Annotated in this window: 99 protein-coding genes and 1 tRNA gene (2 of these 100 cut by a window edge); 65 read left to right on the plus strand and 35 right to left on the minus strand. The window is 63.5% G+C overall.

Features of this window, described 5'->3' with window-relative positions:
• A protein-coding gene (gene ileS, locus J4E08_RS15760) for an isoleucine--tRNA ligase (RefSeq protein WP_349539317.1) crosses the window boundary here: on the plus strand, window positions 1-2664 show its 3' portion. It extends 321 nt beyond the left edge of the window; the window shows 2664 of its 2985 coding nt (coding positions 322-2985); its start codon lies beyond the left edge, outside the window; it ends in the stop codon at window positions 2662-2664.
• Between the two features lie 319 nt (window positions 2665-2983).
• Here the strand turns inward: ileS and J4E08_RS15765 are convergent, their stop codons facing one another.
• Window positions 2984-3586, minus strand: coding sequence for a response regulator (locus tag J4E08_RS15765; RefSeq protein ID WP_349539318.1), 603 nt, complete (start codon window positions 3584-3586; stop codon window positions 2984-2986).
• Between the two features lie 351 nt (window positions 3587-3937).
• Here J4E08_RS15765 and J4E08_RS15770 point away from each other — a divergent pair, with 351 nt between their 5' ends.
• A complete protein-coding gene (locus tag J4E08_RS15770) occupies window positions 3938-4453 on the plus strand; it encodes a putative pterin-binding protein (RefSeq protein WP_343055959.1) in 516 nt (171 codons plus the stop codon).
• Between the two features lie 83 nt (window positions 4454-4536).
• Window positions 4537-7170, plus strand: a complete 2634-nt coding sequence (locus tag J4E08_RS15775; protein WP_349539319.1) for a hybrid sensor histidine kinase/response regulator — start codon at window positions 4537-4539, stop codon at window positions 7168-7170.
• A 389-nt stretch (window positions 7171-7559) separates the two neighbouring features.
• On the opposite strand, the gene J4E08_RS15780 is transcribed toward J4E08_RS15775, so the two are convergent.
• Window positions 7560-8414 carry an SMP-30/gluconolactonase/LRE family protein gene (locus tag J4E08_RS15780; RefSeq protein WP_349539320.1) on the minus strand — a complete coding sequence of 285 codons (855 nt, stop codon included), beginning with the start codon at window positions 8412-8414 and terminating at the stop codon, window positions 7560-7562.
• 237 nt (window positions 8415-8651) lie between these two features.
• Between J4E08_RS15780 and J4E08_RS15785 the strand changes: the two genes are divergently transcribed.
• The 3 genes from J4E08_RS15785 to preA all read left to right on the plus strand — a co-directional run bounded on the left by J4E08_RS15785 (window position 8652) and on the right by preA (window position 11691).
• Entirely contained in the window at window positions 8652-8798 is a 147-nt protein-coding gene (locus J4E08_RS15785) for a hypothetical protein (RefSeq protein ID WP_349539321.1), read from the plus strand.
• Between the two features lie 181 nt (window positions 8799-8979).
• Complete coding sequence (locus J4E08_RS15790) at window positions 8980-10314, plus strand: NAD(P)-dependent oxidoreductase (RefSeq protein ID WP_349539322.1); 1335 nt, start codon at window positions 8980-8982, stop codon at window positions 10312-10314.
• Between the two features lie 72 nt (window positions 10315-10386).
• Entirely contained in the window at window positions 10387-11691 is a 1305-nt protein-coding gene (preA, locus tag J4E08_RS15795) for an NAD-dependent dihydropyrimidine dehydrogenase subunit PreA (RefSeq protein WP_349539323.1), read from the plus strand.
• 129 nt (window positions 11692-11820) lie between these two features.
• Here preA and J4E08_RS15800 read toward each other — a convergent pair whose 3' ends face one another.
• A complete protein-coding gene (locus tag J4E08_RS15800) occupies window positions 11821-12456 on the minus strand; it encodes a TetR family transcriptional regulator C-terminal domain-containing protein (protein ID WP_349539324.1) in 636 nt (211 codons plus the stop codon).
• Window positions 12457-12605: 149 nt separating this feature from the next.
• Between J4E08_RS15800 and J4E08_RS15805 the strand changes: the two genes are divergently transcribed.
• The gene (locus J4E08_RS15805; protein WP_349539325.1) at window positions 12606-13868 is read left to right on the plus strand and encodes a Zn-dependent hydrolase; all 1263 of its coding nucleotides are present in this window, start codon (window positions 12606-12608) and stop codon (window positions 13866-13868) included.
• 59 nt (window positions 13869-13927) lie between these two features.
• Here J4E08_RS15805 and J4E08_RS15810 read toward each other — a convergent pair whose 3' ends face one another.
• A complete protein-coding gene (locus tag J4E08_RS15810) occupies window positions 13928-14167 on the minus strand; it encodes a hypothetical protein (RefSeq protein WP_349539326.1) in 240 nt (79 codons plus the stop codon).
• A 211-nt stretch (window positions 14168-14378) separates the two neighbouring features.
• On the opposite strand from J4E08_RS15810, the gene J4E08_RS15815 reads away from it, so the two are divergent.
• From J4E08_RS15815 to J4E08_RS15855, 9 genes are all read left to right on the plus strand, one after another.
• On the plus strand, window positions 14379-14723 hold the full coding sequence (locus J4E08_RS15815) for a hypothetical protein (RefSeq protein ID WP_349539327.1): 345 nt from the start codon (window positions 14379-14381) through the stop codon (window positions 14721-14723).
• On the plus strand, window positions 14720-16174 hold the full coding sequence (gene hydA, locus J4E08_RS15820; protein WP_349539328.1) for a dihydropyrimidinase: 1455 nt from the start codon (window positions 14720-14722) through the stop codon (window positions 16172-16174). Before J4E08_RS15815 ends, hydA begins: the two co-directional genes overlap by 4 nt.
• A 354-nt stretch (window positions 16175-16528) precedes the next feature.
• Window positions 16529-16915 carry a hypothetical protein gene (locus J4E08_RS15825; protein ID WP_349539329.1) on the plus strand — a complete coding sequence of 129 codons (387 nt, stop codon included), beginning with the start codon at window positions 16529-16531 and terminating at the stop codon, window positions 16913-16915.
• Window positions 16916-17045: 130 nt separating this feature from the next.
• Window positions 17046-17828 carry an ABC transporter ATP-binding protein gene (locus tag J4E08_RS15830; RefSeq protein WP_183967816.1) on the plus strand — a complete coding sequence of 261 codons (783 nt, stop codon included), beginning with the start codon at window positions 17046-17048 and terminating at the stop codon, window positions 17826-17828.
• Window positions 17829-17918: 90 nt separating this feature from the next.
• On the plus strand, window positions 17919-18407 hold the full coding sequence (locus tag J4E08_RS15835; protein ID WP_349539330.1) for a GNAT family N-acetyltransferase: 489 nt from the start codon (window positions 17919-17921) through the stop codon (window positions 18405-18407).
• Window positions 18404-19354 (plus strand): ABC transporter permease, encoded by a 951-nt coding sequence (locus J4E08_RS15840; RefSeq protein ID WP_349539331.1) that lies wholly within the window; start codon window positions 18404-18406, stop codon window positions 19352-19354. The genes J4E08_RS15835 and J4E08_RS15840 overlap by 4 nt, the downstream gene beginning before the upstream one ends.
• A gap of 106 nt (window positions 19355-19460) precedes the next feature.
• Window positions 19461-20309, plus strand: a complete 849-nt coding sequence (locus tag J4E08_RS15845) for an ABC transporter permease (RefSeq protein WP_349539333.1) — start codon at window positions 19461-19463, stop codon at window positions 20307-20309.
• A gap of 54 nt (window positions 20310-20363) precedes the next feature.
• Window positions 20364-21353 carry an ABC transporter substrate-binding protein gene (locus tag J4E08_RS15850; protein ID WP_349539334.1) on the plus strand — a complete coding sequence of 330 codons (990 nt, stop codon included), beginning with the start codon at window positions 20364-20366 and terminating at the stop codon, window positions 21351-21353.
• A gap of 189 nt (window positions 21354-21542) precedes the next feature.
• Window positions 21543-23300 carry an alpha-amylase family glycosyl hydrolase gene (locus J4E08_RS15855; protein ID WP_349539335.1) on the plus strand — a complete coding sequence of 586 codons (1758 nt, stop codon included), beginning with the start codon at window positions 21543-21545 and terminating at the stop codon, window positions 23298-23300.
• Between the two features lie 233 nt (window positions 23301-23533).
• Here J4E08_RS15855 and J4E08_RS15860 read toward each other — a convergent pair whose 3' ends face one another.
• The 4 genes from J4E08_RS15860 to dnaE all read right to left on the minus strand — a co-directional run bounded on the left by J4E08_RS15860 (window position 23534) and on the right by dnaE (window position 30203).
• Window positions 23534-24766 carry a glycosyltransferase family protein gene (locus J4E08_RS15860; RefSeq protein ID WP_349539336.1) on the minus strand — a complete coding sequence of 411 codons (1233 nt, stop codon included), beginning with the start codon at window positions 24764-24766 and terminating at the stop codon, window positions 23534-23536.
• Window positions 24759-25541, minus strand: coding sequence for an HAD-IIB family hydrolase (locus J4E08_RS15865; protein ID WP_349539337.1), 783 nt, complete (start codon window positions 25539-25541; stop codon window positions 24759-24761). Before J4E08_RS15865 ends, J4E08_RS15860 begins: the two co-directional genes overlap by 8 nt.
• A gap of 112 nt (window positions 25542-25653) precedes the next feature.
• A complete protein-coding gene (locus J4E08_RS15870; RefSeq protein ID WP_349539338.1) occupies window positions 25654-26580 on the minus strand; it encodes a hypothetical protein in 927 nt (308 codons plus the stop codon).
• Window positions 26581-26702: 122 nt separating this feature from the next.
• The gene (gene dnaE / locus J4E08_RS15875) at window positions 26703-30203 is read right to left on the minus strand and encodes a DNA polymerase III subunit alpha (RefSeq protein WP_349539339.1); all 3501 of its coding nucleotides are present in this window, start codon (window positions 30201-30203) and stop codon (window positions 26703-26705) included.
• A gap of 159 nt (window positions 30204-30362) precedes the next feature.
• On the opposite strand from dnaE, the gene J4E08_RS15880 reads away from it, so the two are divergent.
• Window positions 30363-31268, plus strand: coding sequence for an alpha/beta fold hydrolase (locus tag J4E08_RS15880; protein ID WP_349539340.1), 906 nt, complete (start codon window positions 30363-30365; stop codon window positions 31266-31268).
• A gap of 89 nt (window positions 31269-31357) precedes the next feature.
• On the opposite strand, the gene J4E08_RS15885 is transcribed toward J4E08_RS15880, so the two are convergent.
• Window positions 31358-32875, minus strand: coding sequence for an MDR family MFS transporter (locus tag J4E08_RS15885; RefSeq protein ID WP_349539341.1), 1518 nt, complete (start codon window positions 32873-32875; stop codon window positions 31358-31360).
• A gap of 197 nt (window positions 32876-33072) precedes the next feature.
• Here J4E08_RS15885 and J4E08_RS15890 point away from each other — a divergent pair, with 197 nt between their 5' ends.
• From J4E08_RS15890 to J4E08_RS15930, 9 genes are all read left to right on the plus strand, one after another.
• Complete coding sequence (locus J4E08_RS15890; protein ID WP_349539342.1) at window positions 33073-33690, plus strand: MarR family winged helix-turn-helix transcriptional regulator; 618 nt, start codon at window positions 33073-33075, stop codon at window positions 33688-33690.
• 198 nt (window positions 33691-33888) lie between these two features.
• Entirely contained in the window at window positions 33889-35250 is a 1362-nt protein-coding gene (gene xdhA, locus J4E08_RS15895; protein WP_349539343.1) for a xanthine dehydrogenase small subunit, read from the plus strand.
• Window positions 35251-35290: 40 nt separating this feature from the next.
• Entirely contained in the window at window positions 35291-37705 is a 2415-nt protein-coding gene (gene xdhB, locus J4E08_RS15900; protein ID WP_349539344.1) for a xanthine dehydrogenase molybdopterin binding subunit, read from the plus strand.
• Window positions 37702-38655: a xanthine dehydrogenase accessory protein XdhC gene (gene xdhC, locus J4E08_RS15905; protein WP_349539345.1), complete on the plus strand. Its 954-nt coding sequence runs from the start codon at window positions 37702-37704 to the stop codon at window positions 38653-38655. The genes xdhB and xdhC overlap by 4 nt, the downstream gene beginning before the upstream one ends.
• Window positions 38622-40139 carry an ABC transporter ATP-binding protein gene (locus J4E08_RS15910; protein ID WP_349539346.1) on the plus strand — a complete coding sequence of 506 codons (1518 nt, stop codon included), beginning with the start codon at window positions 38622-38624 and terminating at the stop codon, window positions 40137-40139. The genes xdhC and J4E08_RS15910 overlap by 34 nt, the downstream gene beginning before the upstream one ends.
• A 126-nt stretch (window positions 40140-40265) precedes the next feature.
• Window positions 40266-41351 carry an ABC transporter permease gene (locus tag J4E08_RS15915; RefSeq protein ID WP_349539347.1) on the plus strand — a complete coding sequence of 362 codons (1086 nt, stop codon included), beginning with the start codon at window positions 40266-40268 and terminating at the stop codon, window positions 41349-41351.
• A 79-nt stretch (window positions 41352-41430) separates the two neighbouring features.
• Complete coding sequence (locus tag J4E08_RS15920) at window positions 41431-42354, plus strand: ABC transporter permease (protein WP_349539348.1); 924 nt, start codon at window positions 41431-41433, stop codon at window positions 42352-42354.
• 99 nt (window positions 42355-42453) lie between these two features.
• A complete protein-coding gene (locus tag J4E08_RS15925) occupies window positions 42454-43536 on the plus strand; it encodes a BMP family ABC transporter substrate-binding protein (RefSeq protein WP_349539349.1) in 1083 nt (360 codons plus the stop codon).
• A 404-nt stretch (window positions 43537-43940) separates the two neighbouring features.
• Window positions 43941-46385: a ligase-associated DNA damage response DEXH box helicase gene (locus J4E08_RS15930; protein WP_349539350.1), complete on the plus strand. Its 2445-nt coding sequence runs from the start codon at window positions 43941-43943 to the stop codon at window positions 46383-46385.
• Here the strand turns inward: J4E08_RS15930 and J4E08_RS15935 are convergent.
• Entirely contained in the window at window positions 46374-46790 is a 417-nt protein-coding gene (locus J4E08_RS15935) for a response regulator (protein ID WP_349539351.1), read from the minus strand. The two genes, J4E08_RS15930 and J4E08_RS15935, sit on opposite strands and share 12 nt — an antisense overlap.
• The gene (locus J4E08_RS15940; protein ID WP_349539352.1) at window positions 46787-48238 is read right to left on the minus strand and encodes a sensor histidine kinase; all 1452 of its coding nucleotides are present in this window, start codon (window positions 48236-48238) and stop codon (window positions 46787-46789) included. Before J4E08_RS15940 ends, J4E08_RS15935 begins: the two co-directional genes overlap by 4 nt.
• A gap of 267 nt (window positions 48239-48505) precedes the next feature.
• On the opposite strand from J4E08_RS15940, the gene pdeM reads away from it, so the two are divergent.
• The gene (gene pdeM, locus J4E08_RS15945; protein ID WP_349539353.1) at window positions 48506-49186 is read left to right on the plus strand and encodes a ligase-associated DNA damage response endonuclease PdeM; all 681 of its coding nucleotides are present in this window, start codon (window positions 48506-48508) and stop codon (window positions 49184-49186) included.
• A gap of 31 nt (window positions 49187-49217) precedes the next feature.
• Here the strand turns inward: pdeM and J4E08_RS15950 are convergent, their stop codons facing one another.
• Window positions 49218-50264 carry an aldo/keto reductase gene (locus J4E08_RS15950; RefSeq protein ID WP_349539354.1) on the minus strand — a complete coding sequence of 349 codons (1047 nt, stop codon included), beginning with the start codon at window positions 50262-50264 and terminating at the stop codon, window positions 49218-49220.
• Window positions 50265-50583: 319 nt separating this feature from the next.
• Here J4E08_RS15950 and J4E08_RS15955 point away from each other — a divergent pair, with 319 nt between their 5' ends.
• The 6 genes from J4E08_RS15955 (at window position 50584) to truB (ending at window position 57271) form a co-directional block, all read left to right on the plus strand.
• Entirely contained in the window at window positions 50584-51243 is a 660-nt protein-coding gene (locus tag J4E08_RS15955; RefSeq protein ID WP_349539355.1) for an ImuA family protein, read from the plus strand.
• Between the two features lie 210 nt (window positions 51244-51453).
• Window positions 51454-53166, plus strand: a complete 1713-nt coding sequence (metG, locus tag J4E08_RS15960) for a methionine--tRNA ligase (RefSeq protein ID WP_349539356.1) — start codon at window positions 51454-51456, stop codon at window positions 53164-53166.
• A 30-nt stretch (window positions 53167-53196) separates the two neighbouring features.
• Entirely contained in the window at window positions 53197-53796 is a 600-nt protein-coding gene (locus tag J4E08_RS15965) for a hypothetical protein (protein ID WP_349539357.1), read from the plus strand.
• A 232-nt stretch (window positions 53797-54028) separates the two neighbouring features.
• Entirely contained in the window at window positions 54029-54859 is an 831-nt protein-coding gene (locus J4E08_RS15970) for a LysR family transcriptional regulator (protein ID WP_349539358.1), read from the plus strand.
• A 54-nt stretch (window positions 54860-54913) separates the two neighbouring features.
• Entirely contained in the window at window positions 54914-56308 is a 1395-nt protein-coding gene (locus J4E08_RS15975) for an MATE family efflux transporter (RefSeq protein WP_349539359.1), read from the plus strand.
• Window positions 56309-56362: 54 nt separating this feature from the next.
• Window positions 56363-57271, plus strand: a complete 909-nt coding sequence (gene truB, locus J4E08_RS15980) for a tRNA pseudouridine(55) synthase TruB (RefSeq protein WP_349539360.1) — start codon at window positions 56363-56365, stop codon at window positions 57269-57271.
• Window positions 57272-57820: 549 nt separating this feature from the next.
• On the opposite strand, the gene J4E08_RS15985 is transcribed toward truB, so the two are convergent.
• Together J4E08_RS15985 and J4E08_RS15990 are read right to left on the minus strand one after the other, a co-directional pair.
• Window positions 57821-58642 carry an alpha/beta fold hydrolase gene (locus J4E08_RS15985; protein ID WP_349539361.1) on the minus strand — a complete coding sequence of 274 codons (822 nt, stop codon included), beginning with the start codon at window positions 58640-58642 and terminating at the stop codon, window positions 57821-57823.
• Window positions 58642-59316, minus strand: coding sequence for a haloacid dehalogenase type II (locus J4E08_RS15990; RefSeq protein ID WP_349539362.1), 675 nt, complete (start codon window positions 59314-59316; stop codon window positions 58642-58644). Before J4E08_RS15990 ends, J4E08_RS15985 begins: the two co-directional genes overlap by 1 nt.
• A 175-nt stretch (window positions 59317-59491) precedes the next feature.
• Between J4E08_RS15990 and J4E08_RS15995 the strand changes: the two genes are divergently transcribed.
• From J4E08_RS15995 to ade, 8 genes are all read left to right on the plus strand, one after another.
• Window positions 59492-59920, plus strand: coding sequence for an FKBP-type peptidyl-prolyl cis-trans isomerase (locus J4E08_RS15995; RefSeq protein WP_349539363.1), 429 nt, complete (start codon window positions 59492-59494; stop codon window positions 59918-59920).
• 456 nt (window positions 59921-60376) lie between these two features.
• Complete coding sequence (gene pcaD / locus J4E08_RS16000; RefSeq protein ID WP_349539364.1) at window positions 60377-61162, plus strand: 3-oxoadipate enol-lactonase; 786 nt, start codon at window positions 60377-60379, stop codon at window positions 61160-61162.
• A complete protein-coding gene (locus J4E08_RS16005; protein ID WP_349539365.1) occupies window positions 61162-61893 on the plus strand; it encodes an alpha/beta fold hydrolase in 732 nt (243 codons plus the stop codon). The genes pcaD and J4E08_RS16005 overlap by 1 nt, the downstream gene beginning before the upstream one ends.
• Before the next feature lie 3 nt (window positions 61894-61896).
• Window positions 61897-63222, plus strand: a complete 1326-nt coding sequence (locus tag J4E08_RS16010; RefSeq protein ID WP_349539366.1) for a lyase family protein — start codon at window positions 61897-61899, stop codon at window positions 63220-63222.
• A gap of 3 nt (window positions 63223-63225) precedes the next feature.
• On the plus strand, window positions 63226-64443 hold the full coding sequence (locus J4E08_RS16015; protein WP_349539367.1) for a TCR/Tet family MFS transporter: 1218 nt from the start codon (window positions 63226-63228) through the stop codon (window positions 64441-64443).
• 198 nt (window positions 64444-64641) lie between these two features.
• Complete coding sequence (locus tag J4E08_RS16020) at window positions 64642-64974, plus strand: metalloregulator ArsR/SmtB family transcription factor (protein ID WP_349539368.1); 333 nt, start codon at window positions 64642-64644, stop codon at window positions 64972-64974.
• Window positions 64961-66379: an amidase gene (locus J4E08_RS16025; protein ID WP_349539369.1), complete on the plus strand. Its 1419-nt coding sequence runs from the start codon at window positions 64961-64963 to the stop codon at window positions 66377-66379. Before J4E08_RS16020 ends, J4E08_RS16025 begins: the two co-directional genes overlap by 14 nt.
• A gap of 126 nt (window positions 66380-66505) precedes the next feature.
• The gene (gene ade, locus J4E08_RS16030; protein WP_349539370.1) at window positions 66506-68200 is read left to right on the plus strand and encodes an adenine deaminase; all 1695 of its coding nucleotides are present in this window, start codon (window positions 66506-66508) and stop codon (window positions 68198-68200) included.
• A 122-nt stretch (window positions 68201-68322) separates the two neighbouring features.
• Here the strand turns inward: ade and J4E08_RS16035 are convergent, their stop codons facing one another.
• Window positions 68323-69510 carry a lytic murein transglycosylase gene (locus J4E08_RS16035; RefSeq protein WP_349539371.1) on the minus strand — a complete coding sequence of 396 codons (1188 nt, stop codon included), beginning with the start codon at window positions 69508-69510 and terminating at the stop codon, window positions 68323-68325.
• A gap of 252 nt (window positions 69511-69762) precedes the next feature.
• Here J4E08_RS16035 and J4E08_RS16040 point away from each other — a divergent pair, with 252 nt between their 5' ends.
• Window positions 69763-70122 carry a response regulator gene (locus J4E08_RS16040; RefSeq protein ID WP_183967753.1) on the plus strand — a complete coding sequence of 120 codons (360 nt, stop codon included), beginning with the start codon at window positions 69763-69765 and terminating at the stop codon, window positions 70120-70122.
• 19 nt (window positions 70123-70141) lie between these two features.
• On the opposite strand, the gene J4E08_RS16045 is transcribed toward J4E08_RS16040, so the two are convergent.
• From J4E08_RS16045 to J4E08_RS16065, 5 genes are all read right to left on the minus strand, one after another.
• Window positions 70142-71125 carry a glutathione S-transferase family protein gene (locus J4E08_RS16045; RefSeq protein WP_349539372.1) on the minus strand — a complete coding sequence of 328 codons (984 nt, stop codon included), beginning with the start codon at window positions 71123-71125 and terminating at the stop codon, window positions 70142-70144.
• Between the two features lie 100 nt (window positions 71126-71225).
• Entirely contained in the window at window positions 71226-71462 is a 237-nt protein-coding gene (locus tag J4E08_RS16050) for a GlsB/YeaQ/YmgE family stress response membrane protein (RefSeq protein WP_183967749.1), read from the minus strand.
• Window positions 71463-71466: 4 nt separating this feature from the next.
• Entirely contained in the window at window positions 71467-71730 is a 264-nt protein-coding gene (locus J4E08_RS16055) for a hypothetical protein (protein ID WP_349539373.1), read from the minus strand.
• 52 nt (window positions 71731-71782) lie between these two features.
• Complete coding sequence (gene fmt, locus J4E08_RS16060) at window positions 71783-72694, minus strand: methionyl-tRNA formyltransferase (RefSeq protein WP_349539374.1); 912 nt, start codon at window positions 72692-72694, stop codon at window positions 71783-71785.
• A 171-nt stretch (window positions 72695-72865) separates the two neighbouring features.
• On the minus strand, window positions 72866-73801 hold the full coding sequence (locus J4E08_RS16065) for an L-threonylcarbamoyladenylate synthase (protein ID WP_349539375.1): 936 nt from the start codon (window positions 73799-73801) through the stop codon (window positions 72866-72868).
• A 132-nt stretch (window positions 73802-73933) separates the two neighbouring features.
• Between J4E08_RS16065 and J4E08_RS16070 the strand changes: the two genes are divergently transcribed.
• Window positions 73934-75622, plus strand: a complete 1689-nt coding sequence (locus J4E08_RS16070) for an acyl-CoA dehydrogenase family protein (protein ID WP_349539376.1) — start codon at window positions 73934-73936, stop codon at window positions 75620-75622.
• On the plus strand, window positions 75622-76662 hold the full coding sequence (locus tag J4E08_RS16075) for an MBL fold metallo-hydrolase (protein ID WP_349539377.1): 1041 nt from the start codon (window positions 75622-75624) through the stop codon (window positions 76660-76662). The genes J4E08_RS16070 and J4E08_RS16075 overlap by 1 nt, the downstream gene beginning before the upstream one ends.
• Before the next feature lie 101 nt (window positions 76663-76763).
• Here J4E08_RS16075 and J4E08_RS16080 read toward each other — a convergent pair whose 3' ends face one another.
• Window positions 76764-78659 (minus strand): acyl-CoA synthetase, encoded by a 1896-nt coding sequence (locus tag J4E08_RS16080; RefSeq protein WP_349539378.1) that lies wholly within the window; start codon window positions 78657-78659, stop codon window positions 76764-76766.
• A 15-nt stretch (window positions 78660-78674) separates the two neighbouring features.
• Between J4E08_RS16080 and J4E08_RS16085 the strand changes: the two genes are divergently transcribed.
• From J4E08_RS16085 to J4E08_RS16095, 3 genes are all read left to right on the plus strand, one after another.
• Window positions 78675-79106 (plus strand): DnaJ family domain-containing protein, encoded by a 432-nt coding sequence (locus J4E08_RS16085; protein WP_349539379.1) that lies wholly within the window; start codon window positions 78675-78677, stop codon window positions 79104-79106.
• 172 nt (window positions 79107-79278) lie between these two features.
• Window positions 79279-80475: a class I SAM-dependent methyltransferase gene (locus tag J4E08_RS16090; protein ID WP_349539380.1), complete on the plus strand. Its 1197-nt coding sequence runs from the start codon at window positions 79279-79281 to the stop codon at window positions 80473-80475.
• A gap of 234 nt (window positions 80476-80709) precedes the next feature.
• On the plus strand, window positions 80710-81378 hold the full coding sequence (locus J4E08_RS16095) for an SOS response-associated peptidase (protein ID WP_349539381.1): 669 nt from the start codon (window positions 80710-80712) through the stop codon (window positions 81376-81378).
• A gap of 7 nt (window positions 81379-81385) precedes the next feature.
• Here J4E08_RS16095 and J4E08_RS16100 read toward each other — a convergent pair whose 3' ends face one another.
• The 4 genes from J4E08_RS16100 to J4E08_RS16115 form a co-directional block, all read right to left on the minus strand.
• Entirely contained in the window at window positions 81386-83110 is a 1725-nt protein-coding gene (locus tag J4E08_RS16100) for a hypothetical protein (RefSeq protein ID WP_349539382.1), read from the minus strand.
• 159 nt (window positions 83111-83269) lie between these two features.
• Window positions 83270-84511 carry an NAD(P)/FAD-dependent oxidoreductase gene (locus J4E08_RS16105; protein ID WP_349539383.1) on the minus strand — a complete coding sequence of 414 codons (1242 nt, stop codon included), beginning with the start codon at window positions 84509-84511 and terminating at the stop codon, window positions 83270-83272.
• A gap of 74 nt (window positions 84512-84585) precedes the next feature.
• Window positions 84586-85653 carry a methylglyoxal synthase gene (locus J4E08_RS16110; protein ID WP_349539384.1) on the minus strand — a complete coding sequence of 356 codons (1068 nt, stop codon included), beginning with the start codon at window positions 85651-85653 and terminating at the stop codon, window positions 84586-84588.
• The gene (locus tag J4E08_RS16115; protein ID WP_349539385.1) at window positions 85643-86407 is read right to left on the minus strand and encodes a bifunctional hydroxymethylpyrimidine kinase/phosphomethylpyrimidine kinase; all 765 of its coding nucleotides are present in this window, start codon (window positions 86405-86407) and stop codon (window positions 85643-85645) included. Before J4E08_RS16115 ends, J4E08_RS16110 begins: the two co-directional genes overlap by 11 nt.
• 76 nt (window positions 86408-86483) lie before the next feature.
• On the opposite strand from J4E08_RS16115, the gene J4E08_RS16120 reads away from it, so the two are divergent.
• Together J4E08_RS16120 and J4E08_RS16125 are read left to right on the plus strand one after the other, a co-directional pair.
• A tRNA-Gly gene (locus tag J4E08_RS16120) sits at window positions 86484-86557 on the plus strand.
• 112 nt (window positions 86558-86669) lie between these two features.
• Window positions 86670-88466 carry an ABC transporter transmembrane domain-containing protein gene (locus tag J4E08_RS16125; RefSeq protein WP_349539386.1) on the plus strand — a complete coding sequence of 599 codons (1797 nt, stop codon included), beginning with the start codon at window positions 86670-86672 and terminating at the stop codon, window positions 88464-88466.
• Between the two features lie 408 nt (window positions 88467-88874).
• On the opposite strand, the gene J4E08_RS16130 is transcribed toward J4E08_RS16125, so the two are convergent.
• The gene (locus J4E08_RS16130; protein ID WP_349539387.1) at window positions 88875-90437 is read right to left on the minus strand and encodes a bifunctional metallophosphatase/5'-nucleotidase; all 1563 of its coding nucleotides are present in this window, start codon (window positions 90435-90437) and stop codon (window positions 88875-88877) included.
• Between the two features lie 202 nt (window positions 90438-90639).
• On the opposite strand from J4E08_RS16130, the gene J4E08_RS16135 reads away from it, so the two are divergent.
• Genes J4E08_RS16135 through arsC form a run of 4 tightly spaced genes read left to right on the plus strand, consistent with a single transcriptional unit; the run spans window position 90640 to window position 92790 of the window.
• Window positions 90640-90978 (plus strand): DUF952 domain-containing protein, encoded by a 339-nt coding sequence (locus J4E08_RS16135; RefSeq protein WP_183967729.1) that lies wholly within the window; start codon window positions 90640-90642, stop codon window positions 90976-90978.
• On the plus strand, window positions 90975-91400 hold the full coding sequence (locus tag J4E08_RS16140) for a DUF1330 domain-containing protein (RefSeq protein ID WP_502949286.1): 426 nt from the start codon (window positions 90975-90977) through the stop codon (window positions 91398-91400). The genes J4E08_RS16135 and J4E08_RS16140 overlap by 4 nt, the downstream gene beginning before the upstream one ends.
• A complete protein-coding gene (locus J4E08_RS16145; protein ID WP_349539389.1) occupies window positions 91397-92455 on the plus strand; it encodes a quinone-dependent dihydroorotate dehydrogenase in 1059 nt (352 codons plus the stop codon). Before J4E08_RS16140 ends, J4E08_RS16145 begins: the two co-directional genes overlap by 4 nt.
• Window positions 92452-92790, plus strand: a complete 339-nt coding sequence (arsC, locus tag J4E08_RS16150) for an arsenate reductase (glutaredoxin) (protein ID WP_349539421.1) — start codon at window positions 92452-92454, stop codon at window positions 92788-92790. The genes J4E08_RS16145 and arsC overlap by 4 nt, the downstream gene beginning before the upstream one ends.
• A gap of 8 nt (window positions 92791-92798) precedes the next feature.
• On the opposite strand, the gene J4E08_RS16155 is transcribed toward arsC, so the two are convergent.
• The 8 genes from J4E08_RS16155 to J4E08_RS16190 all read right to left on the minus strand — a co-directional run bounded on the left by J4E08_RS16155 (window position 92799) and on the right by J4E08_RS16190 (window position 99919).
• Window positions 92799-93458: a phosphoribosylanthranilate isomerase gene (locus J4E08_RS16155; RefSeq protein WP_183967726.1), complete on the minus strand. Its 660-nt coding sequence runs from the start codon at window positions 93456-93458 to the stop codon at window positions 92799-92801.
• Between the two features lie 68 nt (window positions 93459-93526).
• The gene (locus tag J4E08_RS16160; protein ID WP_183967725.1) at window positions 93527-93889 is read right to left on the minus strand and encodes a LapA family protein; all 363 of its coding nucleotides are present in this window, start codon (window positions 93887-93889) and stop codon (window positions 93527-93529) included.
• 3 nt (window positions 93890-93892) lie between these two features.
• Complete coding sequence (gene ihfB / locus J4E08_RS16165; RefSeq protein ID WP_183967724.1) at window positions 93893-94174, minus strand: integration host factor subunit beta; 282 nt, start codon at window positions 94172-94174, stop codon at window positions 93893-93895.
• A gap of 262 nt (window positions 94175-94436) precedes the next feature.
• Entirely contained in the window at window positions 94437-94769 is a 333-nt protein-coding gene (locus tag J4E08_RS16170; protein WP_349539390.1) for a hypothetical protein, read from the minus strand.
• A 122-nt stretch (window positions 94770-94891) separates the two neighbouring features.
• Window positions 94892-95566, minus strand: coding sequence for a Crp/Fnr family transcriptional regulator (locus tag J4E08_RS16175; RefSeq protein ID WP_349539391.1), 675 nt, complete (start codon window positions 95564-95566; stop codon window positions 94892-94894).
• Window positions 95563-96570 carry a hypothetical protein gene (locus tag J4E08_RS16180; RefSeq protein WP_349539392.1) on the minus strand — a complete coding sequence of 336 codons (1008 nt, stop codon included), beginning with the start codon at window positions 96568-96570 and terminating at the stop codon, window positions 95563-95565. The genes J4E08_RS16175 and J4E08_RS16180 overlap by 4 nt, the downstream gene beginning before the upstream one ends.
• Window positions 96567-97088 carry a (2Fe-2S)-binding protein gene (locus tag J4E08_RS16185; protein ID WP_183967716.1) on the minus strand — a complete coding sequence of 174 codons (522 nt, stop codon included), beginning with the start codon at window positions 97086-97088 and terminating at the stop codon, window positions 96567-96569. The genes J4E08_RS16180 and J4E08_RS16185 overlap by 4 nt, the downstream gene beginning before the upstream one ends.
• Window positions 97085-99919 (minus strand): xanthine dehydrogenase family protein molybdopterin-binding subunit, encoded by a 2835-nt coding sequence (locus tag J4E08_RS16190; protein WP_349539393.1) that lies wholly within the window; start codon window positions 99917-99919, stop codon window positions 97085-97087. The genes J4E08_RS16185 and J4E08_RS16190 overlap by 4 nt, the downstream gene beginning before the upstream one ends.
• A gap of 770 nt (window positions 99920-100689) precedes the next feature.
• Between J4E08_RS16190 and betI the strand changes: the two genes are divergently transcribed.
• The 12 genes from betI to J4E08_RS16250 all read left to right on the plus strand — a co-directional run bounded on the left by betI (window position 100690) and on the right by J4E08_RS16250 (window position 114890).
• A complete protein-coding gene (betI, locus tag J4E08_RS16195) occupies window positions 100690-101262 on the plus strand; it encodes a choline-binding transcriptional repressor BetI (protein ID WP_349539394.1) in 573 nt (190 codons plus the stop codon).
• Window positions 101259-102767 (plus strand): choline-sulfatase, encoded by a 1509-nt coding sequence (gene betC / locus J4E08_RS16200; protein WP_349539395.1) that lies wholly within the window; start codon window positions 101259-101261, stop codon window positions 102765-102767. The genes betI and betC overlap by 4 nt, the downstream gene beginning before the upstream one ends.
• Window position 102768: 1 nt before the next feature.
• A complete protein-coding gene (gene betB, locus J4E08_RS16205) occupies window positions 102769-104220 on the plus strand; it encodes a betaine-aldehyde dehydrogenase (RefSeq protein ID WP_349539396.1) in 1452 nt (483 codons plus the stop codon).
• Between the two features lie 110 nt (window positions 104221-104330).
• Window positions 104331-106049 carry a choline dehydrogenase gene (gene betA, locus J4E08_RS16210; RefSeq protein WP_349539397.1) on the plus strand — a complete coding sequence of 573 codons (1719 nt, stop codon included), beginning with the start codon at window positions 104331-104333 and terminating at the stop codon, window positions 106047-106049.
• Between the two features lie 203 nt (window positions 106050-106252).
• Window positions 106253-107218, plus strand: coding sequence for an ABC transporter substrate-binding protein (locus J4E08_RS16215; RefSeq protein ID WP_183967708.1), 966 nt, complete (start codon window positions 106253-106255; stop codon window positions 107216-107218).
• A 117-nt stretch (window positions 107219-107335) separates the two neighbouring features.
• Window positions 107336-108370 carry an ABC transporter permease gene (locus J4E08_RS16220; protein WP_183967707.1) on the plus strand — a complete coding sequence of 345 codons (1035 nt, stop codon included), beginning with the start codon at window positions 107336-107338 and terminating at the stop codon, window positions 108368-108370.
• Entirely contained in the window at window positions 108367-109446 is a 1080-nt protein-coding gene (locus J4E08_RS16225) for a quaternary amine ABC transporter ATP-binding protein (RefSeq protein WP_349539398.1), read from the plus strand. Before J4E08_RS16220 ends, J4E08_RS16225 begins: the two co-directional genes overlap by 4 nt.
• A gap of 402 nt (window positions 109447-109848) precedes the next feature.
• Window positions 109849-110775, plus strand: a complete 927-nt coding sequence (locus J4E08_RS16230; RefSeq protein WP_349539399.1) for a choline ABC transporter substrate-binding protein — start codon at window positions 109849-109851, stop codon at window positions 110773-110775.
• A gap of 253 nt (window positions 110776-111028) precedes the next feature.
• Entirely contained in the window at window positions 111029-111859 is an 831-nt protein-coding gene (gene choW / locus J4E08_RS16235) for a choline ABC transporter permease subunit (RefSeq protein ID WP_349539400.1), read from the plus strand.
• A 1-nt stretch (window position 111860) separates the two neighbouring features.
• A complete protein-coding gene (choV, locus tag J4E08_RS16240; protein WP_349539401.1) occupies window positions 111861-112904 on the plus strand; it encodes a choline ABC transporter ATP-binding protein in 1044 nt (347 codons plus the stop codon).
• Between the two features lie 58 nt (window positions 112905-112962).
• Window positions 112963-113391, plus strand: coding sequence for a hypothetical protein (locus tag J4E08_RS16245; RefSeq protein WP_349539402.1), 429 nt, complete (start codon window positions 112963-112965; stop codon window positions 113389-113391).
• 233 nt (window positions 113392-113624) lie between these two features.
• Window positions 113625-114890, plus strand: a complete 1266-nt coding sequence (locus J4E08_RS16250; protein ID WP_349539403.1) for an MFS transporter — start codon at window positions 113625-113627, stop codon at window positions 114888-114890.
• Window positions 114891-114984: 94 nt separating this feature from the next.
• Here the strand turns inward: J4E08_RS16250 and J4E08_RS16255 are convergent, their stop codons facing one another.
• Window positions 114985-115343 carry the end of a YihY/virulence factor BrkB family protein gene (locus J4E08_RS16255; RefSeq protein ID WP_349539404.1) on the minus strand. The gene runs 619 nt beyond the window's last position, so the window shows 359 of its 978 coding nt (coding positions 620-978); its start codon lies beyond the right edge, outside the window — the gene reads right to left on this strand; the stop codon is at window positions 114985-114987.

The raw sequence follows: 115343 nt of genomic DNA on the forward strand, positions 1-115343 counted from the left end.
TGCCACGGCCTGCCCATCGAATGGAAGATCGAGGAGCAGTACCGCAAGAAGGGCCGCAACAAGGACGAGGTGGACGTCGTCGATTTCCGCCAGGAATGCCGCAAGTTCGCCGAAGGCTGGATCGACGTCCAGCGCAAGGAGTTCAAACGTCTGGGCATCACCGGCAACTGGGACGATCCCTACCTGACGATGAACTTCCACGCGGAGCGCGTCATCGCCGAGGAATTCCAGAAGTTCCTGATGAACGGCACGCTGTACCAAGGCTCCAAGCCCGTGATGTGGTCTCCGGTGGAAAAAACCGCGCTGGCAGAGGCGGAGATCGAGTACCACGACCACAAGTCGCACACGATCTGGGTGCCGTTTAAGGTTGTCGATTACAAGCCCGGAGAAGCGTTCGGTTGGACTGAAGGCCGACAGCCGGCTGAAATGATTGAAGCGATCAACAAGATCAAAGACGCCCGCGTTGTCATCTGGACGACGACCCCCTGGACGATTCCGTCGAACAAGGCCGTCGCCTACGGTCCGGGCATCGCCTACGGCCTCTACGAGGTCACCGGCACACCTGAGGAAAGCTGGGTCTCGGTCGGTGACACCTACATCCTTGCCGACAAGCTGGCGGGCGACGTTCTGACCAAAGCGCGCCTCGAAGACGGGCAGTTCACACGTGTCCGCGATGTGACGGCGGATGAGTTGGCAGGCCTGACCCTCGCCCACCCCTTCCGGGGCATCGAAGACGGCAACGGCTACTGGGATTACGACGTGCCGATGATCGACGGCGATCACGTCACGGACGACGCAGGAACGGGTTTCGTGCACACCGCGCCAAGCCACGGTCAGGAAGACTACGAGTGCTTCCTTTCGCGCAACTGGCTGGACCGGATGACGCATAACGTCGGCGAGGACTCCGAATTCCTGCCGCATGTGCCACTGTTTGCCGGGCTGCGCGTCTTTGACCACAAGGGCAAGGAAGGCAAGGCCAACACCGCCGTGATCGACAAGCTGGTCAGCGTCGGCGGCCTGATCGCCCGTGGCCGCATGTCGCACAGCTACCCGCATTCGTGGCGCTCCAAGGCGCCGGTGATCTTCCGCAACACGCCGCAGTGGTTCGCGTCCATCGACCGCGCCGTGGGTGACGGCCAGGACGACAACGGCACCACGATCCGTGAACGCGCCCTCACCTGCATCGACCAGGTGAAGTGGACGCCACAGGCAGGCCGCAACCGCCTGTATTCCATGATGGAAGCGCGCCCCGACTGGGTGCTGTCGCGCCAGCGGGCCTGGGGTGTGCCGCTTACCGTGTTCACCAAGAAGGACACGCTGCCCACCGATCCGGACTTCCTGCTGCGCAACGAAGAGGTCAATGCCCGCATCTGCGAAGCCTTCGAGGCCGAAGGCGCGGACGCCTGGTATGCCGAAGGAGCCAAGCAGCGCTTCCTCGGCAATCTCGTGAACGCCAACGACTACGATCAGGTGTTCGACGTACTGGACGTGTGGTTCGATTCCGGCTCCACCCATGCCTTTGTGCTGCGCGACCGCGAGGATGGATCCGAGGACGGCATCGCCGACCTTTACCTCGAAGGCACCGACCAGCACCGGGGCTGGTTCCACTCCTCGATGCTGCAATCGGTCGGCACCACGGGCCATGCGCCCTATCGTGGCGTGCTGACCCACGGCTTCACCCTGGATGCCAAGGGCAACAAGATGTCCAAATCCGTGGGCAACACCATCGCCCCGGAAGACGTGACCAAGCAGTACGGCGCCGACATCCTGCGGCTTTGGGTGGCGCAGTCGGACTACACCGCCGACCTGCGCATCGGGCCGGAGATCCTCAAGGGTGTGGCCGACAGCTACCGACGCCTGCGCAACACCATGCGCTACCTTCTGGGGGCCGTCAGCCACTTCACCGAGGATCAGCGCGTCGCACCGTCCGACATGCCGGAGCTGGAACAGTACGTTCTGCACCGCCTGTCAGAGCTCGATGACGTGGTGCGCAAAGGCTACGACGCCTATGATTTCCAAGGCGTTTTCCAGCAGGTGTTCAACTTCTGCACGCTGGAGCTGTCGGCCTTCTACTTCGACATCCGCAAAGACGCGCTGTATTGCGATGGTGACACACTGCGCCGCCGCGCCGCGCGCACGGTGATGGATGCTCTGTTCCACCGCCTGACCACGTGGCTTGCGCCGATCCTGACGTTTACGATGGAAGAAGTCTGGCTGGAGCGTTTCCCCGGCGACGACAGCTCGGTCCATCTGCAGGATATCCCGGCCTCACCCGCCGACTGGCAAAACGCCGATCTGTCGGCCAAATGGCATGCCGTGCGCCGCGCCCGCCGCGCCGTCACCGCGGCGCTGGAGGTGCAGCGTACCAACAAGGTCATCGGTGCGTCGCTGGAGGCCGCGCCGACGGTCTACGTCTCTGACCCGGCCATGCTGGCCAACCTGCAATCTGTCGCCTTCGAGGACATCTGCATCACCTCCGACATCACGCTGGTCGAGGGGACAGGCCCCGAAGACGCCGCACGCATGGCAGAGGTGCCGGAAATCGCGGTGGACTTCCACAAGGCCGAGGGCGAGAAATGCCAGCGCTGCTGGAAGATCCTCCCCGATGTGGGCACGCACGACCACCCGGCCACCTGCGCGCGCTGCGATGCCGCGCTGGACTGACCGGACCTTACAATCACACCGAAAGCCCCGCCCCTCCGGCGGGGCTTTTTTGATCCGGCCGCGCTGCTTCGCCCTGTCGCATTCGGCCTGAATCCGGGTCACGCCCCCCCCCCAAAGTGCTCTGCCCTCGGCCATGCGTTGACACACGTATTGCCCAGCGGCGGGCAATCGTCATTCCGTCGACCGCGATAGGATCAGGCCGCGACATCAAATGCCCATGGCCAAAGCGCCCAAAAAGCACACGCCCCTTGAGACGCTTCTGAAAAAGGTATGAACTTCATCATCTTGATCCGCGCGACAACGACGGCCCGCGCGTCGTTCAGGCCAGTCCGCGGTCTCGGGCGATCATGGCCGCGTGGGTGCGGTTGCGCGCCTCCAGCTTTCGGGAGAGGGTTTTGACATGCAGCTTTACCGTGACCTCTTGCAGTTGCAGGTCCCGGGCAATTTCCTTGTTCGACTTCCCCTCGCAAATGCCGCGCAGAACCTCCAGTTCGCGTCGCGTCAGCGAAGCAGTTCCGCCGTCGCCGGATGTTTGCATGAAGTCAATGGGAGCATAGATTTCGCCCGCCGCCATAAACCGAGCCGCTGTCAGCAAGGATCGCGCGCTCAGAGTTTTGGGGATAAATCCCTGCGCACCGGATTTCAGCGCCGCATCAGCCACTTCGCGCGAGGCGCTGCCGGAGAGAATGGCAACTGGCCGCCCTTCGTTGGCCTCCTTCATACGGCCAAGCCCTTCCAGACCGTTCATGCCAGGCATGTTGTAATCAAGCAAAACAAGATCAAAAGTGCCCGAAGACTGAGCAGCAGCGACCGCCTCATCCAGCGTTGCGACTGTCTGCACCTCGTCTATGTCAGAGCCGTCGAGAAAGGCAGCTATGGTCTCTCGGACCAGATCGTGATCGTCCGCCACAAGAATCCGCATCGCGATCTTCCCTCCAAATAACAGGTCAATAGGCACTGGCGGCCCACATACTGACATGTTCCCCAACCTCGCGGTCCCGGACCTCCTTTATGCAGGAGGAACATTAAGACAGCTTTTACATACACACCCAAAAGTACTTCTCTACAGAAAGTACAACACCCCGTACCAAGGTTGCAGAAACTTAACTCTTTCAGGATATAGGTGAAAGCTCATCACATTTGGGACCGACATCGGCACGATCTATACGGATGCGCGACCCCAATAACAACAAATACGGTAGCGGACTCGCGTCGGGTGCGATACTTTCCGATGGGACTTTTGATGCCAAACTCATTATCGGAGGATAGCCCCGTGCGAAAGACCTTTGTCAGTCTTATCAAAACTTTCCTCCTCATTGCGGCTTTGAACGCGCCCGCATCTGCGGAGGAACTTCCGAAGCCCACGGGCCCTGTGCTCCTGACAGTGCGCGGCGACATCAGTGTCACGAATAACGGCGAAACCGCGGAATTTGATCGCGACATGTTGTTTGCGCTTGGCGCGACAGAGCTCACGACGTCGACCATTTGGACGGAGGGGCCGCAGACTTTTACGGGTGTGACGCTGAAGGCGCTGGCCGAAAGGCTCGACATTCGCGGCAATCAGTTACAAGCCGTCGCAGTGAACGATTACGCGGTGGATATCCCCTTTTCCGATGCGGAGGACGACGCTGCCCTGCTGGCGATTGATCGCAACGGACAACCTATGAAGGTCCGCGACAAGGGTCCGATCTGGCTGATTTTCCCCTTCGATCAGGATCGCAAGTACCGGTCAGAGGTCTATCATTCGCGCAGCGTGTGGCAGCTGGTGGCCATCAACGTGCTCCCCTGAGCGCGTCTTTTGGGAAATGCACGGCATATCCGGATGCGCATTCCACCCCTTGGTAGGCCCTTGCTGTGACCAGGCATCGCCGCATGTTCTTTTCCCGTAACACGCTGTTCAGACGTGGTCTGGCAGCTTGTGTCGTGGCGCTGCTGATCACAGTGATACTGAGCCTCGCGCTTGACGTGCGCAGCCAGCTGGACCAACTGGATTCTGCGGCCTCAGAGAATGTTCAATGGACGCTGGGTCAGGCCGAAACAGAGGTCATGAGCCTGCAAATCGCGATCCTGCGAGCGCAAAACAGGCCGGGTGACGCCGATGCGTTGCAAGATGTCCGCCTGAATTTCGACATTGTTTACAGCCGGATCGACACGTTGCAGCGGGCAAAAGTGCTGGCCGATTTACGAGGTCTGCCCACCGTACCGCCCATGCTCGGTCAAGCACTCGACTATCGTGAAGAGTGGGTGCCTCTGGTGGATGGGCCCGACGATCGGCTGGCAGAGGCCCTGCCGGCCTTCTACGCCGAAACGGAGGCCATTCGCGGTGCACTTCGGCGGTTTGCCCTCGACGGTGTTGCGTTTTTTGCGTCGGCGGGCGACCTGCGCAGTGCGGAGATTTCGCGCATCCTCAGTTCTATCGGCGCGGTCACCGTGGCGCTGGTCGGCGTGCTGCTGATCCTTATGCTGGCTCTGTTGCGCTTGGCCCGTCAACGCGAGCTGGAGGCGCGAAGCAACCGCGAAACCCGCGAGCGGATGGAAACGATCATTGCCACGTCGCTTGATGCCGTGGTCGCCGTCGGCAGCGACGATCGCATCGTCGAATGGAATGGTGCGGCAGAGCGGGTCTTTGGCTACACCAACGGCGAAGCCATCGGCGCGGACATGGCCGACCTCATCGTGCCGCAGCAGTTCGAGCAGATGCACCGCAGGGCCATGCGTCGCTTCATCAGAACCGGCGAAGCCCGCATCGTTGGCCGCGGCATCATCCAGCTTGAGGCACGGCGCAAGGATGGCACGATCTTCCCCGTCGATTTGTCGCTGGCCGAGGCGCAATCGCCCGACGGCGCAATCTTTGTGGCCTTCATCCGCGATATCTCGGACCGGGTGCGGGGGGAGCAGGCGCTCAAAACCGCCCGCGACCGCGCCATCGCCGGGGAAAAGCAAAAGGCCGAGTTGCTTGCGGTCATGAGCCACGAGATGCGCACCCCGCTGAACGGCATTCTTGGCACGCTTGACCTGTTCCACGCCGACGGGCTGGAGGCCGAGAACCGCCGCTATTTGCGCATCATCCGTCAGTCGGGTGAGCTGCTGTTGGCACATGTCAATGACGTGCTGGACATCTCTCGCCTCGATGCCGACAAGATGAGCCTCAACACAACGCGGTTCGACCTTGTGGCGCTGCTCGAACAGGTGGTCGAAAGCCAGACGGAACTGGCCCGCGCACAGGGCAACCACCTTGTGCTCTCTCCGCCCAGCCCGGAACTGCATCACGTCTATTCTGACCCGGATCGTCTGCGTCAGATCCTGCTCAACCTTGTGTCCAACGCCATCAAATTTACCCGCGATGGCCAAGTGACGATCGAGGCGGACTGTTCCGAAGGCCTCAGCCAAGTGGAACTGCGCGTGATCGATTCCGGCGTCGGGATTTCGGCGACCGATCTGGAACGCATCTTCGATGATTTCGTCACCATCGATTCCAGCTATTCGCGTCGTCATGCGGGCACCGGGCTCGGGCTTGGAATTTCGCAAAGGTTGGCCACCGCGCTTGGCGGCGAATTGGGCGCCGAAAGCGAGCCCGGAGACGGGTCGGTCTTTTGGCTGCGCCTGCCGATGAAGCCTCCCGACGACGCCATCACCCTGCCTCCCGTTCCGCGCAAAAGCACGCAAACCGCCCCAATGCTGCCGCCACTGGATGTCTTGTTGGTCGAAGACAACGCCATCAACCGCGAAGTGGCAGGCCAGATGCTGCGGCGGGATGGCCATGTCGTCGTCATCGCACAGGATGGTGCAAGCGGCGTGGCCCTCGCCGCCACGCAGAAATTCGACGTGGTTTTGATGGATATTTCCATGCCCGGCATGGATGGTATCACCGCCGCTCGCGCCATTCGCAGTGGCGGCGGGCCAAATGCCAAGACGTCCATCGTGGCCACCACCGCCCATGCGCTGCCCGACGAGGTCACCAGCTTCTTTGACGCCGGGATGAATTCCGTTCTGACCAAGCCGCTCACCACCGCGACTTTGCGTCACGCGCTGGCGGAGGCGCTGTCGCTTGGGGCGGAAACCCTGTCGTTCACCGGGAATGAAAACTCTCCGGCGGCGGGCAAATCCGCAATGTCGGAGGCAGGTCTTTCCATCCCGGTGCCGCCGAATTCGTCCCCCCCTTTCATCGACAACGAGCATTTCGACGAGCTGAGCGAGGACCTCCCCAAGGCCAGATTGCAGCAGGTCCTGGAGGATTTTGCCACCGAAATTGACGCCTTCCTGACAGACCTGCCCGAGGCTTTGGCCGCGGACAGCCCGCCCCTGCCGAGCCTTTCGGAAGAGGCGCATCGCCTGGCCGGATCTGCCGGTGTGTTTGGCGCCATGCCGCTGGCTGAGCAGCTCCGTCAATGTCAGGTGGACGCACACCACGAAGACATTCCGGCCCTGCGCAAACTATCGCATGAGATGGCGGCGACATGGACCGGCACCAAAGGCACATTCAAGCAGATGGGCTTTGGCCTCTAACCTATGCCTTCACCGCAGGTGACCGGTTTGACGTTCAACAGCGCCCTCCCGCCGGGCAAGACCTGCACAGAGACGTCAATCGGCTTGGGCCGAAGCGGCAAGGTCAGGGTAAGGCAAGGCAACCCAGTGCCACCCGACCCTACCAACAAGCGCTCCGCGCCGTTTTCAGCTGCAGATGGCTGCGCCCTTCCATCCGGGTCAGCGCCGCGCGATGGATCGGATCGAGCCCGCCGATGAAGTCCGGCCCGCATTCATGCTCGCGATGGCGCGGGCAGGCCTCGCAGGTGAAAAGGGCCGGCGCAGCCACCCGACATTTCGCAGCCCCGCGTCCGTTGCGCACCGCGATCTCACTCGGGCGCCAGGCATCGCTGCTGGGTAAGACTGATCGTCTAAAGGAGCACCCGGTGCTCTTTTTGCCCCTGCACCCCGTCCAGATCGACGTAGTATGTCTGGCCCCCGGCCTGCCCTTCCGGCAAACCTTCGAAGGCTGAGGTTACGAACAGCCGGCGCCGATCCGGCCCGCCAAAGCTGGGGCAGCTCACCTGCTCCGCCGGCATCGGCACCACATGATCCAGCGTCCCGTCCGTGCCGTAGCAGGCCACACGCGACATGCCCCACTGGGCCGTCCACAAGCGGCCCGCCGTATCGATCACCGCACCGTCGGGCTGAACGCCGGGCTCCGCGCTCATGTCGACGAACACCTCACGGTCCCCCACGGGCCAGCCCTCATCATCCAAAGCGACGCGCCAGATGGTCTGTTTCGGCGTATCGCCGAAATAGGCGCTGCGTCCGTCCGGCGCAAAGCAGATCGCGTTGGTGATCGTGATGTCGGGCACGATTTTGCGCAACTCACCGCGATAATAGCGGTAGATCGCCCCCGCGCCCTGCTCACAGGCGTAGCCCATTGTGCCGATCCAGAAGCCGCCAAAGGGATCGGCCCGACCGTCATTGGATCGGTTCGCCGGTTGATCCGCTTCCAGCGGAACGATGTGTTCTGCTGCGCCGGTGTCGAGATCAAAGACAAACAGATCCACTTCGGAGGCCACCAGCAGTTTGCCGCCATCAATCCAACCCGCAGCAGATACCGCACGGTCAAAGGACCACTCCCGCTGCGCCGACCCGTCATGCTCGAACAGCTTGTGCCCGAGGATATCGAACCAGAAGAAAGAGCCGCGCTCAGGATGCCAGAGCGCCCCTTCACCAAGAATACACCGCGTCTGTGATAACGTCTGAACTGCGCTCATACCTGTCTTTCCCATCAAGTGTTTGCGTGATCCTGCCACTGTCGCCCACAGAGGTCCACCGCTCCGCGGACCTGGTCAGGCGGTGCATCGCCGCGCTGCGCCATAAGGATTCAAGCGTTCCGGAGGATGCGGTTGCAATCCGTAGCGCGCAGATGCCCGGGGCGGGTCCGATTACCGAAGCGGTCGCCGGGGCCATGTCACAAGTGGTTTGCTGGCATCTATGCGCAGGCGGTGGACATGGACGTGATGGGCGGGCTGGTGAACGGCAACGACTTCGACGGCCATGTGATCAACGCCACGAACCTGACGGGCGGGATGAGCATCGGACGGCAAGGAGGGCTTCAAGGGGTTCAAGCCCCCCTGCCAAAAACCGCGTTGCTGTAAAAGTTTCTGTGACGGACTGTAAAAAACTCTGCGACGCGACAGCGACAAGCACGCCTGCCCGATAAATAAGCAAACTCCACGGAAACCGCCCTCATTCCATTTTTTACCAATTGATAAAATTTCAACCTGTGGCACTGTGTTTGCAACAACAACAGCAAATCACCACAGGGAGACGCCAGCCATGAACAGCCCCCGCACACCGGGACTGGCCGCAAGCCGCCTCGATACCACGACGCTCGTCGACAACTTCTCGGATCTGCACGCGCCGCTTGATCCGCACGAGGCTGCCGTCGCGGCCGACCGGTGCTACTTCTGCCATGATGCACCATGCGTGACCGCCTGTCCGACGGACATCGACATCCCGCTGTTCATCCGCCAGATCAGCACCGGACAGCCGGAGGCCTCGGCCCGCACCATTCTCGAACAGAACATCCTTGGCGGCATGTGCGCCCGCGTCTGCCCCACAGAGACGCTCTGCGAAGAGGCCTGCGTGCGGATGACCGCAGAGCACAAACCGGTGGAGATCGGGCGCCTGCAACGCTACGCGACTGACGCCGTGATGCGCGCCAACAGGCATCCGTTCACCCGCGCGGCTGAAACCGGCAAGACCGTCGCTGTCGTCGGGGCCGGGCCTGCGGGCCTCGCCTGTGCGCACCGTCTGGCGATGCATGGCCACACGGTCAGCCTGTTCGACGCCAAGCCAAAGCCCGGCGGCCTGAACGAATACGGCATCGCCGCCTATAAATCGACCGAGGACTTTGCCGCGCGCGAGGTCGACTGGCTGATGCAGATCGGCGGAATCACCCTGCACACCGGCCGCAAACTGGGCGAAGATTTCACGCTCAACGAGCTGCAAACCGACTTCGACGCGGTCTTTCTCGGGATCGGCCTCGGCGCGGTCAACGCCCTTACCTGCGACGGCAACGACAAGGGCGGCGTGGCCGACGCCGTTTCCTTCATCGAGGACCTCCGTCAGGCCGCCGACCTGTCGAAACTGACCATTGGCCGCGACGTCGTTGTCATCGGTGGCGGCATGACCGCCGTAGACGCCGCCGTTCAGGCAAAGCTGCTGGGCGCGGAAAACGTCACCATCTCCTACCGTCGGACGCAGGCCGAAATGCCTGCCAGCCGCTACGAACAGGACCTCGCCACCGCCAAGGGCGTGCGCATCCTGGCTGAGACCATGCCAAAGGCCATCCACGGCAATGGCACCGCCACGGAGATCGAACTGGAATACACCACCTCCGAGAACGGCAAGCTCAAGGGCACCGGCGAAACCCTCCGCCTGCGCGCCGACCAGGTGTTCCGCGCCATCGGCCAGACCTTCGCGGCCTTCGACGGCCCCGATCTGGACCACGGCAAGATCGCCGTCACCGGCGCGGGTCGCACCTCGGCCGAGGGCGTCTGGGCCGGCGGCGATTGCACCAAGGGCGAAGACCTCACAGTGGTCGCCGTCGCCGATGGCCGCGATGCCGCCGAGGACATTCACGCGACCCTCATGGGCACAGCGCAATGATCCCGGTTTCCCTGCTTTCCGAACACTCAGACGACACGCGTGCCAAAGGCGCGGCCCTCAAGGAGCACACCCATGGCTGACCTTACCACTGATTTCATCGGCATCAAATCTCCCAACCCGTTCTGGCTGGCCTCGGCGCCGCCCACGGACAAGGAATACAACGTTCGCCGCGCGTTCGAGGCCGGCTGGGGCGGCGTGGTCTGGAAGACCCTCGGCGCCGAAGGTCCGCCCGTGGTCAACGTCAATGGCCCGCGCTACGGCGCGATCTACGGCGCAGACCGTCGCCTGATGGGGCTCAACAACATCGAGCTGATCACCGACCGCCCGCTGGAAACCAACCTCGAGGAAATGGCGCGCGTCAAAGCCGACTATCCCGATCGCGCGCTGATCGCCTCCATCATGGTGCCCTGTGACGAGGCGTCGTGGAAGGCCATCCTGCCCCGCGTCATGGAAACCGGCGCCGACGGGATCGAGCTGAACTTCGGTTGCCCGCACGGCATGGCGGAACGCGGCATGGGGTCCGCCGTGGGTCAGGTGCCGGAATACATCGAGATGGTCACCCGCTGGTGCAAGCAGTATTACGACCGCCCCGTCATCGTGAAACTGACACCCAACATCACCGACATTCGCGGCCCGGCACAGGCGGCCAAGAATGGCGGCGCGGATGCGGTTTCGCTGATCAACACGATCAACTCCATCACCTCCGTGGACCTCGACCTGTTTGCGCCTGAACCGACCATCGACGGCAAGGGCACCCACGGCGGCTATTGCGGCCCCGCGGTCAAACCCATTGCCCTGAACATGGTCGCCGAAATCGCCCGCGATCCGAACACCCACGGCCTGCCGATTTCCGGCATCGGCGGCGTGACCACGTGGCGCGATGCCGCCGAATTCATGGTCATGGGCGCGGGCAACGTGCAGGTCTGCACCGCCGCCATGACCTACGGCTTCAAGATCGTCGAAGAGATGAAGCGCGGCCTGTCGCAGTGGATGGATGAAAAGGGCTACACCAGCACGTCTGACTTCATCGGCAAGGGCGTCCCGAACGTCACAGACTGGCAGTATCTGAACCTCAACTACGTGACAAAGGCACGGATCAGCCAGGACGATTGCATCAAATGCGGCCGCTGCTTTGCCGCCTGCGAGGACACCTCCCACCAGGCAATCTGGATGCACGAGGACCGCACGTTCGAGGTCAACGACGCGGAATGCGTGGCCTGCAACCTCTGCGTCGATGTCTGTCCGGTGGAAAACTGCATCACGATGGAAGAGCTCGCCCCCGGCGTCGTCGATCCCCGCACGGGCCGCGAAGTCTCTGCCGAACCGGGCAACTGGACACAGCACCCCAACAACCCGTCGGCGCAGGCCGCCGAATAACCGCTTTGGTGTGACTTGACCATTGGCGCGCGCAGGATCGGCATCTTGCGCGCGCCGCGCTGTTTTCGAGCCAAAGCCGACGGGCAAACACTGTCTCCGCTGGCACGCGCGTCATGTCTTCAGCGGTCCTCAGACTTCCAAGATCCGGCGAAACATCAAGTCCAGATGCCGCGCTGCGCCGTCGAAATCCGGCCCACCCAGCACCGCGCGCACCTGCACATCGAAATCCGCATAATGCTGCGTCTGCGCCCAGATCGAAAACAGCAGGTGCCGCGGGTCGACCGGGGCAAGTCGCCCGTCCGCCACCCAACCGTCGATCACCAGCGCAGTCTTTTCGACCAATTCGCGCAACTCCCCCTCGAGAACCGGCAGGATCTCCGGCGCGCCCGAGAGGATCTCGTTGGCGAACAGCCTGCTTTCTCTCGGAAAATCGCGACTCATCTCCAGCTTGCGGCGGACATAGGCCAAAAGTTCCGTCACCGGCTCGCCCTCAGGGTCCAGACACTTGAGCGGATTGAGCCAGTTCGCCAGCAAATCGCGCAAGAGCGCGTCGTAGATGGCCTCTTTCGACGGGTAATAATACAGCAGGTTCGGCTTCGAGAGACCCGCCTCTCCTGCGATGCGGTCCAGCGTGGCGCCGCGAAATCCGGCCTCGGCAAAGACCGTCAGACCAGCCTCCAGAATGGCGGCGCGCTTTTCTTTCTGGATGCGTGTTCCCGTCCGTTTCGGTTCACCCGGTCGTGGTGTCGCCAATTTCCCGTCCATATCTCGGCCTCTTATGCTTAATCTTTATGCAAACGCCGTTACTGGCAGCGGAACGCTTGACTGAAACTCGACCTTTGGTAGCGTTGTTTTGACCACTTGGTCAAATTGCAAGGACCCCAAAAAGGGGCAACCAACCGGGAGTGTATAAAATGGCATCAGCTTCGGCAAACCTCGCGGCGAACATGACCATCAACGGGGACCGTCTTTGGGACAGCCTGATGGACATGGCCAAAATCGGACCCGGCATTGCAGGCGGCAACAACCGCCAGACCCTGACGGACGCGGACGCCGAGGGCCGCGCCCTGTATCAAAAGTGGTGCGAGGCCGCGGGATGCACCATGGGCGTCGACGAGATGGGCAACATGTTCGCCCGGCGCGAAGGCACTGATCCCGACGCGCTGCCGGTCTACATGGGCAGCCACCTCGACACCCAGCCCACCGGCGGCAAATACGATGGCGTGCTGGGGGTTCTTGGCGGTCTCGAAGTGCTGCGCACGCTGAACGACCTGAACATCCAGACGAAACACCCCATCGTGCTGACCAACTGGACCAACGAGGAGGGCACGCGCTTTGCCCCGGCCATGATGGCCTCCGGCGTGTTCGCGGGCAAGCACACCCTTGAGTGGGCCTACGACCGCGAAGATGCGGACGGCAAGACATTCGGCGCGGAGCTGGAGCGCATCGGCTGGAAGGGGGACGAAAAGGTCGGCGACCGCAAGATGCACGCCATGTTCGAGCTGCACATCGAACAGGGCCCGATTCTCGAAGCCGAAGGCAAGGACATCGGCGTCGTGACCCATGGCCAAGGCCTGTGGTGGCTGGAATGCACCGTCACCGGCAAGGACGCGCACACCGGATCAACACCGATGAACATGCGCGTGAACGCCGGACTGGGCATGGCGCGCATGACCGAGGCGGCCCACCAGATCGCGATGGCCCATCAGCCCCACGCGGTGGGTGCCGTCGGCCACTGCGATGTCTATCCCAACTCGCGCAACGTGATCCCCGGCAAGGTCGTCTTCACCGTGGATTTCCGGTCCCCGGACCTGGAAAAGCTGACCTCCATGCGCTCGCAATTCGAGGTGAAAGCCAAGGAGATCGCCGATGAGCTGGGCCTTGGCCTGTCCATCGAACCCTCCGGCCATTTCGACCCCGTCACCTTTGACGAGGGCTGCGTGAGTGCCGTGCGCAACGCAGTGGAACGTCTCGGCCTGAGCCACATGAAAATTGTCTCTGGCGCGGGCCACGACGCCTGCTGGATCAATGACGTGGCTCCGACCGCGATGATCATGTGCCCCTGCGTCGACGGGTTGTCGCACAACGAGGCCGAAGACATCTCGAAGGACTGGGCCAAGGCGGGCACCGACGTGCTGTTGCACGCGGTGCTGGAAACAGCGGAGGTTGTGGCTTGATCCACATCGCATGGATCAAGGCGACGGGGCGCAGGGGCACATCGTTGCCCCCGACGGCATCAGCGTGGCAGCGAGAACTTGATCGTCGTGCCGTTGATCTCGTCGCTGTCCCGCGCTTCGGCATGCAGGACATGCTGCGCGGTTTCCAGTGGTTCGGGATGGGTCTTGCCTTCGACCTCGGTGGCCTGTTTCAACTCCGCTGGCGTCACCTCAAGGCTGTCCTTGCCATTGTTGGTGGCGGTCTCGAACATGTTGTCGAGCGCCTCGCGCATCAGGGTCTTTGTGTCGGCGTCGGCCATGACGTGTCCTTTTCTGGGTCGGTTCGTCGCAATTCGTCCCTCAACGCACGAGCCCCCGCATGCGTTGCACCAAAGGTCACGGCATGAGCGGCCTGCCACTGATCCAGCTTGGCGCGTCGGCGCTGTTGCCAACGGGAGGCCCGATGGCCACCCTGACGCGCGCTGCCTCCCTTTCCCGTGCGGCGCGGCTCGCCTCAAGAGGAGGGAACTGATGCGCCACAGTCAGGCAGTCACACGAACATGCGCCACAATTGGCGACAGCTTCCGTATGCCTGTTGCGCAGACCCGTCCGATCACCCACGCCGCTCCGGAGGGGGCAAAGGCGCCCGTCCGCCCGATCCATCAGGCCGATGTGGTCTCGCGGACGCCATCCCAGCGGGAAGACATCCTTCCCCGTCTGAACATCGCGGTGCGCATCTGTGCCCCCATGGGCGCAGGGACCGCGCGCCACGCAACACCGCGCCACCACACCCCGGCGGATTTCATTCAAAAATGGCTGCCAAAGCGCAGCGAAACCACCGACACACCGAACTCACCACAGGGAGTAACCACATGAGCACCGTCATCAAGAACGGCACAGTCGTCACCGCGGACCTCAGCTACAAGGCGGACGTCCTCGTCGACGGCGACAAGATCATCGAGATCGGCGAAGGGCTGTCCGGCGATACAGAGCTGGACGCCACAGGCTGCTACGTCATGCCCGGCGGCATCGACCCGCACACCCACCTCGAAATGCCGTTCATGGGCACCTATTCCACCGACAACTTTGACACAGGGACACAGGCGGCGCTGATGGGCGGCACCACGATGGTGATCGACTTTGCCCTGCCCTCCCCCGGTCAGGGTCTGCTGGACGCGCTGCAAATGTGGGACAACAAGGCGGGTCGCGCGCATTGCGACTACTCCTACCACATGGCCGTCACGTGGTGGAGCGAGCAGGTGTTCGACGAGATGAAAACCGTGGTCGAGGATCGCGGCATCACCACCTTCAAGCACTTCATGGCCTACAAGGGCGCGCTGATGGTGAACGACGACGAGATGTATGCCTCGTTCCAGCGCCTCGGTCAGCTTGGTGCGATCGCCATGGTCCATGCCGAAAACGGCGACGTTGTGGCCGAACTCTCCGCCAAGCTGCTGGCCGAAGGCAACACAGGGCCGGAGGCGCACGCCTATTCCCGCCCGCCGCAGGTCGAGGGCGAAGCCGCCAACCGCGCCATCATGATCGCCGACATGGCCGGTGTGCCGCTCTACGTGGTGCACGTCTCCTGCGAGGAAGCGCACGAAGCCATCCGCCGCGCCCGCCAGCAGGGCAAGCGCGTCTGGGGCGAGCCGCTGATCCAGCACCTTACCTTGGATGAGTCGGAATACTTCAACACCGATTGGGACCACGCCGCACGCCGCGTAATGTCGCCCCCTTTCCGCAACAAGCAGCATCAGGACAGCCTCTGGGCCGGCCTCATGTCCGGGTCGCTGTCGGTCGTCGCGACGGATCACTGCGCGTTCTCCACGGAACAAAAGCGCTACGGCGTCGGCGATTTCACCAAGATCCCCAACGGCACCGGCGGGCTGGAGGATCGCATCCCCATGCTCTGGACCGAAGGCGTCGGCACAGGCCGCCTGACGCCGGAGGAGTTCGTTGCCGTCACCTCCACCAACATCGCCAAGATCCTGAACTGCTACCCGCGCAAGGGCGCGATCCGCGTCGGATCGGACGCCGATATCCTCGTGCTCGACCCGAACAAGGAAAAGACGATCTCGGCTGCAACCCAGACCAGCGCCATCGACTACAACGTCTTCGAGGGCAAGAAGGTCAAAGGCCTGCCCCGCTTCGTGCTCTCCCGTGGCCACGTCTCCGTCACCGACGGCACGCTGACCTCGCGCGAGGGCCACGGCGAATTCATCAAGCGCCCGGCGAACACCCCCACCAACACGGCGCTGTCGAAGTGGAAAGACCTCACAGCACCGCGCCCGGTGGAGCGCACAGGCATCCCCGCCACGGGCGTCTGATGGGCCGGGTGACGGCGCGTCATGCGGTGTCCGCCAAGGACACCGCGCACCCTGCCACCATGCGCAGCTGGCTCGACGCCAAGGCGTCGGCACCTCTGCGACGCACAGAGCAGGGGGCGTGGGACGCCGTGCCGCGCCCTTCAGGCTCTGGCACAAGATCCGCCACACGCCACAGCCAACCAAGGTCGAAGGTGACCTTGCGTGGGCGGCTCCAGTACACAGGCGACGTGACGGATCATGCGCGTGATCCGTCACACGTCCGTGGGCGCGGGCGTCCTTTGCCGCAGGGATGCGCCAGCCCCCCGCCCGCCTTTTCCACCGCCACCTGATCTCAGGGCCAGCCGAAAGCCAGCCATGCCGCACATGTTTCCCTGCCTTTACCTGCTCCCGGTCGTCGCGCTGACGCTTGCCGGCTGCACCGGCGCACGCACGGACCTGCCGCTGACCATCGGGCCGGTGGGGGCCAGCGGATCGCTGCAATCCGGTCCGGGGCGCATGATCCTGCGCCTGGCGGACACACGCTGCACCGCCAATCCGCGGCCTGCGCCCTCGGGCACCGCCAACGCGCCGCTTCATATCGGCGCCGTCACCTGCCGCGACGGGCGCCTCGGCAGCGTGTCGATCACGCGACGCGCCACGCCGGCAGAAACCTACGACGGGCTGCTTGAACTGGATGGAACGCCCACGGGCCTGTCCACGCGTCTGGTCTTTGGCCCCGCCATCAACGAGGGTCCGACATGAGCCAACGCCCCTGCCACGCGGTACTCGCCTCAACGCGCGGCAACCGCGTCGATACCCTTTTGACTTTCCCTCTTCATGACACGGCCCCGCGTGACACGCGCGCCCGCCGCAAGACCCGGAGCAACCGAGCATGACAGCCACCCCAGTCATTCAGGCCAAACACCTCGACCTGACCTTCCAGACCGCTGACGGCCCCGTCCACGCCCTCAAAGACGTCTCACTGGACATCCCCAAAGGGGCATTCGTCTCGTTCATCGGCCCGTCGGGCTGTGGCAAGACGACGTTTCTGCGCTGCATGGCCGCGCTGGAACATCCCACCGGCGGCACGCTGACGGTCAACGGCATGACGCCCGACGATGCCCGTCAGGCCCGCGCCTACGGCTACGTCTTTCAGGCCGCGGGTCTGTATCCGTGGCGCACGATCGGGCGCAACATCGCCCTCCCGCTGGAAATCATGGGCTACTCGAAGGCCGAACAGAACAAGCGCATCGCCAAGGTTCTCGATCTGGTGGAACTCTCCGGCTTCGAGAAGAAATTCCCCTGGCAGCTGTCCGGCGGGATGCAGCAGCGCGCCTCCATCGCGCGGGCGCTGGCCTTCGACGCGGACCTGCTTTTGATGGACGAACCCTTTGGCGCACTTGACGAAATCGTCCGGGATCGCCTGAACGAGGAACTTCTCAGCCTTTGGGCCAAGACGCAAAAGACCATCGCCTTCGTCACCCACTCCATCCCCGAAGCGGTCTACCTCTCGACCCATATCGTCGTAATGTCCCCGCGACCCGGCCGCATCACCGACGTGATCGAAAGCCCCCTGCCACACGAACGTCCCCTCGACATCCGTGACACGCCGGAGTTCATCGAGATCGCCCACCGCGTCCGCGAAGGGCTGCGCGCGGGGTACGAAGATGCCTGACACCCAGATCCGCCCCGCCCCGCGCGAGCACATCCCCGCCATGGCGCGCAGTGTCCCGGACATGATCCGCATGAATTGGACGGCACATCCATGACCGCCACTTTGCCCCTCTCCCCCGCCCCCGTGACGTGCCCGAACGCAAGCCGTCCGGCCTGCACCAACGACATTCCGGACTGCATCGCGCTGGTCGAAGACTGGATGGCCCGCTGCCAGTGGATACCGCGCAGCGTGACGCGCCCCTTCGTCAAACGGCGCGTCACCTTTTCGATTCTTGCCGGACATATGCGTGTCTTGACCGACCCTGAACCAAATGGCGCGGTTGCTGCATTCCTGTCGCTGGACGCCGAAAATGCCCAGGTGCGCGCCGTCTTTTCGCGCACGCGCGGATCGGCTCTCGGGCAAAAACTGCTGAACGAAGCCAAACAGGACCGCGATTTTCTGTGGTTCAAGACCCCCTTCATGGATCCCCTGATCCAGAGCTTTTTCCGGCGCGAAGGTTTTGTCCCGATCGGCGGCAAATCCCCCATGTCCGACTACCCCGTCGCAGGTTTGCGCATGGAATGGTGGAGACCCCAATGACCCGTTTCATCCCCCCCCTCGTGGGCGTCCTGCTGGCGCTCTTTGCCCTGTGGTACATCGCTGTCGTGCCGATGAACGTGCAGGACACGCTGACCCGCGCCGAACGCGCTGGCGTCACCGTCACCCCCCCTTCGGCTGTGGAGCGTCGCGACACGGGCGCGCTCGCGCTGGTGTTCGGCAATACCCACGCATTGGGCGAAAGCTGGTCGCTGGACCGCCCCCGCCTGCCCGCCCCGCATCAGGTGGTGGCCGAGCTTTACAAATCCACCGTCGACGAAGAGCTCAACGGCCGACGTGGCCTGGCCCGCTCCGGCTCGCTCTCGACCCGTGGGCTGCTGCACCATGCACTGATTACGCTGAACGCCACGGCGCTCGGGTTTCTCATCGGCACCGGCCTTGGCATTCTGCTGGCTGTCGGCATCGTCCATAGCCGTGTGATGGAAATGTCGGTCATGCCCTGGGCCATCGTCAGCCAGACCATCCCCATCGTGGCGCTCGCCCCGATGATCATCGTCGTGCTCTACTCTGTCGGCGTTCAGGGTCTTCTGCCAAAGGCCGTGATCTCCGCCTATCTCAGTTTCTTTCCGGTGGTGGTCGGCATGGTCAAAGGACTGCGCAGCCCCGACTCAATGCAGATGGACCTGATGACCACCTACTCTACCTCAACCCGCGACAGGTTGATGAAACTGCGCCTGCCCGCCTCGACGCCCTACCTCTTTGCCTCGCTCAAGATCGCCATCGCCGCAAGCCTCGTCGGCGCCATCGTCGGCGAACTGCCGGTGCAAAAAGGCGGCCTCGGCGCGCGTATGCTGGCGGGCAGCTACTACGGCCAGACCGCCCAGATCTGGGCCGCCCTCATCATGGCCGCCGCCCTCGCCGCGGTGCTGGTCTGGGCCATCGGCGCGGCAGAGCGCGCAACCCTCAAACGCATGGGAATGGCCCAATGATGCAGCATTCCCACCGCGCCGCGCGCCCCGGCGTCTTTGCTTCGAAAACACTCATTCTTTTCACCCCCGCCACGCCTCCCGCACGGCCCCGGTCAGGAGCCCGCCGATGACCCTCATCCTTCTCGCCCTGCTGCTCTGGGCCGCGGGCTGGACGCTGAACGCCACGCTGGCCAACGGCCCCGCCCGCCAAAGCCGCGCCGTGCATCTCGCCGTGCCGCTGATCTTTGGCATCACGCTCATCGCCATGTGGGAGCTCATCACCCGTGGCGCCGATGTGCCGACCGTCATCCTCCCGCCGCCGTCGGACATCGCGACAACCTTTGGCAACAACCTCCCGATGCTCTGGGCGGACTTCGTGCAGACCATCCTCAAGGGCGCGCTGTCCGGCTACATCATCGGCAATGGCGCGGCCTTTCTGACGGCGCTGCTGATCGACCGCTCTGATTATCTGCGCCGTGGCCTGCTGCCGCTGGGCAACTTCATGGCGGCGCTGCCCATCGTTGGCACCGCGCCGATCCTGGTGATGTGGTTCGGCTTTGGCTGGCAGTCAAAGGCCGCCGTCGTGGTCCTGATGGTCTACTTCCCCATGCTGGTGAACACTGTCGCGGGCCTGTCGGAAACCACCGGCATGCAGCGCGACCTGATGAAGACCTACGCCGCCAGCTGGTCGCAAACCCTGACCGCGCTGCGCCTGCCTGCCGCGCTGCCCTTCATCTTCAACGGGCTGAAGATCACCACCACCCTCGCGCTTGTCGGCGCCATCGTGGCAGAGTTCTTTGGCTCCCCGACCCAAGGGCTGGGGTTCCGCATTTCCACATCCATCGGCCAGCTTGATCTGGCCCTGGTCTGGGCCGCCATCGTCACTGCCGCTTTGGCGGGCACCGCGTTTTACGGGCTTGTCTCATTGCTCGAAAAGCGTGCAACGTTCTGGCACGCAAGCCAGCGAAAACATTAAACCAAACCTAATCCCCCGGCAAAGAATCGGGGGAGCAACCAACTGGAGGTCACCATGAAATTCACTCTCACCACCGCATCCGCCCTCGCGCTGATGGCCAGCCAGGCGTTCGCCGCCGATGATGTCACGCTACAGCTCAAATGGGTCACGCAGGCACAGTTCGCGGGCTACTACGTCGCGCTTGAAAACGGCTACTATGACGAGGCCGATCTGAACGTCACCATCATGCCCGGCGGCCCGGACATCGCCCCCACGCAGGTCATTGCCGGCGGCGGCGCGGACGTCATCGTCGAATGGATGCCCGCCGCGCTGGCCGCCCGTGAAAACGGCCTGCCGCTGGTCAACATCGCCCAGCCCTACAAGGACTCCGGCATGATGCTGACCTGCTGGGGCGACGTGGGCATCGACGGTCCCGACAGTCTGGCCAACCGTACGCTGGGCGTCTGGTTCTTCGGCAACGAATACCCGTTCCTGTCGTGGATGTCCGCGCTCGGCATCGCCACCGATGGCAAGGCCGAAGGCTCCGTCGAAGTGCTGAAGCAGGGTTTCAACGTCGATCCGCTGCTGCAACGTCAGGCCGACTGCATCTCCACCATGACCTACAACGAATACGGTCAGGTGCTGGACGCGGGCGTTTCCGAGGATGAGCTCATCACCTTCAAGTACCAGGACCAGGGCGTCGCCACCATGGAAGACGGCCTCTACGTGCTCGAAGAAAACCTCGAAGACGAAGCCTTCGTCGACAAGATGGCGCGCTTTGTGGATGCCTCCATGCAGGGCTGGAAATGGGCCGAGGAAAACCCCGAAGAAGCGGCCATGATCGTGCTCGACTATGACGAGACCGGCGCCCAGTCCGAGGCGCACCAGATCCGCATGATGGGCGAAGTGGCCAAGCTGACCGCAGGCTCCGACGGGTCGCTGGACGAGGCCGATTACCAGCGCACGGTCGAAACCCTGCTGGCCGGCGGCTCCGATCCGGTCATCACCAAGCAGCCCGAAGGCGCATGGACCAGCGTCGTCACCGACAAGGCATTGGCCGACTAAACCCCGCCACGCCTGAGCATCCAGCGCCCCGCCATCTCGGCGGGGCGTTTTCGTTTCCACGAAGATGACGCTCGCCTGCCCAAATAGCGGGCATTTCCCGCCCTGAATGCGCGCAATCTGCCGGTTCCCCTGTTCCCTGTTCAGCGTCACGCCGATAGCCTTGATCCATCAAGACCAGAGGTCATCCAGATGCCCGACACACAGCCCCCCACACCCACCGCGCTGCTGAATCGTCTGCACGCGCTTCTGATGCGGCTCTACCCGGAGCATGACACCGACGCGTTGTCGCAAAAGGTGGCCGATGCCTTCTGGCCCGAGGGCACCCGCCCCCGTGGCCGCACACGCAAGCCCGGCAACACCCTCTGGACCCAGAAGGACGCCCTGCTGATCACCTATGGCGACAGCCTGATCGACGGCGTCTACAAACCGCTCGACCTGATGCGCGACTTCCTCGACCAGAACCTCAAGGGCGTTGTCAACGGCGTGCACATCCTGCCGTTCTTTCCCTGGACCTCCGACGATGGCTTTGCCGTCACCGATTACACCAAGGTCAATCCCGCGCTTGGCGACTGGCCCGACATCTCTCGCATTGCCGACGATTGGGATCTGATGTCCGATCTGGTGATGAACCACGTCTCCTCTCAGGGCACATGGTTCAACGCCTACCGGCAGGGGCAAAAGCCCTACGACACATTCTTCTTTGAGGCGTCGCCGGACGACGATCTTTCCATGGTCGTCCGCCCCCGCACCACCCCGCTGCTGCAGGAGGTCGAAACGTCGAACGGCCTCAAGCACGTCTGGTGCACGTTCAGCCACGATCAGGTGGACCTGAACTTCAAGAACCCCGACGTGCTGCTGGAAATGGTCCGCATCATCCGCCTGCATGTGGAGATGGGGGTCAAGATCATCCGCCTCGACGCCGTGGCCTTCGTCTGGAAACAGCCCGGAACACCTTCGATCCATTTGCCGCAAACCCACGCCATCGTGCAACTGCTGCGCGTGCTGTGTGATTTCGCGCAGGAGCCGGTGATCCTGCTGACCGAAACCAACGTCCCCAAGGCCGAAAACCTCTCCTACTTTGGCCAGCTGAACGAGGCGCATTGGATCTACAACTTCCCCCTGCCGCCGCTGATCCTGCACGCGGTTCTGTCGGGCGACGCACATTACCTGTCCAACTGGATGCGTGCCATGCCGCCCGCGCCGCAAGGCTGCGCCTATCTCAACTTCACCTCCAGCCACGACGGCATCGGGATGCGCCCCGCCGAGGGTCTGCTGCCCGACGAAGAGATCGCCAAGATGATTTCCACCGTCATGGACTCCGGCGGCCGCGCCTCCATGCGTGCCCTGCCCGATGGCGGCACCGCCGTCTACGAGCTGAACGCCACCTTCTTCTCCGCCGTGGCGCGCACCTACACAGGCGACACCGCGCACCACCTCGACCGGTTCCTGTGTTCGCAAACCGTGGTCATGTCCCTCGAAGGGGTGCCGGCCTTCTACATCCACGCCATGCTGGCGACCGAGAATGACATCGACGGCGTGGCCCGGCGCGGCATGAACCGGGCCATCAACCGCCACCGCTGGGACTACCCCGAACTGCGCAAACTGCTCGACGATCCCGACAGCACGCAGTCCAAGGCGCTCGGCGCGCTGTCGCAGCGGCTGAAGATCCGCGCCAAGCAAGCGGCGTTTCACCCCAACGCGACAAACTTCACGCTGAACCTTGATCCGCGCGTCTTTGCCGTCTGGCGTCAGGCGCCGGATCGGTCGCAGTCGATCTTTGCCCTGCACAACGTCAGCGCCGAAACCGTCGATCTGCCGCCGAAAGCCATGAACCTGATCGCCGATGAGCATTGGATCGACCTGCTGACCGGAGAGACCCTGCATCCCGAAGAAGACGGCGTCTCCCTCGCCCCCTATCAGTGCCGCTGGATCACGAACAAAACGTAAATCCCGCTGCGGCAGAAGCGCCCGTTTACCACATTCTGCGGTGCGGCATCGGGAGAGGTTAACATCCGACCGGTTTTTCCCGCCAAACCGGTCGGTTCAGCGGTTAACACCGCTTCAGAAGTATGAAGGACCCCTTCCCGCCTTGTGGTTTGAGGGGTCATGATACCCAACATGCAGCCAGCGCGCGCTGGATTAACCCCGGCGCGCGCTGCGTTTACAATGATGACGGTTCATCAAAACGGCTTCGCCGCGAACTCCGTGTTGTCGGCGGCCACGATCCCGTGCAATTCCGCCACCAACCCGGGTTCCGCGGCGTTCACGCGGCTCCAGTTCGGGATAAACGGTGCCTCGTTCGGCTTGGCGAGGAAGAAATGCCCGGCGGCCATGATGTTTTCCGCAAACAGCTCGATGGTTTTTTCCTCGCGGTGCCGGTCGATGGTCAGCCCGTTCATGCGCGCGTCATTGTCGTAAAACTCCAACAAATCCAAAGCGATACGGTAATAGGTCGCTTTCAGAGCGCGGAACGTGTTGGCGGTAAAGACGGTCCCATCCGCCGCAAGTTTGCGAAAGATCGCCTTGCAGATGTCCGTGGACATGCGGTTCAACCCGCCCTGCGCATCGGATTCGGATTCATCCTGATGCTTGTGATCATAGGCATCGGCGATTTCCACCTGACAGACCGAATGCCGGCCGGAATTCCGCCAAACCTCTGATAATACGCCGATTTCCAGGCCCCAGTCCGACGGAATCCGCAGGTCAGGCACCAACCCGGTGCGCAACGCAAACTCCCCCGACAGCGGGTAGCGAAAGGCCCGCAGGTAGTCGATGTAATCGCGATCCCCGATCACCTTTTTCAGCGCGATCAGCAGCGGCGACACAAGCAGTCGCGTCACCCGACCATTCAGCTTGCCGTCGCCGATCCGTGGATAATAGCCCTTGGACAGCTGATACCGAAAGTTCGGATTGACCACCGGATAGACCAGTCGCGCCAGCATATCCTTTTGATATGTCACGATATCACAGTCATGCAGCGCCATGACCGACGTGTCCGCGCAGCCGATCATGTAACCCATGCAGGTCCACATGTTCTTGCCCTTGCCCGGCTCTTGGGGGGCGAGGCCATGGCCTTGCAGCTTCTCCATATAGGCCGTCATGCGCGGGCTGTCGTTCCACAGCACCACATGGTCCTGCGGCAGCACCGAAAAGAAATCCTTTGCCCGCCGAAACTGGTCCTCATCGGCACGATCAAGGCCGATGATAATACGGTGCAAATAACTGACTTCGCTCAACTCTTTGAGGATATTGGCCAGCGCCGGTCCTTCGAGTTCGGAAAACAGCGAGGGCAAAACGAGGCTGATCTTGCGCGTTTGCGCGTAGCTTTCGATCTCATAGACCATCTCCTCGATCGGGCGCTGACGCAGGTTGTGAAACTGGGCAATGTTACCGTTCTGATGAAAGTCAGCCATGGCTCGCGTCCTTGTCGAGTTCGTCCAGAAGGGCCAGCACCGCCTCGGCCCAGCCTGTTGGTCCCGGCGCCTTGGTGCGCCGGATGCGTCCTGTGTCTTCGCCCGCCAAATGCGGCAGGCCGGTGCCGTGGTCATTGCGCACGATCACCGCGTGATCCGCCGTCTCCAGCATCTCGATATCGTTCGGAGCGTCGCCCAGCGCGATGGTGGTGGTGCCGCCAAGGTCTGCTTTCACCTCGGCCATGGCATCCGCCTTTGTGCGACCAAAGGACAAGGTCAGAAACCGACCACCGTGGCGCGCCTCAATCCCGCTGACCGCCAACATCTCCTTGAAATTACTCAGGTCCGCAGCGGTCCCGGTCCAGCGTCCCGGTTCAGAAAACAGCCGTTTCTGCGCCAGCGCTGCGGCGTCCTCAGACAGCCCCGTCATCTCCACGATGCGCGCGGCATCCACATCGCCGAACCCCTCAAAGCTGGCGCGCAGAGAAGGCGTCACATTGGCCAATGCCTGCCTGATACGGGCGTAATCGTCGCCGCCCTGAGCCTTCGCACCGGGGCGGAACAGCCCTGCGCCGTTTTCGACAATGGCGGGGGAGTCGCCCAGCTTCAGTTCCGCGTGCAAGCTGGCCACCTCGGCAGAGGTCTTGGAGGTCGCCAGCACCAAAGGCACACCGCGTGCCCTCAACGCATCCAGAGCGGGGGCGGCGGGCGCCCATGCATAGCTGCCATGGTCCAGCAACGTTCCATCCAGATCGGAAAACACGATAAGCCCCAAGACAGCCCTCCGGAATTTCACACTTCCAGAAGACTATGCCGAAGCCGCGCGCCGACAACCAGCCCCAGATGCTGCGCCGCGGCACAATTCCTTGCAAAGGCTCGGCGTCTGCCTAGCCTTTAACGTCGATGGCCACCACTTCGCCGTCATGCAGCAGGATGTTCTTCCATCGGGTGTTGTCCTCGAAACGCTCGTAAACGCTGACAAAAACTGTGTGTTTTTCCAAGGCCGGGAGGCGCTTGCCGCACGGCTCGCCCCGCTTGACCCGGCAAAAGCCCGACTTCACGTCCTCATAGGCGCTGTCTGTCGCGGAGACAGGCAAAGAGGCGCCCGCTGGGCCGTAGTGGATCTGTTCCCAGGTCTCCGGCGAGCCGAACATCACCAAAGCGGCGGTGAATGTACGCGCGCAATCGTCGCCAAAGCCGGTCATGTAAAAGATATGCGCCCCGGTGTTGCCGGGCGCACTATCGTACAACGTGTAGCTGTTGCCACCCTCAGGCCAGCTTTGCGTCGCTTGACCCAGCTCGGAATTGGACACACCACAGACGCGCGCGATCTCGCCATATGGCAAGCGTGTGCCAAGCGGCACCTGCTCGTAATCCGGGGCACCGGGTTTGGGCCCCCCCCGTCCCCCGCCGCTGCTGCCACCGCTGGCCCCGAACAACCGCGCCAGACCGCTTTTGCGCGGGGTGGGCTTTGGGGCGACCATGACCACTTGCTCCGGCTCAGGCGCGACGTCCGTGGAGGTATCGTCAAGCGCGGCTTCGGCAGCGTCCGTCACATCCGGCGTCCGCGACTTGGCCGCGTCGGCCTGACGTTTCAGCATTCCCAGCAGACCACGACGCGGAGCAGCACTTTCCGAGGTGGCTGCTTGGGGCAGCGTATCCTCGGCAGTTTCGCCATCGGGGGCCATGACGCCCGCCTGACCGTCAGCCTCGGCGACCTCGACATCGGCCAGACGCGGCACATCGCGCAAGGGGTCCCCCGCGCAGGCCGTCAGCACGAGAGACGTTCCAAGTGCAAGAAAGAGCTTATGCATTATATTCCCTCGGCTTCTTGCCCCCTCCTACCGCAGAGCACCGCGCAAGGTCCACTGCGCCATGGCATAGACGGGATTTGCCCCGGCAATAAGTCGCGCGGCGCCGATCCAATCGGCGGACATCAGAAGTCTTCGACCGCCATCACACCTTCTAGTGATTTTACAGCGCCCTTGATTTCGGGGGTCACGGGGTACTGCTGCTCCAGATCCATCTCCACCTCGCCGGGCAGACCGGGCGCGGCAAGGCGCAGATGCACCGGACCACGTGCGGCCTTTGGCATCTTTTCTGCGGCATCGCCCAGAACGCCCGCGATCAACGAGAACGCCATCGGCGTGTCCACATAGATCCGCAGCCCCATTGGCCCGCTCTGAGCCGCGATCATATCGACCGGCGTCACGCCCCGCGCGAGCAGCTTGAGCTGGTCGGATTCCATCGTCGCCTCGACCGTGACCACCACCTTGGACCCTGTTTCCAAATACTCGCGGCATTTTTCCAACGTGTCGGAGAAGATCGTGACCTCGTAGGCGCCTGTCGGATCGGACAACTGCGCAAAGGCAAAGCGATTGCCGCGCGCCGATTTACGCTCCTGCCGTCCCGCGACCACGCCGGCCAGCTTGGCCACCAGCGGGCCGCGCTCTGCCTTGGCGGTCACCTCGTCCAGTGTCACAACGTCCTGGCGTTTCAGCGCGGGCATGTAGTCGTCCATCGGGTGGCCGGAGAGGTAGAACCCCACGGCCTTGAATTCTTCGGCCAGTCGCTCGGCAGGCAACCAGTCGGAGACCGGAGACAGACGCGGCTCCGGCAGGTCATCGCCGGTCTCGCCAAACAGCGACACCTGCGCAGAGGCTTTTTGCTCGTGGATCGCCGCAGAGTAGGCCACCAGCGCATCAAGCGAATCAAAGATCCGGCGACGGTTCGGGTCCAGCACGTCAAAGCATCCCGCCCGGGCCATCATCTCCAGCGGGCGCTTGCCGACCTTCTTCAGCTCCACCCGGCGGGCAAAGTCAAAGATGGTCGAGAACGGCTTATCCCCCCGCGCATTCACCACGAGGTTCATCGCCTCAAGGCCCACGTTCTTGAGCGCGCCCAAGGCGTAGACCAGCTCTTGGTCGACGACATCGAAGGACGCCAGAGAGCGGTTCACGCAAGGCGGCACCCAAGGCAGCTTCAGCCCCTTGCGAACCTCTTCGAAGTAAATCGACAGCTTGTCTGTGAGGTGGATATCGCAGTTCATGACACCTGCCATGAATTCCACCGCATGGTTCGCCTTCAGCCACGCGGTGTAATAGGATACCACCGCATAGGCCGCCGCGTGCGACTTGTTGAAGCCGTAGTTGGCGAACTTTTCCAGCAGGTCAAAGACCTCCATCGCCTTCTTCTCGTCGACGCCATTTTCCTGTGCGCCTTTGACGAATTTCGGGCGTTCGGCGTCCATCGCCTCCTTGATCTTCTTACCCATGGCGCGGCGCAGCAGATCGGCGCCGCCGAGCGTGTATTTCGCCATGACCTGCGCGATCTGCATCACCTGTTCCTGATAGACGATGATACCTTGGGTTTCCTCAAGGATGTGGTCGATCAGCGGATGCACCGAAGTGATCGGCTTCAACCCGTTCTTCACCTCGCAATAGGTCGGGATGTTCTCCATCGGGCCGGGACGATAGAGCGCCACAAGCGCGACGATGTCCTCGATGCAGGTGGGCTTCATCCGCTTGAGCGCGTCCATCATGCCCGTGGATTCCACCTGGAACACGGCCACGGTCTTGGCGGAAGCGTAAAGCTTATACGTGATCTCGTCATCCAGCGGGATGAGGTTGATCTGGTTTTCGCCGCCCTCCGCCGGTTCGTACAGCTCGGTGCCATCGGCGGCGATGTGCAGATCACGCCCCGACTTGTAGATCAGGTCACAGGCGTTCTGCACCACGGTCAGGGTCTTCAGGCCGAGGAAGTCGAACTTCACCAGACCGGCCTGTTCCACCCATTTCATGTTGAACTGGGTCGCGGGCATGTCGGAACGCGGATCGCGATAGAGCGGCACCAGCTCATCCGTCGGGCGGTCGGCGATGACAACACCGGCGGCGTGCGTCCCCGCAGAGCGCAGCAGCCCCTCGACCTGCATACCGTATTTCAACAGCCGGTCGACCACGGCCTCGTTGCGGGCCTCTTCGGCCAGACGCGGCTCGTCGCGCAGCGCCTGTTCGATGGACACGGGTTTGACCCCCTCCACCGGGATCATCTTGGACAGGCGGTCGACCTGCCCGTAGGACATTTGCAACACGCGCCCCATGTCCCGCACCGCAGCCTTCGACAGCAGCGCGCCAAAGGTGATGATCTGCCCCACGCGGTCGTGGCCATATTTGTCCTGAACGTAGCGGATCACCTCTTCACGGCGATCCATGCAAAAGTCGATGTCGAAGTCGGGCATCGACACACGTTCCGGGTTCAAAAAGCGCTCGAACAGCAACGAATAGCGCAGCGGGTCAAGGTCGGTGACGGTCAGCGCGTAGGCCACAAGACTGCCCGCACCAGAGCCACGGCCCGGACCCACGGGAATGTTGTTGTCCTTCGCCCATTGGATGAAATCCGCAACGATCAGGAAGTAGCCGGGGAAGCCCATACCCTCGATAATGCCCAGCTCGAAATCCAGCCGTTCCTGATATTTTTCCACGGTCACAGCATGCGGGATCACCGCAAGCCGCGCCTGAAGCCCCTCGTTCGCCATGCGCCGCAGCTCCGCGACCTCGTCATCGGCAAAGCGCGGCAGAATCGGATCGCGGCGATAGGCCATGAAGGCGCAGCGCTTTGCGATTTCAACGGTATTTTCCAGCGCCTCGGGCAGATCGGCGAACAGCACGGCCATCTCTTGAGGCGTCTTGAGGTAATGCCGCGCGGTCAGGCGGCGGCGCGGCTCGTTCTGGTCCACATACGCCCCTTCGGCGATGCAGATCATCGCGTCGTGGGCTTCGTACATCTCGGTTTTCGGGAAATAGACGTCGTTGGTCGCCACCAGCGGGATCGACAGCTCGTAGGCCATCTCGATCAGACCACGCTCCGTCAGCTTTTCCGCCTCTGGCAACTGGCCGTCTTCTTCGGGGTGGCGTTGCAGCTCCACATAAAGCCGGTCGCCAAAGATATCGCCGAGCCGCCGCAGCAGCACCTCTGCCGCACCGCGCCCGTTGACCCGCAGCAGGCGGCCAAGCGGCCCGTCCGGGCCACCGGTCAGACAAATGATATCCTCGGAATGCTCTGCCAGTTCATCGACCGTGATGTGGCCAAGCTCGTTGTCGCGCCGCATATATAGGCAGGAGTTGAGCTTCATCAAATGTTCGTAACCGCGTTCCGTCTGGGCCAACAGGACGATGGGAGCGGGATCTTTGACACGCTCACCCGGCTGCGGATCGACGTAGCGCAGATCCATCTGGCAGCCGATGATGGGCTGCACGCCCGCACCCGCCGCACCGACTGAAAATTCCAACGCGGCAAAGAGGTTATTGGTGTCCGTCACGGCCACGGCGGGCATGCCCATCCCGGCAATGGTGCCGGGCAGCTTCTTCAGGCGCAACGCGCCTTCGAGCAGGGAATATTCGGTGTGGGTGCGGAGGTGAATGAATCGAGGATCTGACATGCGCGCACCCTAAAGCGCGGCCACCGCGCCGAAAAGCCTGTTCGTCGCGGCAGGAACGATTACATAAATCGGAAACAGTACCGCCCAACTCACGCCATTTTCATGGTAAACGATTAAGCTTAATACGCAGGCCTGCCGACCGTTCACCAAGGACGACACATGAGTGATGTCACAAAGCACGACCAATCGTTGGTCAGCCAGATACCGGCCGGCGGCATCCCCACGCCGACCACCCCCAAAGCCAAGCTGCGGCGCGCGGCCCTCCTGACGCTTGCGCGGCTGGCGCCCGGGCCCACGGCGCGGTTGCTCGCGCGACGCTCCCTTTACGCCTCGCATGGGTTTCTGGACGGACTGACAGACCGTGGCGACAAGCGTTTCAAGGTGGTGCAGCTCGCGCCAGACCTTGCAGTGCTGCGCCATGCCCCCGCTGGCGCAACAGGGCCGCGCGTCTTGTTGGTGCCCGGCCACAACGGCCACTACCGGCAATTCGCCCGCCTGCTACGCAGCCTCGACAAGGCGCAGGCCAGGGTCGATGTGATTGTGTTGCCTGGACATATGAAGGCGGACCACACTGTCTGCTCCATGCGCCATACGACCCACGCGATCTTGCGCACTGTCGCCGCCGAAGGCCCCTATGACAGCATGGTAACCCATTGCGTCGCCGGAAATTCGGCCCTTGCCGCGTTGGAAGAGGGGCTGAAAATACCACGCATCGCGATGATTTCCACGCCGCTGGACCTCGTGCGTCTGGCGCGTTTGAGCGGCATGCACTACGGGCTGTCCGGCTCCCGGCTGGACCGTTTCGTTGCCGAACTGGATGCCCTGTGTGCGCCCTATCACCTCGACACACCCTGGCAGCCGATCGCCGAATCCCGCACCGAAGAGATCCTGATCGCTCATTCAAAGGAAGATTACGCCGCCCCGGTCCAGGACGTGAAGCGCTTCGCCGAACTGTCCGACAGCGCGCGCATCGCCCTGTTCGACCGCGCCGGGCACAACACCATCCTGTCCAACAAACACGCCGCAGCGGAGGTTACGGCTTTCCTGATGGCCCCCAAGGTCTGAGCGGACACAAAAAAGCCGGCTCTCCTTTTGGTTCAGAGAGCCGGCAGGTGCGAACGCTGTGCGTTCGGGGGAGACACCTTTGAATTCTGTCAGTTGGCCAGTGGCAATTCCCGCAACCGCGTCGACAACAGGCAGGCCAGCAGGGCGGCTGTCGCGGCGATCCAGAACACCGGGTGCAAGGCCGCGCTGAACCCTTCCATCACGCGCGATTGCATCTCTGGCGGCATGGCGCGCACGGTCTCTGCCCCTAGTGACCGCAGGCCGCCCTCCATCGCGCCTGGCACATGCCCGGCAAGGTTGCGCGCCAGACCGGCGCTGAACACCGCCCCAAAGAACGCTGTGCCCAGCGCACCGCCGATCAGGCGGAACATGTTCGCGCTTGCCGTTCCGACGCCCATCAGGCTCTGCGGGATGGCGTTCTGGATCGCGGCGACACCAACAGAGAACACCGGCCCAAGGCCAAGACCAACCAGCACCATCGTGCCCGCGATCATCCACAGCGGCGTGTCCTGCGACAGCGTCGTCAGCGCCACCATCGCCATGGCGAGCAAGCCGGTCGACAGCGTTGGCATCAGTTTGTACCGGCCTGTCTTCGACATGATCCGCCCCGCGCCGGTAGAGGCAAAGATCAGCCCGCCCATCATCGGCACAAGGAACAGACCGGACGTGGTGGGGGAGACGTCTTTGACCACCTGCAAGAAGAGCGGCAGGAAGGTAATCGTGCCGAACATGCCCATGCCGACAAGAAAGCCGACCGTATTGATGACGATGAAAGTGTTGTTGCGAAACAGGCTCATGGGCAGGATCGGCTCTTCGGCGCGGGTCTCCGTCAGCACGAAACCGGCCACGGCCGCGACGCCCAGCACCGCCAGCGCGGCGACCACCGGACTGGCCCATCCACCACCGGCTGCCGCTGCGTTGGGCAACAGAACCACCGTGGACAACAGCGTCGCCAGCAGCGCCGCGCCAACATAATCGACCTTTCGCGTATTGCGGTCCGTGCGCGTCGGCAGGGCCATACCAAGAATGACAAAGGCCAACACACCCACCGGCAGGTTCACGAAAAAGATCCAATGCCAGTTCCACGTCTGGACGATAAAGCCCCCCAGCAGCGGCCCCACCACGGTCGACACGCCAAAGGCCGCGCCCAGAATGCCCTGCGCCATGCCCCGCTGGCGCGGCGGCAGCAGATCACCCACCGTTGCCATGGAGGTCACGATCAATGTGCCCGCGCCGAACCCCTGGACCGCGCGTCCGGCGATCACCGTATTCATCGACGACGCAAGCCCGCACAGAACCGCCCCCACCATAAAGACAGCGATGCCGGACTGCAGTACCAGCTTGCGCCCGTACATGTCACCCAACTTGCCTGCGAGCGGCGCCGCCACGGTGGACGCCAGCAGATAGGCCGTGATGACCCAGGTGATATGATCCATCCCGCCGAGGTCGGCGACCATGGTGGGCAGCGCGGTGGACACGATGGTCTGTCCCAGCGAGGCAAACAGCAAAGTCGCCGCCACCGCCCCGAGGATCAACCGGATCATCGCCGGATCCGCCTCGGTTTGTGGCCTCGGCTGTTCCAGGTTGGCGGTATCAGTGAGTGACATTTGATCAAGTCCTTGGGTATATTCGTTCAAATTCGGCGACACGAATGGACCTTTCAGATGGGGTGCATCAAAAAAGCCGTCATTGAAAAGGGCCGGTGTTGGCAGTAAATATGTGCTCAGGGCAGATGCATGTCAACGTCATGCAAAACCGGAACTGAGACAAATGATGCGCACAAGCGCAGACAGGGTGTGTAAGAATGACCGATCGCGACGAGATCCTGAAGCAGAAGCTGGCCCACGCTGGCGTCGATGCAGAGCACGCGCAATCGGCGCTCGACATCGACGCCATCCTGCAGGCCTGGCGCCGCAAGGTGTTCAAGCGCGAACTGGGCTATCGGGCGCTGTCTGAACTGGATCTGCCGCTGGATCTGCCGCAACTGGACGTCTTGATGGCAGTCTGGGCCCCGGCCAATGAATTCGGCGGCGAGGATGGATCAGAAACCATGGTGTCGACCGTGGCGCAGCGGTTGCATATCGACCCCTCGCGCGCCTCCCGCATGACGTCCGAGCTGATCACGCGTGGCTTTCTGAAACGCGCGGTCAGCCAGGCCGACGCCCGCCGCACCGTGCTGGAGCTGACCGACCAGGGCGCCCGCATTGTCGACGCGGTGCGGACATATAAATTCCTCGTGCTCGGCAGCTACCTGCAAGACTGGAGCGCGGAGGAAATCGCCACCTTCCTGCCGCTGCTTGAACGGTTCAGCCAATGGTCCGAAAGCGCCGCCTGCCCCGGTGGCCTTGTGACCGAGGAAATCAACAAGTTGCGCGGCTCGTTGTCCGATCTGTCCCCCGATGAGGCTGTCAAAGAGGGCTGAGTGCGCCCATTTTTGCAGCATCTGGCGCAAGAGCGCATCTGAGACGGGCAATTTCCTCTTGCCAACCTTTATACGCCCCGCCTAGCCTGTCGGGAACGGGACATTCGCGCGCCTTCTACGCCGCATCGAGGGCGCGCACGACAGTATCAACTGTCGGAACGGCACAAACCGTTCACGGTACTGCGGCGGATTTGCACGATGAACATCACCTTTCTTCTGAACGGAAGAGAAGTGTCTCTTGCGGACGTTCCTCCCACCCTGACCTTGCTGGATTGGCTGCGTGATGTACGCGGCCTGACCGGTACGAAAGAGGGGTGCAACGAGGGCGACTGCGGGGCCTGCACCGTCATGGTCACCGATCACAACGGCGCCCGCACGCTGAACGCCTGCATTCTTTTCATGCCGCAGCTTGATGGCAAGGCGATTCGCACGGTCGAGGGGCTGGCCGATCCTGAGAATGGCGCTCTGCATCCGGTGCAGCAGGCGATGGTGGATCTGCACGGCTCGCAATGTGGTTTCTGCACGCCCGGCTTTGTCGTCTCCATGGCGACGGCGCATCTGAACGGCAACACGGGCCATGATGATGCGCTGGCGGGCAATTTGTGTCGCTGCACGGGCTATGCGCCGATCATCCGCGCCGCCGAGGCCGCGACCTCGGCACCCATCCCGGCGCACATGACCGACACGCCGCCCGCCCCTGCCACCAACAGCTTTGCGCCCGAAAGTGCCGACGCGCTGGCGCGGCTTTATGCCGAACATCCGGACGCGACGCTGGTCGCCGGGGCCACGGATGTGGGCCTTTGGGTGACAAAGCAGATGCGCGACCTCGGACCGACAATTTTCCTGAACCGCTGCACCGACCTGCAACAGATCGACATTACCGACGAAACGATCACAATCGGCGCGGGCGTCACCATGGACCGCGTTCATGCGCTCATGCAGGACCATCACCCAAGCTACGCCGAGATGATCCGCCGCTACGGCTCCACCCAGGTGCGCAATGCCGCCACCATCGGGGGCAACATCGCCAATGGATCGCCCATCGGGGACAACCCGCCCGCGCTGATCGCGCTTGGGGCTTCGGTGCACTTGCGTCATGGCGAGACCCGCCGCACCCAGCTGCTCGAAGATTTCTTCATTGATTACGGTAAGCAGGACCGCGCCCCCGGCGAGTTCGTCGAAGCGCTTTCGATCCCTCGCCAACCTGACCGCCTGAAGGTCTACAAGCTTTCCAAACGCTTCGATCAAGACATCTCGGCTGTCTGCGGGGCCTTTAACATCACCGTCACAGACGGCATCGTGGCCCACGCCTGCATCGCCTTTGGCGGCATGGCGGGTATCCCGAAACGCGCCCGCGCGGTGGAGAGCACGATCACAGGCATGCCCTGGACCAAGGAAACCCTGATCGCCGCGCTCGACGCGTGGGACAGGGACTTCCAACCCCTGTCCGACATGCGCGCCTCCGCCGACTATCGCATCAGCGCCGCCGCCAATATGCTGTCGCGCGCCCTGCTCGAAGACCTCGGAGCGACCACCAATGTGTTGGAGGTGACGCCATGATCGCACGCCGCGCCAACGCCCGCCTCACAGGAGCGCCCGCATGAGCATTCGCAAACCGCTTCCCCATGACGCCGCCAAACTGCATGTGACCGGCGCTGCCCGCTATGTCGATGACATCCCGTTGCCCGCCAACGCGCTGCACCTTGCCTTCGGCCTCTCGCCCATCGCCCGGGGCCGTTTGACCGCCATGGATCTCGACCCGGTGCGCGCCGCGCCCGGTGTCGTGCAGGTCTGGGCCTATGGCGACCTGCCCTCTGATTGCGATTGTTCGCCCTCGGCGCATGACGAACCGCTGCTCAGCGACGGCACAGTACATTATCTCGGCCAGCCGTTGTTTCTGGTGGCCGCCACCAGCCACCATGCCGCCCGCCGCGCCGCGCAACGCGCCCGCGTGGAGATCGACGAAGACACGCCGATCCTGACGATCGAGGACGCCCTCGCCGCCGACAGTCGGTTCGAAGACGGCCCGGTGATCTGGTCCAAGGGCGATAGGGGCAGCGCCATCGCCGCCGCGCCGCACAAGATCGACGGCCAGATCGACATGGGCGGACAAGAGCACTTTTACCTCGAAGGTCAGGCCGCCGCCGCGCTGCCGATGGACGACGGCGGGCTGCATGTGCACAGCTCCACCCAGCACCCCTCGGAGATCCAGCACAAGGTCGCCCACGCCCTCGGCCTGTCCATGCATGATGTGCGCGTGGAAACCCGCCGGATGGGCGGCGGGTTTGGCGGCAAGGAAAGCCAGGGCAACGCGCTGGCCATCGCCTGTGCCGTGGTCGCAAACGCCACCGGTCGTCCGGCAAAGATGCGCTACGACCGTGACGACGATTTCACGATCACCGGAAAGCGGCACGATTTCCGCATCGCCTACACCGCCGGGTTCGACGAGGACGGCCGGCTGCGCGGCGTGGACTTCACCCACTACACCCGCTGCGGCTGGGCGATGGATCTGTCCCTGCCCGTGGCCGACCGCGCCATGCTGCACGCGGACAACGCCTACCACCTCGAACATGCGCGTATCGAAAGCCACCGGCTCAAGACCAACACCCAATCCGCCACCGCCTATCGCGGCTTTGGCGGGCCGCAGGGCGTGCTGGGGATCGAACGTGTGATGGATCACATCGCGCATCACCTTGGGCTGGACCCGCTGCAGGTACGCCAACGCAACTACTACGCGGACCACATCGCCCACACCAAACCGCCCACTCCGCAGGAGGCGCCGCCGGCCCCTGACCCCAACGAGGATATGACCTCGCGCGGGGCGCAGTCCCACACGCCGCCGGGCAAGGCTCCGCCGGAAACGCCTTCGGTGCAGACCACCCCCTATGGTCAGCCGGTCGAGGGCTTCATCCTCAATGAGCTGACAGAACAACTTGTCCGCAGCGCCGACTACACCGCCCGCCGCGCGGCGGTCGCAGAGTGGAACGCGCAGAACCCGATCCTGAAACGCGGGCTTGCGCTGACCCCGGTGAAATTCGGCATCTCCTTCACGCTCACCCACCTCAACCAGGCCGGTGCCTTGGTCCACGTCTACCACGACGGATCTGTCGCCATGAACCACGGCGGCACGGAAATGGGTCAGGGCCTTTTCCAGAAGGTCGCCCAAGTGGCCGCGCATGGCTTCGGCGTGCCATTGGAGACCATCCGCATCACCGCCACCGACACCGCCAAGGTGCCGAACACCTCCGCCACGGCGGCCTCCTCCGGGGCGGATCTGAACGGTGCGGCTGTGGCCATCGCCTGCGAGACCATCCGCGCCCGCATGGCCGCCCATGTCGCCGAGACATACGGTGGCGACGCCAGCGATGTGAGTTTTGCCGACGGTCATGTCACAACCGCCGACACGCGCCTCACCTTTGCCGAAGCCGCCGCGCTTTGCCATCAGGGGCGCGTCAGCCTCTCCGCCACCGGCTTTTACAAAACACCGGACATTTCGTGGGACCGCGTTGCCGGACAGGGCCGGCCTTTCTATTACTTCGCCCACGGCGCGGCCTGTACCGAGGTAGTGCTCGACACGCTTACCGGCGAAAACCGCATCCTGCGCACCGACATCCTGCACGACTGCGGCGAGAGCCTGAACCCCGCGCTCGACCGTGGTCAGATCGAAGGCGGCTATGTGCAAGGCGCGGGCTGGCTCACCACCGAGGAACTGGTCTGGGACGGCAAGGGCCGCCTGCGCACCCATGCCCCCTCCACCTACAAGATCCCCGCCTGCTCTGACCGGCCGGACATCTTCAACGTCGCGCTTTGGGACGGGGCAAACCATGTGCCCACGGTTTACCGGTCCAAAGCGGTGGGAGAGCCGCCCTTCATGCTGGGCATTTCCGCTTTCCTTGCCCTGTCCGACGCCTTGGCGGCCGCTGGAAAGGCCTACCCAGCCCTCGACGCCCCGGCCACGCCAGAACGCCTACTGACGGCGCTGCAAGATTTGCGCGCCACAGGCACTGCTGCATGAGCTTTGATCTGCACAGTCTGCGTGCCGCCGTGGACGCCCATGGCGAAGTTGCCCGCGTCGTTGTCGCCGAAACCGCCGGGTCCACCCCGCGGGAGGTCGGCGCAGCGCTTCTCGTCTGGCGCGACGGCGGCGGTTGGGGCCAGAGCGGCACCATCGGCGGCGGCGCACTGGAATTGGACGCCGCGCAACAGGCGTTCGCCCGCGACGGGTTCACCAGGCACCCCCTCGGCCCCAATCTTGGCCAATGCTGCGGCGGGGCCGTCACCCTGCTGACGGAACATTTCACCGCTGCGACCCTGCCGCCCGAAGCGCCCTTCGCTCGTGGTCCCGGCGACATGCCCCTTGCCGTGCGCCGCCTGCTGGACCGCGCCCGCGCCCAAGGGTCAGCGCCCGCGCCGCAACGCATTGGCGATTGGATGGTGGAGCCGATCAGCACGCCCTCTCGTCCGCTGTGGATCTGGGGCGCGGGTCATGTGGGCCGCGCATTGGTCGACGTGCTCAGCCCTGTGCCGCAGCTCGCGCTGACATGGATCGACACCGCGCCGGACCGCTTCCCCGATGCGATTCCCCAAGGTGTCACGCCCATCCCAACCGCCGACCCGGCGCGGCTCATGGCACATGCGCCTGCACATGCGGAGCACCTGATCCTGACCTATAGCCACGCGCTTGACCTGGCCCTCTGCGACGCGGCGCTTTCACGGGGGTTCGCCTTCTGCGGTTTGATCGGGTCGGACACCAAAAAGGCGAGGTTCATCCGACGCTTGCGCGCTTTGGGCCACACTGATGCTCAAATAAACCGCATCTGCTGCCCGATTGGGCAAAAACATCTGGGCAAACACCCTCAAGCCATTGCCATCGGCGTTGCAGGCCAGATACTCAGCGCCTCATTCAGCCGCGACAGACAGAAGGATGAGACGTGGACAGCCCCCTCCTCCGCATCGATGGCCTGACCAAGGCCTACCCCGGCGTGATCGCCAACGACCAGGTGTCCTTCGACATCGGGCGCGGCGAAATCCACGCGCTTCTTGGTGAAAACGGCGCGGGTAAATCCACGCTGGTCAAGATGATCTACGGGCTGGTAAAGCCCGACACCGGCACCATGACGCTGGACGATCGGCCCTTCGCGCCAACCAAACCCTCGGAGGCGCGCAGCAATGGCGTCGCCATGGTGTTCCAGCACTTCTCGCTGTTCGACGCACTTTCGGTCGCGGAAAATGTGGCGCTGGGCATGGAAACACCCCCCGCCCTGCGCGACCTCGCCCGCCAGATCCGTGACGTGTCCGAGGCTTACGGCCTGCCGCTTGATCCCTCGCGCACCGTTGGAACGCTGTCTGCCGGTGAACGTCAGCGGGTGGAGATCATCCGCTGCCTGCTTCAGGATCCCCGCCTGCTTATCATGGATGAGCCGACCTCTGTCCTGACCCCGCAAGAGGTCGATATCCTCTTCGAAACGTTGCACAAATTACAGGCCGAGGGCACCTCGATCCTCTATATCTCGCACAAGCTCGAAGAGATACGGACCCTCTGTGACCACGCCACCATCCTGCGTCTGGGCAAGAACGTGGGCACCTGCACCCCCAGGGAGACCACCGCCCGCGCCATGGCCGAACTGATGGTCGGCAGCAGTTTTGCCTCCCCCGTGGCGCGTGATACTGAAAAAGGCGCCGTGCTGCTGGAGGCGCGCGCCCTCTCCCTGCCCGCGCCCGGTGCCTTCGGCACGCCGCTGCGCGACATCACCTTTTCCGTGCAAGCGGGCGAAGTGCTCGGCCTCGGCGGCGTCGCGGGCAATGGGCAGGACGAGTTGCTCGATACACTCACCGGGGAACGCAGCGCGCCGAAGGGCACGTTGTTCCTCAAAGGACAGGACATCAGCCAGACCGGCCCGGTGTACCGCCGCAACGAAGGCTTGCTGACCGGTCCCGAAGAACGTCTTGGCCACGCTGCCGCGCCAAACATGAGCCTGACAGAGAACGCCGTGCTTACCGCGGCCCAGCGCAAAGGGCTGATGGCGAACGGCTTTATCTCTTGGCCAAAGGCCCGCAGCTTTGCCGAAGAGGTCATTGCCCAATTCGACGTGCGCACGCCGGGGGCCAGCACTGCCGCCCGCGCGTTGTCAGGCGGCAACTTGCAGAAGTTCGTCGTGGGCCGCGAGATCGCGCAGGCGCCAGATGTGCTGGTGCTGAACCAACCCACCTGGGGCGTTGACGCCGCCGCCGCCGCTTTTATCCGACAAGCCATTCTGGACGTGGCCGCCCGCGGCGGAGCAGTGGTCGTCATAAGTCAGGATCTGGACGAACTCATGGAAGTCTCTGATCGCTTTGGCGCCCTGAACGAGGGCCGGTTGTCCAAAATCCGCCCCGTGGCCGAGCTGAACATCGAACAGATCGGCCTGATGATGGGTGGTGCCGAAGATATGGAAGACGCTCATGCGTGACCCGGACCTCAGCACCCGTGGCAGCGTCGCTTTGAGTATTTGTGGAACAGAAGAACCAGCGGCCCAAGGCCAAGCGTGTCTGCTTTCCAAATACTCACCTTTGCCCTCCTCCATCGGAGCCACCGCATGATCCGTCTTGAGAAACGACCGCAACCGTCGCGGCTGATATCCGCGCTAACGCCGGTTATTGCTGTTCTGCTCACCATGATCGTCGGCGGCATTCTGTTTGCAGCTCTCGGCGCAAACCCGTTCGAGGCCATCCGCACCCTGTTCTGGGACCCGCTGTTCCACCCGCAGTTCGCCGCCTATTCGCGACCACAACTTCTGGTCAAGGCGGGCCCGCTGATCCTGATCGCCATTGGCCTCAGTATAGGGTTTCGCGCCGGCATCTGGAACATCGGTGCCGAAGGTCAGTACATCATGGGCGCCATATGCGGCGCAGGGGCCGGACTGGCGTTTTACCCGTCAGAGAGCCCACTGATCTTTCCGCTAATGATCCTTGCAGGCGCACTCGGCGGCTGGGCCTGGGGCATGATCCCGGCCATTCTGAAAACGCGGCTGGGCACCAACGAAATCCTCGTATCCCTGATGTTGGTCTATGTTGCGGAAACGCTTCTGGGCTCGGTCTCGACCGGTCTCCTGCGCAACCCCGAGGGCATGGGCTTTCCCGGATCGCGCAACTTCAAACAGTGGGACGCCGCCCACAATGCCGAAATTGTATCCAACACGGGCGCGCATTGGGGCGTCATCGCCGCCTTCATCGCCGTGATCTTTGCCTATGTCCTGCTGAGCCGCCACATTCTTGGGTACCAGGTCCGCCTCACCGGCGAGGCACCGCGCGCCGCGCGCTTTTCCGGGGTGAAGCCCGCCCGCATGGTGCTTTTCTGCCTCGGTCTGTCCGGGGCGCTGGCCGGTACGGCCGGCATGTTCGAAGTCACAGGCCCCGCGGGTCAAATCAGCATCGACTTCAATTCCGGCTACGGCTTTACCGCGATCATCGTGGCCTTCCTTGGTCGCCTGAACCCGATTGGCATCCTTCTGGCCGGGCTGCTCATGGCGCTGACCTATATCGGAGGCGAGCTTGCGCAACTGATGCTCGGCCTGCCCGCCGCCGCGATCCAACTGTTCCAGGGCATGTTGCTGTTCTTTCTGCTCGCGATGGATGTCTTTACCAATTTCCGCATCCGCATCGGACAGGGGACAAAGGCATGAACCCATATCTCTCTGATCCTTCAACAGTCGCGCGCCTGCCCGACGGGACGGCTCTTCCCTACCATCAAAAGGCACCCTCATGGACCTGAGCTCGATCAACCCGATCCTCCTTGTGGCCTCCATCATGGTGTCTGCCACGCCCATCCTTCTTGCCGCGCTTGGCGAGCTGGTGGTGGAAAAATCCGGCGTGCTGAACCTCGGGGTCGAGGGCATGATGATCACCGGCGCCGTGGTGGGGTTTGCCATCGCGGTGAACACCGGCTCGCCGCTGGTGGGCTTCGTCGCCGCCGCCGTGGCAGGCGCGGCGCTGAGCCTCGCCTTCGGCCTGCTGACGCAATTCCTGCTGTCGAACCAAGTGGCCACCGGCCTTGGCCTGACTCTGGTCGGCCTTGGATTGTCCAGCCTGATCGGCAAACCCTATGAGGGCATCAAATCCCCGACCCTGCCAAAGCTCGACCTTGGGCCGCTTTCGGATCTGCCCATCGTTGGGCGCATGCTGTTCAGCCATGACATCATGGTCTACGTCTCGCTCGCGCTGGTCGTCGCAACATGGGCCTTTCTGAAGTTCACGCGCGCCGGGCTGATCCTGCGCGCCGTGGGTGAAAGCCACGACAGCGCCCATGCGCTCGGCTACAAGGTCGTGCGCATTCGCCTGCTGGCGATCCTCTTCGGGGGCGCCTGTGCGGGGCTTGGCGGGGCCTACCTGTCCCTCGTGCGCGTGCCGCAATGGACAGAAGGCATGACCGCCGGCGCGGGATGGATCGCGCTGGCACTGGTGGTCTTTGCCTCCTGGCGTGCCGGCCGCGTGCTGATCGGCGCGTATCTCTTTGGCGGCGTCACCGTGCTACAGCTCAACCTTCAAGCCGCCGGGGCCGACGTCCCTGTGGCGCTGCTGTCCGCCTCGCCATACCTTGTCACCATCCTCGTTCTGGTGGTGATCTCGGCAGTGGGCAAACACGGGGCACCTGCCTCGCTTGGGCGCCCATTCCACGCAGCCTCATGACCCGGGGCCTCGCCCGTTCCACGGCCAGGCGCCCCGTCGCCTTGCAAAGTCATCCGAACATCGCAATCATCAAAAAGACCACCCATGGGAGCTAACCAAATGCAAAGACGCACTCTTCTGACCACCGCCGCCCTCGCCCTGACATTGGGCACCACAGCCTTCGCCGAAAGCCACGGCGATCCCGTGACCGCAGGCTTCATCTACGTCGGCCCGGTGGGTGACGGCGGTTGGACCTATGAGCACGATCAGGCCCGCCAGAAAGTCGAAGCCGAATTTGGCGACAAGGTGAAGACCATCTATCAGGAAAGCGTTCCAGAAGGCGCAGATGCCGAACGCGCCATCACCCAGATGGCCCTGTCCGGCGCGGACATTATCTTTACCACATCCTTTGGCTACATGGACCCGACTGTCGCCGTGGCCGAGAAATTCCCGGACGTGAAGTTCGAGCACGCCACCGGTTACAAGACCGCTGACAACGTGTCCGTTTACTCCGCGCGCTTTTACGAAGGCCGCGCCATTCAGGGCCACATTGCCGGCTCCATGACCAAAACCAACAAGATCGGCTACATCGCGTCCTTCCCGATCCCCGAGGTCATCCGCGGCATCAACTCCGCCTATATCCACGCCAAGAAAGTGAACCCGGATGTCGAATTCTCGATCATCTGGGCCTACACGTGGTTTGACCCCGCCAAGGAAGCCGACGCTGCCAAGGCGCTGATCGAAAACGGTGCCGACGTGATCTTGCAGCACACCGACTCCACCGCGCCGCAGGCCGCCGCGCAGGAAGCCGGTGACGTCATCACCTTCGGCCAGGCCTCCGATATGTTCGACTACGCGCCAAGCCCGCGCGTCTCCTCGATCATCGACGACTGGGCGCCCTACTACATCGAGCGTGTGCAGGCGGTCATGGATGGCACGTGGGAAAGCTCCAGCACCTGGGCCGGCATCGGCGCTGGCATGGTGGGCATCGGCGAAATCACCGACGCCGTGCCTGCGGACATCAAGGAAGAGGCGCTGGCGCTCAAAGAGTCCATCGCATCGGGCGAGTATCATCCTTTCACCGGCCCCCTGAACAAGGCGGACGGCTCGGTCTGGCTGGCCGAGGGCGAGACCGCGTCTGACGCTGATCTGGCGGGCCTGAACTTCTACGTCGAAGGGCTCAACGCGGAAATCCCGCAGTAAGCGAGCTCGATCAAGACAAAGGGGCCCTCGCGTGAAAACGCGGGGGCCTTTGCGTTGCGCCCCCCCTGACAGGGCCCCGCCCACGCCAGATGAACCGTTTAACCCGCGCTGCGCATTCACGCTGCCAAATGCAATCCTCGCCGCGACCTGCAACAGTCGGTTGGCACGCTGGCAAGGGCTGCCGCCGCAGGTATAAGTCCCATCGGTCACCAGCACCACATTGCCGCGACCTCCTACGCCCTCCAAAACGGCGGCGGCCCAGCACACCGCGTCGCTCAAGTCCGCCTGACCCGCCGGCTTGAGGCGATCCCCTTCCGTCAGGATCGACCCGTCGGCTTTCCGCTGTGGGCGCATGACGCGAAACCAGCTGTCGCTTTTCCTGCGCACGCGCCTATCTATCCGCCATGACAGAATTACCCAAAGCCTTGCAGGAGTGGTTCGACGGGCGCGGCTGGTCCGTGCACCCGCACCAACGCGACATGCTCGACCGGTCCCGCGCGGCCCAATTGCTGCTGATCGCACCAACTGGCGGCGGCAAGACGCTGGCCGGTTTTCTCCCCACGCTGGCCGAATTGACAGAGGCTCCGCGCCAAGGACTTCACACGCTTTATATTTCGCCGCTCAAGGCGTTGGCGGCGGACATCCGGCGCAATCTGCTGATTCCCATCGAGGAGGCAGGCCTGCCGATCCGCGTCGAAGACCGCACCGGTGACACCCCCTCCTCGCGCAAACGCCGCCAGCGCGCCGACCCGCCGAACATCCTGCTGACCACACCGGAATCGCTCGCCCTGCTCACCAGTTACGAGGATGCGGCCCGCACCTTTCACGGTGTCGAGCGCGTCATCATCGACGAGATTCATGCCCTGTCCGAAAGCAAACGCGGCGATCAGCTGATGCTGGCACTTGCCCGGTTGCAAACGCTCGCGCCCGATCTGCGCCGCGTCGGCCTGTCCGCCACGGTCGAAGACCCCCAAGCCATCGCACGGCTCATGTCCCACGGCGAGACCCCGACCGAAATCCTGATGGCCGACCCCGGCCCTGATCCCGACATCTCCATGCTGCAAACGGATGTTGCCCCGCCGTGGTCAGGCGGCGGCGCGGCCTATGCCATCCCGGCGGTGCTGGAGCAGGTGAAACAGCACAGGACGACGCTGATCTTCCACAACACGCGCGCACAGGCCGAGATCTTCTTTCACAACCTCTGGCTGGCAAATGAGGACAGCCTTCCCATCGGCATCCACCACGGCTCGCTCGATCGTGGCCAGCGTGAAAAGGTCGAGGCTGCCATGGTCGCCGGGCAATTGCGCGCCATCGTCTGCACCGGCTCGCTCGATCTGGGGATCGATTGGGGTGACGTGGACCTGGTGATCCAGGTGGGTGCCCCGAAGAACGTCAAACGGCTGGTGCAGCGGATCGGGCGCGCCAACCACCGCTACAACGCGCCGTCCAAGGCGCTGCTGGTGCCCGCCAACCGCTTTGAAATCGTCGAATGCGTGGCCGCGCTGGAGGCGGTGAAGGCGCATGATCTGGATGGTGAGCCACGTGGCCCCGGCCCGCGTGACGTGCTGTGTCAGCATATCCTGATCGCGGCTGCCTCCGGTCCCTTCGACGCGGACGATCTGTATGCGGAGATGGCCGCCGCCGGCCCCTATCACGGGCTGACGCGCGATGCCTTTGACGCCTGCCTGAATTTCTGCGCGACCGGCGGCTACGCCCTGCGGGCCTATGACCAATGGCAGCGCCTGAAGCAGCGCGAGGACGGGATGTGGCAGCTGCGTGACCCGCGCTCCGCCGTCCGCATCCGGCAAAACGTCGGCACGATCCAGGACACCGACACGTTGAAGGTCCGTTGGCGCGGTCGTGGCGGTGCCCCCTTGGGCGAGATCGAAGAAGGCTTTGCCGCCTCGCTGACCAAGGGCGACACCTTCCTGATCGGCGGTCAGATCGTGCGCTACGAAGGATTGCGCGAACTCACCGTCGAAGTCAGCCGCGACGCGCATAAAAAGCCCAAGATCGCCACCTTCATGGGCACGAAATTCGCCACATCGACGCAACTGTCCGACCGTATCCTGCATCTGTTTCAGCAAGAGGACTGGCCGCAGCTGCCGCGCCACACCGCCGACTGGCTGCGCCTGCAACGCGACCGCTCCCGACTACCCCAACCGGGGCGGCTGTTGGTGGAAAGCTTCCCCCATGACGGGCGCGAGCAATTTGTGGCCTATGGCTTTGCCGGGCGCAACGCGATGCAGACGCTCGGCCTGCTCCTGACCAAACGGATGGAGGAGATGGGCCTTGCCCCCATGGGCTTTGTGGCCACCGATTACGCCGTCCTGATCTGGGGGCTGGACGCCGTTGTCGACCCCCGCCCCCTGTTTGACGCCGAAGCGCTGGAGGATGGGCTGGACGGGTGGCTGGCGGGGAATGCCGTGATGAAACGCACCTTTCGCGCCTCTGCCACCATCTCCGGGCTGATCGAGCGCCAGCTGGGCGGCCAGCGCAAGACTGGGCGGCAGGCGACCATGTCGTCGGACATCCTGTACGACACGCTGCTGCGCTATGACCCTGACCACCTGCTGATGCAGATCACCCGCGAAGAGGCCATGCGCGGGCTGGTCGACTTTTCCCGCATCCGAGACATGTGTGAACGCGTCGGCGACCGCATCGACCATGTCCGGCTGGACCGCGTGACCCCGCTGGCGGCACCGCTGTTCCTCGAACCCGGTCGCGTGCCGGTCAAAGGCACCGCCGAGGAACGCTTGCTCGAAGAAGAAGTCACGCGCCTGCTGAACGAAAGCGGCCTGGCCGCCGTGGATCTCACCGCGCGGCCCACGCCTGCTTCAACCGGGTAAAGGGCAGCCATCCATCAACCGCAGCATCTGGTCCACATCGCCACTGCGGATCGGTTTCTCAAAGTAGCCCTGAACCAATGGCATATCAGCCGCCCGCGCCTTGTCATTGGCTGCACTCGAAGACGAAACCATGACCACCACAACGTTGTCGGGCCACCCCAGCTTGATCATGCGCGCCCGCAACGCGTCAACCGTCTCGAACCCGTCCATGTAAGGCATGGAAATATCCATCAGGACCAGCGGCCCCTTTTCACCCACCGGGTAGACGTCCTTGAACAGCTTCTCCAGAAAGGCTCGCCCATCTTCAGCCTCGTGCACAGCGGAAAATCGACCGCACTTGGACAGGCGACGCCGCGCTGTGTAGCGATCCACCTCGCGGTCATCGACAATATACGCCTGCATCATGTTGCTTGCTCTCTTACGACGGGGAGGCGGACCTTGAACGTCGCGCCTTCGCCCAACACGCTGGTCACAGTGATCTCACCGCCCAGTCGCTCTACATTGCGTTGCACCAGGTTCAGCCCGATGCCGGATCCTCCCTGATCGCCCAGTCGTTTAAACAATCCGAAGACCTCGGGAAGGAAATCCTCCGGAATACCAAGGCCATTGTCGGTCACGAGGAAATCTACAAATGTGTTGTCCTGCCATGCACTTACCTCAACCTGCAAGGCAGGCTTGCTGGGATCGCGATAGCGTAGGGCGTTGGACAAAAGGTTGCGCAGGATGCTGCGGAATGTGGCGACCTCGGTGTCGAAAGGGACCGTATGCGCCAGCGTCAGCGTCAATTCCTCCGGCCTGCCGCCCAGATCCTCCCAAAGCTGCGTCACCAGCGCCGCGACCTCCACCTGAGCGCTCTGGATGCCCCGCTCTGCGGTCAGGGCCACGCGCAACAGTTCTTCGATATCGCCTATGCTGCGTTCTGCAATGGCCTGCGCGCGGGTCAGCGTGCTGTCCAGATCATCGAAACTGCCATCCACCAGATCCTCGCGGCACAGGCTGAGCAGTCCGGCGATCGACGACAGCGGCGCCTTCAGGTCGTGACTGACGCAGCGATTGAACTGCTCCAGATCGGCATTCAGCCGCTCCAGCTCCCGCGCCCGTTCTGCCATCAACTTTTCGGTGGCAATGCGTTCGGACAGATCGACCAGCGTGACCACAACGCTGCGCGCGCCATCGACCTCGATCTGGTTCAGGCTCCCCTCCACCGGCACCTCGTAGCCATCGCGATGCCAACCGCAAACAGTCCGCCCGGGCGCCATGGCGCGCTGATCGGCAAGGCTGGCGAAACTTCGGCGGTACACCTGATGCGCAGAATGCAGATGTGGCGGCACCAGCATCTCGACCGTTTCCCCCAGCAGTTCCTGCGGTGTGTACCCCAACAATTCCGTGACCGCGCGGTTGACGAACTCGATGCGCCCCTCGCCGTTCACAACCAACATCGCGCAGGACGCCGCGTCCAGAATAGCGCCAATGCGCGCCTTGCCCGCCATGCGCGCCCGCAAATCCAGCGCCGTGACGATCACCATGGCCTCATCTTCGAGGCAAACCGGCTCCAACCCCAATTCAATGGGCAAGACGGTCTTTGTGGCAGTCAGCCCGTTTATGACACGGTCCACACCCATGCGGCGTTTGGCAGGCAACACGGCAAATGCATCGCGCAGCACAACATGCTCTTCACGCATCCCCTCGGGAATCAGCGTCTCTATGAGCCGACCGATCAATGCGCCATCATCGTAGCCGAACAGCTTGTCCAATTCGCGATTTGTCAGGCAGATTTTCCCATTTGAGTTGACCAGAAGCATCGCAACTGGACTAAGCTCAAAGGCAAGCTCCACCGTGTCAAAAGTTGTCACCGGCCCACCTTGTAGCCGAGCATGTTCTCCCCTTTCGTTGATCATGTCAGGCCACGCCATTTTTTCAGGCGCTTGAGTGAATTGATGCATTTGAGACTGGACTGAAAACATGAAGATTCCCTTGTCGCCTGCGCGACACATCGAATGTCCGGCCGTATCTACGGCAACTTGAACAGCCCATCGAACGGTTAGTCGCTCGCATTTGCCTCACATTTTCCAGAGGCCTCCGGGCTTGCTCTTTCCCAGCGAGGCTGTCAAAAACAAAGCATGAACACCCACGAATTCACCTTCTCCGGGGAAGCCTTGACGGCCCTGCCCTCCGGCGGCCTGTACTGGGCTGACGCGGATTTGTTGATTGTCTCCGACCTGCATCTGGGGAAGTCCGCACGGCTGTCCGCGGTGGGCGGCGCGCAACTCCCCCCCTATGAGACCCGCGCCACCCTCGACCGGTTGAACGCCGATCTGGTGTGGACCGGTGCGACAGAGGTGCTGTGTCTTGGTGACAGTTTCGATGCTCCGGGCCTGGACCAGTGCCTGCCCGAGGACGACCTGCTCTGGCTCACACGCCTGCAAGCCGGCCGGCGCTGGACATGGATCGAAGGCAACCACGATCCCGGCCCCGTGGCTCTGGGCGGCGCGCATCTTGCAGATCTGACGCGCGGCCCGTTGACCTTCCGCCACATTGCGGCAGCCGCACCGCGGGGTGAAGTCTCCGGCCACTACCATCCCAAAGCGCGCGTGCGCCTGCGCGGAACCGCTCTGTCTCGGCCCTGCTTCCTGATGGATGCACAGCGACTGATCCTGCCTGCATACGGCACCTACACCGGCGGGCTTTTCAGCCACGATGCCGCGCTTTGCGCGTTGATGGGGCCTGAGGCGCAGGCCATCCTGACCGGGCCACGCCCAATCGCCATGCCGATGCCCCGCGCCGGTCGCGCCTCGGCCTGAGGGCGGGGCCGAAGACCCGCCCTCAGCCGCATCAATACGGCATGGGATACGCCTTGTGCGCCTCGTCCAACGCCGTCAGCACCTCCTCCGACAATGCCAAATCGGCAGCGGGCAGCAAGTGTTCCAGCTGCGCGACTGTCGTTGCGCCAAAGATCGAGGACGCCACGAAAGGCCGCTGTGCCGACCATGCCAATGCCATTTGCACCGGATCGAGCCCGAAATCTGCGGCCACCTTCAGATAAGCCTCCGCCGCTTCGAAGGCGCGCGGCGTCTTGCGACCGCCCATGGTGTCGTTCAGTGACATCCGCGACCCTTCCGGCACTGCGCCACCCTGATACTTGCCGGTCAGGAAGCCCGCGGCCAGCGGCGAAAACGGCAGCAGCGCCACGTCTTCATAAACCATCAGCTCCGCCAGATCGGTGTCCGCGAGGCGGCACATCAGCGAATATTCGTTCTGGATCGAGGCCACCCGCGGCCCGTTCACGCGCTTTGCCGCATCGAGCCACATCTGTGTGCCCCAGGCGCTTTCGTTCGACAGGCCAAACGCACGGATCGTGCCACGCTCCACCTCGGCCTGCAGCGCGCCAAGGCAATCTTCCATATCCTCGATGACCTGCTGTTTGGTCCAGCCGGATTGGGATGGATCGTAGGACCAGTTCTTGCGGAACATATAACTGCCACGGTTTGGCCAATGAAACTGATACAAGTCGATGTAGTCGGTTTTCAGTCGCTTCAGGCTTTCCTCTACCGTCTGGCGAATGGTCTTCGACGAGATCGGCGCACCGTCACGCGCATGGCTGCCTTCGCCGGAATGCTTCGTGGCCAGGATCCAATCCTTGCGCCGCCCGGTCTTTTCGAACCAATCGCCAATGACCTTTTCGGTGTTGCCCATGGTCTCTGCCGCCACGGGGTTCACCGGGTACATCTCGGCGGTGTCCATGAAGTTGATCCCAGCGTCGAAGCTGCGTTCTATCTGGGCAAAGGCGTCCTCCGCCGGGGTTTGGTTGCTCCAGGTCATCGTGCCAAGGCACAGTTCCGAGACCATCAGACCTGTGCGGCCCAGCGGATTCATTTTCATATCGAATGTCCTGCGGTTTGCATGCGTTTGGCACACAATGACCCGAGGGCTCGGCAAGTTCAAGGAAGCGACTGCCCGCCAAAGGCATCAGCCCCACGGTCGCCGTCATGTCAGCATCCATCTTAACCCTGTCAAAAGCAGACAGACCAAGTTGCACGACATGCCACAGGACGTGCAGCATTGCTTGCGTCCACACCCCTCCGGCCAACACGTCAAACAGGACGCCCATCGTCACCTCCCCGCAACCACCACAGCTTTCGTGCCTCCGACCCCTACAGCGCAATTGAGAACACTTCGTGAACATGCTAGGCTGAATCGCATGAAAACCAGCGCCCTCCTCACCCGTGGATCTCATCGCTCCCCGCCCAGTCTGTCCTTGGTGGAGGGGATCGACTTTGTCCTTTCCCGCGTGCATGAAATCTGCGGCGCGGCGCGGCGTACACTGGCGTTGCAAGTCGCCGCACGGGCCTTGCAAGGGCGCGACGGGCCGTTGATCTGGATCACCGCCGACCGTGACCGGACGATGCTCTGCGCCCCTGCCGTTGCGGCCTTCCTGCCACCGGGCCGGGTGCTGTTCGTAACGCCAGAGCAGCGGCGCGACGGGTTGTGGGCCATGGAAGAGGCCTTGAAAGATGGCGGCGCGCCGGTTGTCGTCACAGAAGTGGCGGAGCCTCCGGGCATGACACCGGTCCGCCGTCTGCATCTGGCTGCCGAAACAGGGGCGACCAGCGGCCCACACATCCCGTTGGGATTGCTTTTGACGCCGGGCGACGGCGGCGCACCGGGGATCGAAACCCGCTGGCGCTGCGATCCGGCCCACATGGAGACACGCCCCGGATGGCGCCTGGAACGGTTGCGCGCCCGCATGTTGCCGCCCAGCACATGGCACTGGACCGGCACAAAGGCAACCGCGTGGACGCCGACCCCCCAGCAGGCGCCGCCGGGGCAACCCGCGCCCGTACGGCTCGGCAAGGCCTAGAACAAGGCACGCCGCATGCCCTCCCCGCGGTCGGGCAAGGCACGCAGTGTCACAGCCTGCGACCACCTCGTAGATGGGGTATCCACCGCGCCAAAAGGTCAAGTGCCCGCGCAGCTCGGGATTAATCCCGAGCTACCCACTGGCAACGCCGCGCCGCCTCGGCTATTCCCTGCACCAAACCTGCGCCCGAATTTCTGCCGAGGACATCCCATGGCCCGCCACCTGATCACATCCGCGATTCCCTACATCAACGGCATCAAGCACTTGGGCAACCTCGTCGGCTCCCAACTGCCCGCCGACCTGTACGCCCGCTATCTGCGCGCCCGCGGGCACGAAGTTCTGTACCTCTGCGCCACCGACGAACACGGCACGCCCGCCGAACTCGCCGCCACCAAGGCAGGCAAACCCGTCGCCGACTACTGCGCCGAGATGCACGAGGTGCAGTCCAAGATCGCCGAAGGCTTCCGCCTGTCATTCGACCACTTCGGCCGGTCCTCGTCAGAGGCCAACAAGACCCTGACCCAGCACTTCGCAAAGGTGCTCGACGAACAGGGCCTGATCCACGAAGTCTCTGAAACACAGATGTATTCCAAGACCGACGGGCGCTACCTGCCCGACCGCTACATCGAGGGCACCTGCCCCAACTGCGGCTTTGACAGCGCGCGCGGCGATCAGTGTGACAACTGCACCAAGCAGCTTGACCCGGTGGATCTGATCAACCCGCACTCCACCATCTCCGGCTCCACCGATCTGGAAATGCGCGAGACAAAGCACCTCTACCTCGCCCAAAGCCAGATGAAGGACCAGATCGAAGAGTGGATCGACACCCGCGTCGACTGGCCCGTTCTGACCACCTCAATTGCCAAGAAATGGCTCAATGACGGCGACGGCCTGCAGGACCGGGGCATCACCCGCGACCTCGACTGGGGCGTGCCGGTGCAAAAGGGCGACGCACCCTGGCCCGGCATGGAAGGCAAGGTGTTCTACGTCTGGTTCGACGCCCCCATCGAGTACATCGCCTGTGGTCAGGAATGGGTCGACGCCGGAAAAGGCACCGACTGGGAACGCTGGTGGCGCACGGACAAAGGCGCCGACGACGTCCGCTACACCCAGTTCATGGGCAAGGACAACGTCCCCTTCCACACCCTGTCCTTCCCGGTCACGATCCTTGGCTCGGGCGAACCGTGGAAGCTGGTGGATTACATCAAATCCTTCAACTACCTGAACTATGACGGCGGTCAGTTCTCCACCTCGCGCGGGCGCGGCGTCTTCATGGATCAGGCGCTGGAGATCCTTCCCGCCGACTACTGGCGCTGGTGGCTGCTGTCCCATGTGCCCGAAACCTCGGACGCGGAATTCACATGGGAAAGCTTCCAGTCTGGCGTGAACAAGGATCTGGCCGACGTGCTGGGCAACTTTGCCTCCCGCGTGACGAAATTCTGCCGTTCCAAGTTCTCCGAAGCGGTGCCCGAGGGCGGCACCCCCGGCGCGGCCGAAGCCACGCTGATCGCAGACATGACCGCCAAGATCCGCGAATACGAACACCACATGGAGGCGATCGAGATCCGCAAGGCCGCCGCTGCGTTGCGCGGTGCCTGGGTGCTGGGCAACGAATACCTGCAGGAGGTCGCGCCCTGGACCACCTTCAAGACCGACCCGGAACAGGCCGCGATGCAGATCCGCCTCGCCCTGAACCTGATCCGTCTCTACTCGGTGATTTCCGCGCCCTTTATCCCCGACGCCTGCGCCGATCTGCTCAAGGCGATGCAGACCGATGACGACAGCTGGCCCACGGATGTGCCCGCCGCGCTGGAACTGTTGCCCGCCGGACACGCTTTCACGGTGCCGGACGTGACCTTCCGTAAGATAACGGATGACGAACGCGCGGATTGGCAGCAACGTTTCGCCGGGACGCGAGGCTGACTCGCGCCCCATAGCCTGGGAGAGTTCGGCGTGTTGGTGAAAAGCATCGAGGATGCGCTGCGACTGGTCCTGACCTGGGCGGGACGGGCTGATCTTCCAGTGCCGCCCCGACTTGATCCTCCCGGCCTGCCTGCGGGCCTCGCGTCGGTGGTTTCAGTCTCCGACGCGCTTGGCGTCGGGGCCTTTACGCCCAACGCCTCCCCCCTTCTTACCACCCAGGACCGCATCCTGCGCCCGGATGTCATGCGCACGGACAAAGGCGGCTACACCACCTTCATCGTGGAAAATCAGGGCGCGTTCAGCCTTGGCTTTCGACGGGACGATCCAGGCAGACTTTTTCTTTCCGGCGACTGGTACACCGTTCCCGATTGTCCCGTCCCGACGGGGTGGCGCAGCCTGCCCATGTTGCCCGAAGAGGCGCTGATCCTTACGGTTCTCACCAATGGCTTCATGGGGCTGACAGGGCGCCTGAAAACCCGTGACGAGCCGGATTTCGACAGCGTGCCCGCCGACTGCGGCATTCAGGTCTGGCGTCACGATGCCATGGGCGCGCTCTGGCCGGGCTTCTGGACGGACGCGGACCGCTCGCGGCTGTATTACGGCGGCATGGGCATGACCCTTTTGCTCTGACCCGTCAAGCGACACAACCGCTTCGCCCCTGCCAAAACCTGCAATCGCCGCCGCCGCCGCGCCCATTTGCGACGGCTTGCGACCCGCCGCGCGAAGTGCGCAGCCTCCGGTCCGGCGGGTTGATCGGAAACGGTTTTGAGGATGGGGAACGGATGCATTGTTTTCACCTATGAAAGCCAAAGGGCCATATTCCACAGGCTGACACCCGACATCTGTTGAAAATAGCCGCGCTTTGCGCAACGCTACTTTCATGAATGAAACCCCGAGCCTTGACGATCTGGCGCTGTTCCAACGCGTGGCAGAGCACGGCAACCTCACCGCCGCCGCGCGGGAGGCCGGTGTTCCGCTGCCCACCGCCTCGCGGCGCATGACCCGGCTCGAGGCACAGACAGGCCGCAGCCTGTTCCTGCGCGGCAAGGCGGGGTACGCCCTCTCCGCCGAGGGCCGCGCCCTCGCCACCGAAACCGCCGGGCTGACCACTTTGCAACGTAGGCTCTGCCGCCATCTCGACAGCACACCGGGACCGCGCCGGGTGCGTATAACCGCCGGGGTCTGGACGGCGCGCTGTCTCGCGCAACGCCTCCCCCCGCAGCCAACCCCGACCTGGCTGCCCGAGTTCATCCCCTCCAACACCCGCCTTGACCTCGCCCGCCGCGAGGCCGACATCGGCATCCGCAACCGCCCGCCGGATCACCCCTGGCTCGCTCGACAGCGCACCCGCCGCGTGAGCTACGCGGTCTACGGCCTGCCCGACGCGCCAAGCGGCTTCGTGACGCTCCCCGGCGAGCCCTTGCCGCCCTCACAGGCATGGGTGCATGCACACCACGGTGACGCCATCGCGACCACCGCCACCGACCCGCGCCTCTGCCTCGATCTGACCCTCGCGGGGCTTGGCCGCATGGTGCTGCCGGACTTCACCGCCGCGACAGAGCCGCGCCTCATCCGCCTGTCTCCGGTCATCGACGCGCTGACCCATGACGAGTGGCTCGTGTCCCACCACGAGGCACGCCACGACCCGCCGATTCGCCTCGCGCTCGACGCTTTGATGCAGGTGCTGACCTAGACTGCGTGCAGGGGCGCACAGCTCCCCTTCGGAAACAGCCTTGCCTTCGCGTCCATGCGCTACATTTCCGGCCTCATGGCAGATCGCAACCTGAACAAGGGCCCCGTGGCCCGCGCGCTCTGGCGCGTCTCCGCGCCGATGAGCATCGGCATCCTTGGCACCCTTTCCGTGGGGCTTGCCGACGCGGCGTTTCTCGCCCGCGCGGGGCAGGCCGACCTGACCGCCGTGGGCTTCATCTACCCCGTGACGGTGGCGTTGACCTCGCTCAGCATCGGCCTTAGCGCGGGCACCTCCGCAGTGGTCAGTCAAGCGCTTGGCCGTGACGGCGACGACGATGCCACCGCCGCGCGCCTCGGCCTGCACGCGCTGATCTTTGCCACCGCTCTCGGGCTGCTGGTGGCCTTGGCCTTCTGGCTCACCGCGCCGTTGATCTACGGCCTCATGGGCGCCACCGGAGAGGTCGAGGACAAGGTTCTGGCCTACATCCCGTGGTGGTGCGCCAGCTTCCCCTTCCTTGTGGCAGGCATGGGGCTGAATGCCGTGTTCCGCGCGGGCGGTGAAAGCCATATCTCCGCCACCGTCATGGTGCTGCAAGCCATCATCAACATCGCCGTTACCCCGGTGTTCATCTTCGGCTGGTGGCTGGTGCCTGCCCTCGACACCGAAGGCGCGGCCATCGGCACCTTCATCGCCCGCGCGCTGGGGTTCGTTGGGCTGATGCTGTTTTCCCTGCGCAGCGGACGTTTGTCCCTGACGCCAGGCTGCCTGACGGGCCTGCGCGCCAGCCTGACCAAGATCGCGCGCATCGGCGGCCCCGCCGCCGCCTCCAACGCCATCAACCCGCTGGGCCTCTCGCTTGTAACCTCCGCTGCCGCAACGCTGGGCGATGCGCAGGTCGCGGGCTTTGGCGCAGCCACACGCGTGCAATCGCTGCTGATGGTGCCGATGCTGGCGCTGTCCGCCGGAATTGGCCCCGTGGTGGGTCAGGCCTGGGGCGCAGACCGCATCGACCGCGCCCAAGGCGCGGTCAGGCTGACCTTCCTCACCTGCCTGACCTACGGCGCGGTCCTTGCCGCTGCCCTCTTCTTCGGCGCGCCGTGGCTTGCCAAGGTGATGACCGACGGCAGCGCCGCGGCGGACCACGCCACCACCTACCTGCGATGGGGCGGGCTGAGCTTCTTTGGCTACGGCATTCTCGTCACGGCCAACGCGGCGATGAATGCACGCGACAAGGCGCTCTGGTCCATGGGGCTCTCCGCGTCCCGCATCGCCGTGGTCTACGTTCCGCTGGCATGGCTCGGCGCAACCATCGCGGGCTTCCCCGGCATTGTCGCCGCCTTCGTGGCCGCGAACCTCTGGGCCGTGGCGGGCGCGCTCTTCCTCACGCGACGGGCCGACATTCTGCGCTTCGATCCGCCCGAAACAACCAAGGCCGCCGCCGCCGATTGACAGCCCAGCGCGCCCTTGCTACCTCCCGCGCCTCCATCACCCGAGAGGCAAGACATGGCACGCAAGCGCAAGGGCCGCGATATTTCCGGCTGGTTGATCGTCGACAAACCCGCAGGCATGACCTCGACTGCCGTGGTGAACAAAGTCCGCTGGTCGCTTGAGGCGAAGAAAGCTGGCCACGCAGGCACCCTCGATCCGGAAGCCACCGGCCTGCTTGCCGTGGCTTTGGGCGAGGCGACAAAGACCGTGCCCTACATCACCGACGCGCTCAAAGCCTACAGCTTTGTGGTACGCTGGGGGCAAGCCACCAACACCGACGACACAGAGGGCGAGATCATCGCGGAGAGCGACAAGCGTCCCTCCGATGACGAGATCAAGGAAGCGCTGCATGGCTTCGTCGGCGACATCCAACAGGTGCCGCCGCAGTTCTCGGCGGTCAAGATCGACGGCGAACGCGCCTACAAGCGTGCCCGCGATGGCGAGGCAATGGATATCGCCGCCCGTCCGCTCTATGTGGACGAACTCCTGCTCATTGATCGCCCCAATGCGGACACCGCGGTGCTGGAAATGACCTGTGGCAAGGGCGGCTATGTTCGCTCCATCGCGCGCGACCTTGGCAACACGCTGGGCTGTCATGGCCACGTTCTGACCCTGCGCCGCCTGTGGTCCGGCCCCTTCACGCTCGACGATGCCATCACCATCGAACAGGTCGACGCGCTCGCCCGCACCCCGGACCTAGACGCCTTCATCAAGCCCCTCGAACTGGGTCTCACCGATCTGCCGGAACTGCGCGCCACGCATGAGGGCGCCACACGTCTGAAAAACGGCAATCCCGGCATGGTCATCGCGTCGAACGTCGAATACGGCGACGAATGCTGGGCCAGCCTGGATGGCAAGCCGCTCGCAGTCGGCCGCTACAAAGCGGGTGAACTGCACCCCAGCCGGGTGTTCAATCTCGACTGACGGCATGGGGGCGCTGCCCCGTCCCTTCGGCACTCGCCCCGGAGTATCTGGACAGCAAAGAAGCCGAAGCACGCTGCGGCGTCTGGCTGACTGCCGTCCCTCACCACCCGGCAGCGCATTGCCGGTTTGAGACCGTTTGATCCGCCTCAATCACCGCAACCCCAACGCGGAAATGGACTTCGGGGCAAGAGACGTCGGACCGGGACCCACGTCTTGGCGACCGCCCCCGAAGCCAAGCTTTACGACAAAGCGCCCGACGCTGGCGCGATGCGGTTTTTCAAAGGGCCTTCTCTGATGGAAGACCGGCACAGGTGGGTATTCAAGGCGTCCTGACGACACAAGCCGACGGACACGCAGAACGACAAAACCGCGCAGCACATGGTGAATCGCCATCTCCCCCGGATCGCCCCGCCCCTGTCTCAGGCGGGGCAGCGCCCTGTCGGCGTCAGCCCGAAGCACGACAAGGGGCTGCCTGAAAAAACGGTCTGCACCTGCGTTCGCACGCCTCAAAGCAAAAACTCCTCGCCCCTCGACGCTTTCGACAGGCCGCTAAACCATCTCAAGCCAGCGGCGCAGCGCGGCGAGGCTCTCCGCCTCATCGAGGAACGGGATATGCCCGCGCCCCGGCACCTCGGTTGTCACCGCGTCGGGCCTGCGTCGCAGCATCTCGGCGTAGGTCTCCGGTGACAGAAGGTCGGAATTCGCCCCCCGGATCACGCACAACGGCAAATCCACCAAGGCGTCGTAGAATGGCCAAAGATCCGGCACCGGCTGCGCCCCGCCGCCCAAGACCGCATCGCGCAGCTTGGGATCATAGGTCAGCGCCAGACCGTCCTCGGTTTCCACAAACAGCCGCTCTGCCTCCGCGCGCCAACGCGCGTCCGGCAGATCAAAGCCCGTCATCACTTGTTTGCGCCGCGCCGCCACCTCGTCCAGCGTCTTCATCGCAGGCACCTTGCCCAGATATCCCTTGATCACGTCCAGACCTGCGTCCGCAATCACCGGGCCCACGTCGTTCAGCGCCACACCCATCAGGCGGTCCTTTGCGCCGAACGCCAGGCCCATGGCGATCAGCCCACCCCGCGATGTGCCCAGAACCGCCGCCTTCTCCAACCCCAGATGATCGAGCAACTCCACCGCATCGCGCCCCTCCACCGGGATCTGATAGGTTTCCCAAGGCGCCCAGCCGGATCGCCCGCGTCCACGATAATCCATACGGATCAGGCGCACGCCCATATCCAGAAGATGCGGCGCGACGAAATCGAAATCCCGCCCGTCGCGCGTCAGCCCGGCAAGACACAGCACCGGCACCCCTTCGCCCTCATCCGTGTAATACAGGTCCACCCCGTCCGAAGTCTTGAAAGTCACCATCACACCAGGTCCTCTATCGTGTTCAGATCGCTCAAAATATGCGCAGGCTCCGCCATCAGCCTGTCCACCGGCGCGCCCGCGCGGTTCACCCAAGCTGTCTCGAACCCATAGGCCGCCGCGCCCGCCACATCCCAGCCATTGGACGACACGAACAGCACATCGCTCACCGCACAGCCCATGCGCGCGCCGACAAGGTCATAGACCGCTCGCGCCGGCTTGAAGATGCCCGCACTCTCGACCGAGATCACCTCTTCGAGAAAGCTCCCAAGGCCCGAGGAGTCCACCGCGCCCTCCAGCATGTCCTTGTTGCCATTCGACAGGATCGCGGACCGCACCCCAGCCGCCTGCAACCGCGCCAGCACAAAAGGCGCTTCCTTGAACGCGGGCAGTTCCCAATAAAGTGCCAGCAGGCGCTCACGCAGTTCAAGGTCGTCCAGACCCGCGCGTGCCATCGCCCAGTCCAGACCATCCTGCGTCACCTGCCAAAAGGTCACATAATCCCCGGTGATCGCGCGCAGCCACGAATACTCCAGTTGCTTTGCCCGCCAATCCGCCGCGATCTGCGGCCAGACCTCTGCCAGCGCCCCGCGCCCCGGCTCCTCCGCCGCAACCCGGGCCGCTGCTGCCACGTCGAACAACGTCCCGTAGGCGTCGAAAATGCAAACCTTGGCCACCGCACAACTCCCCTGTTGCTGCAAAAAATTCACCGAAACCCTAAGCTGATCCGCTTGGAAATGGCCACCCGGTTTGCAATTTGGCACAGCAAGCCCTATCTTTGTGGGGATCGACAGAGCACCCGGGCGATGCACCGGCCTCTCAAACCCTTCCCCAAAGACTACAGGATACCCCATGACGCAGGTAAAATCCGGCGACACCGTGCGCCTTCATTACACCGGCACCCTTCAGGACGGCTCCGAGTTCGACAGCTCGCGCGGGCGCGATCCGCTGGAATTCGAAGTCGGCTCCGGCCAGATCATTCCCGGCCTCGACAAGGCGCTGACCGGCATGACCGTCGGCGACCAGAAAAAGGTCGAGATCCCGGCGGACGAAGCCTACGGCCAGCCTGATCCGCAGGCGCTTCAGGCCGTGCCGCGCGCCGACATTCCCGACGACATCCCGCTCGAAGTCGGCCTGCAACTGCAGGTTCAGACCCAGACCGGTGAGGTGATGCCCGTCACCGTGCAAGAGGTCTCCGAGGAAACCGTCACGCTCGACGCCAACCACCCGCTGGCCGGCAAGGACCTGACCTTCGACATCGAGCTGGTCGCGATCGCGTAAGCGAACCGCCCGCAACACAAAGGCCCCGCCACCCCGGCGGGGCCTTTTGGTTTCAGGGGCTCTCGGTTCGGTCTCGCCGCCGCCCCGTCGCGGAATGTGTCTTCCCGATGGTCGTCCCGGTCACACTCGGCGCGAATGATGGCTTCCACGAGTTGAACGAGCCTCTTGCCCGCCGCGAAGAGGCAAACGGCTTCCTGGCCTGCCGACGTGGGTCAAAAGGCAACAGGCGCGCGCCTTGCCAAATCTCCCCCTCGGCCAAACGGACCGAACCACCTTTCTCAGCTTCTTTGCTTCGCAACACCTCCGGGGGAGGCCGCAGGCCAGCGCCACGCCCCACTGCCAGCGCCACCCGCTTCCTCCGCCCCTGACAGCGCCCGACCGACAGCCACCCCAAACCATCCTCTTCCTTCCAGCGGGCACAGCCGCTACACAGCACGCAAACCCGGAGGACCATACATGCAGATGGCACAGATCGGCGATATTCGCCTGCATTACGCGCTGACCGGCCCCGAGGACGGGATGCCCGTCGTCTTCGCCAATTCCCTCGGGACGGATTTCCGGCTCTGGGACAAGATCCTGCCCCTGCTGCCCGAGGGTCTGCGCATCCTGCGTTTTGACAAGCGCGGCCACGGTCTGTCCGAAGTGCCCGACGCCCCCTACTCCATGGGTGCGCTCATCACCGACACCGAACGGCTGATGGACCATGTGGGAATGAAAAACGCGGTCTTCGTCGGCCTGTCCATTGGCGGCATGATCGCCCAGGGTCTGGCAGCCAAGCGGCTCGACCTTGTGCGCGCCATGGTTCTGTCCAACACCGGGGCAAAGATCGGCACCCGCGATATGTGGGCCGACCGCATTGCGGCCGTGAATGAAAACGGGCTGGGCTTTATCCTCGACCCCACGATGGACCGCTGGTTCTCTCAGCCCTTCCAGCAGACCGAAGAATTCCCCGGCTGGCAGCAGATGTTCCTGCGCACCCCCGTCGCGGGCTGGACCGGCTGTGCCGCAGCCATCGCCGGCACGGATTTCATGAGCTCTACCAGTGGCTTGCGCCTGCCGACGCTGGCCATCGCAGGATCTGAGGACGGCTCCACCCCGCCCGATCTGGTGTTCGAGACCGCCGACCTGATCCCCGGCGTGCAAAAGCACCTGATCCGTGGCGCAGGACATCTGCCCTGCGTCGAAAACCCAGAGGAATACGGCCGCGTTCTCAGCGACTTCCTCAAGGCACAAGGCGCGTAATGGCCCGTTTCCTACTGGTCCACGGCGCATCGCACGGCGCATGGTGCTGGCGCGATGTGATCCCGGCCCTGCAGGCTTTGGGGCACGAAGCGGTTGCCATCGATATGCCAGGTCACGGCGACGATCCCGCCGACATCGAACAGGTCAGCCTGCGCGATTACGGCCAGCGCATCGTCGAGCATCTGGACCAGCCCACGATCCTCGTCGGCCATTCCATGGGCGGCTATTCCATCACGCAGGCCGCAGAATTGTCAGCTGACAATATTCGCCGCCTCGTGTATCTGTGCGCCTACACGCCCTGGCCCGATCACAGCCTGTCCCAGATGCGGATGCAGGCGGACGAACAGCCGCTCGTGCCACTGATCCGCCCCTCGGGGACCAAGCGCAGCTTCACCTTCGACACCTCCGGGGGCACCCATGCCTTTTACCACGATTGCCCGGCAGAGACGGTTCTGTTCGCCGTGGCGAACCTGTGTCCCGAAAGCACCGCCGCCTCCAACACTGCCATCGCGCTGACCGAGCAATCGCAAAGCCTGCCAAAGAGTTACATCATCTGCACCGAGGACGGGGCCATTCCGCCCGCCTTTCAACGTGTGATGGCAGACCGCTTTGATCCACAGGATGTGAGCGACCTGCACAGCTCGCATTCGCCCTTCTTTTCCATGCCTGATCGGCTGGCCGCGCGTCTTGATGAGATCGCGCGCCAGACCCACGACCTAGACGGACTTTGACATATGCCCGCAACGCCCTTTGACAGCATCCACCTCAGCGGCCTGTTTCCCACCGGGGACACCGCCCGCCTGTTCTCAGACAGCGCCGAGGTGCGCGCCATGATGCTGGTCGAAGGCACGCTGGCACAAGTTCAGGGCGCGCATGGCGTCATCCCCGAAACCGCCGCCGCCGCGATCCACCGCGCCAGTCTCGAATGTCAGATCGATCCGGTTGGGCTGGCCAAAGCCACGGCGCAGAACGGCGTGACCACGCCCGCGCTGGTCGCCGCCTTCCGCGAAGCGATGCAAGCGCCGGAGCACGCCGCCTACCTGCACTGGGGCGCGACCTCGCAGGACATTCAGGACACCGCGCTGATGCTGCGGCTGCGTCAGGCGCTGACACAACAGGCCGCGCGTCTGACCGCCACGGTCACGGCGCTTGGCAAACTGGCAGTGGCCCACGCCGAAACCCCCATGGCTGCGCGCACCTACGGGCAGCACGCGACGCCCACATCCTTCGGGGCGCAGGTGGCGCAATGGGGCTGGCCGCTGCTGTCGCTGGCCAAGGGGGCAGACGCCGTGCGCGGAAACCTCTATGTCTCGCTGTCCGGCGCGGCCGGAACCGGTTCTGCGCTGGGGGACAATCCGGCTCAACTGCGCGCCGATCTGGCGGAGAAACTCAACCTGACCGATCCTGGCCACAGCTGGCATGCGGACCGCTCCCCTGTGCTGAACATCGCGGCATGGTTCACCCGGTGCGCGCTGGCGGCGGGCAAAATGGGCGAGGATCTGATCCTCGCCACGCAATCGGGGATCTCAGAGGTCACACTGGGTGGCTCCGGCGGCTCCTCCACCATGCCGCAAAAGCAAAACCCGGTTCAGCCTTCGGCCTGCGTGGCCCTCGCCCGCCATGCCCAGGGCCTGCACAGCACGCTCGAAGGCGCCAGCCTGCACCGCCAACAGCGCGACGGGGCGGCGTGGTTCACCGAATGGCTGGTGCTGCCGCAGCTGATCCTTGCCTGCTCCGCCGCCATGACTCACGCGCAAGATCTGGCCGAAACGCTGTCGCCGAACCAGCAAGCCATGCAGGACACGCTGGACAGCACCGGCGGCCTGTTGCTGGCAGAGGCGCTGACCTTTGCGCTGACCGACCAGATGTCCCGCCCCAAGGCTCAGGCCGCAGTCAAAGAACTTTGCACGCAGGCGCGCACCACCGGAAAGCCGCTGGCGGAGCTGGCTCTGACCGCCTACCCGGAGCTGCCCGGCAGCTTGTTCGATGCCAGAAACACGCTTGGCACCGCGCCGGACGAGGCGCGCGCCTTCGCCAAAGCGTCCACGGACCTCGGCTGACATATGGCCCTGCCGAAACTGCAATTGCCGGTCGTCTTCCTGCTTGTGACCGTGGCCATCGACGCCATGGGGATCGGGCTGATCCTGCCGGTGATGCCGGACCTGATCTCGGAGGTGTCCCATCGCGGCCTGTCGGGCGCGGCGGTCTGGGGCGGCGTGCTGGCCACGGCCTATGCCATGATGCAGTTTCTGTTCGCCCCCTTCCTGGGCGCCCTGTCGGACGCGGTGGGGCGCAGACGCATCCTGCTGGCGACGCTGGGACTGATGGTGGTGGACTATGTGGTCATGGCGATGACCAACGACCTGACGGTGCTGCTGATCGCGCGCATCATCGGGGGCTTTGCCGCTGCCACCCATTCCACGGCCTTCGCGGCCATGGCGGACCTGTCGCCGCCTGACAAACGCACGCAAAGCTTCGGGCTGATCGGCGCGGCCTTTGGTCTTGGCTTTGTCCTTGGTCCCACCATCGGGGGCCTGCTGGGCGAATTCGGCACCCGCGCGCCGTTCTGGCTGGCCGGGGCCTTGGCCGCCGCAAACACGCTGCTGGGGCTGGCCGCCTTCCCCGAGACCCACAAGCAGGAGAACCGCCGCCCCTTCAACTTGCGCGAAGCCAACCCCTTTGGCGCGTTCAAGGCCCTGTCCAGAATGCCCGGTATCACACGCGGCATGTCGATCATGTTCCTCTACCATGTGGCCTTTGCCGTCTATCCGGCGGTCTGGTCGTTCTTCGGTCACGCTCGTTTCGGCTGGAGCGCGAGCATCATCGGCATTTCCCTGGGCATTTTCGGCCTGTCCTACGCGGCGGTACAGGCGGGCATCATCCGCCTGCTGCTGCGCTGGTTCGGCGAAGGTGGCACAGCCGTGTTCGGGCTGCTGTGTGCCGGGACGGCCTTTGCGCTGATCCCCTTCATCGACAACGGCATGACCGTGCTGGCGCTGACGCCCGTGGCCGCCATGGGCGGCACCCTCGGCCCCGCGATGCAAGGCATGATGAGCCGCTCGCTGACCCCCGACCGCCAAGGCGCGTTGCAAGGGGTCTTGTCCTCGACCGCGGCGCTGGCCTCTGTGGTGTCGCCGTTGATCATGACATCGGTCTTCGCCGCCTACACCGCGCCGGGCCGCGATCCCTTCCCCGGTGCGCCGTTTCTGGTGTCTCTGGCGCTGATTTTCGTGGCGCTTGGGCTGTTTCTGACCCGTGAAAAGCAAATCCTTTCCTCGTAAAAGATCGCCCCGCTTTCTGTGCGCCTGCAAAAATCATCCCGAACGAGGGGTGACACGCCGAAACCAGCCACCTACATGACCACGTGTTCGCGACCGCGTTCCAAGTTCCACCCTCATGGCACTGACCTCAGCCGTTCTCGCCTTCCGTGATGACAAGCTGTATAATATGACAATTGCGTGAGGCAGCGAGATCGAGACATGGACACCAAAGCGCCCCCGGCCCCGCCGGAAGAAATGGAAACCAATGCCCAAAATGCCGCCGCGTTCCTGAAGACGCTGGCCCACGAAGGGCGGCTGATGATTCTCTGCCATCTCGGCAGCAGCGAGAAATCCGTGGGCGAGCTGGAAACCCTGCTGGGCATCCGACAGGCCGCCGTCAGCCAGATGTTGGCACGCCTGCGCGAGGAAGGTCTGGTCAAGACCCGCCGCGAGGGCAAGACCATCTTCTACAGCCTCGCAAACGAGAACACCTCTCGCGTGATCGGCCTTTTGTATGAAATGTTCTGCGCAGGTCCGAATGACGCGCGCTAAGCCTGCCTTCACCGGCCCCGACCTTTGTGGCCTGAGCGCCTGCGACGCGGTCAAGGCGCTGCGCGCCGGGGAAGTCTCCGCCAGTGAACTGGTCGCTGCCAGTCTGACGCGGATAAAAGAGACCTCGCCTGCGATCAACGCCATGGTCACCCCCTGCCCGGAGCGCGCCAACACAGCTGCGCAACGGCTGGATGAAACCAGCCCGCTCGCCGGTCTGCCCATCGGGATAAAGGACCTGACGCCCGTCGCCGGGGTCCGCACCACCTGGGGCAGCACCGCCTTTGCCGATCATGTCCCGGAACGCTCCGATTCCCTCGTCACCCGTCTGGAAGCACGTGGCGCCATCGTCATGGGCAAGACCAACACGCCGGAAATGGGCGCAGGCGCCAACACGTTCAACGCCGTCTTTGGCGCGACCCGCAACCCGTGGGACACCCGGATGAACGCGGGCGGGTCCTCCGGTGGGTCGGCGGCCGGGCTGGCGGTGGGAGAAGTCTGGCTCAGCCATGGCTCTGACTTTGGCGGCTCGCTGCGCACGCCTGCCAGCTACTGCGGTGTCGTGGGCCTGCGCCCGACACCGGGCCGCGTGGCCTCTGGCGGGGGTGCGGACAGCTTTGATCCCTTCGGGGTGGAGGGGCCGATGGCGCGCAGCGTGTCCGACGTGGCCCTGTTTCTCGACGCCATGACGGGCTTTGACCCGCTGGACCCGCTGTCCTACCCCGGCGGCGGGTTCCTCGACGCCTGCCAGAAAGACGCAGGCCCTGTGCGCGTTGCGTTCTCTGAAGACCTCGGCCAGCTGCCGGTCACCGCAGAAATCCGCGATGTTCTCAGCGGGGCACTGACCCGTGTGCAGGCCTCCGATCTCACCGTGACGAAGCATCGGCCAAAGCTCCCCGGTCTTGAACATGCCTTTAGGACGCTGCGGGGCGTGAGCATGTGGACCAAGGCGCAGGTCACGCCAAAGCGGGTCTCTGACCACTTCAAACCGACGCTTGCCGCCAATATCGCCCAAGGTGGCACGCTGACGGTGGACGACATTGCGCAGGCCAATATCACCCGCGCCCGCTGCTACGCCTCGATGATGGATCTCTTTGCCACGCATGACGTGCTGGCCTGCCCGGTCACCGGCCTTGCGCCTTTGCCAGTCGAGATCGAGTATCCCACCGAGATCGCGGGCCACCCGGCCAGGGATTACCTCGACTGGCTGGGCTTTGCCTTTCTGGCCACGCTCACCGGCCTGCCCGCGCTGAGCCTGCCTGTGGGCTTCACCCCAAGTGGCCTGCCCGTCGGCCTGCAACTGATCGGCCCCCCGCGCGGCGAAGCACGCCTGTTGCAGATCGCACGCCGCATCGAACAGGCGCTGGCGCTTTCGACCGCGCCCATCGACCCGAACATCACACATTGACAGGCCGCCACCACGCGGGTCGGGACGCCCTGCGTCGGTCGCATTGAATACAGAAACCCCGCGCTGAGGTCTTTTCCCTGCGCGGCCATCCTGTAGGTTCTTGGCAAAACCATCGGAGCGGACCTCATGAGCACATTGGAAACACGCATCGCACAAGGCAAGGGCGACGCCCCGGCGGACAAGGTGCTGCGCGGTGGCAAGATCTTTGACCTGATGACCGGCGAGCTGCTGGACGGCGACATTGCCATCTGCGGCGACACCATCGTCGGCATCATGGACACCTACGACGCCGCCGAAGTGATCGACGTCACCGGCCTGATCCTTGTGCCCGGCTTTATCGACACGCATCTGCATATCGAATCCTCGCTGGTCACACCCTTCGAGTTCGACCGCTGCGTCGGTCCGCGCGGCGTCACCACGGCCATTTGCGACCCGCATGAGATCGCCAATGTGATCGGCTCCGACGGCATTCGCTATTTCCAGCAGGCCAGCGAACACACTCTGATGGATATCAAGGTCCAGCTGTCTTCCTGCGTGCCCTCTACCCACATGGAAACCGCCGGGGCGGAGCTGCACGCGCCTGAAATCGCTGCGCTCAAGGGGCATGCCTCCGGCCTTGGACTGGCGGAGTTCATGAATTACCCCGGCGTGATCTTTCGCGACACCGGCTGCATGGAAAAGCTGGCCTTGTTCGAGGGCGGGCACATTGACGGCCATTGCCCGCTGCTGACGGGCAAGGATCTGAACGCCTATATCTCCGCCGGTATCCGCACGGAGCACGAGGCGACCAGCGCCGAAGAGGCGTTGGAAAAGCTGCGCAAGGGGATGCGTGTGCTGATCCGCGAAGGGTCGGTGTCCAAGGACTTGCACGCCTTGCAACCGCTGCTGAGCGAGCGCACAGCGCCCTACATGTGCCTGTGCACCGATGACCGCAACCCGCTGGACATCGGCGAACACGGGCATCTCGACTACATGATCCGGGAGCTGATCCGGCTGGGCACGCCGCCCCTGGCCGCCTATCGCGCCGCGTCGCTGTCCGCCGCCGAGGCCTTTGGCCTGAAGGATCGCGGCCAGATCGCACCGGGAAAGCGGGCCGATATCGTGGCCCTGCGCAGTCTTGAGGCCTGCGATGCGCAGATGGTCATGGCAGGCGGCGTGGTGGTGACGGACGCGGCCTTTGCCGCGCGCCAGATTGTTCCGCCCGTGGGCCGCCAGTCGGTGAAGGCCCCGACCGTCAGCGCCACGGATTTTGGCCATCGCGGCAACAAGGTCGAAACCGATGTGATTGGCATCCGCGAGGGGCAGATCCTGACCGATCATCTGCACGAGGACATCGAGATCGCGGATGGCGACAAGCGACCCGATCCGGCGCGAGACCTGATCCGCATTGCCGTGGTCGAACGGCATGGAAAGAACGGCAACATCGCCACGGGGTTCGTGAAGGGGTTTGGCCTGAAGGCGGGGGCCATTGCCTCCACCGTCTGCCACGACCATCACAACATCGCCTGCGTCGGTGCGTCCTACGATGATATGGCCGTCGCCGCCAACCGGCTGTCGGATATCGAAGGCGGCTTTGTCGTGGTCAAGGACGGCGCAGTGCTGGCAGAGCTGGCGCTGCCTGTGGCGGGCCTTATGTCATTGGAACCGTTCGAGGCGGTTCGGGATGCGCTGGAACAGCTGCGGGCCGCGGCAACCTCTCTGGGCGTTACGCTGGAGGAGCCGTTCTTGCAGTTGGCGTTCCTCGCCCTGCCTGTGATTCCCGCGCTGAAGATCACCGATCGCGGCATGGTCGACGTGGTGAAGTTCGAGATCATTTCCTGACCGCCCCACCGCCCGCCAGATCAAAGGCGGGCGGTGCCAGGACGGCGCCGCGTCAAGCAGCGCGCAGGGCATTCCTGAATGGCAATTGCCTGAGGAACGCCCTGCTGGATTGGCAAGCGTCCTTAGAGACGGTTCAGCAGATCTGCCGTTGGCCACGCATCTGCGGGCAGACCCAGTTCGCGCTGCACTTCGCGCACCGCATCGCGCGTGCCGGAGCCAAGGATACCGTCCACTTCCCCCACATCGTAACCGCGCGCCTGAAGCTTGGTTTGCAGCGACTTCATCTGTGCCCCGGAAAGGCCCGGTTCGGGGTTGCCCGCGTCGTAGACCGGCGCGCCCTCCAGCCGAGTGCCAAAGTAGGCGGCGGTCAGAACGTAGGTAAAGCTTTGATTCCATTCGAAATATACCCGAAAGTTCGGATAGGCGATGAAGGCCGGGCCACCGCTTCCCTGCGGAATGATGATCGACGCATCAAGCCGCGCGTCGTCCAGCGGGCCGTTGCGCCCGCGCACGCCAAGCTGCTCCCACTCGGCCACGGTTTTGGTGTCATGCAGGCCGGTGTCGTACCAGTTCAGGTCATCGGGCAGCTCGATCTCTTGCAGCCACGGCTCATTCGGACGCCACCCCAGATGCGACAGCATCTTGGCCCCGGACAGCAGCGCATCGGCGGCGGAGGTTTTAAGCGTCACATGTCCGTCGCCGTCGCCGTCCACACCGTTTTCAAGGATATCCTTGGGCAGCATCTGCACCTGCCCGATTTCGCCCGCCCATGCGCCCGTGGTGGTCGACGGGTTGAAGTCACCGTTCTCGAAAAGCTGCAGCGCGGCAAAAATCTGCGGCCGGAACAGTTCTGGTCGGCGGCAATCGTGTGACAGGGTCACCAGCGCGTTGAGTGTGTTGAAATCCCCCTGGAACGCGCCGTAATCGGTTTCGAACGCCCAAAAGGCCAGCAGCACGCCCGGTGCGATGCCATAGTCCTGCTGGATCCGGGCAAACACATCAGAGTAGCGGCCTGCCAGTTGCCGCCCCTTGTCGAGACGGCTTTGCGAGATCAGCTTGCGGGAAAAGGTGATGAAAGGATCCTGAAAGATCCCTTGCCTTTGATCGGCTTTCAGCACCGACGGGCTTTGCTGCACACCGGAGAAGAAACGCGTCACGGTGGCCGAATCAAATCCCATGGAGATGGCTTCGTCCTCCAGCCCGTTCACAAAGCCCGAAAAACTGCCACCGCAGGGCACATCCTGCGCTCTGACCGGGGCACCAAGGGCCACTGCCATGAGGGCAGACCCGATAAAGGTCGAAAAACGCATGATATCCTCCCGCGCGATGTTTGCGCGCAACCTAGCAGAGGGGTACCAGCGGGCAAGCAGATCGCGCCTTGAGTGGCGGCAAAAAACCGGCATCGGCATCGGCGGGTTGTCGCCAGGTTTACGCATAAGGTGTCTAGCCGACGCCACGGAAGGTGAGGTTAACCCTTTGTTCATATCTGTAAAATAAATTTATAAAAGTACTAAGGACCTTGAGTTCGACCAAGCAACATTCCCTTTTCGATTGGACGCATCGTGCGCATTCTCATCGTTCAGAGCAACCTGAAGTTGGCCGAATTGTGGCAGACGAGCCTCGTGGCGAGCGGCGCCGATGTCACAATCGCCGCAACGGAATTCGACGCGTTTGGCGCTCTCGAAGAGGCCAGCTTTGATGTGATTATTCTCGATATCGTCATCCAGGACCGTGCGGCGCTGGGGATCAGCGATCTAGCCTGCGTGTTGCAGCCAGATGCGCGCCTGCTGTTCGTGACCGCGTCGAACTTTTTCTCCGACGGGTCCATTTTCCTCATGTATCCAAATGCTTGTGCGCATCTGCACTGCGACACCAAACCAGATGATCTGACGGCGGTCGCAGAACACTACGCCGCCGCCTGACTGATACATCGCCCTGCCGTCACTTCATGTGGTCGCGCCCGTGAGGCTCGGCGAGATTCAGCAACGGACCGATGGGTATGATACGGTTCGGATTCACCGTTTCGTGGCTGTAGTGGTAATGGCGGACGATGTGACCCATGAAAACGGTTTCTGCCACACCCGGCCACTGATACAACTCGCGCGTGTACGCCCAAAGGTTCGGGTAATCCACGATTCGCGCGCGATTGCATTTGAAATGACCGTGATAAACCATGTCGAAACGGATCAACGTGGTAAACAAACGCCAGTCCGCTTCGGTCAGTCTGTCTCCCATCAGATAGCGGTTCTCGGCCAGAATGCCTTCGATCCCGTCGAGGCTGTCGAACAAGGGATGCACGGCGGCGTCATAGGCGCGTTGCGACGTGGCAAAGCCTGACTTGTAAACACCGTTGTTCACTGTGTCGTAAATGCGGTCATTGATCGGCTCGATCGCGTCACGCATGGCTTCGGGCCAGTAATCGTCGGTGTTGCCGGTGATCCCGTCAAAGGCCGAATTGAACATGCGGATGATCTCGGAGGATTCGTTGGAGACGATGGTCTCGCGCTGCTTGTCCCACAGGATCGGCACCGTCACCTTGCCCGAGGCCTGCGGGTCAGCCTTGGTGTAAATGTCACGCAGGAATTCCTTGCCGTAAAGCGTGTCGCCTGTCGCCCCGGAAAAGGTCGCGTGCAGTGTCCAGCCATCTTCCAGCATATCGGGGTGCACCACATCGACGGTGATCAGGTCGCGCAACCCCTTGAGGGCGCGAAAGATCAGCGCACGGTGCGCCCACGGGCACGCGTAAGACACGTAAAGGTGGTAGCGCCCGGCCTCTGCCTTGAAGCCGCCCTCGCCGGACGGTCCTGCGCTGCCGTCTGCGGTGATCCAGTTGCGAAACCCGGTGGTGGTGCGCTGAAACTCGCCCCCCGTGGATTTCGTGTCATACCAGCCGCTGTGCCATTCGCCGTTTTGCAATTCGCCCATAGGGTCCTCCCTTTCGTTGAAAGAGAACCTAGGGCTGCGCGCGACACCGGCCAATCCCGGTCACCGCATAGGATCAGTGCGTGCCCGCACAGGGCCGGGATCAGCGCCGCGTGCCCCAGCGCCAGAGCGCGAGCAGCAGAATGGCCCCCAGCACAGCCCCCACCAGTCCGGCAGCAGCGCCCGTCAGCACCAAAAGGAAGCGCAACACCAGCCCGCCCAGAAGCGCGCCGCAGATGCCAATGGAGATGGTCGGGATGATGCCCGCCTCGATCCCCATCAACCGCGTTGCGATAAACCCCGCCGCCGCCCCGATGATCACAAGAAAAAGGATCGACATGGCTCTAACGTCCCCGGCGCTTGCGTCTTGAGGCTGGGCGATAGGACGCATGCACCAGCAACAGCGCCCCGACAGAGGCCGCGATCGCGTTCCAGGCCGGCGTGCGAAAGCCGATGCCGAACATGATCTTCATGAAATAGAACAGGAAGGCGCCGCCGACGCAGATGATGATGGAGGCCAAGACGCCGTTGCGCGTGTAGCCCGTCTTTTCAGACAGGTAACCGACGATACCCGCAATCACCACGGTGCCGGTCAGGACCGGGAACATGGGCGTCTCCTTTGACCCTGAGTATGAGGGCACAGGCGCAGTCTGCCAAGGTTTAACCGCCAAAGACCGTGCCTGCCGGAACGGTCTGGCCATGCAGGAATATCGCTGCATCCTGAACGGATTTACCCGCGCGCTGCGCTGACAGCACCCGAAGCGCACCTTCGCCGCAGGCGATCATCAAGGCGTCGTCCAACGCGACGCCCGCATCACCAGTGCCCGGTGCCTCTGCCGCTGCCAGCAGTTTCACCCGCGCCCCGTCCAGCATCGTCCAAGCCCCGGGAAAGGGAGACAAGCCATTGATCTGGCGCACGATATCGGAGGCCGGTCGGGTCCAGTCAATGGCGGCCTCTGCCTTGTCGATCTTGCTGGCATAGGTCACGCCTGCGTCCGGCTGCGGCACGGGACACAGGTCGGGCAGCTTGTCCAAAGCTTCGACGATGGCCGCCGCGCCGATCTGGCTGAGCCGGTCATGCAGCTGGCCCGTTGTCTCGCCCGACCCGATGGGCGTGGCGTGGCGCAGCAGCACCGGGCCGGTGTCCAGCCCGGCCTCCATCTGCATGATGCAAATGCCCGTCATGTCATCGCCCGCCATGATGGCGCGATGGATGGGGGCGGCCCCGCGCCAGCGCGGCAGCAGCGAGGCGTGGATGTTCAGGCAGCCATGTGTCGGAGCATCAAGGATCGCCTGAGGCAAGATCAGGCCATAGGCCACAACGACAGCGGCATCGGCGTTGAGTGCGGCAAACTCCTGTTGCGCCTCTGCCCCCTTGAGAGAGACGGGATGGCGCACCTCCAGCCCCAGGGCCTCGGCACGGGCGTGCACCGGCGTGGGTCTTTCCTTCTTGCCCCGTCCAGCGGGTCGCGGCGGCTGACAATAGACGGCGGCCACGTCATGGCCCGCTTCGACCAGAGCGTCCAGAACCGGAACCGAGAAGTCTGGAGTGCCCATGAAAATCAACCGCATTCGCCTGCTCCTTATCGTGGAAAAGCGGGTTGCCTCCCGCCATGCATATCGCCGCCCTGCTTGCCGTATCGCGCGACAAGGAACAAGGTGCGGACTTTGACGGGCGCATTCGGAATTGATTGTGTGCGCCGCGCCTCCCGACGGAGGCAAACGCCCATGTCGGCCGCTCTTTTACCGATCCGCCGCCGCGCGACTGAGGCGGTCGTTGATAGCAACGCCCAAGCCCAGATGCGGGATCGGAGAAACGGCAATGCGCTCTGCTCCGGTGGCGTCCAGACGGTGAAGGTATTCAAACAGGTTCGCCGCCGCTTCGGTCAGGTTTTCGGCCTCTGACAGGTTCAGATCGCAGTCTGTTGCCCCAAAGCCCAGCCGGGCTTCGCCCTCCACGAAATCCACCGCGTTCAGGCGGACCTTGGCATTCGGCGCGTAATGCGACCGGATCTGGCCGGGGGCGGTGATGCCTTCGGTGGCGTGACGCTCTGCCACACCGCCACCCAGCACGTGGGCCAGCGCTTCGCGCGTGATGCCGCCGGGCCGCAGCAGGGTTGGCCGCCCCGTCAGACCAAGGATCGTCGATTCCAGCCCGACATCGCAGGCCCCGCCCATCACAAGGCCGTCAATGCGCCCGTCGAGGCTGTCGAGCACATGCGTTGCGCGGGTCGGGCTGATCTGTCCAGACCGGTTGGCCGAGGGCGCGGCCACGGGAATCGCCGCCTGCGACAGCAGGTCGCGCGCAATCGGCGCGGCGGGCATCCGCACCGCCAGCGTGTCCAGCCCGGCCGTTACCAAGCGCGACACGCCAGCCCCTTCACGCAAAGGCAGCACAAGCGTCAGCGGACCGGGCCAATAGGCCTCTGCCAGCGCGTCAGCCTGTTCCGACCAGACCACCAGCTCCTTTGCCGCATCGACGCTGGAGACGTGTACAATCAAGGGGTTGAACGACGGTCGTTGCTTGGCCCCAAAGATCGCGGCCACCGCCTGATCGTTGCGCGCATCGGCGCCAAGGCCGTAGACTGTCTCTGTCGGGAAGGCGACCAATTTGCCCGCACGCAGCATTTCTGCGGCACGGGCCAGTCCGTCGGAAGTTGGCGAAAACTGCTGTGTCATGCGTCGATCCCGTGGGTGTCTGCCCGTGACGTGGCGTTCCTGTGGACGCGCCCCGCTGCGTGCATACGCTTGTTCTAACGGGCCGCTTGCTACTAGGTCGTGGTGGGCTTGCCAAGCCGGAGGAGTATTTTGATGACTTATCGCGCACCATTGGGTGATTTTTCCCGCATTCTGAAACATGTGGTCGGTTACGACCGGGTCGCCGAGACGACGCTTTTCGAAGAAGCCTCGCTCGAGACCGTAGAAGCTGTTCTGGGCGAGGCCGCGAAGATGTGTGAGGAGGTCATGGCACCTCTGCAACGCAACGGCGACACCGATCCAGCGGTGCTCGAAAACGGTGTGGTGCGGACCTCCAAGGGGTTTGCAGAGGGGTACAAGGCCATCGCCGAGGGCGGATGGATCGCGTCTTCGGCGGACCCGGCGCATGGCGGCATGGGCCTGCCGATGGTGGTCACCACCTGCGTCAACGACATGATGTCGGGGGCCTGTCTTGCGCTGCAACTGAACCCGCTGATGAGCCAGGGCCAGATCGAAGCGCTGGAGCACCACGCCTCTGACGCGCTGAAGGAGATGTACCTGCCCAAGCTGGTCACCGGCGAATGGCAGGGCACCATGAACCTGACCGAACCGCAGGCGGGATCCGACGTGGGCGCGCTGACCACCAAGGCGGAGCCGCTCGACGATGGCAGCTACGCCATCACCGGCCAGAAGATCTACATCTCGTGGGGCGACAACGATTTCACCGGCAACGTCTGCCATCTGGTGTTGGCGCGCCTGCCCGATGCAGTGCCGGGCACGAAAGGTATCTCGCTGTTTATCGTGCCAAAGTTCATCCCGGACGAGACAGGCGAGCCGGGCCAGCGCAACGATCTGCGCGTGGTGTCGCTGGAGCACAAGATGGGGCTGCACGGCTCCCCCACCTGCGTCATGAGCTACGAGGGCGCAAAGGGCTGGATCGTGGGCGAACCCAACGACGGGATGCGCGCCATGTTCACCATGATGAACAACGCGCGTCTGGGCGTCGGCGTGCAAGGCGTCGGAGTGGCCGAAGGCGCGTATCAGCACGCGCTGGCCTATGCCAATGACCGCAAGCAGGGGCGCTCTGACACCGGGACAATCCTTGGCCATGCCGATGTGCGCCGGATGCTGGCAGAGATGAAGGCCGACACTTTCGCCGCGCGGGCCATTGCCCTGGCGCTGGCCGTGGCGCTGGACATGGGACGTGCCACAGGCGACGCCGCATGGAAAGCGCGGGCCGGGGTGTTGACCCCCATCGCCAAGGCGTTCGGCACCGACACCGGCATCGACGTGGCCTCCAAGGGGGTGCAGGTGCATGGCGGCATGGGCTACGTGGAGGAAACCGGCGCCGCTCAATACATGCGCGATGTGCGGGTGACGTCGATCTACGAGGGCACCAACGGCATTCAGGCGATGGATCTGGTGGGCCGCAAGCTGATGGACGGCGGCGAGGCGGTCTTTTCCCTGCTCGACGAAATCGAAACCCACGCCGAAGCGGGCAAAGAGCACATGCCCGATCTGGCCGAGGCCGTCTGGCAAGCGACGGAAACCCTGCGCGAAACCACCGAGGACCTCTTGGCCCGCGACATGGCGGACCGCTTTGGCGGGGCGGTGCCCTACTTGCGCGCCTTTGCCCGCGTGCTGGGGGCGGACGCGCACCTGCGCGTGGCCTGCGCCGAAGGCGGCGGTGCCGTGGAACGGCTGGCCCGGTTCTACATCACGCGCCTGCTGCCGGAACATTCCGGCCTGTGCGCGCAGGCCCGCGCGAGTGATTTGCCTGCAGCCGAAGACTTCGCCGCGTGATGGACGGCAGCCTCCACCCGATCCGCACGCCCTTCGACACGCCCCCCGAACACGGTGCGGCGGTCGAAGTGGCGGACGGCGTGCTTTGGATGCGGCTGCCGCTGCCGATGAAGCTCGACCATGTGAATGTCTACGCGCTGGATGACGGCGACGGCTGGACCGTGGTCGACACCGGCATGGCGTCAGATCACTCTCGCGCGATCTGGGAGACCCTGCGTGCCGGCCCGCTGGGCGGCAAGCCGATCAACCGCGTGCTGGTCACGCATCACCATCCCGACCATGTGGGCCTCGCCGGGTGGTTTTACGAGAACGGCGCGCAGGTTGTGGCCTCGCGCACCGCATGGCTGCTGGCACGGATGTTGCAGCAGGACCCGCATGACGCGCCCACCCCTGAAATTATCGCCTATTGGCGCGCCGCAGGCATGGCGGAGGACGTGATCGCCGAGCGCATGACCGAGCCGCCTTACATGTTCCGTGCCACGGTTCACCCCATGCCCTACGGCCACAAGCGGTTGGCGCAGGGGGATACATTTGTGGCTGGCGGTCGGACATGGGACGTGCACAGCGGCGGAGGCCACGCGCCGGAACATCTGACGCTGTGGTCACGCGACGACATGCTGATCGTTGCAGGGGATCAGGTGCTGCCCTCGATCTCTCCCAATCTTGGGGTTTATGCCACGGAGCCGGAGGCCGATCCGGTCGCCGACTGGCTGGAAACCTGCACGCGCTTTCAACCCATGGCAAATGAGGATCACCTTGTGCTTGGCGGTCACAAATTGCCGTTTACCGGATTGCCGGCACGCCTGAAGCAGATGATCGACAATCACCACACCGCACTGAGCCGGCTCGAAGCGCATCTGACCACGCCTGCCACTGCCGCCGAGTGCTTTCATGCGCTGTTCAAGCGCCGTATCCGCCCCGACGAATATGGCCTCGCACTGGTCGAAGCAATGGCGCACTGCCTGCACCTTTGGCACGAAGGCCGCGCCACGCGTGAGATCTGTGCCGATGGCGCCTGGCGTTTCCGCTGCCCTGACTGACCCCTGCCCGCGTGGCTTGCAAACGCCTTGAAGGCGTGGCGTAACCTTGCGTCTGCCAGCGATGCCCCTAGCGGGTCGCTGGCAGACGCAGGCGAATGTTCTCAGGCGGTCGCCGTCTCCTCAGCCCACTCCCATGGACGGGTGAAGTCGCCCAGCACGCGCCCGACATCGTGTTCAGACGCGCCATTCGGCTGCAATTGCGCCACCAGCCCACGAGATTTGTCGTCTACAACCGAGACCACCCGCGCGGGGCAGTCCGCCGCCTGCAACGCCGCATTGTAAACCCGCGTGATCGCGTGCTTGCGCAGGTCGGGCTTGAACACCTTGCCCACAGCGGTCTTTGGCAGTTCGTCGAGGATCGTCATGTGCTTTGGCTGCGCCGCGCGTTCGTGAACATGGACCTTGGCGTATTCCAGAAGCTCCGCCTCGGTCACGGTCGCACCGTCCACCAGCTCGACAAAGGCACAGGGCAGCTCCCCGGAATGCGCGTCCGGTTGACCGATCGCACCGGCAAAGCAGACCGCCGGATGGGTCAGCAACGCCTCTTCGATCTCGGCAGGGTCGATGTTGTGGCCGCCGCGAATGATCAGGTCCTTGGCGCGTCCGGTGATCCAGAGGTAGCCATCCGCATCCAGACGCCCCAGATCCCCGGTCCGCAGATGCGTGCCGAAATGAAACAGATCCTTGTTCTTGTCGACCTCGGTATAGGTCTTGCCCGCGTAGACGCCGGGGTTGGACACACAGATCTCGCCGATCTCATCAGGGCCACAGTTGACCGGCCGGCCGTCCTTGACCTTCAGGATTTTCACGTCCGTGTACGGGAACGGAATGCCGACCGAGCCGACCTTCTTCTCGCCATCTGGCGGGTTCACCGACACGAGGCAAGTCGCCTCTGTCAGCCCGTAGCCTTCGCAGATGGTCACACCACAGGCGGTTTCGAAGCGTTTGAACAGCTCCATCGGCATGGGCGCAGACCCGGAAAACGCCGTCTTCACCGTCGAGATATCCGCATCCACGGTGCGCTGCATCAGCGCCGACACTGCCGTCGGCACGGTGATCACAAATGTCGTCTTCCACCGTTCGCACAGCTTCCAGAAGTTGTCGAACACCCCCTCCCCGCGGTATCCCGCAGGCGTGGGGAACACCACATGTGCGCCGGACCGTACCATCGCCATCAAGATCACATGGCAGGCAAACACGTGGAACAGCGGCAGCGGACACATCACGCTGTCTTCCTCGGTGAACAACAGCTTTGAGCCGAGCCAGCCGTTGTACAGCATCCCCGAATACAGGTGCTGTGCCACCTTGGGCATTCCGGTGGTGCCGCCGGTATGGAAATAAGCCGCCACGCGGTCGCCTTTGGAATCGGCAAAGGTGAGTGTCTTTGGCTGCTTTGCCACTTCTTTGCGGAAGCACTTGTAATCAGTGTGGCGCGGGCCTTCGAGCTTGGGCCGCACAAACGGCACAATCCACTTCTTCGGCGGGGTCAGGTAGCGGTTGAGATCGACCTCAAGCACCGTGGTGACGCCCGGCGCATGGCGCACGGCCTCGTGGACCTTCTGCGGCACGTCGGTTTTCGGAAAGGGCTTGAGCGTGACCACCACCTTTGCCCCCGTCTCCCGCAGGATGGAGGCGATCTGTTCCGGCTCCAGCAAGGGGTTGATCGGGTTGACGATGCCTGCGACGGCACCGCCCAGCAAGGTGGTGACCGTCTCGTTCGCGTTGGGCAGAACATAGGCGATCACGTCGGTCTCGCCGATCCCCAGGCTGCGAAAAAGGTTCGCCACCTGCGCGGTCCTGTCCCGCAGTTCTGCCCAGGTCAGGGTTTCCGCCTTGTCGTTTGGTCCCGACAAAAGCTGATAGCTGACCGCAGGTCGGTTCGGAAAAGCCTGCGCCGTGCGCTCCAGCTGTGCCCAAAGCGTGTCGGGCACATCCCGCTGCTCATAGGGCTTCTCGGCCTCCAGGGCCGCGCGATCCTCCATCGTGGCAAACGCCATGCCAGTCCTCCCCTCATGTCTCCGACTTTAGTGTTGGCCTGTACGCGGCTCTGGCGCAAGGCTTGGCGACGTGGCGTGAGCGGCTTCGTGACGCAGCGTTTCACATGGCGCCTTTTCCGACATGACGGTCTGTGGCACTTTGGAGCCATGGACCATCCGCTGATCGACCTCATCAATGCGCGCATCGCACGGGCAGACGCCGACGGCATGTTCGACAACCTGCCTGGCGCGGGCAAACCGCTGCCGCGCATCGACGACCCCGACACGGCCGTTTTGAATCGCATCCTGAAAGACAACGGCGCGGTGCCAGAGGCGGTCGCCGTTGCCCGCGAACTGTCCCGGCTGCGCGCCGAGCTGCTGGAGTGTTCCGACCGCACCGAACGCCGCCGTCTGATCGCCCAGATCGCTGTGATGGACACGCGCCTGGAGATTGCAAAAAAGCGCTGATCCGCCTGCCGCCGTCGGGCACTCCGCGTTTCTCTGCTTTCCAAATAGCTCTGGGTGGGAGCCCCTCTGGGGCGGGGGCAAAGCCAGTTCTGGACACTTTCGACAGCCCCCGGCCTCTCTGGTCTTTCGCGCTGCCATGCGGCAAAAAGGCCGCGAACACGAGGGGGTGCACATGGTTACGGTCAAGGAACACTACGAACACTTCCCCTACCCCGCCCGCGATCCCGCGGATGAGGCCAAACGGCTGATCTCAGGCTCCCCCTCGCGCCCGTCCGAGATGGATCACTTTCTTTGGGGCGGGCAACGCGACTGGTCCAGACCCTTGCGCGCCCTGATTGCCGGGGGTGGGACCGGCGACGCGCTGATCCAGCTGGCACAGATGATGACCTCCGCCGGTGCGCCCTATGACATCACCTATATCGACCTTTCAACCGCCTCCCGCGAGATTGCCGAGGCGCGGGCCCGCGCACGTGGGTTGACGGGCATCACGTTTGTGACCGGCTCGCTGCTGGATGCGCCCGACCATGGCCCGTTTGACTACATCGACTGCTGCGGGGTGTTGCACCACCTGCCCGACCCCGACGCGGGCTTTCGTGCCTTGCGCGCCGCGCTCGCGCCGGGGGGCGGCATGGGCTTCATGGTCTACGCCACCTACGGGCGCTCCGGCGTCTACCCCCTGCAGGAGGCGTTCGGCGCATTGTTCGACGGGCTGCCCCCCGGCGAAAGACTGGCCCGCGCCAAGGAGATCGTCGCCGATCTGCCTGACGGCCATCCCTTTGCCAGCAACCCCAACCTGATGGATCACGAACAAAGCGACGCCGGGTTCTACGATCTGCTGCTGCATGGGCAAGACAAGCCCTATGACGTGCCGGAGCTGCTGCGCACCTGCGCCGACACCGGTTGGCGGGTGCAGAGCTTTGTGCAGCCGGGGCTTTACGATCTGTCGCGCGTAACCACGGTGCCTGCTGGCATGGAGACGGCTCAAGGCATGGCCATCGCGGAAAAACTGCGCGGCACCATCCGCAAACATGTTGGCTACCTCGTGCCATCCGACGAGGACCGCGCCCTGCCAAAGCCATCGCAGTCCAGCCTGGTGCCCCGCTTCCAACTGCCGTCTTTGCCGCGCGTTGCGCAAGCGGTGGCCCAGGGCAAGCCCCTGCCCGTCTCCCTGCCAGAGGTGAAAACCCAGATCACACTGCCGAAAGACGCGGCAGATTTGATCGCGGCCGCCGATGGGCGGCGCAGCCTCGCCCAGATCGCGCGACATGCAGGTGTGGACCCGATGCGCTTTGGCGCGCTGTGGGGGAAGGTGCACCGGGAGTTCACCGATTGGGGCCTGCTGCATTACACCCGGTTCGGGCTGTCTTGAGCAGAGAATGGATATTGCGGCGGCCAGCGGCCTGTTCAGGTCTGTGATCGCGACATTTGAGACGGCGCTTTTGGCTCCTGTCGCATAGATATCGCCACGGGTCAGACGGTGGAGGCCGCAAGGTGTCTCCTTGCGGGCCCGAACGTTGAGGGCCCGGGCGATGAGGTCTGCGGAGCCTTTGACTGGCGTGCCGTCTGTCCCATGTTACGTCTCAGGAAAACCCGGAGGTTTGCCATGTGTGGCCGTTTCGCCGTAACCCTGCCCGCTGACGCAATGGCCCAGCTGTTCGACGCGCGCCCGGCCAATGATTTGCCACAGGTGCCAAATTTCAATGTCTGCCCGACCAACCAGATCCATGTGGTCCACAGCGACACCGGACGACGCTTGGTGTCGATGCGCTGGGGATTTCTGCCGCATTGGTACACCGCACCAAATGCTGGCCCCCTGCTGATCAACGCGCGGGCGGAGACCATCGCCGAAAAGCCCGCCTTCCAGGCCGCCTGCCGCGCACGGCGCTGCCTGATCCCCACCAGCGGCTTTTACGAATGGACCAAGGACCCCGACGGCAATCGGCTGCCATGGTACATCACGCGCCGCGACGGCGCGCCGCTTGTGATGGCCGGCGTCTGGCAAGATTGGGCCGTGGGCGATGAGGCCTTTCGCACCTTTGCCATCGTGACCTGCGCTGCCAACGGCCCGATGTCCGACATCCACCACCGGATGCCGGTTGTGCTGCCGCCCGGCGATTGGGGCAAGTGGCTGGGCGAGGCCGGTCACGGGGCCGCGACGCTGATGCAGCCAGCCCCCGACGACACGCTTCGGTTCCATCGTGTTTCGACGCAGGTGAATTCCAACCGCGCCTCCGGGCCGGAACTGATCGAAGAGGTGATTGAGGACTTCTGAGGCGCGCTCAGCCCAGCAGAAAGAGCAACGGCATCAGGCCAAGCAGCCACATGCTGCCCATGTCGCCACCGTCTTCGTCCTGCTCGGCGTCGTCGTCCGGAGCCCGCGCTTCGTGATCGGGCAAGTCGATGCCATCCTCGCTGTCGTCCATGACACCTGCCACTTGGGGGACCGGCCGCCCGCCGTCGATGGCCGTTTGCGCGAATGCCTCGGCAAAATCCGCCGTAGGCTGCACACTGTCGAGGCGCACCTGCATGATCTCGCCCGGCGCGAGGATGGTCTCGATCAGACCCTCCACATGCAGATCCTCCGCATCGGGGTGACCCACCTGCGGCGCGCTTTGCGTGTCGCCCGGCGCCGCGCCTCGGGCCACGCCGAGGGTCGTGATTTCCATACTGTCAAAGCCGTCAACGAGATTGGAGATGTCCACCTCCGTATTCACGACCCCCTCGCGCAGGTTGGAGGTGAAATACATCACCATGTCCTCGCCATCCGCAAAGACGTGCACATCCATCTCTCGCGTAGTCAATTCCGTGTCGCGGTCGTCGCCCTGCGGGGTGAAATCCAGCATCCGCATACCCGTAAGGTTCTCCGACAGCATTGAAAACATCTGACCCGGGGCGGTCGCGGCGTCGAAGTCCCGGCCCAGCGCAAGTGCGGAGTCCGTGTTCTGGATCAGTGGCCAGACCTGCGCGGCATCCACATCCATGCGCATGAATTCCTCGACCTGTTCCAGCATTTCCTGAGCCTGAAACAGCCCGTAGTCTTCGGTCCCCTCCAAGGCCCCCGTGTTGGCCTTCTGGTTCCATTCGGTAACGTGGATTTCCAGATCCGGGTCACGCGACAGCCAGTGTTCCTCGATCTGCTCAAGCTGGAACCAGCGGGAATGCTCCACCGTCGGCGCGCGGGAGTAGACATGGGCGATCACCCCGTCAGTCGCGGCCATGGCGGTGTCGTCGAAGTGGGAGAGCAGGATTTCATTGTTGATCTCCGTCCAGTCGAGCCCACCGTTCGGGAAAATCACATCGTCGTCGAGCGACAGATCGTAGGTGTCGTTGAGATCCGCAACCACCTCGTCAACGGGCACTCCAACATAGGCCGCCGAGAGGTCGGAGCTGCCAAAGTTCGTGCCCACCTGGACCAGCACATCGATCTCCGCCGCCTGCGGGAATTCCTCAGCGAGCGCGTTCAACTCGCGGTCTATGACCTCCGCCATGTCGGCGGAAAGGCGGCCATATTCGGCGGCCGTCATCTCTCCCGAGCCCCAGTATTCGTTACCGATCTCGAAGGCGGTCACCGTGCCCGCGCCATATTCACCAGAGACCACATCGTTGACAAAGCCGGTCAGGACGTCGCGATCAATGGCGGGCATCCGGTCGCCATTGTCATCAGAAGCACTGTTCGACAATTGGTCGCGCGTTGGGATCACGATACTGACACCGCGCCCGGTGTCTGCGGAATAATCCATGACATCGGAAAGTGGGATGAAATCCACTTCCTCCCCTGACTGCGGATCAATGGCGGTCGTCGCGTCGGGATTGCGCATGTCAAAGAGAAATTCGGTCAGCGAACCGCCGGGATAGCGCAGGCCAGTGACGCCCAGCGCCTCGATCGCCTGAGCGTAGCTCTCTGGTCCAGTCATATGCGCGCGCGGGGCGAGGATATTGCCGCCGAACAGGGCCGCATCCGCCGGCGATCCAAAGGCCGCGACATTGGTGGCTAATTTTGGCATCGATTCCACTTACCCATCTGAGACGCGGCTCAGATTGATGCGTAAATGGAAACGATCCCTCTACAGGCTTGGGAAAAGCCTTTAAATTACGAGGCATTCACCACGTTTCACGCACCTGTAGCGCGGTGTTTTCCACAATCGTGGCGAAGCGCCGGCCCGCTAGCGAAAGCGGGACGGGCTATACGGGGCGAGGTCGATGTTCGGCGTGGTGCCGGAAATCAGCTGTGCCAGAAGACGCCCGGTTTTGGGACCGCCCGTCAGGCCGACGTGGTCATGGCCGAACCCGGCAAAGACCCCCTGCGCACCCGGCACCGCCCCGATCATCGGCAGAGAGTCGGACATGCTTGGGCGATGGCCCATCCATTCGACACGGCGCTTCCACGTGATGCCGGGAATGGCCTTGCGAATGTTGTTTTCCAACAGGGCAAAGGGCGCTTTGGAAGCAGGTGCGTCCAGTCCGCCGAATTCCACAATCCCCGCCAGCCGCAACCGCCCGTCCATGGGCGTGGCAACGAATTTTCCGCTGGCGATCATGACCGGCGCGCGGGGCATGACCGAAGGCTCCCACAGCTCCAGATGGTAGCCGCGTTCGCTTTCCATCGGGACCTTCACCCCGAGCTGCCGCGCCAGTCCTGCCGACCATGCCCCGGCCGCCAGCACCACGGCATCGCAGGCGAGATGCTCGCCGGAGACACGGACACCCGTCACGCGCCCGTTCTCGCGGGCGATGTCTGTCACATCCCCCCGCAGGATGCGTCCCCCTTCGGTTTCCACATGGGCGGCGAGTGCCTTGACATAGGCGCCGGGGTCGCTGATGCGCCCGTGGTCCTTTTGCCGGACAGCGCATTGATACGCGGGGCCAAACGACGGATCGTAGGCATGAAAGGCCGGACCGTCCATCACCTCACAGTCGAATCCCGCATCGCGTCTGACCTGCCACGTGGCGCCGTCAGCGAGATAATCCTTATGCGTATCATAGACATAAAGGTAGTCGCTGGGCACGACAAAGTGCTCCGCCCCCGTACCTTTGGACAAGGCGATGTGGTCATTGAGACTGTCACCGATGATCGGAAGGATGGCGCGGGCGCGTTTGGCGACGCCCTCGGCGGTGGCCTCGCCCATGTAGCGCATCAACCACGGCAAAAGACGCGGCAGATACCCCCATTTGAGAAACAGCGGCTCCCGCGGGTCAAGCAGCATCCTCGGCGCGCGTTTCCACAAACCCGGCGTCGGCACAGGCACCAAGGCCGCGCTGGCAAGCACACCGCCGTTGCCGTGGCTGGTGCCCTCGCCCGGCCCCTTGCGGTCGATCAGCGTCACGGCATGTCCGGCGCGTTGCAGCCAAATTGCCGTGGACACGCCCACGATTCCCGCTCCGACAATCACAACCGTCTTTGACATAGGCCCCCCAGTTTTGCCGGAGGTTGAGCGCGCCGCGCGCGCCATGTCAACGGTGCGCGTGCCGCACCACAAGATTACCCGCTGATCAGACCGTCCATCAGCGCATCTGCTGCCGATGGAGACAGCGCCAGCGGCGTATCGTGGTAAATCGCCAAGCGGGTCAGCGCTTGCAGATCCGCATCGACCGCGTGGCGGTCGGAGGGGTCGGCAAAGAAGATCACCGCGTCCAGTTCTCCGGTCGCGATCAGCGCGCCGAGCTGCTGGTCGCCGCCCATGCTGCCGCGTTGAAGCCGGTGGACGGTCAGGTCCGGCACAGCATCCGTGATCAGACGGCCCGTGCCGCCGGTACAGATCACGCGCTGACCGGACAACAGTTTGGCATGGCGCAGAACCCAGGCGCGCAGATGCGATTTGCGCGCATCATGGGCCACCAAAGCGATGCGGCGCGGCGCGGCAGACAACCGCCGTGCGCGGCCTGTCATGTCAAGAATGGACCGGATCTGGCTGGTAAAGCCCTCCCCCTCGGCAGGAAAAACCCCGTCCAACGCCGCTGTGCCGACGGTAAAGCCAGCCGCCCCCGCTTCGGCCACGGCGCGCACGCGGTCTTCCGAATCGATGGAACCGGCCATGATGACGGGCTTGTCCACCGCACTGCAAACCGCGCGCATCAGGTCTGGCACCTCTCCGGCAAAGCGGTAAGCCAGCAGGTCCAGACCGTGCACATGCTCCAGATCAGTCAGGCGACGCGCGCTGTCGACGATCGCCTCCACCGGCCCTTCGAGCACTGACGGATGGCCGACGATCCGCCCTGGAAACGGGTAGTAGCGCAGGGGATGACTGCGGGTGATTTCCGTCACTTCGGCGGCGCGTGTGCCCCCAAGCAGGCAGTCCACGTCAAGGCCCACCGCCGCGCGGGCCGAGGCGATTTCCGAATCGGCATCAAGGCTTACAACTTCCAGGTAAGACCGCCCTCCCGCGGCGCGAATGGCGTCGGACAGGCCGCGCAGTTCGTCGAAGGGCAGGCCCACGTCCTTGAACCCGATATGGCGCACACCGCCTGCGAGCGCCTCTTCGAGCCGCACCCGCGCGTCAGGAATGGTGCGGTCGTTGGAGGTCAGCATCAGGATGAAATCAAAGGCCATGTGGCTCTCCTTTCAGGGCGGTTGCCCGCGTCCATATGTCGTGCGCTTCGGCGATGGCCAGATGCGGCGCACCAAGACTGGCGGCGATCAGCGATTGCAAGTACCCGAGCGCCTGCCCAAGCGGCACATCCGCCGCGATCAGGGCTGCCAGCATGTCGCCGGTGCCCTGCGGCACGTTTGCCTGTTTTGCCACCGGGTAGAACGTGGCCCCGTCGGCGGACCTGTCCAGCGCGCCGAAACGCGCGCCAGCCCGCGCTGAAGTCTCTACCACGCGCGCGGTCTGGTTAAGCACATGCCCAAGCCACTCCGCTTCGAACCGGTTCGGCGTCACGATGTCGGCGCGCGAAATCAAGGATTCGCGCATCGTCATGGCCGTGTCCTGCGACACGTACAGCCCGCCGGGATCGTCGCCCAGGACAGGATCAACGATGACGCGCAGACCGGGGCGCAAGGCCCGCATCCGGTCGATCAGCTCGCAGGCAAAATCCACATGCTCAGGGCTTGGCAGATAGCCCGTCTGCACCGCGTCATGCGCGCCAAGCCAGCCATTGTCCGCCAAGGCGTCAACCATTGCGCGCAGACGCTCCACCGGCACCCGGTCACCCGCCACATGGGCAAATCCGGGATGGTTCGACAGCATGATCGTGGGCAGGCCCGTCACGCTGTGGCCAAGCCGTTGCAGCACGGGCTGCCCTGCGGACAGGCCCACATGACCGCAGGCCACCTCGCTCGACAAAATGAGAATCCGCGCCACGACGCCCCCTTGCGAAAACTGCCGCAGAACGGCTTGACCGGGGGCGTTTGCTGGCATAGATACGGCACTGCCCCGAGCGGGTATAGCTTAATGGTAAAGCACCTGCCTTCCAAGCAGGCTATCTCGGTTCGATCCCGTGTACCCGCTCCAATACCCTCCCCTTTCTGACAGACCTGCTAAGGACGCCTCGCGACCTATGAATACTTGACCCCACGGTCGCGGCGTTCCACAACCGCCTGTGCGTCAGACCACAGGAGAAGACATGGCCCGCAAACCGGCAAAAGCCGCTGGCGAAGAGCGTGAAAAGTCGAAAAACGTCGGCGCATTGCGCGCCCTGTGGCCTTTTGTGCGGCCCTACAAGGGGCTGATGTTCGCCGCAATCACCGCGCTGGTGCTGACAGCCTGCACCTCGCTTGTGCTGCCGCTGGCGGTGCGCCGCGTGGTGGACAATTTCAACGGCAGCGATGGCGCGATGCTGGACCGCTACTTTGGCGCGGCGCTGGCGATTGCGGGCGTTCTGGCGGTTGGCACGGCGCTGCGCTATGCGCTGGTGACCCGGCTGGGCGAGCGGGTCGTGGCCGACATTCGCAAGGCCGTTTTCGACCGCGTGATCGGCTTGTCTCCGGCCTTCTACGAGAAGATCATGACCGGCGAGGTGCTGTCGCGGATCACCACGGACACCACCCTGATCCTGTCGGTCATCGGCTCCTCCATCTCCATCGCATTGCGCAATATCCTGTTGTTTACCGGCGGCTTGGTCTTGATGCTCTTCACCTCGGCGAAGCTGACCGGGATGGTGCTGCTCATCGTGCCGCTGGTGATCGTGCCGATCCTTGTGCTGGGGCGGCGGATGCGCGTGCTGAGCCGTGAAAACCAGGATTGGATTGCCGCATCTTCGGGCAATGCGTCCGAGGCGCTGAGCAGCGTGCAGACAGTGCAGGCCTATTCTCACGAAACGCTGTCGCGCTCGGCCTTTGCCGAGGTGACGGAGAAAAGTTTCGTCGCTGCGCGCAAACGCATCTGGACCCGTGCGGCGCTGACCATGATCGTGATTTTCCTCGTCTTTACCGGCATTGTCGGCGTGCTTTGGATTGGCGCATGGGACGTGCGCGCGGGCGACATGACCGCCGGGGCACTGATCCAGTTCGTGATCTATTCCGTGATGGTCGCCGGAGCCGTCGGCGCACTGTCCGAGACATTCTCGGAACTGCAACGGGCCGCCGGCGCGACGGAGCGTCTGGTAGAGCTGTTGCAGGCCGAAGATATCGTTCAGGACCCGGCACAGCCCAAGGTTCTGACCGCCCCGGTGCGCGGTGACATATCGTTCGACAACGTACACTTTTCCTACCCGTCTCGCCCCGGCGTGTCGGCCTTGGACGGCGTGACGCTGGACATTCGCGCCGGAGAGACCGTGGCGCTGGTCGGTCCCTCGGGGGCAGGCAAGACCACCATCATTCAACTGCTGCAACGGTTCTACGATCCGCGGTCGGGACGCATCACGCTGGACGGCGTGGCGCTGACGGATATGGCGCGGGAGGGGTTTCGCCAGCACTTGGCATTGGTGTCGCAAGACCCAGTGATCTTTGCCGCCTCGGCCCGCGACAATATCCGTTTTGGCCGCCCCGATGCCACGGATCAAGAGGTCGAAGCGGCGGCACATGCGGCGGCTGCGCATGACTTTTTGACCTCTCTGCCAGAGGGTTACGACACTTGGCTGGGCGAGCGCGGCGTCATGCTGTCCGGCGGGCAAAAGCAACGTGTGGCGATTGCGCGCGCCATTCTGCGGGATGCGCCGGTTCTGCTGCTGGACGAGGCAACGAGCGCATTGGATGCCGAAAGCGAACGGCTTGTGCAGCACGCGGTGGACCGTCTGGCGGAGGGGCGCACAACCATTATCGTGGCGCACCGATTGGCAACGGTGAAGAAGGCCGACCGGATCGTTGTCATGGACGGCGGGCGCATCGTGGCGCAGGGCACCCATGACGCGCTGGTGGCTGAGGGCGGCCTCTATGCGCGTCTGGCGCGGTTGCAGTTCACCGATGGGGCCAACGCCGCCTGACCGCCCGGACAGATTAATCCTTACAAGACTTAAATCAGCGCGCGGTGGGATGACCCCATCGCGCGCTGTTGTATCGAGCCCAGATTGAGCAGTGTGAGGCCGGTTCTTCCACAACTAAGCTGCGCTGTCTTCGCGCAATTTAACCGTAGTTCATGCACGAACCGGCTGGCTTGCAGCGCGCTACCGATCGGTGGCTTACCTTAGACAATGACGTACGTCACAAATTGTTAACCTGCGCGATGTTCTGAACGTCGGAGGGGGCTTTGCCCTCGTCCCTGCGGCATTATTTTTGAAGCAAAGAAGCCGCAAAATGCCAGGATCATTCGTGTCTTCCGCTTGGCAGGACGGTAAAGGCCCTCCCCCGGATGGGGAAGGGCCCATAATCATGATCGCCTTATGCGACGCGGTTTATTCGGTGCCCATGACCTTGATGCGGCCATCGGTGTAGGGCGTGTAGGGACCCACCTCTGCCAGGAATTCCGCCGTTACATCGGCGAGGTCGGGGCCGAAGTCATAGGCGTTTTCGGCATCACGGAACATCGCGTAGCCGTCACCGCCGTTGCGCACATAGTTGTTGGACACAACGCCGTAGACCTTGCCTTCGTCCAGCGGGGCGTCACCGACCATGACCTCGGACACGCGGCTGCCGACCTCTGCCGAGGGATCGACGGTGAAGGACATGCCGGAGACCTGCGGGAAGCGGCCGCCGCCGTCTTCCATCTGGCTGACACCGTTTTCAAGCGCTTCCTTGAGGGTGGCGCCGGTCACCTGGAACGTGGACAGCGTGTTCTGGAACGGCAGCACGGTAAGCACTTCGCCCATGGTGACCTCGCCCCCGTCGATGGAGGCGCGCAGACCACCGCCATTGTTGATCGCAAGGTCGATGCCCTGATCCTTGACCCGTGCAAGCATGGCGTCGGTCACAAGGTTGCCCATCTGGCATTCGCCGGCGCGGCAGACATCGCGAGAGCCGTCGATCGGCTCGGATGTTTCTGCGATGACCTTGTTGCGGATCTCATCGAGAGGCACGGCGGCCTCGGCGATGCGGGACTTTGTGGCCTCGTCCTCGGTTACGGCCGCGTCCATGATGATCGGCGCGCCGGAGGCCTCTGTGACGTTGCCCTCGTCGTCGAAGGTCACGTTCAGCTCACCCAAGAACTTGCCGTAGGCATAGGCCGACACGATGGCCGTGTCGCCAACCATGGTCGGGTAGGCGCCTTCTGCCCCCTCCATATCGCCCAGAAGCGTGTTCGTGTGGCCGCCCACGATGACGTCGACGCCGGTGGTGTTTTCAGCGACCTTCTGGTCAACGCCATAACCTGAGTGGGACAGGACGATGATCTTGTTGACGCCTTGCTCGGTCAGCTTGTCGACTTCGGCCTGAACGGCCTCTGACGGATCGGTGAAGATGATGTTGGCCCCGGGGCTGGACAACTCATCGGTGTCCTGTGGCGTCAGGCCGATCAGGCCAAGCTTTTCACCGCCACGTTCGATCACGGTGGATTTCATCAGGGTGTCAGCCAAAAGCGGCTCGCCCGAGACATCCGCGTTGGACATCAGGATCGGGAAGTCGAGCGCATCGACGAAGCCGCGCAGCACTTCCGGGCCATCGTCGAATTCGTGGTTGCCCACGGTCATCGCGTCATAGCCCATCTGGTTCATCATTTCGGCGGCAAGCTTGCCCTTGTAATAGGTGTAAAACAACGTGCCCTGAAACTGGTCGCCGCCATCCACAAGGATGTGGTTGTCGCTGCGCGCCTTGGCGTCGGTGATCGCGGTTTGCAGGCGGGCCGAGCCACCAAAGCATTCGCCGGCGGTGTTGTCCTCTGCCGAGCAACCGGAATCGTATTTCGAGATTGGCTCGAACCGGGCGTGAAAATCGTTGGTGTGCAGGACCGTCAGGGAATAGTCGGCGCTGGCGGACCCTGCGATCAGGGCAAGCGCTGCGGCGCTGGTCATTGTGCGGAACATGAAAAACCTCTCCGTCGATGTTCTTATGCGGGTAGGAGACCCCCGTTTTCTCAAAGAGTCAAAGGCCGATCAGGGGTATCGCTACGGCAAGTGACAGCCGCATGACGGGCTGCCCGAAATCACCGCGACGCCCAGTGGCCTCATGGACCCCGCGACGGCTCCTGCCTTGACCCACGCTGCGCTTCGCGGCATCCCCTCCCCTATGCAGATTTACAAGATTCTCCGTACCGACGAATGGGTCGCCCTGCGCGAGGCGGGCGAAACCCAAGGCGCCCCCATCGACGTGGCTGATGGCTACATCCATTTTTCCACCACCGAACAAGCGCGCGAAACCGCCGCCAAGCATTTCGCCGGTGAGGACGGTCTGTTCCTCGCCGCGCTGGAGGTGAAGCGGATGGAAGACGCCCTGAAGTGGGAGGAATCGCGTGGCGGCGCGCTGTTTCCGCATTACTACGGCCCGCTGAAGTTGGAGCACATCGAATGGTGCCAGCCCTTGCCGCTGGTAGACGGCGCGCATCGATTCCCGGACGGCTTCGCGTGAACATCGACCCGACGCGCGCGCAGTTCGACCTGTTCAAAGGTCTGGATCGCGATGAGCCTTGCGAGATGCTGAACCTCGTGCGGATGCGTGAGGTGGCCAGCTACCCGGACGGCCACGCGCTGTTCGGGCAGACCATGAGGGGGGCGGAGGCCTATGCGCGCTACGGCGCAGAGAGCGGCCCGGTTCTGGCACGCGTCGGCGGGTCGATCCTGTGGCGAGGGACGTTTCGCGGCACGCTGATCGGGCCTTCGGACGAGGTCTGGGACCATATGTTCATCGCACGCTATCCGTCGGCGCATGCGTTCCTGGCGATGGTTAAGGACGCGGAGTATGCAAAGGCCGTGGTGCATCGGCAGGCGGCTGTGGCCGATTCCCGGCTGATCCGCACCGCCCCCTCAGAGGCAGGAGAGATCTTCGGATGAAGATGATCGAGAAACTGGGGCTGGCGGCCCTGCACCGGATGGACCCGGAAGCGGCGCATGGGATGGCGCTGAAGGCGCTGACCTCTGGCCTCGCGCCTTTGGCCGGGGAGGTCAAATCGGACAGGCTGCGCTGCACCGTGGCGGGGATGGCGCTGGCCAACCCGGTAGGTCTGGCGGCGGGCTTCGACAAGAACGCCGAAGCGCTCTCGCCCTTGGCGCGCGCCGGGTTTGGCTTTGTCGAGGTGGGCGCAATCACGCCGCGCCCGCAGCCCGGCAACCCCAAGCCGCGCCTGTTTCGCCTGACGGAAGACCGCGCCGCAATCAACCGTTTTGGCTTTAACAACGAAGGGATGGAAGCCGCTGCTGCCCGTCTCGCCACGCGGCCGGCTGGCATGGTGCTGGGGTTGAACCTTGGCGCGAACAAGGACAGCGAGGACCGCGCCGCAGATTTCGCCAAGGTGCTGACACGCTGCGGTGCGCATCTGGATTTCGCGACGGTGAACGTGTCGTCACCCAACACCGAAAAGCTGCGAGACCTGCAGGGCAAGGAGGCGCTGTCGGCGCTGCTCGCAGGCGTGATGGAGGCCCGGGATGGGCTGGCCAAACCGATCCCGGTGTTTCTGAAAATCGCGCCGGATCTGGATGCCGACGGCCTGCGGGACGTGGCCGAAGTGGCGCTGTCTTCTGGCGTGGCCGGGGTGATCGCGACGAATACGACGCTCGACCGCGCAGGGCTGCACTCCGCGCATAAGGGCGAAATGGGCGGCCTGTCGGGCGCGCCCTTGTTCGAGAAGTCGACGCGCACGCTGGCCCGATTGTCAGAGTTGACCGAGGGTAAGCTGCCGCTGATCGGCGTGGGCGGCGTCGGCTCTGCCGAACAGGCGTATGAGAAAATCCGCGCCGGAGCCTCTGCCGTGCAGCTTTACACGGCGCTGATCTACGGCGGGCTGTCACTGGGGGCGGAGATCGCGCGCGGTTTGGACAGCTTGCTGGCGCGGGACGGGTTCGCCAACGTGGCCGACGCAGTCGGCACCGGACGGGAGAAATGGCTATGATCTTGTGGCACAATCCCCGCTGTTCCAAATCGCGCGAAGCCCTGGCGCTGCTCGAAGCGCGCGGCGCGCAGGTCGTGGTGCGCCGCTATCTGGAGGACGCCCCCGGTGCGGATGAGCTGCGCGGCCTGCGCGCGCTGCTCGGTGTCCCGGTGATCGAGATGATGCGACCCAAGGAGGCCGCGTTCAAGGAGATGGGGCTGAGCAAAGATTCCGGTGACGAGACCCTTCTCGCCGCCATGGCGCAGGAGCCAAAGCTGATAGAGCGCCCGGTTTTGATCGCAGGCCGGAAGGCCGTGATCGGGCGTCCACCGGAACGCGTGTTGGAGTTGCTCTAAGCCGTCGGTCAGAAGCGTGGCACGGGGTCCGCTTGGGCCGCGGTGATGAAGGCCGCGATTTTAGCGGGATCCTTGACCCCCGGTGCGCTTTCGACGGCAGAGGCCAGATCCACCTGCACAGCGCCGGTCATGGCGATGGCCTCGGCCACGTTGTCGGCGGTCAGCCCACCGGCCAGCAGCCACGGCTTGGGCCAACGGCGGCCCGCAATCAACCGCCAGTCAAAGGGCAGCCCGTTGCCGCCGGGCAACTTGGCGCCTTTGGGCGCTTTGGCGTCGATCAGAAGCTGATCGGCCACCGCCATAAAGGCGTCGATCTTGGGCAGGTCATCCTCGGACGACAGGCCAACGGCCTTTATGACGGGCAGACCGTAACGGGCGCGCACTTCGGCGACGCGCTCCGGCGTTTCCTGACCGTGCAACTGGATGAAATCAAGCGGCACAATGGCGGTGATCTCATCAAGCAGAGCGTCGTCGGGGTTTACCACGAGCGCGACCTTGGCCAGTCCCGGCGGGCAATCCAGCGCCAGTTCGCGCGCCTGTACAGGCGTCACATACCGCGGGCTTTTGGGAAAGAAATTGAACCCGGCATAGGCCGCACCGGCCTGCACCAAGGCGTCGACGTCCTGCGGCCGGGTCAGACCGCAGATTTTCACACGAATGTCAGCCAAGGGTGGCTCCTTCAAAAGGGAAAAGGGCGTCTCAAAGAGCCGCCCTTGCCGTGTCGGTCTGCTGCCTGTCAGGCGCGGGATTGGTCAAGGATCGCGAGAACCTCGTCCTTGTCCTTGTCACGCTCGCCCTGGGTTTTCTTCAACTCACGCTCCAGCTTGCGAACTTCGCCCTTCTTGCTGCGGGCCTCGACGCGATACTTGTGCTCACGCAGGAATTCGAACAGCTCACCCAGCACAAAGCCCGCCAGCATCGCGCCCAGAACCACAATGAACAAAGGCAGTTGGACTGATACCGCCAGCCACCCCATACCGGGCACCGCTGCCAGACCGTCCGGCAAAGTGCTGAGTTCTACCGGGCTGAGATTGGCCAGAGAAATCACGATCAGCACGATGGCGACCACCGCGTAGACAGCAAAGCGAATGTAGCGCATGAGTTAATTCCCGTTCAGGCGGTCCCGCAAGAGCTTCCCGGTCTTGAAGAACGGCACATGTTTCTCTTCGACCTCAACCGATTCACCCGTGCGAGGGTTCCGGCCGGTGCGTGCATCCCGTTTCTTGACCGAAAACGCTCCGAAGCCCCGCAGCTCGACCCGGTCGCCCCGGGCCATGGCAGTGGTGATTTCTTCGAAGATCGTATTCACGATCCGCTCTACGTCACGCTGATACAGATGCGGGTTCTCGTCCGCAATCTTCTGGATCAGTTCCGATCTGATCATTCTTCATATCCCCCTGTCGCGTCTTCGCAATATGAGCCGCGTTAATTCCAAAACTATACGCATCCTGCCCCGATACGGGAACAGGATAAAACATGGGAAATGACTGATTTTGAAAGATATTGCATAGGTTTGCCACTAAAGTGTGTAGAACGCGCAACGTTTGGCACCTGATGACGCGCCTGCGCGGCGGCTGCTCCGGCAGATAGGCGCGACGATTCGCGTATCCCACGGGTTTTGGCGCAGCCGCATGAGGCGCGCCGGGCTATTGGCACACGGCAGCGAATTCCTTGCGACCCTTGGTGTCGGGGGCGTCGGGTTTGAAATAGACCAGGCGCATCCCGGCTTCGGCGCAGGTGACGGCGGCGCGTTGTTTGACTTCGCCATCTGTCCACGCGGCACCGTATCGTCCGCGCAGCTGGTTCTGGTCCTTCACGGTGACAGGCTTCATGACGAATTCCGTCCCGCCAGCGAGCGGCGGTTGAACCCCCTGCCCCGGCGCATCCATGACGTCGTCGGGCAGTACGATCTGGTCCTGCGCCCAAACGGCCCCCGCCACGCCGAGCGTGACCGCCAAAACCGCCATCAACAATCGCATCGAAAACCTCCCACCGCGTCTCGATTCGCCCAAAGATAGGAAATCGCAGCGGCAGTGGCGAGAGGATTTTCGCCCGCAGAAGACACCCACGCCCCCCTTGGCGCGGCCCTCAGATCCCGGGGTTACTTGTCTTGCAGGTTCGACAGGCCTTCGACCACAGCGTCTGGCTGCAGGATGCGCACCTCGCCCTTGGACACATCAATGATACCTTCCGTCCGCAGTCGACCCAGCGCCTTGTTCACGCTCTGACGCGAACAGCCGAGAATCTCGGCCAGATGAGCTTGGTTGGCGCGCACGCGGTCTCTGCCGTCGCACAGGGTCCGCAACCGCAAAAACAGCCGTTGATCCAACGTGCCATGCAGGTCCAACGCCTTGACCGCGTTGTCTTGTTGCATGCGACTGCGAAACACCGCAGCGACGTTGCGAATGAAGATCGGCATGCGCAGATATTCGAACAACACATCGGTCGGCAAAAACAACATTGTGGTCATGGGCTGCGAACGGCACGTGGCGATACAGGTCCCGCCAGAGATGCATTCGATCTCGCCCACGGTCTCACAGGGGCCGAGGTGGGCTAACAGGGTCTGCTCGCCCCCCGGACTGGTCAGCAAGACATCCATACGCCCGTGCGCCACGATAAACAGACCCGGAGACTGCTCTCCCTGATGCAGGAAGATCTCCGGGGTTTGATACATCCGGGCGGTGCACCGGTTCAAGAAGTCTGCTTTGTCGTCAGGCGACAGGTCAGTAAGGAGCTTGGCTTTCAGCAAATGCGGAAAGGCCACTGAATTCTTCATGGACTGGATCGGTCCTCCACGTATGAACGAATCTCGCGCACGTTGCACCATGCCTGCGACGGGTCCGCACAGCAAGAATGAACCTGCGCCACTGAGTCACCATACCGCACCGCCCATTCCTGCTCTGTCATACCGATATTCGGCGGCATGGCATGGCTGAGCGGGTAGCTGCGCGCCAGTTCATCCGCGCCGGGAAAGGGCGCGCCCGTCATCCATGACGCAAGTTGTCCGCAAGTGCCGGGCTTTTCGTGGTTCTGGTCGTCCGGGGGCACACCACCCACAGCCCACTGTCCGGTGCCGATGCGGTGGCAGCTCAGGCAGGTGTTGTCGCGCGGCGCCATCTCCCACCGGGGCCAGGCATCAAAGCCGAGGTCCTGACCCACATGGGTATAGGGCCCAAACGGGTTGGTCGGCACGTGGTCCCAGACCTGGCTTACAAAGGGAGAGTACATGAACGGGTCATTGTCGTGACAGCTGCCACAATCGTCTGCGACGACTGCCTCCGGCGACACCCAAAAGCTTGTGTCCGTGGCCGAGGTCGGCGCAGGCACCGCCACGCCACTGACCGTGCCCCCATCGTCGGCCTTTGCCTGAAACCAGCAGGTGGCGCCGGTGTCCGGATTGTGGGCAATCACGTCGATCTCGTCGTACTCCGTGGCGTCATGGCTGCGAAACTTCTTTTGCCGACACATGACAGAGACCTGAGCCGCCTCCGTCGACAGGTTCAGGATGCGCGAGAACGGGACACATTGCCCATCCGATCCATGGCCGTTGTCCAAGAGGCCGGGACGATCGCAGGTCGCCGGGGCACGGTCGGTGACCTCCACCCCGTCAATCGTGATGGGAACTGTCACGCCATCAGCGCACTCAAAGCTGGGGATCGCTTCGATCTCGGCGGCGCAGGCCTGGCCATAGATGGCGGAGGAAGACTGCGCCGGCACACGATCCGGCAAAGCGGTCAGGACCGCGCAGACAGCCAACAAGGCGATGATAGGACGCGTCATAGCTCGATGGCCTCCCCGGCGTTGATGGACGTGGCGAGACTGCGCAGCGCATCGAAGTAGCGCACGTAGCCAGTGCAGCGGCAAATATGCGTGCCCATCGCGTCCATCATCGCGCTTTCCAACTGGTCCTCCGGCACGGGTTGCGCTCTCAGCCCCATGAGGAACATGCGCGCTGCCATGACAAACCCCGGCGCGCAGTAGCCACATTGAAAGGCAAACGCATCGAGGAACGCCTGCTGCACCGGATCGGGCTGGCCGTCGCGCGCCACGGATTCGATGGTCGACACCTCGGTTCCGTTCAACGTCGCCAACGCGGTAGAGCAACTGATGGTTGGCGTCGGCACAGGATTGAGCGGCTCGGACACTTGCACGGTGCAGGCGCGGCATACCCCGATGCCGCAGCAGAACTTTGTCCCGGTCAGGTTCAGATCGTCATGCAGAAAATCCAGCAGGGTGTCAGTGCCGCGGCTGTCGGGGATCTCATGCGCGGTGCCATTGACGGTCAAACGAATGGTCATGTCTTGAGCCCTTCCCGAACTTTCTCCGGCGTGATCGGCAGTGAGCCAAAGCGCACCCCGGTTGCATCGCGCAAGGCGTTGGAAATGGCCGGCGGGACGGAGCACATGACCGCCTCCGCGATGCCCCGCCCGACGCGCCCGGTGCCCGGCGGCGGGTCGAGCGTGATCAATTCCTGCGCTCGCGCGCCGGGGGCGTAGACACCACCCAGCGGCACATCCGTCGCGCGCGCCACATGATACCGGTTGAGGTTCCAGGTCCCATCGGCCGGGCCGGCCATACCGGGTGGCATATCCTCCAGCAGGGCATAGCTGATGGCCATGGCGACGCCGCCCTGGCTTTGCCCCGACACCATCTGTGGCACATGGATATGCCCGGCGTTCAACACGCTCAGCACGTTTTCCACCCGCACATCGCCGGTGGTCGTGTCGACGCTGGCCCCCACCACGTTGATGCAGGGCGCCCAGACATAGCGCGAATAGCGTGCAGTGCCTGGCGCGGGGTAGCTGCCGTTTTGCCGCGCGATGGGCGTCGGCGTGTCACCGTCCTCTGTGTAATACGCCAACCCGTCCAGTTGCAGCCGCAGCGCACCGCCGCGCGTGTCAAAATCAGCTTCGACCCATGTGTTCTGGAAATAAGCGTGGCCCAGCGCGCCGGTGGGAAGGCCCAAGTCGTAGACCATCTCCGCCAGCAGCCTCAGAGGCAGGGGCTCCCCCTCGCCCGCCGGGACAAGCATCCCATCCTCCCAGACCACATCCTCGGGTTCGAGACCGTCCAGCCCCCAGACCTCGGCTGCGGCCACCAGCAGTGACCCACGCAGCAGCGCCGTCGCCGTTTGCTGGACCGTGTGGACCTGGTGCAGGCCGGTCAGACAGGCCGAGGATGACCCGGTGCCCTTCTTCGTCCACATCGGATCGACCGTCCAGAGATCAACGTCACTGCGCACGTCGCTCATCTGTGTCTGGGGAAACAGCGTGTAGCCGCCCATATCCACCGTCGTCGCATTGGCCCCAAGGATCGGCCCGATGGTCACACCCAGCGTCGTGGCCGACCCGTTGCCCATATCCACCGCATCGGACTGCACCGTCAGCGTGCCGTCCCGGGCCAGCTTCACCGCCGCAACCATCCCGTCGCCAGAGGTGCCGTAGGCCTGCAAGGACATGGCGATCCCGGTGCCGTAGCGGCGGTTTTCGTGCCCCGCCGCATTCTCGTAGGCCGCCTTGATCCCGGCCCGATCCGCCCAAAGCGGATGCCCTTCGGCAATGTCCATCATGTCGGACAGGCGCAAGGATTGCTCGATCGGGCCGCCGACCACCGTCTGCCCGCCCTCTTCGATCAGGTTCGCGCGGCGAAAGGCCACCGGGTCCCAGCCCTGCGCGATGGCGAGGTCGTCCATGGCGGTCTCGATGGCGAAATACGCCTGCGGGCCGCCGAACCCACGCTGCGATCCGCCAGAGATATTCTCCGTATGCTCGGCCTCCGCACGGATGTTCGCCATGGGAAAGCTGTAGCTGCCACCTGCACAAAGCGCCCCCAGCGAGGCCACGTAAGGCGACAGGTTGCGTCGCCCGCCACCATCAAAGACCATCGACAGATCAATCGCCTCCAGCATCATGTCCGGGTTGGCGTAAAGCGTCCCCTCGGCCTTGGTGGCGTGTCGTTTCAACCCGACGCGGAACTGCTCGAACCGATCATAGGCCAGCCGGACGGGATTGCCGTCGGCAAAGGCCCCCGCCAGCGCCAGCATCAGCGAGAACGGCGAGCTGTCACGCCCGCCAAAGCCGCCGCCGGGGTAGCAACTGGTCAGCGTCACCCCCTGTAGATCCCGTATCGGGGAGCCGTCGCTTTTGAACATACTGGCAATGTTCTGCACGTCGCCGTCGGGCGACTGCGTGCCCAGAACAACGTTCATCTCCTTGGCTTGCATATCGACCCAGACGAGGCCGGCCTCCGGCTCCATGAACATCGGGTCCATGGCGCGCATGTCGATGGAGATCGGCTGTTGCAGGAGACCGGGTTCCGCCAGCGCCGCGGCAATCTCGGCCTCGGCGTCTGCCAGCCCCGCGTCATAGACCTCCGATGTCTTTGCGGCGGCATAGCTGAAGTCGCCGCTTTTCACATAATGGGTCGGGTAATTGAACGGCGTGTTCGGCGCAGGTGTGCCCTCGGGCCCCTTGCCCGCGCCATAGCGCTGCACCCGGCCATCGTCGAACGCCAGAAAGCGATGCGCGGCGCGATACGCGGACAGGCTGTCAAACAACAGAAGCGCCACGGCTTGTCCGAGGTAATTCGCGGTATACCCAGGCATCACAAGCAGATCGAATTGCAGACCGTCCGGCTGGTTGAAGCTGGATTTGTCCGCCCCTGTCTCGGCCGCTTCGCGTTCAATCAGACGCGCATCCACATGCAGGTCGCGGCTGAACGCCAACGGCACATCGAACAGCCGCGGGTCAAGGTCATCGGCCAGAATCTGCTTGGTGGGCTGCGCCTCTGGCGGCATGGCTGTCAGGTCGATGCCGAGAAAAGCCTCCTGCGTGGTGCGGGCGCGCAGATACATGGCATGCCATTGTTTGTCCGGCCAGCCATCCATGTCGCGGGCATTGTGATCGCGGGCAAAGATCTTTTGCCCCGTGACCTTGGCCAGCCCTTCCACGCGCTGCGCTGCAACCCCCGGAACAGGCCCCAGCGGAGAGGACGCCGCCCCGGCAGCCATCGCACGCTGCCCACCGCCGCCCGGCAGACCAAGAATGGTGACTGCGACGGTGCCTGCGGCGGTCTTTAGAAAACTTCGGCGCGACAGGCGTTGGTGTTCAAAATCAGACCGGACAGGCATGTCCTCCCCTTTCTGCGACCCCGCAATCTACTGAAGGCTGCATATGAACTGTACTGAAATACTCAGTCGCAAGCTTGACGTGCAGAATGGGCATGGTCAAGCTTGACGCTTGAAATTACCGCCCAAGCGGTCGCATCGACTGAGGAATTGGGGGGGTTAGGTGGATCTGGATGTCAACGGGTGGCCAACATCCAGATCCGGTGGGCCACGACGGCCCGTCACACAACAGCACTAACCACAAAACCGCTTTTGGAGAAAAGCGATACGAAACGAAGCAATGCCTCGGGACAGGCATTGATACTTGATACACGAAACGCCCACAGGGCACCCCGCTTCACCACTAGGACAATAGTTTCCGAAGGCCCGACAAGGTGCGGACGTGTTTCGATCTGCAACGCGGCTACAGACTTCGGCACGCCCCGAAATACACTTTACAAGAACAACAAAAGTTTGCTCGGGCCTTCAGAGGAACGACTGTGTAACGACAGCTTTACACGCGGGAAATAGCTTTTGAACTGATTATTCAAATGGCAAGTCGCCACTTTGACACATGCGATTCTCCATATGTTAACGATTGTCAAGAGGTAAAATGCAACTCCTGCGTGCGGACGCTGCGTCCAGTTCGCCACGTCGACACAGCACGCCCTAACGCCTGGCGGTGAAAACCAAACCATCACCCTACGGACGGCGCGCCTCCGAGTCCGGCTGCCTAATATTGATTGATCCGTCAGTCAACAATTGCTAAGCTCCCCGCAAAACGGAGGCACGCCATGGCAACAGAAGCGCAGCGCAGAAGTCAGCTGATCGAAGCGACGGTTCACGAGATCGGTGAAGCGGGCACATTGAATGTCACGGTCAGCCGCATCGCGAAACGTGCGGGCGTCTCCTCGGGCCTGGCCTTCCACTACTTCGGCGACAAGGAGCACCTCTTCCTCGCCGCCATGCGCCACATCCTGACGATTTACGGCGCCGAGGTGCGGGGCGCGCTCCTGACCGCCCAAACCCCACGTCACCGGGTCGAGGCGATGATCCGCGCCAGTTTCTCCACCACCAACTTTCGGCAGGAGGTGATCTCGGCCTGGCTGAACTTCTACGTGCTGGCGCAATCCTCCGACGCGGCCAAGCGGCTGCTGGCGGTCTACCACCGCCGCTTGCACTCCAACCTCGTGCATGACCTGCGCCCTCTGGTGGGCGACCAGGCCGAAGGCGTGGCCGAACGCATCGCCGGTCTGATCGACGGACTCTACCTGCGCAGCGCCATCATCCCCCAAGCGCTCCACGGACACGACGCGGCAGAACATGTGCTCGCCGCGCTGGACAAGGAAATCGGACAGCCCCAATGAGCAAGCCCAACATCCTCATCCTGATGGTCGACCAGCTGAACGGCACATTGTTTCCCGATGGCCCCGCGGACTGGCTGCATGCGCCGAACCTGAAACGGCTGGCGGCCAAATCGGTCCGGTTCGAGAACTGCTACACGGCCTCGCCGCTGTGCGCGCCGGGGCGTGCCTCGTTCATGTCGGGACAACTGCCGTCGATCTCCGGTGTCTACGACAACGCCGCCGAATTTCCCGCCGACCTGCCGACCTACGCCCACCACCTGCGCCGCGCGGGATACCACACCTGCCTGTCGGGCAAGATGCACTTCGTCGGCCCCGATCAGCTCCACGGGTTCGAGGAACGCCTGACCACCGACATCTACCCCGCCGACTTTGGCTGGACCCCCGACTATCGCAAGCCGGGTGAGCGTATCGACTGGTGGTATCACAACATGGGAAGTGTCACCGGCTCCGGCGTGGCCGAGATTTCCAACCAGATGGAATACGATGACGAAGTCGCGTTTGAGGCCACGCAAAAGATCTACGACCTGTCACGCGGTCATGACGACCGCCCCTGGTGCCTGACCGTCAGCTTCACCCATCCGCATGACCCCTATGTCGCGCGCAAGAAATACTGGGATCTCTACGAGGACTGCGAGCATCTGCTGCCGCCCGTTCCGGCGATGGATTACGCGGACCACGACCCGCATTCCAAGCGTATTTTCGACGCCAACAACTGGCGCGACTTCGACATCACCGAAGACGACATCAAACGCTCGCGCCGCGCCTATTTCGCCAATATCTCCTATCTCGATGACAAGGTGGGCGAGATCCTCGACACGCTGGAACGCACCCGCCAAGAGGCCGTGATCCTCTTCGTCTCCGACCACGGCGACATGCTGGGCGAGCGGGGCCTGTGGTTCAAGATGAGCTTCCTCGAAGGGTCGGCCCGCGTGCCGATGATGCTCTGTGCGCCGGGGCTGGAGCCGCGCCACGAGGCGACCCCGGTCTCCAACATCGACGTCTGCCCGACGCTTTGTGACATCGCCGGTATTTCCATGGATGAGGTCGCGCCGTGGACCCAAGGGGAATCGCTCCTGCCGCTGGCAAGTGGGACGGAGCGCACCACGCCCGTCGCCATGGAATATGCCGCCGAGGCCTCTTACGCGCCGCTGATCTCGCTGCGCCAGGGCAAGTACAAGTTCAACCGCTGCGCGCTGGACCCCGATCAGCTCTTCGATCTGGAAAATGACCCGCATGAGCTGACCAACCTCACCGACGACCCTGCCCACGCCGAGGTGCTCGCCGACTTCCGCGCGCAAGCCGAGGCCCGCTGGGATCTGGATCGCTTCGACGAGGAAGTCCGCCGCTCCCAGGCCCGCCGCTGGATCGTCTACGAGGCGCTGCGCAATGGCAAATACTACCCCTGGGACCACCAGCCGCTGAAGAAGGCCTCGGAACGGTTCATGCGCAATCACATGGACCTCAACGTCGTCGAAGAAAACGCCCGCTTCCCACGTGGAGAATAACATGACTGTCCAACCCAAAGGGTCTCACTTCATCAACGGCGCCTATGTCGAGGACACGGCTGGCGACGCGATTCCCGTCGTCTTTGCCGCCACGGGCGATACGCTGGCCACACTCCATGCCGGGACGCCCGCCATCATCGACCAGGCGCTCACCGCCGCGCACGCGGCGCAAAAGGACTGGGCCACGTGGTCCCCGCGCGAGCGGGGTCGCGTCCTGACCCGCGCCGCCCAGATCATGCGCGAGCGCAACGAGGATCTAAGCCAGCTCGAAACCCTCGACACCGGCAAGCCGATCCAGGAAACCCGCGTCGCTGACGCCACCTCTGGCGCCGATGCGCTGGAATACTTCGGCGGCCTGGCAGGATCGCTCACCGGCGAGCACATCCCGCTGGGCGAAGACTGGGTCTATACCGTGCGCGAACCCTTGGGCGTCTGCGTCGGCATCGGCGCATGGAACTACCCGACCCAGATCGCCTGCTGGAAGGCCGCGCCCGCGCTGGCCTGCGGCAACGCAATGGTGTTCAAGCCGTCGGAAACCACGCCGCTCTGCGCGCTGAAGGTCGCCGAGATCCTGATCGAAGCAGGCCTGCCCAAGGGCGTCTTCAACGTCGTGCAGGGCATGGGCCAGACGGGCGCGCAATTGGTCACCGACCCGCGCGTTGACAAGGTCTCGCTCACCGGCTCCCCCGCCACCGGCAAGAAGGTCTACGCGGCGGCCGCAGCCGAGATGAAGCACGTCACCATGGAACTTGGCGGCAAATCCCCCATGATCGTGTTTGACGATGCCGACATCGAGAATGCCGTGGGCGGCGCGATCCTCGGCAACTTCTACTCCAGCGGTCAGATCTGCTCCAACGGCACCCGCGTCTTCGTGCACAAATCCATCAAGGAAAAGTTCCTCGCCCGTCTGGCCGAGCGCACAGCGCAGGCGGTGATCGGCGACCCGCGCGAGGATGAGACCTCCATCGGTCCGATGGTCTCCGAGGCGCAGATGAACATCGTTCTCGGCTACCTCGACAAAGGCAAGGCAGACGGCGCGCGCCTGATCTGCGGTGGCACCCGTCTCGACCGCGACGGCTTTTACATTGCGCCAACGGTCTTCGCCGACGTCACCGACGACATGACCATTGCCAGGGAAGAAATCTTTGGCCCGGTCATGGCGGTGCTCGACTTCGAGGACGAGGCCGAAGTGATCGCCCGCGCCAACGACACACCCTACGGTCTGGCGGCTGGTGTCTTCACCAAAGACATCTCCCGCGCGCATCGGGTCATCGGGCAGCTTCAGGCGGGCAGCTGCTTCATCAACAGCTACAACGACGCCCCCGTCGAAGCGCCCTTTGGCGGCGTCAAAGCCTCAGGCGTGGGCCGAGAGAACAGCAAACAAGCGATCGAGCACTACAGCCAGATGAAATCCGTCTACGTGCGCATGGGCGACGTCGAAGCCCCCTTCTGATCCCGAACGCAGGGGCCGGACAACCGCGCCCCTGTGTCTTTGCTTCAAAAATACCTCCCGCCGGAGGCATCTCCCCCCTCCCCCGGCGACACGACCCGAAAGGACGCGGAATGCCCGCCACCACCGCAGGCCAGCTTACGGCAGATTACGTCATCGTCGGCGCAGGCTCGGCCGGCTGTGCCATGGCCTACCGCCTGTCGGAGGCGGGCAAATCCGTGCTGGTGATCGAACACGGCGGCACCGATGCCGGGCCCTTCATCCAGATGCCCGGCGCGCTGTCCTACCCGATGAACATGAAGATGTACGACTGGGGCTATCAGACCGAACCGGAGCCGCATCTGGGCGGTCGCCGTCTCGCCTGTCCGCGCGGCAAGGTGATCGGCGGCTCGTCTTCGATCAACGGCATGATCTACGTGCGCGGCCACGCCCGCGACTTCGATCACTGGCGCGCTCAGGGCGCGGCAGGTTGGGGCTATGCCGACGTGCTGCCCTACTACAAACGGCTGGAGAACTGGCATTCGGGCGGTCACGGCGGCGACCCGGCATGGCGGGGAACCGATGGTCCGCTGCACATCACCCGTGGCAAGCGGGAGAACCCTCTGACACGGGCCTTTGTGGAGGCAGGCGGACAGGCAGGCTATCCGATCACCGGCGATTACAACGGTCACCAACAGGAGGGCTTTGGCCCCTTTGACATGACCGTCTGGAAAGGTCAGCGCTGGTCCGCCGCCAATGCCTATCTCAAACCGGCGCTCAAGCGTGACAACTGCGACCTGATCCGCGCCCTCGCCCGCAAGGTGGTGATCGAGGACGGCCGCGCCATCGGCGTGGAGATCGAGCGTGGCGGAAAGATCGAGGTGGTCAAGGCCCGTGCCGAAGTCATCCTCGCCGCCTCCTCCCTGAACTCGCCCAAGCTGCTGATGCTGTCGGGCATCGGCCCGGCACACCATCTGGCGGAGCATGGCATCGAGGTGATCGCAGATCGCCAGGGCGTCGGTCAAAACCTGCAAGACCACCTTGAGCTGTACATCCAGGCCGCCGCCAGCCAGCCGGTCAGCCTGTTCAAGTACTGGAACCTGCCGGGCAAGGCCTACGTCGGTGCGCGCTGGCTGTTGAACAAGTCCGGCCCCGGTGCGTCGAACCAATTTGAAAGCGCGGGGTTCATCCGCTCTCAGCCTGGTGTGGATTATCCCGATATCCAGTACCACTTCCTGCCCATCGCCATCCGCTACGACGGCAAGGCCAGCGCGGAAGGCCACGGCTTTCAGGCGCATACCGGCCCGATGCGCTCCCCTTCACGCGGAGAGGTGACGCTGCGCAGTGCCGATCCAAAGGACGCGCCGCGCATCCTGTTCAACTACATGTCACATGCGCAGGACTGGGAAGACTTCCGGCGCTGCATCCGTCTGACGCGCGAGATCTTTGCGCAAGACGCCTTCAAGCCGTATTACAAGCACGAGATCCAACCCGGCGCGGATTGCCAGACCGATGACGAGCTGGACGACTTCATCCGCCAGCATGTGGAAAGCGCCTACCACCCCTGCGGCACGGCCCGCATCGGGGCCAAGGACGACCCCATGGCGGTGGTCGATCCCGAATGCCGCGTGATCGGAGTGGACGGCCTGAGACTGGCGGACAGTTCGATCTTTCCGCGCATCACAAACGGCAATCTCAACGCGCCCTCCATCATGACCGGCGAAAAGGCAGCCGACCACATCCTTGGCCGACCACAATTGTCAGCTGACAATTCCGAGCCATGGATCGCGCCAGACTGGGAAACACAACAGCGCAGCGGAAAAACCGCTTGCTCCACCAAGGCGGGCGTTTGATGTCATCTCATCGCCCATCGCGACAGAACACTATCCGTTTTAGCGACATTTCATGTCGTTTTTGCACGTTCCGGTCTTTCATTCCCGGTGGACCCTCCCGTAGGATTGCACCTGACATGATTGACTGGTCGCTCAATCCCCTTTTGGGGCAAAAAAGCGCGGACAATCGCGTACTCTATCGTAGACAAACAGGGAAAATAAAAATGCGCAATATTCTGCTTTCTACCGCTCTCATCGGGGCCTTTGCTGCCCCGGCTTTCGCTCAAAGCGACTGCGGTGAAGTTTCCATCACCGAAATGAACTGGGCGTCCTCCGCCGTTGTAACCGCCGTGGGCGAGTTCCTGATGGAGCAGGGCTACGGCTGTGACGTGCAGAGCGTGCCGTCCTCCACCAACCCGGCGCTTACCTCCGTGGCGGAAACCAACGAGCCGGACATCCTGACCGAGCTCTGGGTCAACGCCGCGCCGGTCTATGACCGCCTGGCCGCCGAAGGCAAAGTGAAGCCGCTGACCGACGTGCTGTCCGATGGGGGCGTCGAAGGCTTCTGGATTCCGAACTACCTGGCCGAAGAGCACCCCGAGCTGACAACCATGCAGGGCATCCTCGACAACCCCGAGCTGGTCGGCAACCGTTTCCACCAGTGCCCGGATGGCTGGGCCTGCAAGACCGTGTCCGGCAACCTGCTGCGCGCTGCTGGCGTCGAAGATGCCGGCATCGAAATTTTCCAGCACGGCTCCGGTGAGACCATGGCGACCTCCATCGCCGCGGCCTATCAGGACAAAGCGCCGTGGTTCGGCTACTACTGGGCGCCGACTTCCGTTCTGGGCCAGTACCCGATGACGATGGTCGACATCGGCCCCTATGACGCCGAAGCCCATGCCTGCAACGGCAAGGAAGACTGCGCCGACCCTCAGATGTCGGCCTTCCCGCGCGCCAAGGTTCTGACCGTGGTCACCGACAGCTTCTCGCAGGAGCACCCGGACGTGACCGATATGCTGTCCAAGATGCAGTTCACCAACGAGCAGATGAACGGCGTGCTGGCATGGCAGGAAGAGAACAACGCCTCCGCAGACGAAGCGGCGGTCTACTTCCTGACCACCTACAAGGACATCTGGGGCGAGTGGCTGAACGACGACGCCAAGGAAAAGCTCGCAGCGCTGCTGCAGTAAACACATCGGGAGAAGGCGGGCAGCACACAGCGCCCGCCTTTTTCACCTATGGGGCCCGTGACACGGGCGACCTGCGCCCGCAGCACACCGGGTGCAACAGAACAGGGACATTCCAGAATGGCACATTACGACGGCGTGTTTAATGCGCTGGGATTGCGTGAGTGGTGCGACGCGGGCAAAGAAGACGGCCCCATGACCATGGCGCAGCTTCTGGCGCAAGCACAGGGCGCGGACGCAAACGAAACCACGGGGCCGCTGCCCTTTCCCTCATTGGACAGCCTCCACGAAGCCTGTGGCAAGATCCCCCAGACGCGCGAGATGACCGCCGGGCTGGAGCGCTTCTTCCTGGATGCCAAGGACAGCCTGAAGGTGGTTCTGGACCCGCTGACGCAACCGCTGTCCTGGATGCTGGACGGGGCGCTGTGGCTGTTCACCTCGACGCCGTGGTGGATCCTGATCCCGCTGCTGATCGCCCTGACGTGGTGGGTGTCGCGGTCCAAGCCGGTCACCATCTTCGTGGCGCTGTCCTTTGCCTTTCTTGGCGCGATCGACCACCTCGAAGTTGCGGTGGCGACGCTTTCCATCATCTTTGTCTGTACCGGGCTATGTGTCCTGATTGGCGTGCCCATCGGCATCGCCATGTCGAAATACGACGGTTTGCAGAAGACCGGCATACCCGTTCTGGATCTGCTTCAGACCTTGCCGACCTTTGTTTACCTGATCCCGCTGATCTTCCTGTTTTCGGTTACGGAATCAAAGCTGTATGGCATCGCCATCATCCTGTACGCCGTTGTGCCGGTGATCCGCCTGACCGATCTGGGCATCCGACTGGTGGACAAGGACGTGATCGAGGCCGCAGATGCCTTTGGCATGACCTCCAAACAAAAGCTGTTCAAGGTGGAGATCCCGCTGGCCCTGCCCAACATCATGGCCGGTGTGAACCAGACCATCATGATGAGCCTTGCCATGGTTGTGATCGCCTCGCTGGTGTCCGCACCGGGTCTGGGTGTGCTGGTGCTGCGTGGTATCCGCAACCTCGAAATCGGCGTTGGCCTGATTGCCGGTCTGGGTATCGTGCTGCTGGCCGTCATGCTTGACCGCACCTCCAAGGCCGCGCTGGCGCGTGTCGATGTATCCCGGAGCACCCGATGACCGAGTTGGCAACTGACACAACGTCCGAACCGCAGATCCGCATTCGCGGGTTGTACAAGATCTTTGGCAGCGCCCCGCAAAAGGTTCTGCCAGAGGTTGAGAAAGGCATGTCCAAGCCGGATGTGCTGGCCGAGTACCAGCATGTCGTCGGCCTGCGCGAGATCGACATCGACATCCATGCGGGCAAGACCACGGTCATCATGGGTCTGTCCGGGTCGGGCAAATCCACGCTGATCCGTCACCTCAACCGGCTGATCGAACCGACCACGGGGGAAATCCTCGTGGACGGGCAGGACGTGATGAAGATGAACGCGGCGGAGCTGCGCGAATTGCGCCAGACCCGCATGTCCATGGTGTTCCAGAAGTTCGCCCTGCTGCCGCACCGCACGGTGCTGGACAACGCGGCCATGCCCTTGGAAGTGCGTGCCGTGGCCGAGGACAAGCGCCATGCGGAGGCGCAGAAATGGCTCGCCCGTGTGGGGCTGGACGGCTACGGCCCGTCCTATCCGCACCAGCTTTCGGGTGGGATGCAGCAGCGTGTGGGCATTGCGCGCGCGCTGACGTCGAACTCGGACATCATGTTGATGGACGAAGCGTTCTCGGCCCTGGACCCGCTGATCCGTACGGACATGCAGAACCTTCTGCTGGAGCTTCAGGGAGAACTGCACAAGACCATCGTGTTCATCACCCACGACCTGGACGAAGCGCTGAAACTGGCGGATCACCTTGTGATCCTGAAGGACGGCGAAATCGTGCAGCAGGGCGAGCCGCAAAGGATCCTGATGCATCCCGAAGATCCCTACATCGTGGACTTCATCGCTGACATCAACCGCGCCCGCGTTCTGCGCGCCCGCACCGTGATGCAGGAGGGCATTGCCCCTGATGAGCATACCGATGGCGAGGTGGATGCAGAGGACACGCTTGAAAGCGTCATCGCGCGCGCCGAAGGGCGCACCGACCTGACGTTCAAGGTGATGCGCAAGGGCATGGCCGTTGGCAAGCTGACCATGAAAGAGGTGGTGCTGGCGCTGGTTCCGACCGTGTCCTCCCATGAGCGGATGACCGGCACAGACTGATCCGTTCCGAGATTTTGAAACAGGCGCAGGCGGCCCAAACGCCTGCGCCTTTTGCATGCCTGGCGCCTGCCCTCGCGGACCAATTCGCAAGCTGGCCGTGCCTTGGCGCCCGCAGCAATGCTCAAGATTTCAGAAATCGCCAACGCTGTATCCATGCGTTGCGGCCTGCCGCTGACGAACGCGCACCGACCGGGCCGTAGTCACCGCCTGATGCCGCCCGCGTGGTGACTTTGGAGGCGACAAAACCCGGCGGTGGTGGCCCCCCACCCGCCCACCGGGGCGGCTTTCCGCGCAGCATCGGCGCGCATCGAGCCGGCGGTCAGGTTTCTCCGCCTGTCGGGTTGCCACGCGCGGTCCTATGACCGATGTTAACCGAAAATGACACAACAGCGGAGACTTCCCATGATGTTCAAGCAGACCCTTTGCGCCGTTGCCGCGCTGAGCGTGACCGCCACCGGCGCGCTGGCGCAATGCGATACCGTGACCCTGTCTGACGTGGGTTGGACCGACATCACCGCCACCACCGCCGCGACCTCTGTCGTGCTGGAGGCCCTGGGCTACGAGACCGACGTCAAGGTCCTGTCCGTGCCGGTCACCTACACCTCGCTGGAATCGGGCGACGTGGATGTGTTTCTCGGCAACTGGATGCCGACAATGGAGGCGGACATTGCCAAGTACCGCGACGAAGGCAGCGTCGACAGCGTTCGCGTCAACCTCGAAGGGGCGAAGTACACGCTGGCCGTGAACAAGGCCGCGGCCGATCTGGGCATTGCCAGCTTTGCCGATATCGCGACGAACGCCGATGCGCTCGAAAGCAAGATCTACGCCATCGAGCCGGGCAACGATGGCAACCGCCTGATCCAGTCGATGATCGACGAGAACGCCTTTGACCTCCAAGGGTTCGAAATGGTGGAATCCTCCGAACAGGGGATGCTGAGCCAGGTGGCGCGCGCCGATCGCAGGGACGAGCCGGTGGTCTTCCTGGGTTGGGAACCACACCCGATGAACGCCAACTTCGACATGTCCTACCTGACCGGCGGCGACGATTACTTTGGCCCGAATCTGGGTGGTGCGACGGTGCACACCAACACCTCTGCCGGGTACGTGGAAGAATGCCCGAACGTCGGCGCGCTGCTGAACAACCTTGAATTCACGCTGGCCATGGAAAACGAGATCATGGCCAAGATCCTCGACGATGGCGAAGATCCGCAGGACGCGGCGACCGAATGGCTGTCCTCCAACACCGACGTTCTGGACGGCTGGCTGGACGGCGTGACCACGAAAGACGGTGGTGACGCGGTTGAGGCGGTGAAGGCCGCGTTGGACTGATCGTGATGCGAGAGAGATGAAACGCGCCCCGGCCCCTCGCGGTCGGGGCGTTTTCGTTTGTGCATCCGGGCGAGAGAAGGATAGCGTCACGATCAGCGCAGGCAGGTGCCGCAGTCGACGGCATCCGCCGGACACTCGCGGGGGATTTCCGACGCTTTGACAAGTTTTTGCGACAAGTCCGGTTCACATGGCGGCGCCAAATCGCTATTGACTGACCAGTCAATGAACACATCCGCCCCAAACGGAGACACGTATGGAATGGCTCGAAGATAACAAGCTGCCGATTGGCAAAGGGGTGCAGACCTTCGTTGATTGGCTGACGGACAACGCCGCATGGTTCTTTGACGGGCTGGCGCTGGCGCTGGAAGCTGTGATCGACGCCATGCTGTGGTGTCTGCAAACGCCGCCCGCGCTATTGATCGTTGCGCTGATCGCCGTGTTGAGCTGGTTCGCGCGAAAATCCGTTGGATTCACAGTTTTCACGGCCTGCGGTCTGCTGCTCATCATCAACCAAGGGTATTGGGAAGAAACCACAGAGACGCTCGCACTGGTCATCGCGTCCGCCGTGGTCTGCATGGGGGTGGGCGTGCCCGTGGGCATCGCCGCCGCGCGTCGCCCTTGGGTGATGAACGCGCTGTCGCCGGTGCTGGACCTGATGCAGACGATCCCGACCTTTGTGTATCTGATCCCGGCGCTGATCCTGTTTGGCCTCGGCATGGTGCCCGGCCTGATCGCCACGGTGATCTTTGCCATTCCCGCGCCGATCCGATTGACGCACCTTGGGATCACCTCCACGCCCACGGCGCTGATCGAGGCCGGGACCGCCTTCGGCGCAACACCGCGCCAGCTGCTGTGGAAGGTGGAGCTGCCCTACGCCATGCCGCAGATCATGGCCGGGCTGACGCAGACCATCATGCTGTCGCTGTCGATGGTCGTGATTGCGGCGCTGGTCGGTGCTTCGGGGCTTGGCGTGCCGACGCTGCGCGCGCTGAACACGGTGAACATTGCCAAAGGGTTCGAGGTGGGCATCGCCATCGTGCTTGTCGCCATCATCTTTGACCGCATGTTCAAGCGGAGCAAATAACATGACCCAACAAGATCCCATGGTGCGCTTCGACGCGGTCAACATCGTCTTTGGCGACAATCCGGAGGCCGCCCTGCCCCTGATGGATGCCGGCAAGGACCGCCCCGAAATCCAGAAAGAGACCGGGCAGGTTCTGGGCGTCCATAACTGCTCTCTCGATGTGCATGACGGTGAAATTCTTGTGCTGATGGGGCTGTCCGGCTCTGGCAAGTCGACGCTGCTGCGCGCGGTGAACGGGCTGAACCCCGTGGCCCGCGGCCGGGTCGAAGTGCGCACCGAGGATGGCCTGGTCGATGTGGCCAGCGCCTCGGACAAGGTGCTGCGCGATATCCGTATTCAACGCGTCGCCATGGTGTTCCAGCAGTTCGGGCTGCTGCCGTGGCGGACGGTGATCGACAACGTGGCCCTCGGACTGGAGATCGCGGGCGTGCCGGAGCAGGAGCGCCATGACCGGGCGCGCGCGCAACTGGATCTCGTGAACCTTACCGACTGGGCCGATCGGCAGGTCAGCGAACTGTCCGGCGGCATGCAACAGCGTGTGGGGCTGGCCCGCGCCATGGTGACCGAAGCGCCGATCTTGTTGATGGATGAGCCGTTCTCGGCCCTCGATCCGCTGATCCGCAACCGACTTCAGGATGAGTTGCTGGAGCTGCAAAGCAAGCTGGGGCGTACGATCATTTTCGTCTCTCACGATCTGGATGAGGCGCTGAAGATCGGCAACCGCATCGCCATCATGGAAGGCGGGCGCATTGTGCAATGCGGAGCGCCGCAGGAGATCGTGCTGACACCCGCCACCGACTACGTGGCGGACTTCGTGGCGCATATGAACCCGCTCAACGTGCTGCGCGCGCTGGAGATCATGGGCCCGGTGCCGGATCAGGGCGCCGATGACCTGCGGTCCATTTCACCGGAGACGACAATCCGCGAGATCCTCCCCATGATCGCCGCGGGCGACTTGCCGGTGCTGGTGGCCGACGGACAGTCCACGCTGGGCTACATCGACGTGCCCGCCGTGATGACCGCGCTGCTGAACCAGCGCGCGTAGGACCTGCCTCGGGCGGGCGCGTTACCGTCCCGTTGTTTTCAGCGAAAGAAACCTGCCCATGCCCCTCACCCGTGCGCAGATACTCGGCACCGCAAGCGCCCTCCTGCTGGCAGCAATGGCGCTGTATTATGCCGTCGATCTGACGCGCATCATCCTGGCCCGCAGCGCCGAGGGTCTGACCCATGGTGTGGTTCTGGTGATGCTGCTCTATTTCGTGGTGTGTCCGGCGATGCTGGCAGCGGCGCTGCTGAACGCCTGGCATTTTCTGCAAAGGCTGCGCGGCCCGCGCCCGACGCCGCGCCTGTTGCGCCCCGGTCTTTGGCTGATCGCGGTGATCTGGGGGCTGGCCTGGGCCGGCAGTCTGTGGCGTGGCAGCCATGGCGATGCGCCCGAAAGCCTGATGATCTTTACCCTGCTGTATGCCGGGCCTGCCATCCTGGCGCTGATCTGCCTGTGGAGCCTGCCAAAACGCATCAGGCCGGCCTGACCCAAGGTCCACGGCGCCCGTGGGCGGAGAGCCGACCAGAACCTTTGCAAGGGATGCCGACACCTTATCCGCGATGACGGCTCCTGCCCCACGCGAGGCGCCGAAAATCTTGGCACCGTTGATCCCAAATGGCGAAAACCGCAGGGGGCAGGTCGTCCATGAGATTGCCAAGCCGCGCGATCTGGAGAACGGTCACAGGAGCAACTCAATCCTACCAAAAGCGGAGCGACGCCATGATCAAAGTCTTGTCGGGGGTCTGGGCGCTCTTGCTTGGAATTGTACTGATCATGCTGGGCAACGGCATGCATTTCACGCTGATCGGCCTGCGCGGAGGGCTTGAGGGGTTTTCCTCCACCGCTTTGGCGATTGTGACCTCCGGCTATTTCATAGGCTTTCTGTCCGGCGCACAGATCACGCCGCAGCTGATCCGGCGGGTGGGTCATGTCAGGGTCTTTGCCGCCCTGGGCAGTTTCATGTCAGCGGGATTGATTGCGTTCCCGCTGGTGACAGAACCCTGGGCCTGGACGTTGCTGCGCCTCGTCATCGGGTTTTGCATGTCTGGCGTATATGTCACCGCGGAGAGCTGGCTCAACGACGCCGCCACCAACGAAACCCGAGGCAAGGTGCTGTCGGCCTACATGATCGCGCAAACGGTGGGGATCATCGGCGCGCAGGGCCTGCTGACGCTGGGGGATGCCGGGACCTCGGCCCTGTTCATCGGGGCGTCGATCCTGGTGTCGATCTCCTTTGCGCCGATCTTGCTGTCCATCACACCCGTGCCGGTCGTCGAAGTGGCCCGCCCCATGCCATTGCGCCAGTTGTTCAGCAGCGCCCCTCTGGCGACGATCGGCATTTTCCTGTTGGGAAGCGTCTATGCCACGCAAACCGGTATGGGGCCGGTGTTCGGCTCAAAGGTCGGGATGACCGCGACACAGATTTCCCTGTTCGTCGCCATGCTGTTTGCCGGGGCGCTGGTGCTGCAATATCCAATCGGCTGGCTGTCCGATCAAATGGACCGGCGCAAGTTGATCTTTGGATCTGCGAGTGTCGGGGCCTTGGCCTGCGCCATGGGCTGGTTTACCGGAGGCAGCTTTGGCGCGCTGTTGGGCGCGGCGTTTGTGGCGGGTGGCGTGACAACACCGCTGTATGCGCTTTTTCTTGCGTTCACCAACGACACGCTGGCGGTCGAGGATATGCCTGCCGCCTCCGGCGGGCTTGTCTTTACCTTTGGTCTGGGCGCGATTGTCGGCCCGCTTGCCACCGGCTGGGCCATGCAGGCGGTTGGGCCTCAGGCCTTCTGGCTGACGTTGGGAACAGGGTTCCTGGCCATAGTTGTTTACGCGCTGTACCGCATGTCGCAACGCGCGGCCCCCTCTGTCGACGAGTCCGACAGCTACCTCAACGTCTTGCCCACAAGTACCACCATCGCCGTCGAAGCCGCAGGCAGCTGGGCGGTGGAGAATGCAGAGGCGCAGCGCGAGGACGACGACCAGACCTGACAGATCAAGGTTTTGGGCCGCAGGTCAACGCGATCAGCCGCTTTGCGCGACAGGCTCCCCCATGGACTTGTTGCAGCTTAGCGAATGGGCGCGCTTATGCGTCCTGCGTTATGGGCTGATCTTGCTCGTCATCCGAATTTTGGCGCAAGGCGCGGGCAAGGCGACGAATGCGAATGGCGCGGTTGAGCTCTCCGCCGAAGATAAGAACCAGCGCAGCCAGGTAGAGAAAATACAGCGCCGCAACGATACCCGCCAGCCCCGCGTAATAGGTCGCATAGCTGGCAAAATTGGCGAGGTAGAAAGAAAACACCGCCGTCAGCGAGGTCCACATGACAATGGTAAAGAGAACGCCGGGGTATATTGAGGAGAAACGTGTTCGTCGCGCGGGCAGCACGACATGTGCCAGGAAAAGCGAGAACGCCAAAATAATCGCGGCGGCGGGATAGCGCACGA

It is taken from the genome of Sagittula sp. NFXS13, assembly GCF_040148795.1.
GTDB lineage: Bacteria > Pseudomonadota > Alphaproteobacteria > Rhodobacterales > Rhodobacteraceae > Sagittula > Sagittula marina.

Bases quoted from the DNA above. Each gene is read 5' to 3' on its own strand.
- J4E08_RS15765 (WP_349539318.1), bottom strand. From the start codon at position 3,586: ATGCGGATTCTTGTGGCGGACGATCACGATCTGGTCCGAGAGACCATA.
- J4E08_RS15775 (WP_349539319.1), top strand. From the start codon at position 4,537: ATGTTCTTTTCCCGTAACACGCTGTTCAGACGTGGTCTGGCAGCTTGT.
- J4E08_RS15780 (WP_349539320.1), bottom strand. From the start codon at position 8,414: ATGAGCGCAGTTCAGACGTTATCACAGACGCGGTGTATTCTTGGTGAA.
- J4E08_RS15785 (WP_349539321.1), top strand. From the start codon at position 8,652: ATGGACGTGATGGGCGGGCTGGTGAACGGCAACGACTTCGACGGCCAT.
- J4E08_RS15790 (WP_349539322.1), top strand. From the start codon at position 8,980: ATGAACAGCCCCCGCACACCGGGACTGGCCGCAAGCCGCCTCGATACC.
- preA (WP_349539323.1), top strand. From the start codon at position 10,387: ATGGCTGACCTTACCACTGATTTCATCGGCATCAAATCTCCCAACCCG.
- J4E08_RS15800 (WP_349539324.1), bottom strand. From the start codon at position 12,456: ATGGACGGGAAATTGGCGACACCACGACCGGGTGAACCGAAACGGACG.
- J4E08_RS15805 (WP_349539325.1), top strand. From the start codon at position 12,606: ATGGCATCAGCTTCGGCAAACCTCGCGGCGAACATGACCATCAACGGG.
- J4E08_RS15810 (WP_349539326.1), bottom strand. From the start codon at position 14,167: ATGGCCGACGCCGACACAAAGACCCTGATGCGCGAGGCGCTCGACAAC.
- J4E08_RS15815 (WP_349539327.1), top strand. From the start codon at position 14,379: ATGCGCCACAGTCAGGCAGTCACACGAACATGCGCCACAATTGGCGAC.
- hydA (WP_349539328.1), top strand. From the start codon at position 14,720: ATGAGCACCGTCATCAAGAACGGCACAGTCGTCACCGCGGACCTCAGC.
- J4E08_RS15825 (WP_349539329.1), top strand. From the start codon at position 16,529: ATGCCGCACATGTTTCCCTGCCTTTACCTGCTCCCGGTCGTCGCGCTG.
- J4E08_RS15830 (WP_183967816.1), top strand. From the start codon at position 17,046: ATGACAGCCACCCCAGTCATTCAGGCCAAACACCTCGACCTGACCTTC.
- J4E08_RS15835 (WP_349539330.1), top strand. From the start codon at position 17,919: ATGACCGCCACTTTGCCCCTCTCCCCCGCCCCCGTGACGTGCCCGAAC.
- J4E08_RS15840 (WP_349539331.1), top strand. From the start codon at position 18,404: ATGACCCGTTTCATCCCCCCCCTCGTGGGCGTCCTGCTGGCGCTCTTT.
- J4E08_RS15845 (WP_349539333.1), top strand. From the start codon at position 19,461: ATGACCCTCATCCTTCTCGCCCTGCTGCTCTGGGCCGCGGGCTGGACG.
- J4E08_RS15850 (WP_349539334.1), top strand. From the start codon at position 20,364: ATGAAATTCACTCTCACCACCGCATCCGCCCTCGCGCTGATGGCCAGC.
- J4E08_RS15855 (WP_349539335.1), top strand. From the start codon at position 21,543: ATGCCCGACACACAGCCCCCCACACCCACCGCGCTGCTGAATCGTCTG.
- J4E08_RS15860 (WP_349539336.1), bottom strand. From the start codon at position 24,766: ATGGCTGACTTTCATCAGAACGGTAACATTGCCCAGTTTCACAACCTG.
- J4E08_RS15870 (WP_349539338.1), bottom strand. From the start codon at position 26,580: ATGCATAAGCTCTTTCTTGCACTTGGAACGTCTCTCGTGCTGACGGCC.
- dnaE (WP_349539339.1), bottom strand. From the start codon at position 30,203: ATGTCAGATCCTCGATTCATTCACCTCCGCACCCACACCGAATATTCC.
- J4E08_RS15880 (WP_349539340.1), top strand. From the start codon at position 30,363: ATGAGTGATGTCACAAAGCACGACCAATCGTTGGTCAGCCAGATACCG.
- J4E08_RS15885 (WP_349539341.1), bottom strand. From the start codon at position 32,875: ATGTCACTCACTGATACCGCCAACCTGGAACAGCCGAGGCCACAAACC.
- J4E08_RS15890 (WP_349539342.1), top strand. From the start codon at position 33,073: ATGACCGATCGCGACGAGATCCTGAAGCAGAAGCTGGCCCACGCTGGC.
- xdhA (WP_349539343.1), top strand. From the start codon at position 33,889: ATGAACATCACCTTTCTTCTGAACGGAAGAGAAGTGTCTCTTGCGGAC.
- xdhB (WP_349539344.1), top strand. From the start codon at position 35,291: ATGAGCATTCGCAAACCGCTTCCCCATGACGCCGCCAAACTGCATGTG.
- xdhC (WP_349539345.1), top strand. From the start codon at position 37,702: ATGAGCTTTGATCTGCACAGTCTGCGTGCCGCCGTGGACGCCCATGGC.
- J4E08_RS15915 (WP_349539347.1), top strand. From the start codon at position 40,266: ATGATCCGTCTTGAGAAACGACCGCAACCGTCGCGGCTGATATCCGCG.
- J4E08_RS15920 (WP_349539348.1), top strand. From the start codon at position 41,431: ATGGACCTGAGCTCGATCAACCCGATCCTCCTTGTGGCCTCCATCATG.
- J4E08_RS15925 (WP_349539349.1), top strand. From the start codon at position 42,454: ATGCAAAGACGCACTCTTCTGACCACCGCCGCCCTCGCCCTGACATTG.
- J4E08_RS15930 (WP_349539350.1), top strand. From the start codon at position 43,941: ATGACAGAATTACCCAAAGCCTTGCAGGAGTGGTTCGACGGGCGCGGC.
- J4E08_RS15935 (WP_349539351.1), bottom strand. From the start codon at position 46,790: ATGATGCAGGCGTATATTGTCGATGACCGCGAGGTGGATCGCTACACA.
- pdeM (WP_349539353.1), top strand. From the start codon at position 48,506: ATGAACACCCACGAATTCACCTTCTCCGGGGAAGCCTTGACGGCCCTG.
- J4E08_RS15950 (WP_349539354.1), bottom strand. From the start codon at position 50,264: ATGAAAATGAATCCGCTGGGCCGCACAGGTCTGATGGTCTCGGAACTG.
- J4E08_RS15955 (WP_349539355.1), top strand. From the start codon at position 50,584: ATGAAAACCAGCGCCCTCCTCACCCGTGGATCTCATCGCTCCCCGCCC.
- metG (WP_349539356.1), top strand. From the start codon at position 51,454: ATGGCCCGCCACCTGATCACATCCGCGATTCCCTACATCAACGGCATC.
- J4E08_RS15975 (WP_349539359.1), top strand. From the start codon at position 54,914: ATGCGCTACATTTCCGGCCTCATGGCAGATCGCAACCTGAACAAGGGC.
- truB (WP_349539360.1), top strand. From the start codon at position 56,363: ATGGCACGCAAGCGCAAGGGCCGCGATATTTCCGGCTGGTTGATCGTC.
- J4E08_RS15985 (WP_349539361.1), bottom strand. From the start codon at position 58,642: ATGGTGACTTTCAAGACTTCGGACGGGGTGGACCTGTATTACACGGAT.
- J4E08_RS15995 (WP_349539363.1), top strand. From the start codon at position 59,492: ATGACGCAGGTAAAATCCGGCGACACCGTGCGCCTTCATTACACCGGC.
- pcaD (WP_349539364.1), top strand. From the start codon at position 60,377: ATGCAGATGGCACAGATCGGCGATATTCGCCTGCATTACGCGCTGACC.
- J4E08_RS16005 (WP_349539365.1), top strand. From the start codon at position 61,162: ATGGCCCGTTTCCTACTGGTCCACGGCGCATCGCACGGCGCATGGTGC.
- J4E08_RS16010 (WP_349539366.1), top strand. From the start codon at position 61,897: ATGCCCGCAACGCCCTTTGACAGCATCCACCTCAGCGGCCTGTTTCCC.
- J4E08_RS16015 (WP_349539367.1), top strand. From the start codon at position 63,226: ATGGCCCTGCCGAAACTGCAATTGCCGGTCGTCTTCCTGCTTGTGACC.
- J4E08_RS16020 (WP_349539368.1), top strand. From the start codon at position 64,642: ATGGACACCAAAGCGCCCCCGGCCCCGCCGGAAGAAATGGAAACCAAT.
- J4E08_RS16025 (WP_349539369.1), top strand. From the start codon at position 64,961: ATGACGCGCGCTAAGCCTGCCTTCACCGGCCCCGACCTTTGTGGCCTG.
- ade (WP_349539370.1), top strand. From the start codon at position 66,506: ATGAGCACATTGGAAACACGCATCGCACAAGGCAAGGGCGACGCCCCG.
- J4E08_RS16035 (WP_349539371.1), bottom strand. From the start codon at position 69,510: ATGCGTTTTTCGACCTTTATCGGGTCTGCCCTCATGGCAGTGGCCCTT.
- J4E08_RS16045 (WP_349539372.1), bottom strand. From the start codon at position 71,125: ATGGGCGAATTGCAAAACGGCGAATGGCACAGCGGCTGGTATGACACG.
- J4E08_RS16050 (WP_183967749.1), bottom strand. From the start codon at position 71,462: ATGTCGATCCTTTTTCTTGTGATCATCGGGGCGGCGGCGGGGTTTATC.
- J4E08_RS16055 (WP_349539373.1), bottom strand. From the start codon at position 71,730: ATGTTCCCGGTCCTGACCGGCACCGTGGTGATTGCGGGTATCGTCGGT.
- fmt (WP_349539374.1), bottom strand. From the start codon at position 72,694: ATGCGGTTGATTTTCATGGGCACTCCAGACTTCTCGGTTCCGGTTCTG.
- J4E08_RS16065 (WP_349539375.1), bottom strand. From the start codon at position 73,801: ATGACACAGCAGTTTTCGCCAACTTCCGACGGACTGGCCCGTGCCGCA.
- J4E08_RS16070 (WP_349539376.1), top strand. From the start codon at position 73,934: ATGACTTATCGCGCACCATTGGGTGATTTTTCCCGCATTCTGAAACAT.
- J4E08_RS16075 (WP_349539377.1), top strand. From the start codon at position 75,622: ATGGACGGCAGCCTCCACCCGATCCGCACGCCCTTCGACACGCCCCCC.
- J4E08_RS16080 (WP_349539378.1), bottom strand. From the start codon at position 78,659: ATGGCGTTTGCCACGATGGAGGATCGCGCGGCCCTGGAGGCCGAGAAG.
- J4E08_RS16085 (WP_349539379.1), top strand. From the start codon at position 78,675: ATGTCTCCGACTTTAGTGTTGGCCTGTACGCGGCTCTGGCGCAAGGCT.
- J4E08_RS16090 (WP_349539380.1), top strand. From the start codon at position 79,279: ATGGTTACGGTCAAGGAACACTACGAACACTTCCCCTACCCCGCCCGC.
- J4E08_RS16095 (WP_349539381.1), top strand. From the start codon at position 80,710: ATGTGTGGCCGTTTCGCCGTAACCCTGCCCGCTGACGCAATGGCCCAG.
- J4E08_RS16100 (WP_349539382.1), bottom strand. From the start codon at position 83,110: ATGCCAAAATTAGCCACCAATGTCGCGGCCTTTGGATCGCCGGCGGAT.
- J4E08_RS16105 (WP_349539383.1), bottom strand. From the start codon at position 84,511: ATGTCAAAGACGGTTGTGATTGTCGGAGCGGGAATCGTGGGCGTGTCC.
- J4E08_RS16110 (WP_349539384.1), bottom strand. From the start codon at position 85,653: ATGGCCTTTGATTTCATCCTGATGCTGACCTCCAACGACCGCACCATT.
- J4E08_RS16125 (WP_349539386.1), top strand. From the start codon at position 86,670: ATGGCCCGCAAACCGGCAAAAGCCGCTGGCGAAGAGCGTGAAAAGTCG.
- J4E08_RS16130 (WP_349539387.1), bottom strand. From the start codon at position 90,437: ATGTTCCGCACAATGACCAGCGCCGCAGCGCTTGCCCTGATCGCAGGG.
- J4E08_RS16135 (WP_183967729.1), top strand. From the start codon at position 90,640: ATGCAGATTTACAAGATTCTCCGTACCGACGAATGGGTCGCCCTGCGC.
- J4E08_RS16145 (WP_349539389.1), top strand. From the start codon at position 91,397: ATGAAGATGATCGAGAAACTGGGGCTGGCGGCCCTGCACCGGATGGAC.
- arsC (WP_349539421.1), top strand. From the start codon at position 92,452: ATGATCTTGTGGCACAATCCCCGCTGTTCCAAATCGCGCGAAGCCCTG.
- J4E08_RS16160 (WP_183967725.1), bottom strand. From the start codon at position 93,889: ATGCGCTACATTCGCTTTGCTGTCTACGCGGTGGTCGCCATCGTGCTG.
- ihfB (WP_183967724.1), bottom strand. From the start codon at position 94,174: ATGATCAGATCGGAACTGATCCAGAAGATTGCGGACGAGAACCCGCAT.
- J4E08_RS16170 (WP_349539390.1), bottom strand. From the start codon at position 94,769: ATGCGATTGTTGATGGCGGTTTTGGCGGTCACGCTCGGCGTGGCGGGG.
- J4E08_RS16175 (WP_349539391.1), bottom strand. From the start codon at position 95,566: ATGAAGAATTCAGTGGCCTTTCCGCATTTGCTGAAAGCCAAGCTCCTT.
- J4E08_RS16180 (WP_349539392.1), bottom strand. From the start codon at position 96,570: ATGACGCGTCCTATCATCGCCTTGTTGGCTGTCTGCGCGGTCCTGACC.
- J4E08_RS16185 (WP_183967716.1), bottom strand. From the start codon at position 97,088: ATGACCATTCGTTTGACCGTCAATGGCACCGCGCATGAGATCCCCGAC.
- J4E08_RS16190 (WP_349539393.1), bottom strand. From the start codon at position 99,919: ATGCCTGTCCGGTCTGATTTTGAACACCAACGCCTGTCGCGCCGAAGT.
- betI (WP_349539394.1), top strand. From the start codon at position 100,690: ATGGCAACAGAAGCGCAGCGCAGAAGTCAGCTGATCGAAGCGACGGTT.
- betC (WP_349539395.1), top strand. From the start codon at position 101,259: ATGAGCAAGCCCAACATCCTCATCCTGATGGTCGACCAGCTGAACGGC.
- betB (WP_349539396.1), top strand. From the start codon at position 102,769: ATGACTGTCCAACCCAAAGGGTCTCACTTCATCAACGGCGCCTATGTC.
- betA (WP_349539397.1), top strand. From the start codon at position 104,331: ATGCCCGCCACCACCGCAGGCCAGCTTACGGCAGATTACGTCATCGTC.
- J4E08_RS16215 (WP_183967708.1), top strand. From the start codon at position 106,253: ATGCGCAATATTCTGCTTTCTACCGCTCTCATCGGGGCCTTTGCTGCC.
- J4E08_RS16220 (WP_183967707.1), top strand. From the start codon at position 107,336: ATGGCACATTACGACGGCGTGTTTAATGCGCTGGGATTGCGTGAGTGG.
- J4E08_RS16225 (WP_349539398.1), top strand. From the start codon at position 108,367: ATGACCGAGTTGGCAACTGACACAACGTCCGAACCGCAGATCCGCATT.
- J4E08_RS16230 (WP_349539399.1), top strand. From the start codon at position 109,849: ATGATGTTCAAGCAGACCCTTTGCGCCGTTGCCGCGCTGAGCGTGACC.
- choW (WP_349539400.1), top strand. From the start codon at position 111,029: ATGGAATGGCTCGAAGATAACAAGCTGCCGATTGGCAAAGGGGTGCAG.
- choV (WP_349539401.1), top strand. From the start codon at position 111,861: ATGACCCAACAAGATCCCATGGTGCGCTTCGACGCGGTCAACATCGTC.
- J4E08_RS16245 (WP_349539402.1), top strand. From the start codon at position 112,963: ATGCCCCTCACCCGTGCGCAGATACTCGGCACCGCAAGCGCCCTCCTG.
- J4E08_RS16250 (WP_349539403.1), top strand. From the start codon at position 113,625: ATGATCAAAGTCTTGTCGGGGGTCTGGGCGCTCTTGCTTGGAATTGTA.